The organism is Nonomuraea sp. NPDC049269 (assembly GCF_043197155.1).
In the GTDB taxonomy this organism is placed as follows: domain Bacteria; phylum Actinomycetota; class Actinomycetes; order Streptosporangiales; family Streptosporangiaceae; genus Nonomuraea.
Map to the genome: position 1 here is coordinate 1 of NZ_JBICSO010000019.1, position 94,120 is coordinate 94,120.

Below are 94,120 nucleotides of genomic sequence, written 5' to 3' on the forward strand. Positions count from 1 at the left end.
GGCGCCCCCCCCACCCGTGCCCCCCCCGCCCCCGCGCGCGCCCCCCCCGGCCCCGGTGCCCCGGGCGCCGGGGGGGGGGGGGGGGGGCCCCCCCCCCCCCCCCCCGGCCCCCGCCCCGCCCCCCCCCCCCCCCCCCCCCCCCCCCCCCCCCCCCTCGCCCGCGCGAACTCGATGGATTTACCGTCGCTCGTCGTACACGTCACCTTGGTGCCCGGGGCCGTCGACGGGGCCTCGTCGGCCATCGCGGATCCGCCCAGGGCCGTGAGCACGAGCACGCCCACCGCGCCGAGTACCGCGAGACGTCGCTTGAACATGGAATCTCCTTGCTGGAAACGATCGGACGCCCCGAGCCTGGCCCGCCGTACCTGAAGTGATCCTGAAGACAGCCGAAACGATCTTCAGGTTGGCTTTAGGTGATGTGCGGCACTCTGACCGGTGTGCGAGTGCTACTGGTGGAGGACGAACATCGGCTGGCCGATCTGGTCAAGGGCGGCCTGGCCGGCGAGGGGTTCGCCGTCGACGTGGCCTACGACGGGCGCGACGGGCTCTGGATGGCCTCGGAGAACGCGTACGACGTGATCGTGCTCGACGTGATGCTGCCCAGGCTGAACGGCTACACGGTGTGCTCCCGATTACGCGAGGCCGGCAACTGGACACCGATCATGATGCTCACCGCCAAGGACGGCATCTACGACGAGGCCGAGGCGCTCGACACGGGCGCGGACGACTACCTGGCCAAGCCGTTCTCGTACGTGGTGCTGCTGGCCAGGCTGCGCGCGCTGGTACGGAGGGGCGGGCACGAGCGGCCGGTGACGATCACGGTCGGCGACCTGGTCGTCGATCCGGCCGGGTTGCGCTGCCGCCGGGGGGAGGTGCAGATCGCGCTGACCCCGAAGGAGTTCGCGGTGCTCCATGGGCTGGCGCGGCGGGCCGGGGAGGTGGTGTCCAAGAGTGAGCTGCTGGCGCAGGCGTGGGACTTCGCTTATGACGGCGATCCGAACATCGTTGAGGTGTATATCAGCGCGCTGCGCCGGAAGATCGACCAACCGTTCGGCAGGACGACCTTGGTGACGGTGCGTGGCGCCGGGTACCGGTTGGAGGCGACATGACCTCGCGGCGCGCTCATCTGGCCTCAGCGCGGGCCCGGCTTCTAGGGCGGGCTCGGCGAACCTCGGGGCGGGATCGCGTGGCTTCGCGGTGGAAGCGTCTGACGGGATCGGTCGCTGAGCGGCTCGCGGGGCGGCTGCCGATGGGGCTGGCGTCCGTGCGGCTGCGCGCGACCGCGGCGGCGACGCTGGTGGTGGCCGTGGCGCTGGGACTGGCGGCCCTCGTGCTGGTGATGGCGTTGCGGGGCAGTCTGCTGAGCAGCGCGGACGAGGAGGCGGCCAGGAAGGCCGTGGCCGCGGCGCCGTACGCGGAGACCATCGCGCTGAGCGTCGAACCCGGCCAGACCACGACCGGCCTGGTGCGCACATTCAGTGAACCTGCCACGACCAGCCCAGCCCACACCTGCGGCGGACCCACCACCAGCAAGGTCCGTACGTCCGGCGAACCCACCGCGACCGGCTCAGCCCGCACCTGCGGCGAACCCGCCACGGCCGGCAAGGTCCGTACCTACGGCGACATGTTGACCGGGCGGACGGCCGACTCGGATGGTGTGGTGCGGATGGCCGATATGGATGTCGTGGTCACGGCCGCGCGGGCGATGCCGGTGGGGAGCTGGGCGGAGGATGACGCGTTCGCCGTCGCGGGCATGCCCGTGTCGACGTCCAGCGGATCGGGGATGCTCTGGGCCAGGGCCTCGCTCGCCGGTGCCGACCAGGCGCTGGCGACGCTCAACGGCGCCCTCCTGCCCGGCGTGCCCGCGCTGCTGCTCGTGGTGGCGGGCATGACCTGGTTCTCGGTCGGCCGCACGCTCGCCCCGGTCGCGGCCATCAGGGCCAAGGTGGCCGACATCACGGCCCGCGACCTGCACCAGCGGGTGCCCGTACCCCGGTCGGGCGACGAGATCGCCGCCCTGGCGACCACCGTGAACGGCACGCTCGACCGGCTGGAGACGGCCGTCGAGACGCACAAGCGGTTCGTCGCCGACGCGGCGCACGAGCTGCGCAGCCCGATCGCCACGCTGCGGGCCCGGCTGGAGCTGGCCGAACCGAGCGATCTGACTGCCGAGGCGCTCGCCGACGTGGACCGTCTCCAGTCGCTGGCGGCCGACCTGCTCCTGCTGGCCAAGCTCGACGCGGGTGAGCCGCTGCGTACGGGCGACCTCGATCTCGGCCAGGTCGCGGCGGAGGAGTCGGTGCGCATCAAGCGGCGACCGGAGCTGCGGATGGAGCTGGACGTCGAGCCCGACGTGGTCTTCCAGGGGTCGCGCGCGCACCTGGCCCGCCTGGTGACCAACTTGGTCGACAACGCGGTACGGCACGCCGCGACGGTCGTACAGGTGCGGGTGCACGGGGAGGACGGCCAGGCCGTGCTCCGCGTGCTCGACGACGGGCCAGGGATCCCGGAGGGGCAGCGGGAGGCGGTGTTCGACCGTTTCACCAGGCTGGACGAGGCGCGGGCCAGGGATGTCGGCGGCGCCGGGCTCGGGTTGCCGATCGCGCGGGACATCGCATCGCTGCATGGCGGCACGCTCATCGCCGAAGAGGGCGGATTTATCGCAAGATTTCCCCTGAACCACTAGCCACTTCTCAGCGTGTGGATAGTTGAAGGAGGCAATCATGCTCACACGTCGTGCACTGATCACCCGAGGTGGCGCCGCAGGCGCAGCAGGAGTCGTTTTCCTGTGGGCACAACCCGCCGAGGCGGAAGAGGAGGCCGCCGGTCCGGTTCTGGCCAGCGCCAAGAGCATCCCGGTCGGCAAGGGAAAGATCGTTAAGGGCAAGTACGTGATCACCCAACCGAAGAAGGGCGTCTTCAAGTGCTTCAGCGCCGTATGCACCCACCAGGGCTGCACGGTGGCCAGCGTCAGCGGCGGCAAGATCCATTGCCCGTGTCACGGCAGCCAGTTCAGCGCCACCACGGGCAAGGTGGTCCGCGGCCCGGCCAAGCGTGCGCTCGCCTCTAAGAAGATCAAGCTGGTGAAGGGCAAGATCACGCTGGCATGATCGTCAGTGAGTACGCCGTAGCGCGCTGGTAGACCTCGAACCCGGCGCGGGTGTAGACGCCGACAGCTCCCGTGGGGTTGTCGGCGTCTACGCTCAGGCCCGCCCGGTCGTACCCCTGCTCCTTGAACGTGGCGAGCGCGTGCGCGATCAGGCCGGCCGCCACTCCCTTGCCGCGCCACTCCCGCAGCGTGCCGATGATGTCGATCCAGGCCGTACGCACACCGGTCGCGGCCGTGGCCGCCTCGTGGTGACGGGTCATCACGATGGCGACCGCCTCGTCCCCCGCGCGGGCCACGAAGGACGATTCGGGCTGGAAGCCGTGGCTGCCGGTGATGTTGTGCCGCCAGCTCTCCGCGGTGTGCAACCCGCTGCCCCAGTGGTCGCGGAACGACTCGTTGCGCACCCGCCGGGCGGCCTCCTCGAATTCCGGCGTGTACGTGACGAAGTCGATCCCATCGGGCACCCGCACCTGGGGCGGCTCCCCCGACAGGTCGCGGTGCCTCTGGGAGAACCAGCGCGTGGCGGCGAAGCCCTTGCGTTCGAGCAGCTCCGCCGCCGCGGTGTTCTCCTGGAGGACTCCGGTCTGCAGTTCCAGCCCTTTGCCGGGGTAGGCCCGCTCATGCAGCTTCGGCGCCACCTCGATCGCCCAGTCGAGAACTCGCCCGCCATGTCCCCGCCCACGGAAGGCGGGGTGGACTCCGGCGCGGAGGAACATCGCGTGCACGCCGTCACGCACCTGCTTGACCGGCAGGTAGCCGTACGCGATCAGCCGCTGCCCGTCCCTGGCCGCGAGCGTGCCCTCGGCCAGGTCGAGCATCGGGTTCGCCAGGTGTCCTATGACGTCTTCGAGGCTGAAGTGCTCGCCGGTCCGGTCCTCGGCCTCGATCGCGGCGGCCAGCTCGGCGAGTCGGCCGGCGTCGTCCTCGTCCAGGGGTGCCCATTCCAGACTCATGGCCTGGAGCCTAGGCGAGGTGCACGGAGCACCCCAAGTCCTCTCCTATCTGGGCAAGCCCCTTGGCGAACCCCTCGCGGGTGGCGTCGTCGAAGCCGATGAAGAGCCGGTTCGCCAGCGGTACGGCCCAGCGCAGCCGCTCGGCGACGTTGTAGACCTGGTGGACGACGAGGGTGCCCTGCGGGTGCCTGGAATACGACCATTCGCCCCGATACCACCAGCCGCCCTGGTAGGCGATCGAGCGGTCGGTGACCTCGACGGTCAAGGTGTGGCCCGGCAGGTCCTCGACGGTGAACCGGCCCTCGCCCGGCACGCCGTCGGGCAGCAGGGTCTTGACCAGTGCCTCGCGCACCCGCTCGGGCGGCGCCTCGACCACCCCGGACGCCTCGGCCAGCAGTGTTCGCTTCATGGCCGGCTCACCCGGGTGTTCTGGAACGAGGCGAAGCGCCAGCCGCCGGGCGTGCTGACGGCGGTGAAGGTGACGATCGAATCGCGGCTCGGGTCGGGCCGCCCTTCGACGGTGGAGCCGCCACCGGAGATCACCAGTGCGACGCCGTCTCCCAGCGGCTTGATGAACGGCTCGCCGCCGCCTCCGGTCAGCTTGATGGGACTCTGGAAGAGCTGCCGATGGGTGACCTCGATGGCCTCCCGGCCCTGGAGGTGCAGGCCGAAGAAGGTGATGTAGTCGGCGTCCTCGGTGAACAGCTCGGCGTAGGCCGTGGCGTCGCCGGCGTTCCAGGTTTCGGCGAGCCTGGTGAGAAGGTTCTTGATCTCAGTGGACATGGCACAGCTCCTGTCGTCGCGGCGCCTATCCTGAGACTGCGAGTCCTGGACAGGGCAGGCGCCTTGTTCGGATTTCCGGCCGCTGGGGTGTTGGCGCACCCCGGCGGCCACTCAACTTTCCAGCGCTTGCTCCATCAGCGACTGCCTGACCGTGCCCGTCCAGTCGAGCTCGCCCTTGTCCAGCCGGTCGAGCACGTCGCGCAACCAGGCCAGCTCGGCCGTGTAGAGAGCCTGCTCGCATTCGAGTTCGAGCATGAGGATCTCCGGCAGGCCGCTGTCGGCCATCGCCCGCCGGTGCGCGTCGATCCCGCTGATCGTCCCCTCGACGGAGGCCGTACGCGTGCGTAGTGCCCGCTTGGCGTCGGGCACCTCCAGCGCGCCGAGCAGGGATACGGCGGCCACCAGCGTGCGCCGGTCGGGGTCCGGCTGCTCCACCAGCCTGCGCAGCCTTGTCGCCAGCTCCTGGCGGCCGTCGTCGGTGATCTCGTAGACCGTCCGCTCGGGTCGGCGGCCTTCGCGGTCGGTCTTCGCGGGCACGATCAGCTCGTCCTTGGCCAGCCGTTCGACCGCGTGGTAGAGGCTGCGCGGCAGCCCGGTCACGTAGTCCTTGTGCGTGTCGATGATGAAGCGGTGCAGCTCGTAGGGATGGCTGGCACGTACCGAGAGCATGGCGAGCACTGTCAGCCCCACCAGGTCATGGCGTCGTGCCATGATGCCTCCTTCTATAGTGCAATATGCAATATAGAAGAAGGCAACGCGGCTGTCCAGGCCTCGTCTACGCCAGCCGGCTGTCCCGGCTTTGGCTACGCCAGTTGGCTGTCGAGCTGCAGGAAGGCCCGCTCGATGGCCTGCCTGGCGACGTCCTCCGGGTACGGGAAGCGGGTGATGAGGTCGCGCAGGCCCTCCACGTGCGCCCGCGTGGCGAGCTCGGCCACGGCGACCAGCTCGGCCTGCTGGGCGAGGGCGAACGCACGATCGACCACCGCGCCGTGCCCCGGCACGATCACCTGCTCGGGCAGCTCGGCCAGCATCGCGGCGACCGTGACGGGCCAGTCGAGCGGGTAGGAGTCGCCGAAGGCCGGTGGCGCGCCCTCTTCGATCAGGTCACCGGCGAACACCACCCCGGCGTCGGGTACGTGCGCGACGATGTCGTTGCTGCTGTGGCCGAGCCCGAAGTGGCGCAGATGCACGGCCCGGCCGCCGATGTCGAGCGTGGCCGTGGAGGTGAACGTGTGGTCAGGTGGGACGATCTCCACCTCTTCCAGCTCCGCCCGCCGGTCTCCGGGCAGGAGCTCGATCCAGGTCGCCCGCTGCTGCTCGCCGTGCAGCTCGATCTCCTCGGCGCACCTGGAGTGACCCCAGATCTCGCCCGGCAGGAACATCGCGTTGCCGAAGTAGTGGTCGAAGTGGGAGTGGGTGTTGACGACCGTCCATGGGCTGGCGGTGATCCGCCTGATCGCCTCGATCAGGTCGGTGGCCTCGCGGTGGGAGACGCGCGTGTCGAGCACTAAGCAGTGGCCGTCTCCGACGATCAGGCCGACGTTCATGTCGAATGACTTGTGACGCCGGACGTAGACCCGGTCGCCGATTTCCCGCCACTGCTCGTTCATCGCTCGATCCTGAATCTCATGTCGGGACGCTGCTAGAACTCTACTTAGGAACGCGACCTGGCATAGGACTTTCCGGCCATGATCGACACCGAAGTCCAGCACGCGCTCGCGGCGGATCGGTGGGCCAGTGGGCTGGCGCGCTCGGTCGGGAGGTGGAGGGTCGCGGCCCGATCAGCCCCGCAGATATGCCAGTACGGCCAGTACCCGGCGGTGGTTGTCGGGGGCTGGTGGCAGGTCCAGCTTGGTGAAGATGCCTGCGATGTGTTTGGCCACGGCGGCCTCGGTGACGAACAGTTCCCGCGCGACCGAGGCGTTCGAGCGGCCCTCGGCGATCAGCGCTAGCACCTCCTGTTCCCTTGGGGTTAGCCGCTGGAGGGGATCGCGGCGGCGTCTCAGCAGTTGGCGCACCACCTCGGGATCGACGACCGTGCCACCCGCCGCCACCCGATCCAGCGCGTCGACGAACTCGCGCACGTCACCGATGCGATCCTTGAGCAGGTAGCCGATGCCGGCCCCGCCTTCCGAGTCGAGCAACTCGGCCGCGTACGTCTGCTCGACGTACTGGCTGAGCACCAGCACGGCCAGCCCCGGGTCCTTCCCGCGCAGCTCCAGCGCGGCCCGCAGGCCCTCGTCCGCGAACCCGGGCGGCATCCGCACATCGGTCACCACCGCGTCGGGCCGGTGCTCCGTCACGGCCTCGACCAGCGCGGACGCGTCGCCTACCGCGGCGGCGACGGTGTGGCCGAAGCGTTCGAGCAGCCCGGCCAGGCCCTCGCGCAGGAGGACGGCGTCCTCGGCGATCACTACGCGCACGGGATCTCCACTCGCATCAAGGTCGGGCCGCCCACCGGGCTGGACAGAGACAGTCTCCCGCCGACCACGGCGAGCCTGTCGGCCAGGCCGGTGAGCCCGGTCCCCCCGGCCGGGTCGGCGCCGCCACATCCGTCGTCGTGGATCTCGACGACCAGCCTGTCTTTCTCCAGGTGACCGTTGATCGTGACCTTCGTGGCCCGGGCGTGCTTGGCGACGTTCGCGAGGGCCTCGGCGACCACGTAGTAGGCGGTGGCCTCGACGGCCACAGGCAGCCTGACCGGTTTCTCAAGTGACGGCTCCCCGAACGCCGATCCGTCGGACGCCGACTCCCCAGACGTCGGTCCCCCAGACGGCCGTCCCTCAGACCTCGGTCCCCCGGACGCTGATCTCCCAGGTGCCGGTCTCTCACGTTCACGTGCGTAGGGGGTCAGGTCGATGTGCACGTTGACGGGGAGGGGTGAGCGGCCGGCCAGGTCGCGTACGGCCGCGGGCAGGCCGCGGTCCGTCAGCACCTGCGGGTGTACGCCCCTGATCAGCTCGCGCAGCTCGGCCAGCGCCTGCTTGGCCTGGTCGTGCGCACGTTCGACCAGTTTGGCGGCCGGGTCGTCGTCGGCGAGGTCCAGCCGGGCCAGGCCGAGGGTCATCGACAGGGCGACGAGCCGCTGCTGGGCGCCGTCGTGCAGGTCGCGCTCGATCCTGCGGCGCTCGGCCTCGAACGCGTCGACCAGCCGGGCGCGCGACCTGACCACCTCGTTCAGCTCGGGCGGGGCCAGCATCGCCCGGACCATGGCACCTCGGGCGCCGGCCCAGGCGGTGATCGTGTACGCGGCCACCGGCAGCAGCAGCACCCCCGCCAGCGCGGCCACCCCGGCGACGAGCCCGGTCGGGTCGGGCTGGACGACAGGAGACAGGATCAGGACGACCGGCCCGCCGGTGGTGAACCCGACCACCACCAGGTCGATCCACCACAGCCCGAACACCGTGACGAGGGTCAGCACCATCTCCCGCCTAACCCGGTCAGTCGTCTCCGGAAGCGGGGCACTGTCCACCAGTCTCAGCCGCAGCCGCTCGAAGCGGGCCACCAGGGGCCTGCCCAGCACCACCACGGCCAGCACGACAGCGATCACCACCAGAGGCAGACGGAAGAGCAGCCCGTTCGCCACGACGGCGAAGACCACGAGACCCGGCACCGCACCGGCGAGCAGGTACGCCAATGAGCGCCACGGCCAGGCGGACCGCAGGAAGGCCGGCGGCCGCTGAGTCAGCGCTTCCAGCGCGGTCCTCGTCAACACGCGATCGACGGTATCCGCTGGTGGGCGGGCAGGCAGTAGTGCTGGGTCTACCTCGCATCACCACCTCCAGCGCGGGCGGGACGACGCCGACCAGCCCGCACACAGGGGATCGCCAAAGTGGGGCGGCAGGCGTGGCGGACCGCCGAGCCGGGAAGGCTTCCGTTACGACAGGTACTTGTCCGCTCACGGAGGGCAACCATGGTCGAGATCCAGTACAGGCCCGAGAGGCGCCGGATGCTGGAGGCCACATACCCATCGATCGCGGTCCTGCCGGGATCGGGACTCCATGTGGCCATCGACGAGACGTCGCCCTCCCCGATCTCATCCACGTGTGGCGGTCGGCGCGCAGCATCCCGTACAGGCCGCGTCGTCGACCCGGCCGATGCCGCTCCGGAACGGCTGCCCGAAGCCGTGCTGGAGCCTCAGGAGCACGTCGTGGGCGGGGGACGCCTGACGAGATAGCCCGGTGTCCCAATGCTCATCCTCCCGGCATCAGCGAGTTGCCCTTCCCTCAACTTCGCGTCACACGTGGTTGTCAAGTTTGGATTGCCGGCTGCTTCCCCAAGCCCGAGGAGCCCCATGTTCCGCCCACTCGGAGCAATCGTCGTCATCTCCTTCGCCGCCCTCGCCGCCGTAACCCCGACAGCCTCCGCCGTATCGCCGTCGACGACCACTCCCCATCGCGAAGCCTCCGACATCACCGCCGTCGCGCATCGCGGAGCCTCCGCGTACGCGCCCGAGAACACCATCGCCGCCTTCCAACTGGCCGGAAAGCTGGGAGCCGACTCGTTCGAACTCGACGTGCAGGAGACCAAGGACCACGAGCTGGTCCTGATGCACGACACGACGCTGTCCCGCACCACGGACGCCGAGCGGATCTTCCCCGACCGGGCGCCCTGGCGGGTCGGGGACTTCACGCTCGCGGAGATCCGCAGGCTGGACGCGGGGTCGTGGTTCGCCGACAAGTACGACGGCGAGCCCGTTCCGACGCTCGAAGAGACGCTGCACGAGATGAACGGCAGCGGACTCAGCCTGCTCCTGGAGATCAAGGAACCCGCGCTCTACCCGGGCATCGAAGGCCGCATCGCCGACGAGCTGCGGCGCAACACCTCGTGGCTGAGCCCCGGCCGGCTGGTCGTGCAGTCGTTCAGCTGGGCATCGATGCGGACATTCCACCGCGACCTGCCCGAGGTGCCCATCGGCCTGCTCGGCACACCATCCGTCGCGGACCTACCGAAGCTGGCGGCCTATGCCAGCCATATCAACACACCGTATGGCAACCTCTCGGCGCAGTACGTCCAGCGCGTCCACAGCCTGGGGATGGCGGTCTTCGCCTGGACGGTGGACGATCCCGACATCATGCGCCGCCTCATCGCCTATGGGGTGGACGGCATCATCACCAACAAGCCCGACGCTCTTACGTCCTTGGCTCGATAGAGCGGCCCCGGGTTGCCCGTGGTCTGCTGACGACGGGCAACCAGGGGGTGGCCGGGGTCAAGGATGCGCACGTCACGGCGCCCAGCCCCGTGAACCGGAGGAGCGTTTCCCTGGAGGGGGCCGGGCCAGGTGCGGCGGGTGGGGCCGGCCCATGCTGGCCGTACGATATGTGGCGTTTTATTGGGCTGGAACGCGTCGGTGAACTGCAGGCGGGCGGCGCGGAGAGGCCTCGACGGCACCGCTACGTACGTGCGCCTCGGCGATTCTGGCCAGCGTGGCGCGGGCCTCATGTCGCCTTCCGGTGGGCGTGAGTCGTACGGGAGCGAACAGGGTCACCTCGACGACCAGGCCCCGGGTCGCGGTCACCCGCAGGAGGGAGGCGAGCAGCGAGTCGTCTCCGACATAACAGCCGCGGGTCGACGTCGACTCTCCCTCGCGGTAGCGCAGCGCCGCCGGGCGCACCTCGGCGCCCGCGTCGATCGCCGCCTGGAAGACGGCCGGGCGGAACTCCCCCATCCCACGCCCGCACCACGTCGTGCCCTCGGGGAACGCGACCACCGTGTCGCCCGCTCTGAGGGCGTTCGCGACCGTCGCGACGGCCGACGGGAGGGCGGAGAGTCGTTCCCTGTCGATGAACAGCGCGCCGGAGCCCGCCGCCAGCGTACGGATGAGCGGCCATTCACCGATCTCCCGCTTGGCCAGCGGGCGCGACGGCACCGTGGCCGCCATGACCAGCGGGTCGAGCCAGGAGACGTGGTTGGCCACGAGCAGCGCTCCCGGGGCGGCCGGGGACACCTGCGATTGCGCGAAGTACGCGTCGCCGGCCGTGGTCTTGACCCTGATGCCGAGCGCGCGCAGCAGCAATCTCGCCCACGTCTTCGTGATCTCCGCCCGCCACGCCGTACGGGCTCGGCAGGCCGCGAGGGAGATCGAGAGGCCCGCGAGCAGGACGAGGACCGTCGCGAGGAGCCGCGCCACCCGGTGAACGGGGCCGACGGCGACGGCCGGGGCGTCCACGCAGGCAGCGGGGGAGCACGGGCCCATCCGGAGCCATGGGTTGATCTCCAAAGGGGTGCCGCTCACAACGGCTCTCCGAGGAAGTACCGCAGGTAGCGGGCGTTCACGTTGTCCATCGAGAGCAGGACGAAGAAGTCGGCGGTGCCGAAGTCACGGTCATGCGCGGGCGCCCCGCACACCCAGGAGCCCAGCCGCAGGTAGCCGCGGAGCAGAGCAGGCGGGACGAACCTGTCCGAACTAACCACGCCCCGGCCCCGTCGCCACGGGTCGCGCGGCGTTACGCGGTACTCCACCGGACCCAGCGGTACCCGTTCGACGACCCCGGCCGCGAGCACGCCCCGGTCATCGAGGGGGACCGAGCAGCAACCGGCCAGCCACTTGTGACCGCCGTTCACCATGTAGCGGGCGATGCCCGCCCACATCAGGCCGACCACCGCGCCACCTCGGTGATCGGGATGCACGCAGGTGCGACCCGCCTCGACCAGGTTCTTCCTGATGGGCGCGAGGTTGGCCAGGTCGAACTCGGCGTCGGCGTACAGCCGGTCCATCCGCCCTGGGGGGAGCAGCCGGTACGTACCGACCACTTCGTCGTCGTAGCGGACCAGGAGGTGGTCGCAGTACGCGTCGAATCTGTCCACGTCGAGGCCGGAGACCGGGCTGTCGAGCCGCGCCCCCATCTCCTCGCCGAAGACCTGGTGCCGGAGCCGTTGCGCGGCCTGTACGTCGGCAGCGCTCGTGGCCATGCCAACGGTGTAGCGGCCGGTGTCAAGAGCGATCGTCATGGGCGCGGGTCCTTCCCTGAAAGCGTCTCGCGACCATGTCGACATGCCGAAATGACGGTGGAGTCTCCCATCGGGGGCAGCCAGGCGTCCGCACGGTGAACCTCGGGCGGTCACCCCGGACCCCATCAAAAGCAAAGCTTCGGTGTGAGCTGGGCGAATGCCCGCGCCGAAACTCCTGGGAGCCGACGGCCCATCTTATGATCACACCGTGCTGGATACGGCGATCCATCTCATCTTCGGCGGACTCTTTATCGGCTTCATCATTGTTTGGGTGGTGCAGCTGGTCAGGGTCCTGCGGCAACGACGCATACACAAGTACACGGATCCGATGCGTGCCATGGACATCACCGGTCGCGTTCGCCAGCTCAAGGTGCGCGGCGACGAAGACGAAGCCGTACGCCTGGTGCAGGACGAGCTCGCCATGCCCATCAACAAGGCTCGTTCGTGGGTGAAATCCATATAGCGCAGGGGAAAGCGGCGTTACCGCAGGGGGTTGACTAGTCGCAGAGCGCGATTATTGACGGCTCTTGTGAAGATTGATAACGTCCCGGTCACGCGTGGCCACTCCTGAGCCGCACGAGAGTCTTGACCACATCGGAGCACGACATCAAGACATCATCTCGCGGAGCCTTATCCAAACTCCGCCGTTCTCCTCTCATCCGCGCGACCGTCGCCGTCGCGGCCGCTTTCGCGCTGATGGCATCCGCCTCCACCGCCGGCGCCGAATCTCGCGTATCCGTACCGGCCAAGAGCGTCGCGGCCGTCGACGCACGGCCCAACGACGGTTCCGGGTATTGGCCGGACTTCTCGAACACCGGCTATGCCAACACTCCGGCCAACGCCGGTGGACTGGGCCTGGGCGCGTACCCGGGCAAGCTCACCGACTATGCCGCGAACATGAGTGCCAGCAAGCCATTGACGCTGCGCTATCCCGACAACAGCGTCATCTCCTTCACGCGTTTCCTGGCGCTGAAGGTGATTATCTACGGCGATAATCTTACGTTCGTCGGCTGCTTGTTCGAGGGCACCGATCCGAATGACAATCTCATTCAGATCTACTCGGACACCAACGTCAAGTTCCTGTATTCGACGCTCAAGCCCAGCTCCTATTCGATGCCTCCTGGCAACGACGGCACCGTCTCGTCATCCCATACCACGCCGGGCACGCCTTTCGACAAATCGTGGCAGTTGGCCACGACGATGAAGGAAGCCGTCGCGGTCATGGACCACAACGACATCTGGGGAAATGCGGGCCTGGAGATGGTGACGGGTTTCCCGGGACGCCCGTCGACCTGGACGAACAATTACATTCATGACATGGCTGATACGTCACATGACGTCTATCACCATGACGGCATCGGCCCGCAGAGTGAAGGCAATGGCGGTCCCATGATCGTCGACCACAACACCCTGGCCTCCTTGGGCAATACCAATGCTCTGGCCATGCAGGGCAGCGGCGTCTACGACAACATCTCGGTCACGAACAACTATGTGTCCGGCTGGGGTTATGCCCTGCACATCGGCGACGTGAACAACGCGACCAACATCACCGTCACCGGCAACGTCTTCTCGGCCGAACTCGATCAGTTGTACGGCTTTCTGTACGGCAACATCTGGGGCGGATCGGCTCGCGGCTCCACCTGGCGCAACAATCTCATCCAGGCACGTACAGGCGACGGCAACACCGCCTTTTCGACCGCCGACAACGGCAAGTACTTGTGGCCGACCGGCGACACCCATACCACCGACTACACAGGCTGAGCCATATCGCCGCGGTCCGCTTGCCGGACCGCGGCGATGCCCGCCCGCTCAACTCAGAGCTTGGATACGTAGTACATGTTGCCGCCCGGCTGGATAACCTTGGCCAGGGCCGAGGCGCTGAGGGTGTGGGAGCCGCCCGTCGGCTTCCACGGGTCGTACACGGTGATCGTGCCCTTGGTCCTGTCGTAGCCGTAGGCGATGATCGCATGGCCGATCTTGGCGCCCTTGACCTTGCCCTTGTTCCAGGGCAGTTGCTCCATCCACACGGCGATCACCGGCGCTCGGTGCAGGTCGCCGATGTTCCCCGACACCCGGCTCATGAGCACTCCGGGGTTCCCGTCCGCGTCGGTGGGGATCGTGTACTTGTAGCCGCGCGACTTGACGTAGGCATTGATGACCGGCACGGCGTTCGCACCCTTGGTACCCGACGTCGTGGTCTTCATCTTCTTGGCCAGGGTCGCCTGGCTGACGCTGACGCCGAAGCTCGACAGGCTCATCGACGACGAGGCGGGCACGCAGTAATAGTTCGTCTGCTGCCGCTGCCCCTTGAGCGAGAGCTGGTAGCGCGGGGGCGTGAAGAGCCCCTTGGCAGTCGGGGACGGTGTGGGGGACGCGGTGGCGCTCGGGGAGGGGGTGGGGGACGCGTAGGCCGGTGTCAGAGCGGTGAACTGCAGGGCGCCCACGGTCGCTGCCATGGTGAGGGCGATGCTGGTTCCCGTCTTACACTTCTTCACTTGATCACTCCGCACATGAATGCTGACAGTGGTCAAGGACCGTAGTTGATCTGGACAAAGATCCGCAAATAGCCCGTCAGAAGAGGGTCAGCGGCTCGTTCGGCAGGGGCTCAGGCAGCGGCTCGATCTCGGGCAGCCGGCTCCGCACCTCATCGTGGAACCGCCGGGCGAGCATGAGGGCGTCGGCGTTGTCCGGGGTATGCACGAACACGGTCGGCGAGCGCCCTTCGCGCAGCCATTCGACAACCGTACCGACCCATTGCCGCCAGCCCTCGACCGTACGCTCCGTGGCGTCCCTGCCGAGGTAGCGAACGATCGGACGGTCTGTGAGTGCGGACGACCGGCGGGGCACGCGCGGTTTCTTCGTCCACGCATCTCGTTCGGCGTCGCTGGTCGGGGGGCTCTGGAAGAGGGTGGTGGTGTCGAACGGCACCCATTCGGCCTCAGCGCGGGCGAGAACGCTTTCGAGCAGCCGTACGGATCGCGCGTCATCGAAGAACGCACGGTGCCGAACTTCGACGGCGTACCTGTAGGAGCGGGGAAGCTGCCGAAGAAAGGCCGCCAGGGTGCCGAGCTCGGTCGGACCGAACGACCCCGGCAATTGGACCCAGAGCGCGTGAGCTCGCGATTCGAGCGGCTCAACCGCCTCCAGGAACGACCGGAGTTCCTCATCAATACCGGTAAGGCGGCGCTCATGCGTGATCGACTTGGGCAACTTGACCACGAACCGGAAATCGGGCGCGGTCTGCCGGGCCCACGACTCCACCGTGCTCCTCGCCGGTGTCGCGTAGAACGTCGTATTGCCCTCAACCGCGTTACACCAGCTCGCATAGGCGCGCAGGCGTTCCCCGGGCGGAAGCGGATGAGGCAGAAAGCGCCCCTGCCATGGCACGTGCGTCCACATCGCGCATCCCACATGAAGCCGCATGACCCCGACGCTACCTTGCACAGCGTCTGAGCCTCACTCGATCCACCACCAGCCGTTACCGAGATCCCGAGTCGGGGCACCGAGATCGCCGGCCGCCGTTTGGAGCAGCCTTCGCGAATCTGCCGTACCCGGAATGTATGCGAACCCGACACCACTTTCAGCCCGCCACGGATCCACGAACACCGGGAAGTAGAGCCCGTTCTCTTGGGCTTGCACCTCTCCGTCCACGGCCAGAGAGCTCATCCACGCGGGCACCGCGACAGGCTGATCCCTCTCATAGGCGGCGGCGACTTCGGCGAAGGCCCCTCGACGAAGCCAGATCATGCTCTTCACGCTGGCGATGGGCCAGTCGGTGTTCCACAGAAAGGTGCCGATGACAACCGCGAGAACCAACCCGGCGAAGGCTCGGACGTACGACGCGATGGAGATGTACGCGATCACGGCGGTGAAGGTCCACAGAGCCGCCCACACCCACCCGAAACCGATCACCAGCCAGATGAACCGCCCAATCGCGTGAAAGGCCGGGATGAACAGGTAGTAGGTGGCAGCCAGGAACAGCCAGCCGGTAAATGTCATGAGGGCCGGCACCCTCCACCAACGAGGAGCCTTCCTCGCGGAGAACACCATGACGTGCAGTGTGATGCCCCAGCGAGCGGCCACACCACACCTTGATCGATAGCTTCACGCTATTTGCACAACATCCACAAACCTGACACAGACGCCGGCATTGCTGCACGATATGTGCCACTCAGTAGCACCAAATAGCACGCCATTGTAAGCTCGATGGGTGAGCACTCCTGAACCCGACCACTCTCACGAGATCTCCCAGCGAGACCTGCGTAACCGGTCAGCGGAGATCATGGATGGCCTGGAACGTGGCGAGCGATACGCCGTTACGCGTAACGGCCATCACATCGGCGACCTGATCCCTCTCCGCCGTCGGCGCCGAGCCGTCTCGCGGGCCGAGTTCGCCGCCGTATCCCGCGGCATGCCGCGGCTGGACGACCGGAAATATCGCGAGGACATGGATCGCCACGTGAACGACGATCTCTACGACCCCTACGACCGCGCCTTCGGCAGAGGCGAGTCCGCAGAGGACGAGGGATGACCCACGCTCAAGGCCTGCTCGACACCAACATCCTCATCTTGCGCGCCGGAATCGACCCCGACGAACTACCCGAGGAGATGATGATCAGCGCCATCACCACGGCGGAGCTGTCGGTCGGCGTGCTGGTAGCGACGGAACCACAAGAACTCGCCCAGCGCATGAAGATCCTGCAGACGGCCGAGGCCGAATTCGACCCCCTGCCCTTCGACGACACAGCCGCCCGTGAGTACGGCCAGTTGTGGACCGCCGTCATCGCCTCAGGCCGCAAACCCCGCCCCCGAACAGCGGACCTGATGATCGCCTGTGTGGCCATCGCGAACCGGCTGCCCCTCTACACCTGCAACCCCAAGGACTTCAAAGGCCTGGACCACCTGCTCACCGTGGCTCCAGTCACCCACCCGCGGTGAGACGTGCTGTACGGCCGCTACTGGGGCGCGCGAAGGGCCGGGCCGAGGGTTGACTGGACGTAGGTCATGGCCTCGGTGTACTTCGGGTCGCCGGCCCGTTCGCCGATCTGTTCCGGGGTCAGGTCGGCGACGCGTTCCTGGAGCCACCAGATGTTGCCCAGCGGGTCGCGTACGCGGCCGACCTTGTCGCCCCAGAACAGCTCAGTTGGCTGGGTGATGACGCTGGCCCCGGCTTGCACCGCGCGTTCGACAACCGCGTCCGCGTCGGCCACGTAGAGTCGCAGCAGTCCCGGGGTCTCGATCGGGAACGGCGAGTCGAACATCATCACGATGGAGTCGCCGATCCGCGCCTCGGCGTGGCCGATCGCGCCGCCGTCCACCTCGACACGGCTGAGCTCTTCGGCGTCGAACGCGTCCTTGATGAAGTCGAGGAGGCCGGCGGTGTCCTTGGTGACGATCCAGGGGGTAACGGTGTGGTATCCCTCGGGGACGGCGGGCAGGTTGGTTGCCATGAGGTTCGTCCTTTGCGTTAAGGGCCGTTGACCTCTGCCAGTCTAGCAGAACGGAATGATTTGTTCCACTAAGTGAGGCGCTGCTGGGCTCGCCGCAGGTGGGTGAGCATCGCCGCCCGGGCGAGCTCGGCGTCGCCGGCCGCGATGGCGGCGGCGATGTCCTGGTGCTCGGCGATGGTGGCGGACCCGAGTCGCGTGCTGTAGCGCTGGCGGAACAGGTGCAGGTGGCAGTTTGTCCGGACGAACGCCTGCAGGAGTTGGTCGTTGCCGGACAGTTCGGCGATCTGCCGGTGGAAGCGCTCGTCGTGGCCGGCCAGTTCGCGGTATGCCTGGTAGGTGTCGCCGGTCGGAAGCGTGTCGACGGAGTCCACCTCGGCCTGGAGGCGGGCGAGACTGGCGGCGTCGCGTCGCTGCGCGGCTCGTGCCGCGGCCCAGGGCTCGATGACCGTACGGAACTCGAACAGCTCCTTGACCTCGTCGGGCGTCAGGACCGGCGTGGTGGAGTAGCCGCGCAGCGCCTCCTTCCGGGCCAGGCCCTCCGACTCCAGCCGGATCAGTGCCTCGCGGATCGGAGTCGACGAAACGCGCAGGTCGCGGGCCAGCTGGTCGATGCTCAGCCGGGCTTGCGGGGCGATGACATGATCCATGATCAGGGTCTTGATCGCCTCGTAGACGTCGTCGGTCAGGGACTGGCGGCTGGGCAGCGGGGCGATCATCGACTCCGCCGAGCTGCCGGCCGCGCCGCCGACTCGATCTCTGGCCATCACTGCTCCCCACACCGCTGGACGTCATCCACTCCGCTGCAGCGTATCACGCACGATGCACGATTTCCGGCCCCTGAATACCCCCAAAGTGCCCCTTGACGGGGTCAATCACCAGTCGCTATACATCCATGAAATATCCTATAGGATCGATGATGTCGCGAGAGGCGCGGTCATGAAGCAAAGACCATTGACCAGGATCGGCGGAGTGGCTGCCCTCCTGGCGCTCGCCGTCGGCACCATGGCCGGTTGCACGAGGAAGAGCGACGACGCGGCAACCGGCGCGACCACCCGGAAGCCCGACCAGGTCAAAATCGCCCTGGTCCCGGGCGGTGCACACCCCTACTTCCAGCCATGGAAGGCGACCGGCGCCGAGGTGAAGACCGACCTGGGCCTGGGCGACGTCACCTTCAACGAGACCTCCGACTGGGATCAGACCAAGCAGAACGACGTCCTCAAGTCGCTCGCCGCCCAGGGCTACAACGCCTTCGGCGTCTTCGGGGTCTCCCCGGAGAACATCAACGCCACGTTCGAGGACCTCACGCGCCAGGGCTACCCGACCGCCTCCCTCGGCTCGTGCCCGGCCGGGGACGTCGACAAGGCCGCCTTCTGCCTGTCCACCGATGTCCAGCAGGCCGCGTACAAGGCCGCGCAGGCCGCGATCCAGGCCATGGACGGCAAGGGCAACCTGGTGCACCTGACCGGCAACAAGGTCGACTCCAACACCCAGCGCCGCATCGCCGGCGTGCAGAAGGCGGTCGATGAGACCGGTGGCAAGGTCAAGCTCCTGCAGACGGTGACCGACGTCGACAAGGACCTGCAGAGCGCGCAGAAGGCCGTCGCCGACCTGCTCGCCGCCAAGGGCACCGAGATGCAGGGCATCGTCAACACGGCCTACAACCCGGCGGTCGCCTCCGCCGACGGTGTCAAGCAGGCCAAGCTGCCGATCAAGGTGATCGCGATCGACGACGACGCGACCATCCTGGCCGGCATCCGGGATGGCTCCGTCGCCGGCACGGTGCTGCAGAACCCGGTCGGCCAGGCGTCCGTCGGCTCGTACGCGCTGATGAAGCTGGCCGGCGGCTGCACGATGAGCAAGCCGGGAGTGGCCGTCGACTCCGGCTCCTTCGTCGTCACCAAGGCCAATGTCGGCAGCTACGACGCCGAACGGCAGGCGAAGACCGAAGAGCTGCGCAAGGCCTTCGACAGCCAGTACCTCACCTGCAAGAGCTAGGAGCTTCGTTGCCCGCGATCAGTCACGTCGAGGCGTACCTTGTCGATCTGGAGGTCGAGACGGTACGCACCGACGCAGTCCAGTCGTTCCTCAAGCAGGAGACCGTCTTCGTCGAGATCGAGACCGATGACGGTGGCTCCGGGACCGGCTATTCGTACACGATCGGCACCGGCGGCACCGCCGTGCTCGCCCTGCTGCGCGACTACCTGTTGCCGCGGCTGGTCGGCGCGGACCCCAGCCGGGTGGAGGCGGTGTGGCGGGAGCTGTTCGCCGCGACGCGGGCCACCACGGTCGGCGCGATCACCTCGCTGGCCCTCGCCGCCGTGGACACGGCGCTGTGGGACTGGCGCTGCCGCGACGCCGGCCGGCCGCTGTGGATGCTCGCGGGGGGCGCGAAGGATCGCATCCCGCTGTACGACACCGAGGGCGGCTGGCTGCACCTGAGCACCGAAGAGCTGATCACCGGCGCGAAGGCGAGCCAGGCCGCGGGCTGGCGCGGGGCGAAGCTGAAGATCGGCCGTTCGCCCGTGCAGGACGCCGAGCGGCTGGCCGCCGTGCGCGCGGCCGTCGGTCCCCACTTCGACCTGATGCTCGACGCCAACCAGTCGCTCACGTCGGCCGAGGCCGTCCGGCGGGCCCGGCTCCTCGAACCGGCTGACCCGTACTGGTTCGAGGAGCCGCTGCCCGGCGACGACGTCGCGGGGCACGAGGCACTGGTCGCGGCGAGCTCGATCCCGGTCGCCGTCGGTGAGTCGCTGTATTCGGTGGCCCAGTTCCGCGAGTACCTGCACCGGCGGGCGGCCGGCATCGTCCAGGTCGACGTGGCCCGCATCGGCGGCATCACCCCTTGGCTGAAGGTCGCGCACCTGGCCGAGGCGTACAACGTCCCGGTCTGCCCGCACTTCCTCATGGAGCTGCACGTCAGCCTCTGCTGCGCGGTGCCCAACAGCGGTTACCTGGAGCACATCCCGCAACTGCGGGCGATCACCCGGCACGAGATCGAGATCGTGGACGGGCACGCGCTGGCTCCGTCCGCCCCCGGGCTCGGCATCGAGTGGGACCGCGACGCGATCGACGACCGGCGAGTCCGGTGAGCACGCGGACCGCGACGCCATCGGAGACCTCGCCGGCCGGACCGCGCAGGCCGCCGCGCATCCCGCTCTGGGCCAACCCCCGCCTCGGCCTGGTCGTACTGCTCGTCGGCCTGGTCGCGCTCTTCACCACGTTACGGCCGGCGTTCCTGGACACCGGGCTCACGCTGGTGCCGTTGCAGTCGGACATCAGCGTGTACGCGGTCGTCGGGCTCGCCCAGCTCGCGGTCCTCTCCCTCGGGCACATGAACGTGGCCGTCGGCCGCATGGCGGCGATGAGCGCCTTCGCCATGGGGCTCGCCTACGACCGGCTCGCCGTGCCGCTGCCGGTCGGCCTGGTGATCGGGCTCGCCGTCGGTACGCTGCTCGGCGCGCTGGCCGGTCTGATCATCTCGCGGACCGGCGTCAACTCGTTCGTGGTGACGCTCGCGATGGACTTCGCCCTGGTGGGGCTGATCACGATCCTCTACACGAGGTTCACCGACGGGGTCGCCTTCAGCGGTCAGCCGGCGGGCATGACGGTGCTGCGCAACGACACGTTCGCCGACTACTGCGTGGGCGAGGTGTGCGGCCCGCGCGTTCCGCTGATCGTGCCCCTGGCGCTGGCCGCGGCGCTCGCGGTCGGGTTGCTGTTCCGCTATACCCGGCTGGGCCGGGAGATCCTCATGACGGGCTCGAACGAGAAGGCCGCCGAGCTGTCCGGCATTCCCACCAAGAACCGCGTCGTGCAGGCGCACGCGCTCAGCGGGCTGCTCGCGGGGCTGGCCGGGTTCCTGCTCGCGGCGAACAACGGGGCGTTCTCGGCCGGTATCGGGGACCAGTTTCTCCTGCCGTCGTTCCTGGGGCCGGTGCTCGGTGGCACGCTGCTCGCCGGCGGCGCGGTCAGCATCCTCGGCACGGTTCTCGGGGCGACGCTCACCCAGGTCATCTACAAGGGACTGAACCTGCTGCAGTTCCAGCTCGACGAGCTCAAGCTCTACATCGGGCTGGTGCTGCTGGTCGCCCTCTCGCTGGACCGGGTGCGTCACGTGGTCGCCGAGCGAAGGGGGGCCCGGGCATGAGCACCAGCCGTGCCGGCGTGATCGCCGGCCGCCCGGAGTTCACCCTCGCCCTGCTGGCGGCGGCCGGTTTCGTCGCGCTGGCCGTCGCCACCGGGGGTGGCATGCTCTCCAGCGGCACGCTGGGCGCGTTCTTCCGGTTCCTGGCCGTCCCGATCATCATCGGGTTGTCCCAGATGGTGGTGCTCGCGATCGGCCAGATGAACCTGTCGGTCGGCGCGCTCACCGGGCTCTGCTCGATGGTCGCGGCCTGGCTGATGATCGACGCCGGGCTGCCGGCGCCGGTGGCCGTACTCGGAGCACTCGCCGTCGGCGGCGCCGCCGGCCTGGTCAACGGGCTGCTCGTCGTCTTCACCCGGATCAACGGCTTCATCGTCACGCTCGCCACCATGACCATCATCGAGGGACTCCGGTACGGGGTGAACGGCCCCGACACGTTCCAGGGCTATTCGTCTGGGTTGCGGGACTTCGGTCGCGCCTCCGTGCTCGGGCTGCCGGTGGTCTTCCTCGTCGCACTCGCCGTGGCCGCGCTCGTGGGGGTCTTCTTCGCGCGTACGGTCGCCGGCCGGCAACTGCTCGCCACCGGCGGGAGTCCCTTCGCCGCGCGGCTGTCCGGGGTCTCCAACGACCGGTCGATCATCGTGGCGCACGGGCTCAGCGGACTGCTGGCCGGAGTCGCCGCGATCATCACGGTGGCCGCCTCCGGCTCGGTCAACTCCAGCATCGGCGACGACCTGCTGCTACCGAGCTTCGCCGCGCCGATCATCGGCGGGGTCGCTCTCACCGGCGGCGTGGTCAGCGTCGTCGGTACCTGCCTCGCGGCGTTCCTGGTCCGGCTGGTGGACGTCATGCAGGCCCAGTTCGGCATCAACCCGCGCTGGATCGACCTGATCGTCGGCGCGGTCGTCCTCGGCGCGGTGCTGCTCGGCACTGTCCGGCAGAGACTGTTGCGGAGGTCGTCGTGATCCTCACCGCTGAGGGCCTGGTCAAGACATTCCCGGGGGTACGCGCGCTGGACGGCGCCACCCTGCGCCTCACCACGGGCAGCGTGCACGCGCTGCTCGGCGAGAACGGCGCGGGCAAGAGCACCCTGATCAAGATCTTGACCGGGGTGTACCAGCCGGACGGCGGTCAAGTGCTGCTCGGCGACACCGAATTGCACCTGACCGGTCCGCTGGACGCCCAGCGGGCCGGGATCGGCGTGGTGCACCAGGAACGCAACCTGATCCCCCAGTTCTCCATCGCCGAGAACATCGTGCTGCACCACCTGCCACGGCGCTTCGGACTGGTCGACCGCGCCCTGATGCGGGCCGAGGCCCGGCGCTGCCTGGACCTGCTCGACCTCGACCTCGATCCGGACACCCCGGTCTCCGGGCTCTCCGTCGCGCAGGCCCAACTCGTCGAGATCGCCAAGGCGCTCAGCATCGACAGCAAGGTGCTGCTGCTCGACGAGCCGACCGCGTCGCTCACCGGCGACGAGGCCGACCGGCTCTACGCGATCGTCCGCAAGCTGCGCGACAGCGGCCACGCCGTCGTGCTGGTCAGCCACAAGCTGGAGGAGGTCTTCGCCGTCGCCGACACGGTGACCGTGCTCCGCGACGGGCGTACCGTCGCCGAGGCCGAGCCGCTGGCGGACTACACGCAGGACCGGATCGTCGATCTGATGGTCGGGCGCGCGTACGCCTCGGTGCGCCTCCCCGAGCGACAGATCGACCCCGAGACGCCGGCGGCGCTGCGCCTGCGCGGGGTGAGCACCGCGCGGGGCCACCGCGACATCTCCCTGTCCGTACGCCCCGGCGAGATCCTCGGGCTGTACGGCCTGGTGGGTGCCGGCCGCAGCGAGCTGGCCAAGGCGCTGCTCGGGCTGGACCGGATCACGTCGGGCACGGTGGAGGTACAGGGCCGCCCGGTGCGCATTCGCGACGTCGGCGAGGCGCTGCGGCGCTACCGGATCGGTTACGTGACGGAGAACAGGAAGGAAGAAGGGCTCTTCCTCGACCAGCCGATCACCCGCAACATCGGCGTGACCGTGTGGCGGAGCATCGCCCGCGCCGGGCTGGTGACCGACCGGGCGGAGCGGCGGCTCTCCGAGGAGTATGCCGACCGGCTCGGCATCCGGGCCTCCTCGGTACGCCAGCTCGCCGGCCAGCTCTCCGGGGGCAACCAGCAGAAGGTGAGCCTCGCGAAGTGGCTGGCCGCGCGCTGCGAGATCCTGATCGTGGACGAGCCGACCGTCGGCATCGACGTACGTACCAAGGCGGCCTTCCACGAGCTGATCGCCGAACTGGCCGGCTCCGGGCTGGGCCTGCTGCTGATCTCGTCGGACCTGCCGGAGATCGTCACCCTCGCCGACCGGATCACGGTGATGAGCGACTTCAGCATCCGCGGCGAGCTGGTCAACGACCATGACTACGCCCGGATGAGCCAGGCGATCATCCGGTTGATCCACGCTGGGTCCGGATAGGTCAGTTCGGCGCCGTGTCGGTCCACTCCGCGACCTCGTACGTCTCGTACTCGGACACTTCGCCGGGCTTGTGGAACCGGTCAGGCTGGGTCCCGACCGTCAGGCGACGCGGCTTGCCGTCGTCCCCCGAAGGGAGTCTCCGGGAGCCATGCGGCGGCGTCGCCACGACGTCCCGCATGGCCAGCAGCGTTCCGTTGCCGGGGTTGATGATCCACTGGCGGCGGTACGTGCCGAGCTGCTTGGGCGCGGTGTAGAGGCCGAGGGGAACGGTCGTCTCCACCGGCAAGGAGATGACCACTCCGGGACGGCCCAGAGAGTCGGTCGTCTCACCCTCGACCTTGACGCCGGGCAGGGTGGCGAGCATCCGGAACGCGGCCGCCCGTACCTCCGGAGGTGCGGGTGCCCCGGCCAGCAGGGTGCCGGCCACGTCACTCAGCGCCCGGACGCGCTTGTCACCCCGCAGGGCCCGTATCGGCTGTTTCGTGGCCGTCGGAGCGTACGCCTCCCAGTTGCCGTCGAGGTTCAGCAGGGCGTTCTCCAGTTGCTCGGGCTGGGTCGGCAGCGCGGCAACCTGTTCGGGGGTCATGCCGAAGAACCGTTGATCACTGTTCTCGCGGCACGTTTGCTCCCTCTTCGTGGCTTCCAAGAACAGGGTGCCGGTCCCTACCTCGGTGGGGAACGACACCTTCATGGGCGCTCCCGCCCGCTGCCATTTCCGCTTGTCGTCGGCGGTCCATGGGCGGGCGGGCAGGTCCTGGTGGGTGAAGCACGACTTGCCGCCGCGATCGGTCCAAAGGTCGTACCGCATCCTCGCCTCGACCTTGTAGTGGTCCGCCGCGCTCTCGCCGACCGCGTAGATCTTCCCGGCGAGGCGGGTGGTGTGCCAGTATGTGCCGATCTTCCCCTTCCGCACGTTGGTGGCGGCAACCAGCAGTGCGTTGCCCGGCTCGTGCAGAACCTCATGGGCAGGCTGGTCCCTGTCCGAGGTCAGAGAGATGATGGCCACGGTCCCCGCGACCAGAGCGGCCGTCGCCACCATGCTCAGCATCGGAACCCTGAAGCCGCGGCGGGTGCGCGGCGGAGGGCCGGAGCGCCAGTTGGTTCGCAGGGCGAGCCGGTCCGGGTTCTCCTGACGGGCCAGTGTCGTGCGTACCTGCCGTAGGGCGTCGATCTCATCCATCGTTCTTCTCCCCGGGGAGGGCATTACGGAGCTTTATCCGGGCCCGGTGAATCTTGGCTTTGACGGTGCCGAGGGGCAGATCCAAAGTCGCGGCGATCTCGGCGTACGACAGCTCGCCCCAGGCGAGCAGCAGAACGGCGCTGCGGTCCTGGGCGCTCAGCGAGGCGAGTGCCTTCGCCAGACGAGGGCCGTGCGCCGCGGCGGCCACCCGATCGCTGACCAGCTCGGCGAGGCCGTCCTCCGCGGGGTCCACGCCCGTTCGGGCGAACGCCTTGTACATGCGGGTTTCCTGCCGATGGTGCTTGGCGATCACATTGCTGGCGATGCCCCACAGCCACGCGCCGAACTCCGCTCGCCCGTCGAACCGCGCCCGCTGCCGGAACGCGGTGGCGAACGCCTCCGCCACGACGTCATCGGCGAGAGCGAGTCCGAGACGCCGCTTGATGTAGGCATGGAGTCGTGGGGCGTGGCGGCGGAACAATTCGCCGAAGGCCTCAGGGGCTTCCAGAGAGGCGGCAACCACTTCCAGGTCGCCGAGCTTCTCCGTAGGTTGACTCACCACTCTCGCCGTAACCATGGGGTGGTGTGTCCCTTCATGGGTGCTTCCTTCGTTTTCGAGGTGCTGACAATCTCCTCTATCCCGAAGGCGGCTCCCAGGTTGCGACTTACTCGTGGGCCGCGATGTGTTTGTCGAGGAAGGCGAAGGTGCGCTGCCATGCGTCGTCCGCTGCCGGCCGGACGAGGCCATGACGCAGCGGGAAAAGCGCGAGTTTCGCGACCGGGTGATGACCGTCGGTCATGAAGGAATGCCCGGCAGCCGGATAGATCTCCACATCGTGCTCGACGCCGAGCGTCCGCATGTGCTCCTGCAGCCGCGCACCGTGCGACCGGAAGCCCAGGTCGCGACCGCCATAGGAACCCACGACCGGGCACACCGACCGCAGCTCTTCCTGGTCGCGGGGGACCGCGCCGTAGTTCGCCGATACGGCTCGCACGCCGGGCGGCTCGCTCGCCGCGTACGCGAGGGCGAATCCACCGCCCATGCAGAATCCGATCACCCCGAGCCGGCCGCCGTCGACGTCCTCGCGGTCGGCCAGCCATCGCCGAGTCGCGTCGATGTCGGCGGCCGGGCGGCCCGGTTTTCCGGTCGCGAGTTGGTGCATGGCTCGGGTCAGGCACCCGATCCTGGTGCCGTGGCTGTACAAATCAGGCAAGACTGCCGCGTAGCCATGTGCGGCGAATAGGTCTACTACATCAAACATGTCCGGTTCGACGCCGTAAATTTCGTGCACGACCACCATCCCCGGCCATCCGGCCGCGGGCGCGGTCCCTTTCGGTAGTGCCATCGTCGCCGTTAGTGAACTGCCGTCCGGTAGCGGAATGCTTACTGGTTGTCTCATCCGCGCTCCTTAAGAGATGGCCAAATCTATGATTTTGGCCGCGCAAAAAGATATGCTCCTCCTGGCTTGGTCGAAGGCGCCACCGGCAAAGCGCTCCCCTCGATATGCGGGTGATATGCGGGTGCTATGCGGGGCCTCGATTACCGTCTGCTCCCTGAGTCATCTGAAGAAACTGAGCGCCTAACCGTATCCCCCCATACGCACCTGTTCAGAGAGGTGAGCATGCCCGCACCCAGCAGGCCGACCGTCCGATCCGCGATCACCGCGCTAGCGGTCACTTTCGCGGTGGCGCTGATCCCCCAGGCCGCCTCAGCGCAGGCCGCCGGCGCACTGGCCGTGTCACACAAGAGCCCGTTCAACTGCGGGAAGACGTTCTACGCCAACAACTGGACCCCCACCCACAACCCGTCGGGCTCCATCGACTGGCAGAACTACGGCAGCGACGCCATCAACGGCGAGACCGTGCGCGCCACCGCCGCGGGCACCGCGACCTTCTACAACGCGGGAAGCACCAGCTACGGCAGGTGGGTGGAGATCCGTCACAGTGACGGCACCAGAACCCGGTACGCCCACCTCGCGACCCAGGTGAAGTCGCCCGGCAGCTCCATGACCGTCAGCCAGGGCGCCGTGATCGGGACCGTCGGCTCGACGGGCGGGTCGAACGCTCCGCACCTGCACTACGAACAGCGCACCTCCAGCGGTGGGATGGACACCAGCCCGACCGTTGAGGGCACGACCGTGTCCTTGGGCACGAAGAAGGCCCTCAAGAGCACCAACGGGTGCGGCGGCGGTGGCAGCCCCACCAACCCCAACACCCCGGAGAGCGTCTGCGGCAGCGGCTTCACGGTCATCGACTCGGCCGCCCTCACCGGTGGCCGCACCTACCTGCTCTACAACTCGGGTAACAAGAACAACTGCGTCGTCACGCTGAAGACGACGAGCCTCGGCACGGCGACGTCGGTGTCGGCGTTCCTGCAGCCGAAGGGCGAGAGCAAGGCGACCGACTCGGGCAAGTTCGAGTACTACGCGGGGCCGGTCAAGCGCGACGCGGCCGGACAGTGCGTCGTGTGGGGCGGCTCGGTCGGCAGCAGCACCTACACCAGCCCTTCCGAGCACTGCGGATAGTTCTCTCAGCTCGGCAACACACGTCAAAGGCCACTACCCGATCGGGGAGTGGCCTTTCTCGCGGTTGGGCGCCCACAGCCGGTCGGCGTCGCCGGCGGCGAGCCGGCCTCGGTAGACGTCGATCTTGTGGTCGATGAGCTTGAGGTTCTCCTGTATCTCGGCGAGCTTGGCGCTCACGTCGGCGCGGTGGGCCTCCATGAGGGCGAGTCGTTCCTGCTCGTTGCCGTGCCCGGCGGCGACGAGCTGGGCGTAGCGCCGGATGGTCTTGATGGGCATGCCGGTGGCCCGCAGCTTGGTGCAGACCTTGATCCAGTCCAGGTCGAGCTGCTGGTAACGCCGCCGGCCGCCGGCGGTGCGGTCGACGGCGGTGACGACCAGGCCGGCGCGTTCGTAGTAGCGCAGGGTGTGCACGCTCACCCCGGTGCGGCGGGCGGCCTCGGCGATGCTCAGGCCCGCCTGGGGGACAGAGCGCTTGACTTCGAGCACGCTCTAAATTCTAGCGTCGTGGTCATGGCTACCTCAATGCTGCCGAAGACCACGGCCGACGAGCTCAGCCGCGGCCGCAGGCTCCTGGTTCTCGCGATCTGCTGCGCCAGCATCGTCGTCGTGGTGATGGACATCTCCATCGTCAACGTCGCGCTGCCTGCGATACGCCGCGACCTGCACGCCTCGGTGTCCGACCTGCAGTGGACGGTCGACGCGTACACCCTGGTGATGGCCGGTTTCCTGGTGCTGGGCGGGTCGACCGCCGACCGGGTCGGCCGCCGGCGCGTCTTCCAGATCGGTCTCGCCGCCTTCGGGCTCGGCTCGCTGCTGTGCAGCCTGGCGCCGACGATCGGCTGGCTGATCGCGGCGCGTGCGCTGCAGGCAGTCGGTGGCACGATGCTCAACCCGGTGGCGATGGCGATCACCGCCACCACGTTCCCCGACCCGGCCGAGCGGGCCAGGGCGATCGGGGTGTTCGGCTCGATGTCCGGCCTGTCGCTGGCGCTGGGGCCGATCCTCGGCGGCGCCCTGGTCGACGGCCTCGGCTGGCGCTCCATCTTCTGGATCAACGTGCCGATCGTGGCCGCCGCGATCGTGTGCACCGCGCTGTTCGTACCCGAGTCCCGCGCCCCCCGAGCGCGCCGGTTCGACCCGGTGGGCCAGGCGCTGGTGATCCTGATGCTGGCCGGCGTCGTCTACGCGATCATCGAGTCCCGCACGCTGGGCTGGACCTCGCCGGTCATCCTCGGCCTGCTCGCCGTCTCCGTGCTCGGCGCGCTGGGCATCCTCGGCTACGAAGCGCGCCGGGCGGACCCGCTGCTGGAGCTGCGCCTGTTTCGCAGCGTGCCGTTCAGCTCGGCGATCCTGATGGCGCTGTTCGCCTTGTGCGGGTTCGGCGCGTTCCTGTTCGTGACCACCCAGTACTTGCAGGACGTACGCGGCATGTCGGCGCTGACGGCCGGGCTGTGCCTGCTCCCGGTCGGGGTGCTGGTCGTGGTGCTGTCCCCGTTCACCGGCCGGCTGGTCGGCAGACGCGGTCCTCGGCTGCCGCTGGTGGTCGCCGGGGCCGCGCTGGCTCTGGGTGGCGGCGCGTCGCTCTGGCTCGGCCCGGCCACCCCGCTGCCGGTCGTACTCGCGATCTATCTGCTGTTCGGTGTCTTCCTGGGCACAGTGAACCCGCCGATCACCAACACGGCGGTCTCCGGAATGCCCCGTTCGATGGCCGGGGTGGCCGCCTCATTGGCCTCCGCCGGTCGGCAGACCGGCACCACCCTCGGCGTCGCGATCTCCGGGGCGATCGTGGGATCGGCCCTGGCCGGCGGCGCGACGGCGTACACGGACGCGGAGCACGGCGTGTGGTGGTTGGTGCTCGGGCTCGGGATCGGCATTCTGATCTTGGGGCTGCTCAGCACGGGGCGCTGGGCCTCGGACACCGCCGGGCGGGCGGCGGCGCTGTTCGAGGAGGTGGACCGGGGCGCGGATCTTGGGGAACACCCGGCCGGCACATAACTCCGCAACGAGACAAACGTTGCCAACACGGCGCTAGACTTGCATAACTCGTTATCTTGTATCTTTCGTGTTTATGTAGGTAGGTTTGGCGCTATGACCGCATCCAGGACTCCGACCACCGCCGAGGAGCTGCGCGGTGCGGGCCTCCGGGTGACGGCCGCCCGCGTCGCACTGATCGAGACCGTCCGTGACGGTGACCACCTCGACGTCGAGGCGATCGCCGCCGGGGTACGCGATCGCGTGGGTCACATCTCCCTGCAAGCCGTATATGAGGCCCTCAACGCGCTCACGGCGGTGGGCCTCGTACGCCGCATCGAACCGGCCGGCAGCCCGGCCCGGTTCGAGGGACGCGTCGGGGACAACCACCACCACGTCGTGTGCCGGTCGTGCGGTGTCGTCGCCGACGTCGACTGCGCGGTCGGCGAGGTGCCCTGCCTGACCGCGTCCGACGCCCACGGCTTCTTGATCGACGAGGCCGAGGTCATCTACTGGGGCCTATGTCCCGACTGTTCCAGCGCCAGCAGTTCCTGAGCACCGTGATGCCCAAAGTCCGGAAGGATTCCCATGTCCGAGAACCATGATGCAATCGTCACCGACGCGAAGGCGGAGGGCGGGGGTGGCTGCCCGGTCGCGCACGAGCGCGCCCCGCACCCGACGCAGGGCGGCGGAAACCGCCAGTGGTGGCCGGAGCGGCTCAACCTGAAGATCCTCGCCAAGAACCCCGCCGTGGCCAACCCCCTCGGCGAGGACTTCGACTACGCCGAGGCGTTCAAGAGCCTCGACCTCGCGGCCGTGAAGCGGGACATCGCGGAGGTGCTGACGACCTCGCAGGACTGGTGGCCGGCCGACTTCGGCAACTACGGCCCATTCATGATCCGGATGGCGTGGCACAGCGCGGGCACCTACCGGATCAGCGACGGCCGCGGCGGCGCCGGGGCCGGCCAGCAGCGCTTCGCCCCCCTCAACAGCTGGCCCGACAACGGGAACCTCGACAAGGCCCGCCGCCTGCTGTGGCCGGTCAAGAAGAAGTACGGCCAGAAGCTCTCCTGGGCCGACCTCATGATCCTCACCGGCAACGTCGCCCTGGAGTCGATGGGCTTCAAGACCTTCGGCTTCGGCGGCGGTCGTGCGGACGTATGGGAGCCCGACGAGGACGTCTACTGGGGTCCCGAGAGCACCTGGCTCGGCGACGAGCGCTACACCGGCGACCGGGAGCTCGAGAGCCCCCTCGGCGCGGTCCAGATGGGCCTCATCTACGTCAACCCGGAGGGCCCGAACGGCAACCCGGACCCGCTCGCCGCGGCCCGCGACATCCGTGAGACGTTCCGCCGGATGGCGATGAACGACGAGGAGACGGTCGCCCTGATCGCGGGCGGTCACACCTTCGGCAAGACGCACGGCGCCGGCCCGGCGGAGAACGTCGGCGCCGACCCCGAGGCGGCCTCGATCGAGGACCAGGGCTTCGGCTGGAAGAACAGCTTCGGCACCGGCAAGGGCGCCGACGCGATCACCAGCGGCCTTGAGGGCATCTGGACGAACACCCCGGTGACGTGGGACAACAGCTTCTTCGAGATCCTGTTCGGCTACGAGTGGGAGCTGTTCAAGAGCCCCGCCGGCGCCAACCAGTGGCGGCCGAAGGACGGCGCCGGGGCGGGCACCGTCCCCGACGCCCACGACCCGTCGAAGCGCGTCGCGCCGACGATGCTGACGACCGACCTCTCGCTCCGCGTCGACCCGATCTACGAGCAGATCTCGCGACGCTTCCTCGAGAACCCCGACGCGTTCGCGGACGCCTTCGCCCGGGCGTGGTTCAAGCTCACCCACCGCGACATGGGCCCGATCGTGCGCTACCTCGGCCCGGAGGTCCCGGCCGAGAGGCTGCTGTGGCAGGACCCCCTCCCCGCGGTCACCCACGAGCTCATCGACGCCGCGGACATCGCCGCCCTCAAGGGTCAGATCCTCGCCTCGGGCCTGTCGGTGTCCCAGCTCGTGTCCACCGCGTGGGCGTCGGCCTCGAGCTTCCGTGGCAGCGACAAGCGCGGCGGCGCCAACGGCGCGCGCATCCGCCTCGAGCCGCAGAGCGGATGGGAGGTCAACGACCCCGACCAGCTGGCGATCGTGCTGCGCACCCTGGAAGGGATCCAGCAGGCCTTCAACGCCGCCCAGACCGGCGGCAAGCAGGTCTCGATCGCCGACCTGATCGTGCTCGCCGGTGCCGCGGCCGTCGAGCAGGCGGCCAAGAACGCCGGCTTCGACGTCGAGGTCCCCTTCACGCCGGGCCGCGCGGACGCCTCGCTGGAGCAGACCGACGTGGAGTCGTTCGCCGCGCTCGAGCCGACCGCCGACGGGTTCCGCAACTACCTCGGGAAGGGCAACCGGCTGCCGGCCGAGTACCTGCTGCTCGACCGGGCGAACCTGCTCACCCTGAGCGCCCCCGAGCTGACGGTCCTCGTCGGTGGCCTTCGCGTCCTGGGCGCGAACTACCAGCAGTCGCAGCTCGGCGTCTTCACCACGACCCCCGGGTCGCTGACCAACGACTTCTTCGCCAACCTGCTCGAACTGGGCACGACGTGGCACGCGACGTCCGAGGACGCGAACACCTTCGAGGGGCGCGACGCCGCCACGGGCGCGGTCAAGTGGACCGGCAGCCGGGCCGACCTCGTCTTCGGGTCGAACTCCGAGCTGCGCGCGCTCGCGGAGGTCTACGCGAGCGATGACGCGAAGGAGAAGTTCGTGAAGGACTTCGTCGCGGCGTGGGACAAGGTGATGAACCTCGACCGGTTCGACCTCGTCTGACGCCGTCAGCGCGCTGACCTGCTCCGATAGTGGCCGTGTAGCGATCGTGTAGTCCCCGCTACGAGAGTCGTTCCTGTCCCTCACGGGGACAGGAACGAAAGGGGAAGATCATGATCAAGACGGCCCGTTTCTACGCGCGCTTCGTTGCCAGCGCCCTCTCCACCGCCGTGTTCGGCCTCAACGGCTGACGTTCGGTCCTACTTGACGGCCTCTGGGAACGGCCTCGTGCCGGCCCAGGGGCCGTCGTGTTCCAAGACCACGGCGCAAAGGATGGAACAGGATGTTCGGGACAGCCGCCCGGCAGTTGGGTTATGCCTGGTCGATGCTGGCAGGCCGGCGATTCCGGGTGAAGGACGTGGCCGCGCTGGCGGACGACCTGCGCACGACCCTGGAGGAGTTCGGATCCCCCGGTGAGGGCGCGGGCGAGATGCTGGCCGCGCCCGATCCTGAGATGCAGCGGGAACTCGCCGCGCGCCGGCTCCGGCGGACGGTGCGCTTGACGGCCCGCGACACCCCCTACTACCGGCGATGGTTCGAGCAGCACGGCATCGACCCGGGATCCATCACCCTGGACTCCCTGGCGTCGATCGAGCCGACGACGAAGGCCGCGCTGCGCGACCTGCCTTCCGCGTTCGTCGCCGACGGGGCCCGCCCGGCCGTGCTCGCCCAGACCACGGGCACGACGGGCGTGCCGACCATGGTCTGGTTCTCCCGGTACGAGATCGACCTGATGTCCGGCATGTCGGCCTTGGCGCTGATGCTCGCCGGTGGGCTCCGCCCCCAGCATGTCTGGGCCAACTGCATCACCTCTCGGTCCATCGCCCAGATCCTCGTCGAGAGGGCGGTGACCATGACCGGGGCGGCCTTCGCCCACGTCGGTCTCGTGGACCCCCGTGCGACGCTGGACCGGTTGGCGGTCCCGTTGCACGTCCCGGGCAAACACCCACAGGTGACCCACCTCAACACGACGGCCTCCTACCTCGCGGCACTGGTCCAGGAAGCCGAGCAGGGCGGATGGGACGCGAAGGACTTCGGTCTCGAAGAGATCCACTCCGGCGGCGAGGTCCTCACCGACGCGCTGAAGGAACGTGCGGAGGCCACGTTCGGGGCTCGCGTCCTGGACGGCTACTCGATGACGGAGATCTTCCCCGTGGCCGGCCAGGTCTGCGGGCAGGGACACCTGCATATCCCCACCGAACAGGGGCACGTTGAGGTGCTCGACCCCGAGACCTTCCGACCGGCGGCTCCGGGGGCCCACGGTGTGCTGGTGGTGACGCCCTACACCATGTACCGCGACACGACCCTGCTGCTCCGTTACGTCACCGGTGACATCGTCAAATTGCTGCCCGAGAGCGAGCAGCCGGCCTGCGAGTTCGCGGCCGTACCGGCGACCTCGCGGATCCTCGGCCGGCTGTCACCCTCGTCCCTGACCACGCGCGACGTGCTGGACCTTCTCCAGGCGGAGCATGAGATCCCGCTCCCGACGCGATACGCGCTGGAGGAGACAGGGTCGGGACCGGTGTTGCACGCCGTGACCGGCAGAGTGACCGGCAAGGTGAGCCGTGCGCTGCTGTCCCGGCTGGAGGAGCGCGCGGCCGACCTGAAGCTTCCCCTGCGGGGCATCGAGCTCGTCGACGATCCGGCCGACCTCCCCGGCCCCTGCCGCGTCCGCGCGGACCTGCGGGAGCACACCTTCGAGCAGGTCACGGCCACCGCGTCCGCCCGGGTGGCCAAGCCGGCCCTGCGGGCGGCCGCGGAGTCGGCCGCGGAGGCGGTCGCCGAGATGGGAGTCCGATGAGTGCCCAAATGAGCGAGGCGGTCCTGCGCGGACTGGTCCTCTACCTGCTCGTCCTGCTGACCGTGGGTGCCGCGGCGGGCTACTTCGCCAAGGTGACGATGCCGCGCCCGCCGGTCGGCAGGTTCGTCTGGGCCGACATCTGCGTCATGGTCGTGATGCTCGTGGCCATGCCGTTCGCCTACATGCACATGCCGATCGCGCTCGTCGTCACGATCTTCGGTGTGGTGCTCTTCACCGTGTCGCAACTCGCCCTGTCGCCGATGCTGGGCGGCCGGAACGCCGCCCTGGCGGCCGCCCTGCTCTGCGCGGCGGACGTGGCCGCGTACTTCGCGGGATGGCCGACGGCGGTGCTCGTCGTCAACGACCTCACGATGATCCTCCTCACGGTCGGGGTCGCCAACCTTTGGGCGCAGACGGGGATGAAGGCCGCCCACGTGGCGGGCCTGGCCGCCGCGCTGACCGTCTATGACGCCCTCGCCACGGGCATGAGCTCGCTGACGGCTGACTTCGTGTCCCGGGTCGAAGGGTTGCCGTTCGCCCCGATCCTCGCCACCGGCTACGGGCCTGTCTCGAGCCTGGCCGGTCTCGGCGACTGCCTGATGCTGGCCGTGTGGCCTCTGGTGGCGGCCAAGGCGTACGGCAAGGCGGCCGGCTGGTGGGCCGCCGTGACCGAGGCGGCGTTGCTCCTGGGCCTGACCCTCGCCGTCCTGTTCGCCGATCTGGAACTCTTCCCGCTGCTGCTGCCGCTGGGGCCGTTGATCGTGGGACAGCACCTGTTCTGGCGGCGCCGCGACCGGGCTCGCGCCCTGCGAAGTGAACCGGATCGCGTGGAGCTCACCGCGGCGCTGGCCGATCTTCCCGCTGCCGAACGCTCCTGGGCCGCGCTGCACGAAGGAGCCGTCGTCGCGACGGGGACATCACCGGGTACGGCCCGGCGGGCGGCACGGCAGGCAGGCGTCACAGCCGTACCGGTCGTACGGGGAACGGGTGGCTGAATCACCCTGTGGATATCTGGCGCAAGGTATCGAGAACGGCACTCACCTCCGCCGCTTCCGCGGAGTCGAAGCTGTGGAAGATGGCGAGCGCCTCGGTCCAGGCGGCCACGGCGGCGTCCGGGTCGCCGAGATCGGCATGGACGCGGCCGATCTCGCGCAGGACCCGGGCGCGCCAGTGCTGCATCTCCCGGACTCCCAGCACGTCGAGCGCGTGCGTCAGGTGCCGCAGTGCCTCGGGCGAACGTCGGCGGCGGAAGGCGACCTCGCCGAGGGCGTAGGCGGTGAGCGACTCACCGTGCGTGTCGCCGAAGCGCGCGAAGCTCCGCTGGCAGTGCGTGAGCGTCCGCACCGCCTCGTCGAACCGTCCCACCGCGCCCAGGGCTTCCCCCAGCCGGCGCTCCGTCAGGGTGGTGATGATCGGATAGCCGTGCCGGCGGCTGAGTTCGAGACTCTCCTCATAGCACCGGATCGCCTCCGTCACCTCGCCCTTGCTGTAGTGGGTGATCCCCAGGGCGCGGAGCAGGATCGCCCGGGAGTAGGCGGTGCGGCCCCCGCGTGCCAGCTCCAGCCCACGACGGCAGACCTCGGCGGCCTGGTCGTGGTGGCCGAGCTCAAGGTGGATCGACGTCAGGTGGATCAAGGTGCTCAGCAGTCCTCCGTGGTCGCCGAGCTCCTCGAACCGGTCGACGGCTTCCGCGGTGCGATCCAGTGCCTCCTCGAAGTCCGCGAACACGTGCCGGCAGATACCGAGGCCGCTGAGCGCGTACGCCGCGGAGTGCCGGTCTCCCATGCGCTCGAACAGCTCGAGCAGTGACTCGAACTCCCGCAGCGCGTCGCCGAATATCCCCCGCTCCACCATGAGATCCGCCCGCAGCAGCCGGGTGGTCAGTATCGAGGGAGTGTGCTCCAGCCGGGTCGCGGCGGCGATGACGGCATCGTGAATCCGCGTGGCCTGGTCGAAGAAGCCGTGGATCCGGAGGTAGGCCGTCAGATGGTAGGCCAGCTCGGCCGCGAGGGCGGGTCTGTCCAGCTCGGCCGCGAGCTCGACCACCGCCACCATGTTCCCGCGTTCCTCCATCAGCCACTCGGAGTCGCCCTGCCCTGCCGCCGGGCGGGACTCGCCGGCGCCCGGCCCTGTCGTCGTGCGGGACTTGTCGGCGCCTGGCGTAGGCGCGCAGGGCAGGGGGAGATCAGCGACGGCCGCCGCCACCCGGTCGAGACACTCCCTGACGAGCCCGAGCAGGGTCGCGCGCCGCCGCGCCTCGCTCTCCTCCGCCTCGGCCTGCTCCCGCCCGAACGCCCGAAGCAGATCGTGCAGCCGGTATCGCAGGCCTCCCGCGGCGCAGGCTTCCGGCCCGTTCACCAGACCGGCGACGACCAGGGCTTCCAGAGCGCGGTCCGTTACATCCCGGGACTCTCCCAGCAGCGCCGCCGCGGCCCACTCGGGCACGCTTTCCAGCCCGCACAGGCCGAGCAGCCGGAACGTCCGCCGCGCCACGTCGGTGAGGGCGTCGTAGCTCACGGCGAAGTTGGCGCGAACGGTCTGCTGGCCCAGAGCCAGCTCGTCGAGACGTCGGCGAGTGTCCTCCAGGCGGGCCGCGAGGTCGGACAACGGCCAAGCGGGCCGCGCTGACAGCCTCGCCCCCGCTATGCGGATCGCCAGCGGCAGGCGTCCGCAGGCACGCAGAATCGATGCCGCGGCCTCCGGCTCCGCGCGCACACGGGCCTGTCCGGCCGCACGTTCGAGCAGCTCCACCGCGTCGTTCTCGTCGGGTACGTCCAGCAAGATCGCCTGAGCGCCGGGTAAGGAGAGCTGCGCACGGGAGGTCACCAGAACCGCTCCACGCGCCGTACCCGGTAACAGGGGCGACACCTGCGCCTCCTCCGCCGCGTCGTCGAGGATGACGAGGATCTCGCGATCCGCCAGGCGCGACCGGTACAGCGTGGCGCGCTCTTCGAGCGTGTCGGGGATCGCGTTCCCGTCCACGCCGAGTGCTCTCAGCAACTCCCCGAGAATGCGCCGGGGATCGCGCGGCGCGGGCGAGGCCGCGCCGAGCCGTACGTAGAGCTGGCCGTCGGGGAAGGCGGGCCGGAGCAGATGCGCCAGGTGGATCGCGAGGGTGCTCTTGCCGAGTCCGGGGGCGCCCGACAGGGCCACGATCACGGGTGCGGAGGCCGCGGGGTCCCTGCCGCGCAGGACCGTGGTAATCGATTTCAGTTCTGCGCTTCTGCCCACGAAGCCGGCGAGGTCCGCGGGTAGCTGGCAGATGTGGTGCCAGATCGTGGTGTCTGACACAGCGGGCCCGTGCTGGGTGTCTGGCGCGGCGGGTCCGTGCTGCGTGTCTGGCGCGGCGGGTCCGTGCTGCGCGGTAGCCGGTGCTGGAGCGCTGTGGGCTGACGGGTGGTCCGCCACGAGGCTCGCGTGGAGCCGGCGTAGATCGGCGCCCGGCTCGACGCCCAGCTCCTCCACCAGGACCGTCCGCACCCGACGGTAGGCGTCCAGCGCCTCACCCCGCCGCCCGGCCCGGTGAAGGGCGAGCATGAGCTGACCCCAGAGACGCTCGCGCAGTGGATGCGCGTCCGCGATCTTCCGCAGCTCACCGATCAGCTGGTCATGCTGCCCCAGAGCCAGACGGACGTCGATCCAGTCGGAACGCGCCTGGTACAGCTCCTCCTCCAGTTCGGCGATCCGGGGCGTCAACACCTCGCCGAGCACGAGGTCCTCGGCGGGCCGGCCCCGCCAGAGCGCCACCGCCCGCCCGAACGCCCTCTCGGCGACCGTCAGCTCGCCCCGCTGGACGGCCAGCCGCCCCTCGCGCGCCACGTCACTGAAGATCAGCGCGTCCAGCTGATCGGGCTCGGCGCGCAGCAGGTAGCCGGATCCTTCGGTCCGCACGATCTGGTCCCCACCGGGAATCGCCCGCCGTAACTGCCATACATGGGTCTGGATGTTGGCCACCGCCGTGGTCGGAGGTTCGTCCCACAGCGCGGCCACCAGCCCGTCCCGGGAGATCACGGTGTTGGCGTTGAGCAACAGAGTGGCCAGGACGGCCCGAGGTTTGCCCCGAAGATGGATCGGGGTTCTCGGGATGCCCTCCAGGAAGACCTGAACGGATCCCAGGACGGCGAAACTCACCCGCTGGTACGCCATGCGCACCATGGTCGCGGACGCGCTCGCCCCCGCGCCACTTCGGCTGGTCCCGCTCCGTACGAGCCTCATGAGGCCGTCCGTTAACCTGATCTTCGCCTGCTCGTCAACCGAGGCTCCTAGCGTGGCGTTCCTTGATCATGAACAAGGAGTGTGCCATGCGCGAACCGCAGCCGACCGCCGAGGACGAATGGAGCGCATGGGAGAACCTGCCCATACGCGAGTACTACTGGCCGGGGCTCGAACTCGAGCACAGCAGCGGGTACGAGGTCGGCCACGGGCGGCTGCAGACGATCGGCAAACAGCTCATGACCCAGTTCGACGAGGTCTACCGGCTGCTGCACAGGCGGTTCGAGTCCGCCAAGATGACCGGCGGCATCTTGGGCTGGAAGGCCGCGATCACGGTGTCGGACTGCATCACCGGGTTCGAGGAGGCACTCTCCTGCCTGACCGGCGACGCGATGATGGAGTGCGCGATGGCCGCGGGCCTGGTCTCCACCAGTGGCCGTAGTTACCAGCTCGCCGAGGTGGACAGCTGGCGCGCGAAGCCGGACGCGTGGGCCACGATACCGGAGGAGAGCTGGAGCCCGAAGGGCCACTACTGGGTCAGCAACGCCTACCCGAACGGCTCCATCAGCCCGCGCATCCTCAAGGCGAACGTCGGTGATCCGGTGACGGAGCTCATCACCGACGACACCTCACACCACGGCCTCAACAGAGCCCAGATCAGGGAAATGCTGATGTCGTGGAAGCCGAACCTGCTGACCGACTACGCCTCCGCCACGACCGCCATCGCCAACGGTCTCGTCGAGGTCGCGCACGGGATCGTGTTCCGCGCCCAGGAGATCCGGGACGCGCCCTGGCACGGCCCCGCGGCCGACAAGGCGCAGGAGGCGCTGAAGTCGATCTACGAGACCGTCCGCGGGCTGGCGTCCGTCCACGGCGACATGGGGCTGCGCACCACCGAATGCGCCGAGATATTGATCAGCGCCCAGCATCGTTTCGACGCGGTGGTCAACAAGGGCGGCTGGGAGTTGTCCGACCTCTGGAGCGGCGATGACAAGGACGCCGCCGAGTTCATGACCGGCGTCAACAGGCAACTGGGCGACGTGATGCGGCAACTGCCGGGCGCTGCCCAGCTCGGCCTGCCCGGCCTCATCCCGGAGTCGGAGCGGGCCATCTACAGCCTGGCCTGGTACTAGCGGACCTTGTCGAGCGCGTCGGCCGTCTTCTTGCAGAAGGTCGTCTCGAAGAGCTGGGTGAAGGTCTTCAGGAAGTCGTTCCAGTCGCCGTTGATGTTGCTGACCAGCGTGTGGGTGCCCTGGCGGTCGCCCATCGCGTACGACGTCGAGCCCTGGATGAAGCCGCCGCCGCCCCAGAGCGTGACCCCGCACGGAAGCGTCTGGGAGTAGACGCCGAGGCCGTACCTGGTGTTCGGCACCCAGTCCGCGCCCTCCGTCGAGACGGTGGTGAACATCTCCCTCTGCTGAGCGGGCGGAAGGAGACGCCCGCCGAGCAGGGCGCCCAGGAACCGGTGCAGATCCGCGGTCGTCGAGACCATGCCGCCGGCGGCTCCGGCCCAGCTCACGTCGATCTCGGTCACATCGTGGACCTGCGTCTCCTGGCCGGTCTCGGTGAACTTCGAGTAGTGGCGGGCGTGCGGGTCGGGGAGCGTCTTGTCGCTGCCGGACAGGTACGTCCCCGCCAGGTGCAGCGGGCGGGCGATGCGGCGCTCTATCTCCTTGGCGAGCGTCGAGCCCGTCGCCTTCTCGACGATCAGGCCCGCGAGGTTGTAGTTGACCTTGGAGTAGATGAAGCGCTTCCCGGGCTCTTCGGGGCGCGGGGTCTCCTGGCCGGGGATGGCGTCGGGGAGTCCGCTGGTGTGGTTGAGCAGCTGCCTGATGGTGATCTTCGTACCGTCGGCGCCGAGGTACTCCTCCACCACCCCCGGCAGCCACTTGGCCACGGTGTCGGCCAGGGTCAGTTTGCCCTCGGCCGCCAGTTGCAGCACCACCGTGCCGGTAAAGGCCTTGGTGAAGCTGCCGATCCGGAAGTGCTCACCCGGCCGCCGCTTGCGACCGGTCTCCAGGTCGGCCACCCCGGCCGTGCCGAACCACGGCGGCCGACGATCTTCTCTGAGATCGGCGACGATGCCGGGCCCGCCACCGTTGGCCACGGCCTGGTCGAGTACGCGCTGGATCTTGACATGATCGCGGTCTCGGCCGGCTGCGGCGGCGCTGGGGATCGTCATGGTGGTTGCCGCAACGGTCAAGGCGATGGCGAGCAGGCTTGTACGGGCACGCGGAATGGACATGTCTGCCTCCCTGGGCATGGTGGCCGCTGATTTAGCAACCGTAGTTGACTATAGTCGAACTAGTCAACCGAAGTTGCTAAGGCGATGCCCCCAACCCCAGCGGCCCCCATCGCGACCCGCGGCGTGGGCCTATGGCGGGGCGTAATTCGGAGGGCCTACGACGATCGCGACAATGAGCCGAATTCCCGTGACGAACGTGGTTGGGAGCACAGAGAGGAGCCAGAATCCCCAATCGTCCGGCCACACCATCCAGGCGATCACGAGTACCACGATGGAGGCGACGAAAGCAGCGGACAAGTAGCAGATATTGCGTCGCGCGCTACGAGACGTCACGAAAAGCGACGCCAGGACAACAGCCACGGGTATGGCATACAGAATGATCATGCCGCCCAGGTACACGCCGCATCCACACCCTCTCCCGAGCCCTCGCGAAGATCAGCGAATGAGGCTGAAGTGCTGGATGATCGTCCCGTGCTCAGTTTTCGACGATGATCGTCCCGTCGGTCGCCGAGGCGGGTGACGCGAAAGATGCGCACAGGGAGAAGAGGGTGGCAGCGGTGATCGCCAATGCGACAATGGCTTTCCTCATGGTTTATCAGGCTATCAGGCGAAGCCCGGCTCGTCTGTACTGAACATTGTGCTGCTCCTTTTGCAGACCCCCACCTGCCGTTCCTTCAGATATGCCATAGCGCTGCTCGGCGAGTGGAATGGTCTGCCGATACCAGTCGTTCCACCGCGCCGCTTTATCACCCGCGACAATTCGGCGAGGTCATTCGGCGTGCTGTGGTGTGCCGAGCAGATGAACGCCGTCGTGGTGACGGATGGCTGGTGCGTGGTTGTGCCGCATGGCGTCGAGGACGCGGATGGCGAAGGCTTCGGATGCAAGTGATCTGACTTCATCGGCGGTGACCCAGCGGAAGGCGCGGGCTTCGTCGGTCTCGGCGAGTTGGCCACCAATGACCTTGCAGCGGAAGACCAGGGCGACAATGCCGCGCGTCATGTTCTTGTAGACGCCGGTGAGGGTGACAGGCTCGACGTCCAGACCGGTCTCTTCGTGGATCTCGCGGAGGAGACCTGCAGTGATGTCCTCGTCGCGTTCCAGGATGCCGCCAGGGGCTTCCCAGTGGCCGTTGTCTCGGCGCTGGATCAAGAGCGCGCGCCCCTGATCATCGATGAGCACACCTGCCACGCTGACCGAGTGCGTGCTGTGGTGTTCCATCGATTCCCTCCGGTGTTCCTGATGGCTGTCCTCAGCCTCGTCTACCCTGCCGAAGCACCTGGTCGTTCTGGGAGTTTCGTGCCCGATGGCTTGTCGAGTGCGCCGCGTGCCAAGCTACTGAGCTCCGGGGCCATGTCTCGCTGACCTTCATCAGTGAAGCGGCGTCTCATACCTCACAGTTCTCTCGTGTGGGGATGACCTCGGCGTGGGTATCCAGCGCCGCCCAAACGATCTTTCCCCCGCTCGGCGGCCTTGCATGTGGCCGCGCATCGTGAGTACAGTGTTCGCATCAAGCGCACAACGTACGCAAAGCAGGAAGAGAGAGCGCTATGTCGACCACCGCCAGCTGGGATATGCAGGGCAACTGGAGCATGCAGGAGAAGCGGGGCCTGTCGGAGGCGGGGTTGCGCCGGATGCGTGACGTGCTGGCCGGGTATGTGGAATCTGGTGCGATTCCTGGGCTGGTCGCCCTGCTCGGTCGCGGAGATGACACGCACGTGGAGGCGATGGGGACACTGCACGCCGATGGCGGCGCGCCGATGCGCAGGGACACGATCTTCCGGCTGGCATCGCTGAGCAAGCCGATCACCGCCACCGCGGTGATGATCCTCGTCGAGGAGTGCCAGCTGCGGCTGGACGACCCGATCGACGAGTGGCTGCCCGAGCTCGCCAACCGCCAGGTGCTGACGCGGATCGACGCCCCGCTGGAGGACACTGTGCCGGCGCTGCGGCCGATCACCGTACGCGATCTGCTGACGTTCACCTTCGGGTTCGGGGCGGTGCTGGCGCCGCCGGACACGTACCCCATCCAGGTCGCGATGCGCGAGCTGGGTCTCGACGGCTCGTCACCGGCGGCGGGACCAGATGAATGGCTTGGCCGGCTGGGCAAGCTGCCGCTGATGTACCAGCCGGGACACCTGTGGCAGTACCACACCGGCTCCGACGTGCTCGGTGTGCTCGTCGGCAGGGTCGCGGGGCAGTCGTTCGAGGCGTTCCTGCGCGAGCGGCTCTTCGGTCTGCTCGGGATGAGGGACTCCGGCTTCTCCGTACCCGCGGACAAGATCGACCGGCTGCCGACCAGCTACGCCCACGATCCGCAGACCGGTGGACTGGTCGTGTGGGACGAGGCTGCCGGTGGGAAGTACAGCTCGCCGCCGGCGTTCGAAGCGGGCGGCGACGGACTGGTCTCGACGGTGGACGACTACCACGCCTTCTACCGGATGCTGTTGAACCAGGGGACTCACGGCAGCGAGCGCATCCTGTCCCGGGCGTCGGTCGAGCTGATGACCATGGACCATCTGACGCCGGAGCAGAAGGTCGAGAAGGACGCGTTCGGCGACCACTTCGGCAGGCACGGCGGTTACGGCTTCGGGATGGCCGTCCGTACTCACCGCCGCGACCTGGCGTCCGTGGGCCAGTTCGGGTGGGACGGCGGCCTGGGCACGACCGCGTACGCCGATCCGGCCACGGGGCTCACCGGGATCCTGTTCACCCAGACGGCGATGGACTCCCTGGACACTCCTCGTTTGCACCGAGACTTCTGGACCACGGCCTACCAGACGATCGCGGCTGGATAGATACAGTGGGGTATGGAAGACGGCGCCGAAACGCTCGGGTTCGTCCCAGGACCGCTCGATCACCACGGCGTCGTCCTGCGACGGTGGGGCGTCGCCCGGGGGGGACGGCGAGGTGTGGCTCATTCATTAAAGGCCTTTCGGCGGGACATCGGTCATCTGTTGTTGTCCGCAGGCCGCCCTTGCCTTCCCCTGAATTCCGGCGGCTCCCGGCGGGGGAGCAGTCACAGTGAGGCTGAAAGAGCACGTCCCCGGGCATGACGCAAAGCGGCGTGGGACCGGTTTCGGTCCCACGCCCGCTTCTGTGGCGCGGTCGATCGTTCAGTTCTGATGGGCGACCTCCGGTGCGGATTCCTCGCCGGGTCGGTAGCCGAGGCGGCCGCGGGTCGCGACGAGCACCACGATCGCTGCCGTGGTACCCGCGAGCAGGATGACGTGGGACGCCTGCTCGGCGGTGGCGATCGACGGGAACATGTCCGCGTAGGCGATCGACAGGAAGTTGTTGATGCTGACGTGCAGCAGCATGACCAGCGGCAGGCTCTGGCCGGTCCGGTTGAACACCCACGTGATGACCACGTTCAGGACGCAGCAGGAGACGACGAACTCGCCGACCCTCATCGGGGTGACGTCCGGCCACCCGCCCCACTCGCTCAGGAACAGCGGCAGGTGCCAGAGGCCCCACAGCGGGCCGAGGACGAGGGTGGTGACCAGCGGGCCGAACTTGCGCTGCAGGCGGGGCAGGGCGAAGTCACGCCAGCCAGGCTCTTCCGCCAGACCAGTGGTGACCATCTGGAGCAGCAGGCCCGGCAGGTAAGCCACCAGCACGGCGACGGGCGGCATGTGGATGTCTCCGTCGGACACCGCGAGACCGGTAATGATGATGGTGGCGGGAACACCGACGGCGGTCGCGACGTACCAGACCCAGCTGACCCGCCACTTCGTCATCCGCCCGACCCACCGGCGGACGCCTTCCCTGCCGTCCGCCACCGCGGTCACGATGAACGCGGCGAGGATGGGGCCGAGATAGGCGCCGGGCAGAACGCCGGCGAACTGCGTGCTACCGAGCAGCGAGGGGAACGTGAAATCCAGGACCCCCAGTCCGGTCGCCGAGAGAATGTAGGGCAGCCAGGCGGCCCAGCTCAGCAGGTTGGCCAGTACGAAGAAACTGATCAGCGGACGGCGACGGATGAAACCCCGCAGCCCGGTCTGACTCGGATGCTGCTCGATATCCGGCCGGCTGTTGACTGCCATTTCATTTGCTCCTGGGAGGGGGTGCTTGACTGACAGTGATCAGCACACCAGCGGCGGGCCTTCCCAGTCGTTCCCGCGTACGCCCCAATGGAGGTACAGCTAGGGGTACCGCGGAGAGAATGCCCAGCTCAGAGCATTGGCCGGAGCGGGTAGGCGGTGATCGCGCCCACGTATTCGCCGTCGTCGGCAACAAGCTCGCGGGATCCGGCGACGTGAGGCGACGCGTCGATCGTCATGCCGAGACGGCCAGGTGAGTGCGCCTGCCTCCACGGATCACGACCAGTAGTAGAGCAGGTTCACGGCAAGTGCGGCCACCGCGGTGGCGAAGAATCCGCCCCAATTCACGAGCTTGCGGGAGCCCACTCGCAGGTGCGCAAGGAGTGCGCCGATGAAGTACAGCACGAGGCCGGCGGCAGCGAGTGTCCCCAGCATTGGCACGGCGAACCCGCCCAACAGCCCCAAAGAGCCCGCCGCCAGCATCATGCCCAACACCGGTACCCACGACCGTGGCAAGCGCTTCATGTCGGCCTGAGCCTTGGGAAACTCGTGGCCGATCAGGTAGACGACGGCGGCGCTGCCGTACAGCACCGAGGCGAAGATGGTGATCGTGGCATAAGTGGCGAACATGAGCCCTCCTTTGTGGTGGTCTGCTGCAAGAGCTTCCGTCTCAGCGGTGTTTGAGCCTTGCGATCCGGCAGTAGTCCGACGAAACAACCGCTGGAAATGTCAGGTGAACCTCTCCAGGTTCGATGCGAGGCTGGGGACAAAACGAATCGTTGACGTTCTTCCGGCCTAGGTGCGACGCTCGACTTGGCTCGGTCGTCAGGTCGGCGATCTGGGCGCCTACCCGTCGTTCGATCGGTGGGACGAGGCCAGCCGTCGCTTCGCCCGGGATCATCCCGCTCAGGGGGACTTCTTTCGCCTGCTCGATCCGTCGCCGGCATTCGCCGAGGGGGTGCGCTCGGCTCTCGGGCGGGTTCCCTGTGTGCTGTTCGTCAGCGGCAACCATGAGGATCACGACTGGCTGGCCTCCTTGCACGACGCGTCGGCCGCCGAGGTCGTGCCGGTGGACCCGCTCGGCGCTTACCGCCATGTCGCCTGCGGGAACGTGGTCGAGGTCGCCGGACAGCGCATGGCGTTCCTCGGGCTGATCGAGGTTCCGGGGAAGATGGACCTGGACGAGAGCGCGTACGCGCGGTTGATGGCGGTCGGACCGGGTGACGTGGACGTCCTGGTCACTCATGACGGCCCGTACGGGTTGTCACGCGACCGGCGCGGGAACGTGCAGGGCTCGGCGAAGCTGACCGCGCTTATCGAGCACCTGCAACCGCGCCTGCACGTCAGCGGCCACTACCACCACCTCAACGGCCCACGCCGCTATGGCCGCACGACCTCCTACTCGCTCGCCCAGTTGGTGCAGCCCAAGTTCACCCGGTGGGAGCCGGCGCCGATCAACCTCGAACAGCAGGTGACGGCCGGGAGCATCGGCCTGTTCGACACCGGAACCGGTAACTTCGAGTACGTACAAGACGATTGGCTGGCCGGCATCAGAGGGGACGCGCTGGACCTCGCCGCACTCGTCGCGGCCCACTGCTGAAGCACAGCGCGATCAGGACCACGTGCGCAGGGAGCTTCCGCACCCGCCGCTCACGCCACCCGTACTTCTCGAGTCGCTAATGCGACTTCTTGTTCGCATGCCCGTCAGCCCCCGCAGCCGGCATCACATTACGACACGCGACAGACTTGCACACAGAGTAATTGATCAATAACTGTCGGCCATGACATGGTGCTTGAGTCTTGATCAACTCTCCTGGGGGCCAATCATGCTTGCTCGCCGTCTGCTAGCCATCGCTGCCATCTCCACCGCGGTGGGTGCGGCAACCACCATGCCCGCCGCCGCCTCTACTCACCAGCCCGCCAGTCGCACCGCCCTTGGCTGGCCCGCAATGTGCGTCGACGTCAGCAACTACCGTGGCAACGGCACCCTGATGTACCAATGGCAGTGCGAGAGCAACAACACCAACCAGAAGTTCGTCATCGACAGCGGCCTCATCAAGGTGGAAGACACCGTCGGCGGGAATCCGGTGATGTGTCTGGACTCCTCCAACGGCCGCACCAACGGCACCCGGGTCTACCAGTGGCAGTGCCTGAGTAACGGCAACCAACTCTGGGTCATCCAGAGAGACATGATCATCCTCAAATCCACCCTCAACTCAGGCAACCCCCTGTGCCTGGACGCCACCAACGGCCGCGGCAACGGCATCCAGATTTACCTGTGGCAGTGCGACAGCAACAACACCAACCAGAAGTTCGTCATCAACAATGGCCAGATCGCGATCAAGGACACCTTGTTCTGATCTCTGGTCAAGCCCGGCACCGTCCCGATGTACCGCAGGGCATCCGCGGCAGGCAGGACAGCAACCCGGGTCCCCGGTGGGCCGGGGCCGAGGAACCCAGGCCCGGACCATCGATCGCCCCGACACCAGCCGCCATCAGCGGGAACGGAGATCAGCGACCTTGTCATGATCGCTTGCCCATGCTTAAGTGTTTCCGATGAGTCGCGAATCGGAAATGGGCGGGCTTCTTCAACAGGCCCCGGCGAAGATGAACCCGGCAGGCTTGGCGACTTACATCACGCTGATCTTTGTCGTGTGCGCGGTGCCCCTTCTGCTCGCGAACTGGTTCATCGTTGCCGCGATCCTAGGACGCGACTGCGTCGTGTCATATGCGGCAGGCAACATAACAGAATGTGGTGGCGGGCTTTCGGAGGAAGAGATGTCCGCCGCATCGGGGCTGATCGCACTGGTGATATTCGCCATCCAAACAGGGCTGATCGCTCTGGTGCGCCGGCGCATCCGATCTCGGGCGAAGTGAGATCGCGTGGCCGGCGACGGCGCGTCTTGGACAGCGGGCGTGAGCGCGGCGAATGCTTTGTACGGCGGGCGATGGCGCGCATGAACGGTCACGTGGAACGCGCAGGCGGAGCCTGCGCGTTCACAGATAGACGTCTGGAGGACCGCTCGGGGCGGGCTGCCACGGTTAACCACCCAGACGGGCAAGGGATGGGTGGCACACGGCCCACCCACACATCCACGGGCTGAAGCGAACGCCGCCCCCGGCAACCGGTGAAACCGGCCGAGGGTGCCGTGAAACCGGCGCCGCCGAGAGTGAAGCCATGAGCATCACAAAACTCGGACGTACCGGGGGCGTCCCGGCCTCCGTCGGAGGAACCGATCTGGCCGTACGTGCGGAAGGGCTTGCCAAGACGTTCGGCCGGCACCGTGCCGTCGACGGGATCGACCTGGACGTACGCCCCGGTGAGATCTTCGGCGTCCTCGGCCCGAACGGCGCCGGCAAGACCACCATGCTGAAGATGCTGGCCACCCTGTTGAAGATCGACGCGGGCCGTGCCGAGATCTTCGGAGTCGACGTGGCCGGCAACCCGCACGTGATCCGCCAGCTGGTCGGCGTCACCGGACAGTACGCGTCAGTCGACGAGAACCTGACCGCCCGCGAGAACCTCTGGCTCTTCAGCCGCCTGCAGGGCATCCCCGCGCCGCGCGCCCGGCGGATCGCCGTCGAATTGCTGGGCCAGTTCGGCCTGGAGGAGGCCGCCGACAGACCGATCGCGCAGTTCTCCGGTGGCATGCGCCGGCGCCTCGATCTGGCGGCCAGCCTGATCACCAGGCCACCGCTGATCTTCCTCGACGAGCCGACCACCGGCCTCGATCCGCGTACGCGCGGCCAGATGTGGGACACCATCCGCGGTCTGGTCGCCGATGGCTGCACCGTACTGCTGACCACGCAATATCTGGACGAGGCCGATCAGCTCGCCGATCGCGTCGCCGTCATCGACCACGGCCGCAAAGTCGCTGAGGGCACCCCTGACGAGTTGAAGACAGCGGTCGGCAACTCCGCCCTCCAGTTGCTGCTCGCCGAACCGGACGAGGTGCCCGCCGCCGTGGAGGTCGTGCGGCGCGTCCTCGGCTCCGACCCGGTACTCAGCCCGGAGCAGGGCCGCCTCAACGTCGCACTCGACCAGGCCGACCTGGCCGCGGACGTACTGATCGCACTGCGCGCCGCCGGGGTGTCGATCTCCTCGGTGAGCGTGGCCAAGCCCAGCCTGGACGAGGTGTTCCTCGCCCTCACCGGCCATGGGACGGACGGGGACGAGACCCGCACGGAGGAGAACCGATGAGCACCATGACCGCACCCGCCCGCGAGACGGTCCGGGCCGCCGACCGCGTGGCGGCCGCCCGGCGGCGCGTCTCCACAGGGGAGACGATCGTCCAGACCCTGACGATGGCGTGGCGGGCGCTCAAGAAGATGCGCCGCAACCCGGAGCAGTTCTTCGACGTGGCGCTGCAGCCCATCCTGTTCACCGCGATGTTCGCCTTCATCTTCGGCGGCGCCATCGCCGGTGACGTGGAGAGCTACCTCCCCCTGATGGTTCCCGGCATCCTCGCCCAGACCGTGCTGACGACGTGCATGGCCACGGGCACCCAACTCCGCGAGGACATGGAGAAGGGTGTTTTCGATAGATTCAAGTCGTTGCCGATCGCCCGGATCGCGCCGCTCGCCGGCCCGATGGTGGCCGACCTGCTGCGCTACACGATCGCGGCCGCTCTGACCTTCGCCATGGGCCTGGTGATGGGCTACCGCCCGGGCGGCGGAGCGGGCGGGGTGCTCGCCGCGATCCTGCTGGCGATCATCACGGGCTGGTCGCTGGCATGGGTCTTCACGTGGGTCGGCACGATCGCCCGGAGCGCCCAGGCCGTCCAGAGCATCTCCATGATGATCTTGTTCCCGCTGACGTTCCTGTCGAACGCGTTCGTCCCCGTCGAGACCCTTCCTGGCTGGCTGGCCGCGTTCGTACGGATCAACCCGGTCTCACACCTGGTCACGGCCACCCGCGACCTCGCCAACAGCGCCATCGTCAGCGGAGAGGTGGCCTGGACGCTCCTGGCGTGCCTGATCGTCATCGCGATCTTCGCGCCGCTGTCGGTACGCAGTTACAAGCGGCACATGTGACCCGTGCCCGTCACGGCCGGAGACCTGCTCAATGAGACCGCGCGCCTCGTCGAGCAGGTCGGGGCCGCGTCGATCGCCGTACTCGGCCCGCAGGGCGGCGAGCAGTCCGGGCTCGGCCCGCTCCGCGTACGGTTCGATCCGCTCGAAGGCCATGCAGGGCATGCTGCCGTTGTACGCGAACCGCTCGGCCAGCACCAGCAACCTGATCGCGTCGCGGGGGGCCATGGCTCCCCGCAGCAGCCCCCAGGCGCCGAGCCCGAAGAGCATCGAGCCGCACACCGGGTAGTCGAGGATGGGGTTTTCCGCGGTCAGCAGGTCGTAGCCTCGCGCGGTGGAGAACAGGTCCTCGCCGTAGCGGACGTCTTCCGGAGGAGCGTGGTACGCGTACGCCGTCAGGGTGGCCGACACCGCGATGATCGTCCACGGCGCGAGCTCCGTGCGCGGCACCCCGGGCAGGCGCAGGTCGTGCGCCCGCTGGACGGCCAGGCGGTATTCCGCCAGCGCGGCGGCCGTCTCGCCGCGGGCGAGTGCGAGCTCGGCCGCGCACAACGAGGCGATCGCCACCCCGCCGAGCACTGCCTCGGTGTCGTTGATCCGGGTGATCTCGGCGAGCTCGGCCGCCGCGGTGTCAAGGTCGCCGTCGGCGAGCGCGGAGACCAGCAGCAGCGCGCGGAGCTGGGTCTCATCGTCTGTGGCACCGAGCCGGCTCAGCACCGGGATGGCGATCCGCGCGTGTCCGACCGCCCGCCGGCGATCACCGAGCCGCATGACCAGGTGGGCGAGAACGGCGTGCATGATCGCGGCGGACCACGGCCCCTCGTCCTCCCGGAGCATCGTCAGAGTTCGCTCGGCGGCCTCGACCGCCTCGGCCATCTCTCCCGCGTTCTCCCGGACCTGGACGTTCGTCTGCATCGCCGCCAAGGCCACGTCACGGTCGGCGCTCCGGCACAACTCCGCTATACGGCGCCGCACGTCGGCGCCATCGGCCACGTCGCACGCGATCAGCACGGTGGCCACCGCCGCCAATCGGGGATTCGTCGTGTCGCTGATGGGCAGCGTACGGAGGAGATCGCGCAGCGGATCGTCGCGGCGGTCGGTGACGACCATGATGTTCATGAGCGCGATCAGCATGGCGGCCCTGGTCGCCTCGACGAGGTACGGCGGCGGCACCCAGTCGGTGATCACCTCGGCGATCGCGCCCCGGTGAACGAACACCCGGGAGTGATCGCCACGGATCGACCACAACGCGCCGATGCCGGCCAGCAACTGGACCATCGTGACGGGATCGGACTCACCGAGAGCCTGCCGGAGCAGTTCGGCGAGGTTGCTCTCCTCGGCGTGCAACGCGTCGGCCGCCGCGAACTGCGCCGGACTGAACAGCGCGAAGGCGTGTTCGAGGGCGTACGCCGTCGCCCAGGCCCGCTGCGCCGCCCGGGCGGGCGCCTCCTCACCGGCATCCTTCAGCCGCATCCGCCCGAACTCCCTGACGGTCTCCAGCATCCGGTAGCGGAGACCGTACGTCGTCTCGCGGACGCTCAGCATCGACTGCTCGGTCAGCGCGTCCACCGTGCGCAGGGCGTCCGGGCCGAGTACGTGCTCGGCCGTGGGCAGCGTGAACCCGTCGCCGAACAGCGACAACCACCGCAACGCCCGCCGTTCTGGCTCCTCCAGCAGATTCCACGACCAGTCGATGACCGCGAGCAGCGTCTTGTGCCGGTCGGGGGCCGTACGGTTCCCTCCGCGCAGCAAGGCGAACCGGTCCGCCAGGCGCCGCGCGATCTCCTCCACCGACATCACCCGCACCTTGGCCGCGGCCAGCTCGATCGCGAGCGGCAGCCCGTCCAGGCGGGCGACGACCTCCTCGACCACTCCCTCGTCGATCCGCACACCCGGGCGGCCGGCCGTGGCGCGCTGACGGAACAACTCCACCGCGTCGCCCGTGGGCAGCTCGCCGAGCAGGTAGACGCGTTCGGCGGGGATCGACAAGGGAGCGCGCGAGGTGATGAGCACCCGCAGGTCGCGGGTCGTCACGGTCAGGAAGGCCACCAGGTCGGCGGCGGCCTCGATCACGTGCTCGCAGTTGTCCAGGATCAGCAGCGCCGGAGCCTGGTCAAGATGCTGGGCGATCCGGGTGCGTACGTCGGAGCGCTGCTCGGCGGTCAGGACACGACGCCCGCTGACCGAGTCCCGAACCCCGAGCGCCGAGCCCACCTCACCCACCACCCCCTCCGGCGAGGAGACGCCGACGAGCTCGACGAAGTGGGCGATGGGCTGCGTGGCGTTCCTGCCGACGACATGTGCCAGCCGGGTCTTGCCCAGTCCGCCAGGACCGATGATGGAGACCACCCGGTTGGTCTGCAACAGGGCGTGCACCGCACGGATGTCGCCCTCGCGGCCGAGCAGCGAAGAACCGTCGAACAGGATGCCCTCACGTACCGGCCGATCGGCGACGAGAAGCTCGGCGTACACGCGAGCGAGCTCAGGCCCTGGTCCAGTGCCGAGCCGCGCGACCAGGCCCGCGCGATAACGCTCATAACGCTCCAGAGCGGCGGCGGCGCCTCGTACGGCGGCCTCGCTGCGCAGCAGGCAGGCGAGCAGCTCTTCGTCGTGTGGCCGATCGGCCGCGGCCTCCTCCAGCAGCGGCAGCGCGCCCTCATGAGCGCCACTCCGGCCCCGCGCGATCGCCGCCACCCGCCGCGCCTCAGCCATCCACCCCGCCGCGACGCCTCTCAGCTCAGCGAGTGGGCCCGCGGCACCGTCCACGCCGCCGGCCACGATACCCATGGCCTCTTCGGCGCGGCGACGCGCGAGCACCATGTCGTCCTCGCCCAGTGCGGCCCGTGCCTGCTCCACCAGCGCGCTGAGCAGCAGCGCGTCCACCTGACCGGCGGGCAGCCCGAGCCGGTAACCACGCGGAATCCGCACCACGACGTCGGCGCAGGTCACCGCCCTGGTCCGCGAGACGACCACCTGCAGCGCCTTCGTCGGATTGGCCGGCTCCTCGTCGGGCCACAACTCCTCGACCAGGCGCTCGACACTGACCCCTGCGTGGCCATGCATGGCGAGTACGGCCAGCAGGGTCTGCGCGCGATCACCGATCACGCGCACACCTCGCCAGCGGACGTCGTCGAGCAGGACAAGTGCGGGGGACACACCCTCAGGCTAGTTGCTCAGCGAGTAACGATCACGCCGGTCTAGCCGTCTTCGGTGCAGGAGTCGACCGCGTCCCGGTGGAATGAAAATTTCACCCGTCATGCCGGTATTACGGCTCCGCAGGTCTCATCCCCGACCTGATGGCACGCCTCGCCTACCCTCGCGCGAGCTGCCATGGCACAAGTTAATGCCGGGCCGAATCAGTGGCTCTCCATCGTCTCTCTGGACGCCTGGAGGCCCCGACAATATTCTCCGTGCGCGCTCCGCCGACATCATGAAAGAGATGAGGCTGGAAATTGACACATTCCAAAGCACGTCGTGCGGCCAGCTCCGTCGCCATCGCCATCGCAACACTCGCGGCAATCCTGGTGCCCGTCACTCCCGCGCACGCCGCCTACGGTCCAGACCAGACCGTGTCCATCACGGTGACCTCGAACGCCGGCCCGTCGATCATGCTCGCGCAGCTGACCGGCACGCTGGCGTTCGACGACGGAAACACGAAGTTCAGGTACGCGCTCCGGCTGTGCTGGGGGAGCGGGTCCTACCCCATGCCGAACTTCTACGTCTCTGTCAACGGCAGCACCGTCTTCTATCCGGCCCAGACGGGCACGGCAACCGCTCCCCCCGGGTGCCAGTTGTCCCTGTTCCTCTACGACGGTGAATACACCCACTCCACCACCCTCACGAACGTCACCTTGTACGTGACGGGCGGCTGGTTCTATCCCGGTAACACTTACAACAGTCGCACCAAATCCGTGACCTACGACAACCCCTACAACTGAGCCGTCCGAAAGCTGCGAGCACACCGCCACCCGGCGTACGCAATTGGGACTCGACCCTCGCCGACGACCTTCGGTGAGAGTGCGTTCGGGCTGGTAATGGCGCGGCGATCACCCCGCGTCGTGGTCTACTGACTGATCATCGCCCTGTTCGGCTTGTCTCCGGTCGGGTCGTTCGAGGGTCGGAGAAGCGAGCGCTTCAGATGGCGATGATCTCCAAGGTTGGGCCGACGGCAGCGATACGGAGCGCAGGAGACGTGCGAGGCGCGCCGGCTTGGGGCCACCGCGCCAGACCTGACCCACCACGGCGATGGGCACCCGCACCTCCAATCCATCGTCGAGGGCTCGCATGCCTGAAGATCCGCTCGTCGCCACGTTCGACAGCGATCAACGCTCCGGCGTCGCCACCCGGAAAGATGACCGCCCCGAGCTTCTTCGAGACGCGTCCCGGTGCCGGCAACTACTATGCGCGGCATGTCGCCACTGTCCCGCCATGAGGTCCCGGTTGTTCGTCCTGCTGCCTGGCATGTGCAGCAGACTTGGACCAGTCTGCTGCCGAAGGGCGTGATGTCATGCCCGCCGTTAGGCACCACCGACGGTCGCACCAATTGGGTGGCGGCGGTGACGACCGCGGTATTCGACGGCCGTGCCGTAGCGGTCACCGGAGGCGGCGACAGCACCGTACGGGTCTGGGATCTGTCGACCGGCGAGCGGGTCGGCGCCCCATGGGCTGGTCACACGAACGCGGTGCGGGCGCTGGCGATGTCAGTTCTGGACGGTCGCCCTGTGGTGGTCAGCGGTGGTGACGACGACACCGTACGGGTGTGGGAACTCGCGACCGGTAGGCCGGTGGGTGAACCGTTCCATCTTAAGGCTGACAATGTGGAGGCCCTCGCGATCGCGGAACGCCATGGCCGCCGGGTGGTGGTCACCGGTTGCTACGACACGACGGTACGGGTATGGGATCTGGAAACGCGGCAGGAAGTGATGGCACCGATCCGCGGCCACACCGGCCCGGTGTTCGCGGTGGCGACCGCGGTGCTGGACGGCCGCTGGGTGGCTGTCACAGGCGGCGACCGAACGGTCCGGGTATGGGACCTGGATACCGGTGATCCGGTGGGTAGCCCGTTCACCGGCCACAGTGGACACGTGAGCGCGGTTGCGGTTGCGGAGCCGACTCCCGGCCATCTGGTGGTCGTCTCTGGTGGCTACCAGACGACCACCCGCGTGTCGGACCTAGCCACCGGACTGCCGGTCGGTGACCTCCCCCGATCCACGGACCTGGAGGCCGTGACGACCACGATTGTGGACGGCCGACTGGTGGCGATCACCTGCGACTCCAACGAGCCGACCATCCAGGTGTGGGACCTGAAAACGGCCGAGCTGGCCGGTGAGCTGTTCCCTCAGCATCCCCGCACGGTGCATGCGGTGGCGACGGCAGTAGTGAATGGCCGGCAGGTGGTGGTGTCGAGTTGCGACGGCGGGTCGATCCGGGTGTCCGATCTGATCGTCGGCGAACCAGCCGTCAAACCAGTCCGCCACGACGCCGCGATCACGGCGGTGGCCACCACTTCAGTGGCCGGCCGACCGGTGGCGGTCACCGGCAGCGATGACGAAACCGTACGAGTATGGGATCTGGACACCGGCGATCAGGTGTGCCAGCCACTCACGGACCACACCGGCACCGTCACTGCTGTGGCCGCGACCCAAGTGGACGGTCGCGCGGTGGCGATCACCGGAGGCAAGGACGGCAAGGTCCGACTCTGGGACCTCACACTGGGGAAAGCGGCCGGAGCACCGTTGACCACCCACCGCCGCCCGATAACCGCCGTCGCGGCCGACAACACGGGCGACCCACCCCGGGCCATCACCGCCGGCGACGACAAGACCATCCGGGTATGGGATCTCCGCACCGGCGAAGAGACCGGCAACCCCCGCAAGAGCGACCATCGATGGGTACACGACCTCGCCACCACCACGCTCGACGACCAGCCCGTCGCCCTACTCGGACGGTGGGGCGGCGGCTTCCGGGTCCGTGACCTCACCACCAACCGCGACACCGGACTCCAGACCACCGGAAGCAACGGCAAACCGGTACGCCTCGTGGCCGCCACCATCGTGGACGGACGACCCATCGCCATCACCACGAACGATGACTGGCGCGACCCACCGATGAAGGTATGGGACGTCACCACCGCTCAGCAGATCGGCCAGCTTTCCATGGGAACCGTGGGCGCACTCGCCGCCACCACGATCGACGGCCACCCCATCGCAGTTGCCGCCAGCCACACAACGGTGGCGGTATGGAGCCTCACCACCTTCGACAAGATCAGCCCTGACATCGAATTCCCCGACTCGGTCAATGCCGTCGCTGCTACCCCACAAGGCCACATCATCGTCTGCTTCGACCGTGACATCGCCGTACTCAGCGCAACCCGATCGAGCTGACCATGGCATGGTTCGGCAGGACTGTAGAGAGTCGGCAGCCACCGCCCTGAGAAGGCACCGGACCATGTCTGCCACACGGGGAACCGCGACCGGTGAAGCCGTGCGCGACGTTCTCCCGCCGTCCCCGTCGTAGCCTTCGCGGTTGGGTCAGGCCAGGCGGTCCGGGAGGGGGGCCAGGGTGTAGTTGTTCCAGATGAAGGCGTCCATCTGGTGCTGGTCGGCGGAGAGCCGCGGTGGATGTCGACGACGTACTCACGTCGTACAGCTCTCGCGGCTCGCCCTTGATCCGCACGGTGTGCTTGACCACCGGGTAGACGTCTACCTAGGAGCCACAGAGCCAGCAGACACTTTCCAGCTAACCCGATAAACGGTCATGTGGAACGCGTAGGCGAAGCCTGCGCCTGCGCAGATAAACGTCTGAGCGAAACGAAGTCCTCCAGGGGTCGGGGCTGCGGCCCGACTGGAAGAAGCGCCTGAGTCCCCTAGCGCGAAGCGCCCCATTGCGAAACCCCTTGTGACAGCTCACCCGCCAGCCGTTGGTGCGCCGCTCACCCATTCTGCCCGCCGCCGTCGAGCGTGCCGTCTCCGGGATGCGCGTTTCCGCAGCCGCTGGCAAGGGTCACGATCGTCATCTGACAAGACCCGCCTGATTCCTCCGGCTTGACGCATGCCGATATAGGAATATGATGACTGTCATGGCACGAGCAGCGACGACGTCGGACGTCTTCAACGCGATCGCCGAGCCGCAGCGCCGGGAGATCCTGGTGTTGCTGCGGGCGGGTGAGCGGCCGGTGACCGAGTTGGCCCAGGAGCTGGGGATGACCCAGCCGGGGGCGTCCAAACACCTGCGGGTGCTCCGGGAGGTCGGGCTGGTGCGGGACCGCAAGGCAGGCAAGCAGCGTCTGTACGGCCTAGACGCCCGCGGGCTGCGACCGATCCACGAGTGGACCGGCGGGTTCGAGCGGTTCTGGAACGAGAGCTTCGACCGGCTGGACGCGTACGTGCAGGACCTCAAGCAGGCAAGACAGGAGGAGTGACCCGATGGCAGCAACAGGACGGGACGCGCCGGCGCAGTCAGCGACGGCCGACCGCGAGATCGTCATCTCCCGGATCATCAGCGCCCCACGGGAGCTGGTGTTCGAGGCGTTCACCGAAGTCCGGCACCTGTCGCGATGGTGGGGACCGGAGGGGTTCACCACCACCACGCGGGCGTTCGAGTTCCGCGTCGGCGGGGTGTGGGACTTCGTGATGCATGGACCGGACGAGACGGACTACCAGGAGTGGATCTCCTGGACCGAGATCGCCCCGCCGGAGCGGATCGCGCTGCTGCACGGTGAGTCCCGCGACGATCCGAACGCCTTCGAGTCGGTCCTCACGTTCGCGCCCGACGGCGCGGCGACCCGGATCGAGATGCGCACGGTGTTCCCCACCAAGGAGCTGCGCGACGAGGCGGTCGAGAAGTACCACGCGATCGAGGGTGGCCAGCAGACCCTGAGCAACCTGGCTGCCTACGTCACCGAGATCCTTCGGAAGGGAGTTGAGGGCTGATGGCCGGGAAAGTGTTCTTCAGCGTGTCGATGTCGCTGGACGGTTTCATCGCACCCGAGTCCCTCGGGGATTTGATGGGGCAGCAGTGGATGGAACTGCAGCGGTGGATATTCCCGCAGCGATTCTTCCGGGAGAACCTCAAGCTCGGCAAGGGCGGCGAGGAAGGGCGCGACAACGACATCGTGCGGGAGACGTTCGAGCGCACCGGCGCGAGCGTGATGGGCAAGCGCATGTTCGACGCCGGCGAGCAGATGTGGCCGGAGGAGGCGCCGTTCCACACGCCGGTCTTCGTCGTGACGCACGAGAAGCGTGACCCCTGGGAGCGGCCGGGTGGGACCACCTTCCACTTCGTCAACGACGGCATCGAGACCGCGCTCGACCAGGCCCGCGAGGCCGCCGGCGACCGAGACGTCCGCATCGCGGGCGGCGGCGCGACGATCCTGGAGTACGTGAACGCCGGCCTGATCGACGAGTTCTCGATCGCGCTCTCACCCGTGCTGTTCGGCTCCGGAATCCGCCTGTTCGAGGGCGTGGACGCGGGCCGCGTGGCCCTGGAGCCGGTCCGCGCGGAGCCGACGCAGCGGGTGACCCACCTGACCTACGCAGTCCGGCAGCGGTAACCGTCTCGACCTCAGCGCTCCCCCGCCGAGCGGCGTCGGCGATGGCGGGCGGCCGAGCCGGCCTGATCAGGACGCGCGTATCCCGTCGATCGCCGCCGCCAGGATCGGACGGACGTAGCCGGGGTCGCCGTGAATCGCGGAGATGGCGATGATCATGTCGAGGACCTGCTCAAGGGTGAGGTCCGCGCGTACGTCGCGGGCTTCCTGCGCGGCGGCGAGGAGCGGCCGGCCGGCGGCGAGCACGCGGGAGCGGCTCTCGTTGAAGACGGGGTTGTCGCCGTCGGACTGCGCCAGCAACTCGGAGGCGATGTCGTGCTTGCTGGTGAAGAAGGCGAAGGCCCGGTGCAGCCAGGCCGCGAGCACCGCTCCCGGCGTCTCGCCCTCGACGTGTACGGCGGCCGCGCAGATGGCGTCGACCTCGTTGACGTAGAGGGCCTCCAGAAGCTCCCGGCGGCCGGGGAAATTGCGGTAGAGGGTCGCCATGCCTACCCCGGCGCGCCGGGAGACCTCGGCCATCGACACCTGCGCGCCGGGCTCGGCGAAGGCGGCGCGGGCGGCAGCGAGGATCTTGTCGCGGTTGCGCTCGGCGTCGGCCCGTCTCGACGGCGCGGGTGGCCGGGGCGGCTGGTCCGGGGTCATCGTTTCCTAAGTGGATAGGCTATCCGTTACGCTTACCGGACAGGCTCTCCGGTTCTGCGTGGAGCCTGAGTATATCCACCTGCCGCGGCCCGTCCGCGGCGACTTGAGGAGCCCTCATGGACTACCGTCCTCTCGGACGAACCGGCGTCTCCGTCAGCGAGTTGTGCCTCGGCGCGATGATGTTCGGCGCCTTCGGCAACACCGATCACGATGACTCGATCAAGATTGTTCATCGCGCGCTCGACGCCGGGATCAACTTCATCGACACCGCCGACGTCTACTCCGGCGGGGAGTCGGAGGAGATCGTGGGAAAGGCGCTCGCCGGCCGGCGCGAGAACGTCGTCCTCGCCACGAAGGTCAGCCTGCCGTTCGGTGAAGATCCCAACCAGCGGGGGACGTCGCGGCGGTGGATCACCCAGGCGGTCGAGGGCTCGCTGCGCCGGCTGGGGACCGACTGGATCGACCTCTACCAGGTTCACCGCCTCGATGCGGCCATCGACGTCGACGAGACCCTGGGCGTCCTGTCCGACCTGGTCCGCGCCGGGAAGATCCGGCTGATCGGCGCCTCGACGGTCGCCGCCTCCGAGATCGTCGAGGCCCAGTGGACCGCCGAGCGCCGGGGCCGCGAACGCTTCCGCACCGAGCAGCCCCCGTACTCGATCCTCACCCGCGCCGTCGAGTACGACGTGCTGCCGACCTGCCGGCGCTACGGGATGGGCGTGCTGGCCTACAGCCCGGTGGCCGGCGGCTGGCTGACCGGCCGCTACCGCAAGGGCATGGAGATCGCCGGGCCGGGCTCGCCGGCCCGCCTGAGCCGCTTCCCCGCCGCCTACGACGCCACGTCCCCGGCGAACGCGGCCAAGCTCGACGCCGCCGACGCCCTCGGGGCACTCGCCGACGAGGCCGGGATGACGCTCGTCCAGCTGGCGATCGCGTTCGTCACCCGCCACCCGGCGGTCACCTCCGCGATCGTCGGCCCGCGCACCATGGAGCATCTGGAGGCCTACCTGGAGGCGGACGGCGTCGTCCTGTCCGACGACCTGCTCGACCGGATCGACGAGATCGTGCCTCCCGGCCACACGGTCAACACCGCCGACAACATGTGGCAGACCAGCACGACCGCGCTCGCCGCCGCCTCCCGCCGCCGCTGACTCACTCCGGCCGCGCTGCCTGCTCACCCTCGTAGAGCAGGCCAGGCACAGAATGCCGGCGAAAGTCCGTACAACGGCCGGTCACGTTCTCCCGAAGCGTGACGCGAGCGGATAGGGCACCTATCAGGTACGGCCTGTCCAAGCGTCGATCGACGGGCCCTCGGAGAAGTCGGATGACCCGTTGCCGTCGATCGGCCAGGCCGGGAACGATTGTGACAGGAGCCGCTTGGTGGGCACCCGGTCGAGGATGGCACGCTGGAGTTCCTGCAGCTCAGACCCCGGCTCGATGCCTAACTCAGCACTTAACCGCTTACGAATGTGCGTGTAGTGCTGCAGCGCTTCTGCCTGCCGGCCGGAACAATAGAGAGCGGCCATGAGCTGAGATCGCAAAGCTTCGTGGAACGGATATGCCGCCACCCGCTTCTGCAACTCCGGAATGATCTGCCGATAGTTTCCCAAAGCGATCTCGGAGCCGTACAACTCTTCGTAGACAGCTATTCTCTCACTCTCCAGGAAACGCGCCTCCTGTCGAATCAACTCACCCTGGACCCCGGCGAGCGCATTTCCCCGCCAGATATTCAACGCATCCCGGAAAATCTGCACCGAACACCTGAGATGCCCCCGTTGCGCCTCCGCGTGCGCGTTTTTGACCTGCTGCTTGAAGTAGCCCAGGTCCGTGTCGTCCGAGCCGGCCTGCAGCATATAGCTGGCCGAGCCGGTGCATATTTCCACGCCCGCCAGTGGGCGCAGGGCCTGACGGAGTCGATAGACATACGATTGTAAGGTGGTTTGCGCGCCTACCGGAGGTTGACCATCCCATACGTACTTGATGAACCGGTCTACCGGCACCTCGTTGTTCGTGTTGAGGATGAGGGTCGCGAGCACGGCCCGCTGTTTCGGTGCGGTGATGGGAATGCGCCGACCAGAGAACCTCACTTCGATGCTGCCCAGAATGTAGAAATACATGATGCTCCCCGTAGTTCTAGGTTTTTCGACGAGTGCAAGATGCGGGGGCCGGGTATTCAGCAAAGGCGGGATCTCGAATATCCTCGATCTACACACCCGGCCGGATCGAGATTCCGAATAGAGTGGCAATCTGGGATCGACGGCGAACGGGGACGAAGCAGATAAGGCCATGCTTCAAGCGGGCCCGTGGCCCGGTGCGGTGGCGACCAGCTCTTCTAAGTGGCGATTTTCCAGATCGTGGTTCGCCATTTAGGGCTGCCGGACGTGTTAGCGGACGACGTCGTCTAACCCGATGGTCGGACGTTCGCCAATGGCCATGGTGCACCCCAGCAATCAATCATGTCAAACCCGGTCGGATTCTTCGTTCACATCCGACATGGTGTGCGGCGAGGAGCTCAACTATTAAACGATCATGCACTGGCAGAAAACCGGACACAGGGTGCGCTGCGCCAATGATCGGACCACTCTCCGGATTAAGTGCGTTACCGCATGAATATTACCGGCGAGTACGCCCACGGGATACACAACAGGCCTGCTGAGCGCCGCGCGCCGTCGGCCCGGGTGGCGCCGCCGAGCCGCCCCCGAGCCGTTGCCCAGCTACAGAGCCTGTGCGCGGCCGGGCCTCGCCCAGCGCGTCCGGGGCGCCGGGGCCGCCGCGACGGCCCCGGCAGGCCATCCGGTGAGCGCGTTCGCCCGGCAGCCGCCGGCGGGCACAGCTGTGTCACTTTAAACCAATGGAGCCGTACTGGCAGATCGATAGCGGCGGAATGTCCGCTGCTTGTGACCCGTCTGCGGATGTGCGATCGTGAAACTGCGCATCGGGGTGACACGCGCATTTACGAATTCCATTCCCTCGCCCAGAACGGAATCTCCGTGAAGTCGATAATAGGCCTTTCGCTGTGCGCCGCCGCCATTATCTCCACCGGCATATCGGCCACACCCGCCATCGCGAATTCCTCCGTGACGTTCCCGGCCGGGCCGCGTTGTCCCGGCCAGGCGCCGCCCGGCTGGGAATTCGTCCGCACCGTACAGCCGCCGTTTGGACTTCCCTATGACCTGTATCGCCGGTTGCAGAATGACAACACGTACGAGTACCGGCAGGTCTACTGCTGAGACTTGACGGCCACGAAAGTGACCGAGGCCGAGATTGCCGAATTCCGGCCGGCGCGGTTACTCCACCCGGGGCTCGACCCGCTGGATCACCCCGGGCGACGACAGCGGCTTGCGGCCCGCCACCGGTCAGGTGGCGGGCCTCTCCATGTCAACATCCTGCGCCCAGGCGACCTCCCGCGGTGACGGCGGCCGGACGACACCATCGATGAGACGGAGCGTTGCCCCATGACCGAGATCGCCGGCGGGGACCTCGACCTGGCGGAGGTCGAGGGCATCAACCCGCACGAGACGCAGTATCTGTACACGGACATCTTCGCGCACCGCTCCTACCTGCCGCCCGGAACGACGCTGCCGCCGGACGCGGTGGTCCTCGACGCTGGTGCGAACATCGGGATGTTCGCGCTCTTCGTCAAGACGATGTGCCCCTCCGCGCAGGTGTACGCCTTCGAGCCGCTGCCTCCCGTGTTCGAGGCGCTCACCAGGAATCTGCGGCGGCACGGCGTGGCCGGCCGGGCCTACCCGTACGGGCTGTCCGACCACGACGGGGACACCGAGTTCGTCTACTACCCCGGCTATTCGATCATGTCGGCCCAGCACTCCCACGCCGCCACGGACCTGGACCGGGCCTTCGTCCGGGAGCTGGTGCTGCGGGAGCACGCTGCGGAGCTGGGGGACGATCTCGGCCTGCTGGACGAGATGCTGGCGCATCACTTCCGGGAAGTGCTCTACCCCTGCCCGCTCCGCAGGCTGTCCACCGTCATCGCCGAGCTGGCGCTCTCCCGCGTCGACCTGCTCAAGATCGACGTGCAGCGGGCGGAGATCGAGGTGCTGGACGGCATCGACGACCGGCACTGGCCGCTGATCCGCCGCGTCGCGGTGGAGGTCCACGACGAGCCCGGCACGGCCACCGAGGGCCGGCTGGAGCTCGTCCTCCGGGCGCTCGGCGGGCGGGGTTACCGCGCTCACGTGCTCCCCGCCACCGACGAGGGTTCCCTGGGCCGCCGCATCGTCTTCGCCGAGGCCTGACCGGTGCGGGGCGGCGTACCCCCCAAAGTGTGGGGGCGGGTTGGCAACCTTTGGCGGAGGCCGGGAGGGGTGGCCCGGGAGGAAGGTAAAGGCATGATCCCTTCCAAGAACGTCATCAGAAGAATGGTCGTGCTGGCAGCGACGGGCGCGCTGGCGTTCGGGCTCACCGCGTGCAGCAAGGAGGCGCCGAAGGCGACCGGCGGCTCCGACGACGTCGCGGCGCAGTACCGCGAGCTGGCGCAGTGCATCCGTAAGAACGGCGAGCCGAACTTCCCCGACCCTGTGCAAGACAGCAACGGGCAGTGGCGGCTCGCGCCCGGCACGACCGCCCCGCCGGCCGCGGCCCAGTCCGCGTGCAAGACGATCCTCGACAAGATCCCGGCCTACCAGGGACCGGAGGGCAAGCCGGTGACGGCGGCCGACATGGCGAAGTGGCGGACCTGGGCGCAGTGCATGCGTCAGAAGGGCATCTCCGACTGGCCCGACCCGAACGCCGACGGCAGCTTCACCCTGCCGTCCCGGCTGGGCGGCCCCTCTGGCAAGGACCTGTACCAGACCCAGTTCGACGCCTGCCAGCCGCAGCTGCCCCCGGGCGGCCTGACGGTCACCAGCAAGGGATGAGGATCGCGTGCACGGGCGCATCGAGCAGGAGCGGCAGGACGCCGGGAACCATCCGGAAGAGCTACGGCAGGAGCGGCAGGTGGACGAGGTGCCCACGTCGGTGAGCTCGACGACACCCCCGGCGGCGCCCCCGACGACGGAGCGGCGGAGGTCAGGCGGCAGGCGCGGCCGTACCGTGCTGGTGACAGTGCTGGCCCTGGCCGTGACGGGCGCCGTCGGATGGGGCGTCATGCGGGTGACCACGAACAGCACCGCCCGGCCGGCGCCCACGGCGACACCCGGGCTGGCGCTGGCCACGGCGAAGGTCGAGCAGGCCGACGTGGCCGAGCGGCGGCTGGTGAACGGCACGCTCGGGTACGCCGGTGCGTACAACGTCATCGTCAGCCGCTCGGGGGTGGTCACCCGGCTGCCGGCCGTCGGCAGCACCATCACGCGCGGCAAGGCCGCCTACGAGATCGACGGCGCTCGCGTCCCGCTCCTGTACGGTGACCGCCCCTCCTGGCGTGACCTGCGCCTGGGCGTCTCGAACGGGCTCGACGTCCTCCAACTGGAGCGCAATCTCAAGGCACTCGGCTACGGCAAGAACGTGACGGTCGACCGGCACTTCTCCTACGCGACCTACTACGCGCTCCGCCGCTGGCAGAAGGCCGCCAAGCTCAAGGTCACCGGTCAGGTGCCGCTGGGCCATGTCGTCTTCGTCCCGGCCGCGATCAGGGTCGGCGGCTGGGACACCAAGGTCGGCAGCGTCGTGGCGCCCGGCCAGCTCATCGTCCACGGCACCAGCCGGGCTCCCGCGGTGCTGGTCCAGCTCGCCCCGGCCGAGCTGCCGCAGATCCGCGTCGGCGACCAGGTCGTGGTCACGCTGCCGGACGGCAAGACCCGCAAGGGCCGCATCAGGGTCATCGGCGCGGTGGCCGTCGACGCCGACACCGACACCGACGCGGCGACCGACAGCGGCGCGGCGGCGAAATCGGTGGCTCCGGTGACGATCTCGCTGACCGGCAAGGTACGCGGGTTCCTGGACCAGGCACAGGTCCAGGTCTCGATCGTCACCCAGCAGCACAAGAAGGTGATCGCGGTGCCGATGACGGCGCTGCTCGCCCGGCCGCTCGGCACGTACGAGGTGGTCGTGGTGGAGGGTGGCAGCCGGCGACGGGTGCCGGTGGAGACCGGGCTGTTCGACGAGAGCACGGGCATGGCTGAAGTGACCGGGGACCTCAAGCCCGGCATGCTGGTGGAGGTGCCCGGTGACGGTTCTTGAGCTGCGGGACGTCCGCAAGACCTACCCGGGCGAGCCGCCCGTGGAGTCGGTGCGCGGGGTGAGCCTCTCCGTCGAGGCGGGCGAGATGATCGCGGTCCGCGGCGCCTCGGGATCCGGCAAGTCGACGCTGCTGCACCTGATGGCCGGGCTGGACCGGCCCACCAGCGGGTCCGTACGCCTCGACGGCCAGCACGTCGAGCTGCTGACCGACCTGCAGCTCGCCGGGCTGCGCGCCTGGCGGGTCGGCGTGGTGTTCCAGCAGTTCTTCCTGCTCGAAGCGCTGACGGCGATCGAGAACGTGGCCTCCGGCCTGCTGTATCGGGGTATCCCGGCCAAGCAGCGCCGCGCGGCGGCCGTCGAGGCGCTGGAAAGGGTCGGCCTGGCCCACCGGATGCACCACAGGGCCACCAAGCTGTCGGGCGGCGAACGGCAGCGGGTCGCGATCGCGCGGGCCGTGGTGGGCCGGCCCGCCATCGTGTTCGCCGACGAGCCGACCGGCAACCTCGACTCGGCCAAGGGCGGCGAGATCCTCGCCATCATGCGCGAGCTGAACGAGGAGGGCACGACCCTGGTCGTGGTCACCCACGAGGAACGCGTCGCCGCCGCCTGCGAACGCTGCATCGAACTACGTGACGGGGTGGTGGTGTCATGAGCGGCTCTGTGTCCGGCCTCGTGCGGGACGAGAAGGACGCCGTCGCAACACGGTCGCCGGTCAAGCGCAGCAAGCTGCGGCTGTACGACCTGATTCCCACCGGCACGCTGGGCCTGCGCACCCGCAGAACGCGGGCGGTGCTGTCGGCGCTGGGCATCGCGATCGGCATCGCCTCGATGGTCGCGGTGCTCGGCGTCACCCGCTCCAGCGAGTCCCACCTGCTGGCGCAGCTCGACCGGCTCGGCACCAACCTCCTGACCGTGGTGAACGGCGACGACCTGGGCGGCACCGAGGTCGCGCTGCCCACCACGGCCGCGCCGATGCTCCGCCGGATCTCCGGCGTGCTCGGGGTCGCCCCCACCGCGCAGATCAGCACCGCTCGCGTCTACCGCAACGACCAGATCCCCACCGGGCAGACCGGCGGCCTGGCCGTACGCGCCACGGACGCCTCACTCCTCGACACCCTGCAAGGGTCGCTGAAATCCGGGCGATTCCTCACCTCGGCCGACGCGCCGGTGGCCGTGCTCGGCAGCGACGTGGCCAAGCAACTCGGCATCGTACGGCTGGACCTGGGCACCCGGGTGTGGCTGGGCGGACACTGGTTCACGGTCGCGGGCGTCCTCAACTCCTTCACCCTGGCGCCCGAGATCGACCGGTCCGCACTCGTCTCCTTCGCCGCGGCCAAGGAACTGCTCGACTACGACGGCGCGCCCAGCCGCATCTACGTACGGACCGACCCGGACCAGGTGCCGCAGGTCGCCGGCCTGCTGGCGAAGACGGCCAACCCGGCCAACCCCTTCCAGGTCAAGGCGAGCCGGCCCTCCGACGCGCTCACCGCGCAGGTCGCCGTCAAGCAGTCGGCCGGCGCGCTGTTCCTCGGGCTGGGCGCGATCGCCCTGCTGGTCGGCGCCATCGGCATCGCGAACGTCATGGTCATCTCGGTGCTCGAACGCCGGGCGGAGATCGGGCTGCGCCGCACCCTGGGCGCCACCCGCATGCACATCGCCGCGCAGTTCCTCACCGAGTCGCTGGTGCTGTCCGCGCTGGGCGGGCTCGGCGGGGTGCTGATCGGTTCCGGTGTGACCGTGGCCCTGGCCATGGCGCAGGACTGGGGCATCGCGATCCCGCCCAGCGCGATAGGCGGCGGGTTCGGGGTGGCGATCGTGTCCGGCGTGCTCGCCGGGCTCTACCCCGCGCTGCGCGCCGCGGCGCTGTCGCCGACCGACGCGCTGCGTACGACCGGCTGAGCTTGACACTAGTCCTCGACGGAGAGCTGGTCGGCGGAGAGCGCCTCACCCAGCGGGACCAGACCGCACTGCAAGCCGAAGATGGCCGCTTGCGTGCGGTCTTGGAGTCTCAGCTTGGTGAGGATGCTGGAGACATAGGACTTGACCGTGGTCTCGCTCAGCGACAGCGTCTTGGCGATCTCCCTGTTCGACTGGCCACGCGCCAGCGCCGCCAGCACGTCGCGCTCCCGCGGCGCCAGCATCCGCAACGGATCCTCCTTCGCGGGGCCGTCGTCATCGCGGACCCGCTGGACCAGCATCGCCGCGACCGGCGGATCCAGCACGCTCCCTCCCGTCACGGCCATGCGCACCGCCTCCACCACCCGGTCCACCGCACTGGTCTTCGACAGGTACGACAGCGCGCCTCCGCGCATGGCCTGCAACGCCACCTCGTTCTCCACGAAAGAGGTCAGCACGATCACGGCGGGCGGCGCCGGCCGCTCCCTGAGTCGCTCCAGCACCTCCAGCCCGCCCATACCAGGCATCACCATGTCGAGCAGGACGACGTCGGGCCGCAGGCTCTCGATCGCCGCCAAGGCGGCGGGCCCGTCAGCGCACTCCCCGGCCACCTCGATGTCCACCTCGTCCTCCAGGACGTACCGCAGTCCCTGGCGGACCACCTGGTGATCGTCCACGATCAGCACCCGGATCATGCTTCCTCCGCCGGAATCCGCACCCGCACCGTCGTACCGCTGTCGGGCGCACTCACCACCTCGATCACGCCGCCAACCTCGATGACCCGCTCACGCATCATCTCCAGGCCCATCCCGTGACTGTCGTGCTTCTGCGCCATGTCGAAGCCACGGCCGTGGTCGCGGACCACGATCTCGATCTCCTCGCCCTTCTGCCTCAGGCGCAGCTCGATCCGCTGGGCGCCACCGTGCCGCGTCGCGTTGCTGAGCGCCTCCTGCACGATCCTGAGCACAGCATGCTCCGCGCCGGGTCCCAGCCGCACCTCGTGCAGGTCGGTCTCGACCGTGACGCCGAGCCGTACCTGGAAGGCCTCGCACAGATCGCGCAACGTCGCCACCAGGCCGGCCTCCTCCAGCGCGATCGGACGCAACTGCAGGAGCATCGCCCGCATCTCGCGCATCGTGTGCTCCACGGTCTTCTCCATGGACTCGGCCTGCTCCTGGAAACGCGAGCTCTCCGGCAGCGTACGCCGCAGGCTGCGGGCCACCAGGCTCAGCGAGAACAGATCCTGCGAGACCGAATCGTGCAGTTCCCTGGCGATCCGGGTCCGCTCAAGCCGCCGCGCCTGCGCCCCGGCGAGCTCCCGCTCCACCCGGCCGGCCGCGACCACCCGCTCGGCCATCACGTTGAAGCCCTCTTCCAGGCGGCCGATCTCGTCACCGGCGGAAACCGGCACCCGAGTGGTCAGGTCGCCGGCGGCCATGGTGGCCGCACCGGCCGCCAGCCGCTGGATCCTTTTGATCAACTTGCGGGTGCTGAGCAGGCCGAACACCAAGCACACCGGGACGAGCACCACCAGTGCGAGCCCAGCCGACAACGGCCCCGCCCGGTCGTCGCCGTCGGAGGCGACGTCGACGACCGGCGAGCCATCGGTGACGCTGCGGTCCTGTACGTAGACGACCCCGATCACCTGCCCGGCGGCCTCCACCGGGTTGATCGCCCAGCCGACCTCATTCCCCGACAGCGTGATCGCGCCGGTGCGTGCCTGCGTGCTGGACGACAACCCGGGGGGCGTCGACCCCGCGCCGTAGGCCGCCGGCTCCGACGGCTGCACCAGCCGGCCGTCCAGCCCGGCCACCGCGCGCACCATCTTGCTGTCGGCCGACGCCGTCGCGGCCAGCCAGCGCCGGGCCACCGCCGCCAGGATCTCCGGGCGGGACCGGCCGTCCTGCTGCCGGGTCAGGTCGTCCGCGAGCAGGCTGAGGCCCGCGGCCTGGCCCGCCCCGAGGAGTCCGGCGCGGTCCTGCCGGGTGCAGCCGTTGCTGGTGTGCACCGTGACTTGCGTTTTCATCACGCTGGGGACGACGAAACCGGCGATTCCTCCCGCTACCAGCGCCGACATGGCAGAAATGAGCACATATGACATGGCTATCCGGGGCCGGAGCCCGTAGCGGGAGGACATTCACCATCTCCAACAGAGACATGTTTTCAGCAGATACAGGATCTTTCATTGCCGCTACGCCCACAACTCAGATCCTGTGCCGGCTATCAGTGGATGGACCGCTCCGTCCGGGACCGCCGACGCGCGCGGGACTTCCGCAGGTCACGGGTGACGTTGATGCGCTTGAGCCACCGGTCCGTCCCATCATGCCGGGCGCTGAACGGTTTGCGACCGTGAACCACCCGATAATTGTCGATAAAGCAGAACTCACCGCTTTCTAATGCCATGTCGACCATGTTGTCGTCCATCTGCTTCACCAGCAGCGCGAGCGCGTCCGCCGCCTCATGGTCGGACGGATCCACCCGCATGAAGTACGGATCCGCCCGGATGTACGGCTCGTCCGATTCGCCGAAAAGCACGGGCACCTTGTCCGGGTCGTCCTGCATCTTGTCCACGTCGGCGAACGTGCTCTCGTCCGGTCGCGAATTGTTCTTCGGCAGGTGCGACTCGTCAGGGAGAATGCTGAACCGCTCCTCGAACAGCACCGACCGCACGCTCTCCGGCAGGTCGAGAGAGTCGACGTAGCCCACGGTGGTCACCGCGGCGTACGGGTTCCTGATGCACGCGAAAGACAGGAAGTCGCCGCGCAGCGGGTGGAACGCGTCTTCTGTGTGCCACGTGAGCAACGATTCGCTGCTCGACCCGAGCTGCTCGTTCTCGTGCCCCTGAATGGGGATGATGTCGTGAATGAGCCGTCCGTCCTGCTGGGTCGCCCACGCGAACGGGTCGCCCAGCAGCGAGCTCAGCATGACGAGCATCAGGTCCTCACGGCGCGTCGGCGACGGCTCCGGCCGCTCCCGCCAGTGAGCGGGCGTACGCCCGACGCGATCCTGATCGATCTCGTAGCCGCCGATGCGCAGGACGCCGGAGCCACGCTCAAGCCGGAACTCGTTCATCGCGAGCCGGATCCTCGACGGGAGCGCGTGCGCCAGGACTCCCGCCCGATGCAGCGCCTCGTCGGATTCGACTTGGTCGAGCGATTCCTCCAGTTCATCCAGCAGCGCGTTGACGACCTGCTTCTCGGTGTTATTGATCACCAGCTTGTCCATGTGCTGGTCTGCCTTTCTCTGTGTGGTTCCTGGCTGAGGGGGACTGGTCAGATCTCGAATTCCTCGTACTCATCGATGTCCTGACCGGGATCGAGGAGGGACTTGGTGATGGCGGCGGCCAGGCTGTGGATGGTGGGGTGGTCGAACAGGGCGGTGAGTGCAAGCTCGGTGCCGAAGGTGGTGCGGATGCGGGTGATGGCCTGGGTGGCGAGTAGGGAGTGGCCGCCGAGGTCGAAGAAGTTGTCGTGGACGCCGACCTGGTCCAGGTCGAGCAGGTCGGTCCAGATGCCGGCCAGCAACTGCTCCGTGGGAGTGGTCGGCGGCTGGTAGCCGCCGGCAAGGTCGGGTCTGCTGCCGTCCGGTGCTGGTAGGGCGGTGCGGTCGATCTTGCCGTTGGGTGACAGTGGGAAGGTGGCCAGTTCGATGAACACTGACGGGATCATGTAGTCGGGTAGGTGGGTGGCGAGGTGGGTGCGCAGGTCGTCGGTGGCGGGGGTGCCGTCGGCGGGGTCTGCTGGGACCACGTAGGCGACCAGCAGTTGGCCGTTGGTGGTGTGGTGGGTGGTGACCAGTGCGGCGCTGATGTGCGGGTGGCTGGTCAGGGCGTGCTGGATCTCGGCGGGTTCGATGCGGAAGCCGCGGATCTTGACCTGGTGGTCGGTGCGGCCCAGGAAGTCGAGCTGGCCGTCCGGCCGCCAGGCGGCCAGGTCACCGGTCCGGTAGAGACGTGAGCCGTCGTCGGCGTAGGGGTGGGCGATGAAACGTCCCGCTGTCAGAGCCGGGCGGTGGTGGTAGCCGCGGGTCAAGCCGGCGCCCGCGATGAACAGCTCACCCGGCACGCCGACCGGGACCGGGTTGAGGTGGGAGTCCAGCACGTAGGTGTGGGTGCCGGGGAGTGGGATGCCGATCGGGGTAGGCCCGGCAGGCTGCTCCGGTTGGTCGAGAAGGTGAGGAGTCAGGATGCTGTAGGTGGAGTCGATGGTGGTCTCGGTGATGCCGTAGGCGGTCAGCAGCCGGGTGTGCGGCAGCTGACGCTGGGCGCGCTGGGCGTGGCTGGTGTGCCAGGTGTCGGTGGTGGCGATCAGGAGCTGCAGATCGGGCAGGGTGGTGGCGCTCTGTTCCAGGTGAGTGATCAGGTTGTCGATGTGATGCGGGGCGGCTTCCAGGGCGGTGGTGCGGGTGGCCCGCAACGTGGCGGCCCAGGCGGCCGGATCCAACCGCAACCGAGCCGGCGCCAGCACCAGCGTGCCGCCACTGGCCAACGCCCGGACCACATCAGCGGTGAAGACATCGAAACTGATACTGGCCAGACTCAGCCACCGATGCTCATGACCCGGCTGAAAGTGAGTGCGCGACCAGGCGGCATGCAACGCGGTGAGATTGGCGTGAGCCAGCGGGCTGGCTTTGGGCCGCCCGGTCGAACCGGAAGTGTAGATGACAGCCGCACTCTGCCCACCCCGCACCATCACCGCCGGCGCAACAGCCGGGTAGTCCCCCAGGACTGTCGCGTCCAGCGCGACCACCCGCACCCCCGCCGGGACCTGCGGGCTTTCAGCGGGGTTGTCGGTGAGCAGGAGACCGGCCCGGCTGTCGGACAACATGTGCGCCAACCGGGCCGCGGGATAGGCGCCATCCAGCGGAAGATAAGCCGCACCCGCCTTCCACACCGCCAAGATCGCCACGACCAGCTCAGCGCTGCGCCCCAGATGCAGCCCCACCACACTCTCCGCACCAACACCCAGCTCGAGAAGATGATGAGCCAGCCGATTGGCGCGCTCCTCCAACTCCCGATAGCTGAGCCCAGCCCCCTCACACCACACCGCGACCCGAGCCGGATACGCGCCAGCCTGACCAGCGATCAACTCATGAACACCAACACCCCAGACCCTCCCGGCATCGCTGTCGGGAAGACCGGTTTCGGTCTTCCCTGCGTCGCTGTCGGGAAGGCCGGTTTCGGCGAGGGCGGGATGGCTGGTCCAGATGGTCGTGAGCTGCCGCTGCTCGGTGGGGGTGAGGATGGGCAGCGCCGACAGCGGCCGATCCGGATCGGCCGCCACCGCGGCCAGCAACGTCTGCAGGTGAGCGACCAGCCGCTCGATCGTGACCCGCTCGAACAACGCGGTGCTGTACTCCACCGCACCACCCAGACCAGCGCGACCACGCGAAGCCAAACTCACCGTCAGGTCATACAGAGCATGACGAGCCAACCCGCCAAACCCAACCCCCGACCCCGACCCCGCCTGATCCTGACCAGCCGAATCGTGGTCGGCCTGATCGTGGTCCGGCGTGATGTAGTTGAACAGCGTCTGAAACAGCGGCGTGCGGGAGCGGTCACGCTCGATACCCAGCTCGTCCACGAGCTGCTCGAACGGCAGATCCTGATGACCGTAGGCCTCCAGCGCCGTGGCGCGCACCTGGTGCAGCAGATCGGTGAAGGTCGGATCGCCCGACAGATCGGCCCGCAGCGCCAGAGTGTTGACGAAGAACCCGATCAGATCCTCGGTCTCGCCCTGGTTGCGGTTGGCCACCGGCGTACCGACCAGCACATCATCCTGACGCGTGTACTTGCCGAGCAGCACGGTGTAAGCCGCCAGCAACGTCATGAACATCGTCGCGCCGGCACGCCGGGACAACGCCCGCAGCCCGTCGGCCACCTCAGAACTGATGTCGAAATCGAGAGCCGCTCCAGCGCTGTCACGCACCGCCGCACGAGGCCGATCGGTGCGCAGATCCAGCACCGGCGGCCGAGCCAGCCGCCGCCGCCAGTAACCGAGCTGCCCCTCCAACGTCTCGCCGGTCAGCCAGGAACGCTGCCACACAGCGAAATCCGCGTACTGCACCGCCAACGCCACCAGCGGAGAAGGCCGACCAGCACGGAACGCCTCGTAAAGAGCATTCAACTCCCGGTGGAAAATCTTGGCCGACCACTCATCGGAAATGACGTGATGCATGCACAAGGCCAGGATGTGCTCCTGGTCGTTCAGCCGGATCAGGCTGCCACGCAACAGCGGACCGGCCGCCAGATCGAACGGCATCGCGGCATCGGCAGCGATCAGCGCCTGAGCTTCCTGCTCGCTCGCCACCTCGATGACCGAAAGGTCGAAGCTGGTCGGCGGGTCGATGATCTGGTGCGGGATGCCGTCGGCATCGGCCACCAGTCGGGTGCGCAACACCTCATGCCGCTCCACCAGCGCGGTAAGCGCGGCACGCAGAGCAGGGATGTCGAGGTCGCCAGGCAGCGGAATGAGAGTCGGCGTGTTGTACTCGACCGAGCCAGGGTCGAGCTGAGCCAGGAACCACAACCGCTGCTGCGCAAAAGACAGAGGCAACAGCTGCTCACGGCCGACCGGCAAGATCGGAGGCCGGTCGCTACCGCTCGCCCCATCCACAAGCGGCGCCAAACCAGCCACGGTCGGCTGATCGAACAACACCGCCAAAGGAAGATCCACCCCTAGAACCGCACGAACACGAGTAATGACCTGCGTGGCCAGCAAAGAGTGCCCGCCAAGATCGAAGAAGTTGTCCCGAACCCCGACCTGATTCACACCGAGCAGGTCAGCCCAGATCCCCGCCAACAACTGCTCCGTGGGCGTGACCGGCGCCTGATAGCCGCCGGCAAGCTCAGGCCTGCTGCCGTCCGGTGCCGGCAGTGCGGCGCGGTCGATCTTCCCGTTGGGTGACAGGGGGAAGGCGGCCAGCTCGATGAACACCGACGGGATCATGTAGTCCGGCAGGCCGGCCGCCAGATAAGCCCGCAGCTCATCAGTGGCGGGGATGCCCAGCGCTGGGTCGGTAGGGACCAGGTAAGCGACCAGGCGACGGTCGTCGCCGGCATGGCCGCCTCGCGCGATATTGCCGTTACCGGTGTCGACTCCGTCGCCGATGGCGGTGTGGTGGGTGGTGACCAGGGCTGCGCCGATGTGCGGGTGGCCGGTCAGAGCATGCTCGATTTCGGCGGGTTCGATGCGATGCCCGCGGATCTTGACCTGGTGGTCGGTCCGCCCCAGGAAGTCGAGCTGACCGTCCGGCCGCCACGCGACCAGATCACCGGTCCGGTAGAGGCGCGAACCATCACCGGCGTGCGGGTCGGCGACAAATCGCTCCGCGGTCAGCGCAGGCCGGCCGTGGTAGCCGCGAGCCACGCCGAGGCCCCCGACGAACAACTCCCCGGGCACGCCGGTGGGGACCGGGTTGAGGTGGGAGTCCAGGACATGAGCCGTGGTGTTGGCGATCGGAGCCCCGATGGTCGCCGGGGTGCGGCTGATGGTGGCACACACCGTGCTCTCCGTCGGACCATAAGCATTCAACAACCGATGCCGGCCACCCCACGCCTCGGCCAGCCCCGCATCCAGATGCTCACCCGCACTGACCACCGTCAACGACGGCAACTCCGCCGGATCCAAGGTGGCCAGCAGCGACGGCGGCAACGTCGCCGTATCCACCCCCCACTCCCGAATAAACCCCACCAGATCATCCGCCCGCCGCTCAGCGCCGGGAATCACCAACGTCGCACCAGCAGCCAACGTGACCGCGATCTCCGACACCGCCGCATCAAAGCCCGGCGAAGCGAACTGCAACACCCGCGACAACCCCGACACACCGAACGCCTCACCCTGCGCCACCACCAGATTGACCAACCCCCGATGCGCCACCCGCACCCCCTTAGGACGACCAGTCGAACCAGAGGTATAAATCAGATACGCAGCCTGATCCGGAGCAACCACCACCGCAGGAGCCGTCACCGGCAGAGCCTGCACACCCGGCTCATCCACCAGCAGCGTGCGCAGCCGACCAGCGGGCAGGTCCTCCAGCAGCGGACCGGTGGTCAGCAGGAGATCCGCCCCGCTGTCGGACAGCAGATAAGCGATCCGGTCGGTCGGATAGCGGGGATCCAGCGGCAGATACGCCGCACCCGCCTTCCACACCGCCAGCACGGCCACCACAAGATCGAGGCCACGCTCCAGACACAACGCCACCGTCGTCTCCGGACCCGCCCCCAACCCGATCAGCCGGTGAGCCAGCTGATTGGCCCGGGCATCCAGCTCCCCATAACTGAGCTGCCCCTCCAGGCCAGCCACCGCGACGGCCTCAGGACCGGCAACCGCCCGAGCCGCGATCAACTCATGCACACCCCCCACCTCAGGCAGCACCACCCCGGTGGCATTCACCTCCCGCAGCGCCTGCAACTCAGCCGGGGTGAGGATAGGCAGTGCCGACAACGGCCGGTCGGGGTCTGCGGTGACGGCGGCCAGCAGCATGTTCAGATGACCGACCAGCCGCTCGATCGTCGCCTGATCGAACAAGGCCGTGCTGTATTCCATGGCCCCGGAAAGCTCACCCTTGTCGTCCTCGACCAGGATCATCCGCAGATCGAACTGAGCGATGATCCGGTTCTCCCGCTCAGCGCTGTCGACCGTATTGGCGTCGTTGACTGCGAAGTAGTTGAACAGGGTCTGAAACAGCGGCGTGCGGGAGCGGTCACGCTCGATACCCAGCTCGTCGACGAGCTGCTCGAACGGCAGATCCTGATGACCGTAGGCCTCCAGCGCGGTGGCCCGCACCTGTTGCAGCAGATCAGTGAAGGTCGGATCGCCCGACAGATCGGTCCGCAGGACCAGGGTGTTGACGAAGAACCCGATCAGATCCTCGGTCTCCGCCTGGTTGCGGTTGGCGACCGGCGTACCGACCAGCACATCGTCCTGGCGGGTGTACTTGCCGAGCAGCACGGTATAGGCCGCCAGCAACGTCATGAACATCGTCGCACCGGTACGACGCGACAACGCTCGCAGCCCGTCGGCCACCTCAGAGCTGATGTGGAAATCGAGAGCCGCTCCAGCGGTGTCCCGCACCGCCGCACGAGGCCGATCGGTGGGCAGCTCCAGCACCGGCGGCCGAGCCAGCTGCCGCCGCCAGTAACCGAGCTGCCCCTCCAACGTCTCGCCGGTCAGCCAGGAACGCTGCCACACAGCGAAATCGGCGTACTGCACCGCCAACGCCGCCAGCGGAGAAGGCCGACCAGCACGGAAAGCGTCGTACAACGCCAGAAGCTCGCGATGAAAGATCTTCGCCGACCACTCGTCGGAGATGACGTGATGCATGCACAAGGCCAGGATGTGCTCCTGGTCGTTCAGCCGGATCAGGCTGCCACGCAACAGCGGACCGGCCGCCAGATCGAACGGCGTCGCCGCATCCGTGGCGATCAGCGCCCGAGCTTCCTGCTCACTCGCCACCTCGATGACCGGCAGGTCGAAGTCAGTCGGCGGGTCGATGACCTGGTGCGGGATACCGTCGGCATCGGCGACCAGCCGGGTCCGCAACACCTCATGCCGCTCCACCAGCGCGATAAGCGCGGCACGCAAGGCCGCGACGTCGAGGTCACCATCGAGGAGGATGGCCGTCGGGGTGTTGTACTCGGTCGAGCCGGGGTCGAGCTGAGCCAGGAACCACAACCGCTGCTGGGCGAAGGACAAGGGAAGCGGCTGGTCACGATCGACCGGGAGGATCCGCGGCCTGCTGATGCCGTTGGCCTCGTCGATGAGCGGCGCCAAGCCACCGACGGTCGGCTGGTCGAACAGCACGGCAAGCGACAGGTCGATGCCGAACACCGAACGAATCCGCGAGGTGACCTGAGTAGCCAGCAGCGAATGGCCGCCGAGGTCGAAGAAGTTGTCCCGAACGCCGACCTGATCCACACCGAGCAGGTCGGCCCAGATCCCCGCCAGCAAATGCTCCGTCGGAGTGGCCGCAGCCAGATAGCCACCGGCGAGATCGGGGCGACTGCCGTCCGGCGCGGGCAGCGCGGCACGATCGATCTTCCCGTTAGGAGTCAAGGGGAAGGCGGCCAGCTCGATGAACACCGACGGGATCATGTAATCCGGCAGGCCGGCCGCCAGATAAGACCGCAGATCATCAGTGGCGGGGGTGCCCAGCGCTGGGTCGGCCGGGATCAGGTAGGCGACCAGCCGACGATCGGCGTCCTCACCGAAAGTGGTCACCAGGACTGAGCCCACCCCGGCAACACCGGACAGGGCGCGCTCGATCTCCCCCGGCTCGATGCGATGCCCGCGCACCTTCACCTGGTGATCAGTCCGCCCCAGGAAGTCCAGCTGACCGTCCGGCCGCCACGCGACCAGATCACCGGTCCGATAAAGACGCGAACCATCCCCGGCGAAAGGATCGGCCACGAACCGCTCAGCGGTCAACGCGGGCTGCCCGCGATACCCACGAGCCACACCCGCACCGCCGACGAACAGCTCCCCCGGCACCCCGACGGGAAGATCCCGCAGCTGCCGATCCAGCACGTGGACCTGAGCGTTGGCGATGGGCCCGCCGATCGGCAGGGCGGTGCTCGTGTCGGGATCGTGGGCGGTGGTGGCGATGACCGTGGCCTCGGTCGGCCCGTACGCGTTGACGAGCTGCCGCCCGGCGGCCCAGGTGTGGGCCAGGTCCGGGGGGCACGCCTCTCCGCCGACGAGCATGACGCGCAAGTCCGGCAGCGTGCCGGGGTCCAGGTTCGGCAGGGCTGGGGGCGGGAACAGCGCCACGGTGACGGCCCGTTCCCGCAGCAGTCTCTGCAGGTCGGGTGCCGAGCGGCGGGTGAGCGCGTCGGTCATGACCAGGTGCGCACCGGCTGCCACCGCGAGGCCGATCTCCCACACGGCCGCGTCGAAGCTGAAGGACGCCAGCTGGAGCACCGTGTCGAAGCGAGTGACGCCGAGCTCCGCGAGCTGCCCGTTGATCAGGTTCGACCAGCTCCGGTGGCTGACCGTGACGGCCTTGGGCCGGCCGGTGGAGCCGGAGGTGTAGATCAGGTACGCGGCCTGGTCGGGGTGGATCGTGATGGCGGGTGGCGTGCCTGGCAGGTGGTCCGGCGTGGCGATGCTGTCGAGCACCAGGGCGGCCCGGCTGTCGCTGATCATGTGCGTGATGCGGTCGTCCGGATAGTCCGGGTCGATCGGCAGGTAGGTCCCGCCCGCCTTGAGTACGGCCAGGATGGCGACGATCATGTCGGGGTCGCGGGGCAGCCGCAGCCCGACGACCGTCTCCGCCCGGACGCCGAGATCGTGCAGGTGGTGGGCGAGCCGGTTCGAGCGGGTTTCGAGCTCGGCGTAGTCGAGGGTCCTGCCGCCCATGGTCAGGGCGGGCGCGCCGGGCCGTGCCACGGCGTGGGCGGTGATCGCCTCGGGGATGAGGCGGCCGGGCAGCGGGGTCGCGGTGCCGTTCCAGCCGGCGAGCCGGTGCCGCTCGCCCGGCGTCATGACGGGCAGCTCACCGATCAGCCGGCCCGGGTCGTCGGCGACGGCCTCCAGGATGGCCAGCAGGTGGCCGGCCATCCGGGCGATGGTGTCCTGGTCGTAGTGGGCGCGGTCGAACAGCATCCGGATGCCCAGCTCGGCCTGCGGCACGGCCACGACCATGAGAGGGTGGCTCGCCTGCTCGCGCGAGAAGCTCTGCTCTATCCGCAACCCGGTGGCGGCCGAGCCCGCGTCGCGCTCCGCCAGCCGCGCGGTCGGGTAGTTCTCAAACACGAACAGCGCGTCGAACAGCGCCTGCCCGCCGGTGAAGCCGCTCCACGCCTTGATCTGGACGAGCGGCGTGTGCTCGAAGTCGCGCGCCGCGGACTGCTCCTTCTGCAACCGCCGCAGCCAGGTCGCGACGGGCTCGCCGTGGTCCACCTGGACGCGGGCCGGAATGGTGTTGATCAGCAGGCCGACCATCGACTCGATGCCGTCGACCTGGTCGCCGCGGCCGGAGGTGATGACGCCGAAGAGCACGTCGTCCTCACCGCTGTACGCGGCCATCAGCAGCGCCCATGCCCCCTGGACCACGGTGTTCAGGGTGAGCCGGTGGCGGCGGGCCAGTTCGCCGAGCGCGACGGTGGCACGCGCGGACAGGCGTACGCGATGGTCCTGCCAGCCCTCGTCCCCGGTGTCGCGCTCGACGCGGAGCGAGGTGGGGACGGTGCGGCCGTGCAGCCTGGTCCGCCAGTACGACTCGGCGGCGCCGAGATCCTGCGCGCCGGCCCAGGCCACGTGCTCGCGGAACGGGCGGTGGACGGCCGGCCGCAGGCGCTCGCCCTCGACGCAGGCGTGGTAGGCCTCGATCAGGTCGCCGAAGACGATGGGCACACTCCACCCGTCGAGCAGCAGGTGGTGGTACTGCCACACCAGATGATGGCGCCGCTCGTCCAGGCGGATCAGCGCGATCCGTACCAGAGTGGGTGCGTCGAAGTCCGCGCCGGCGGCGCGCTCGGCGGCCAGGAAGGCGTCCAGGGCCGCGGCCTGCGCCGGGGCGTCCAGGTGCGACCAGTCCAGCACCTCCATCGGGACCGGCACCGCACGTGACACGACCGAGAGCGGCGTCGGCAGGTCTTCCCACACCACGGTGGTGCGCAGCGCCGGATGCCGTTCGAAGGCCTGCTCCCAGGCGCTTTCGAGCGCGGGCAGGTCCAGCTCGCCCTCCAGCCGCAGCCCGTTCTGCACCCAGTACGCGCCCGAGGAGGGGGCCAGCCGGGTGTGGAAGAGCATGCCCTGCTGCAGCGCCGTCAACGGATAGATGTCCTCCAGGACGGTCGTGCCCCGCCCTTGGATGCGATCGAGTCCCGCCTGGTCGAGCCCGGCCAGCGGGAAGTCGGACGGGGTGTGCCCGCCGACGCCGGGAGTCGCGCAGTGCTCGATCAGCTCGTCGAGCGCTTCGACGTAGCGGCGGGTCAGCCGGGTCACCGAGGCCTCGTCGTGGACCTCTCCCGAGTACGTCCACAGCAGCGTGAGCCGCCCCTCGGTGACCTGGGCGTTGATCTCGATGAGATGGGTCCGGCCGCCGTCGCCGGATCGGGGCCGGCCCAGCGACCCGACGAACCGCAGCCGCGGCTCGCGCCCGCCGGAGGCCGGGGACAGGGCCGCGTCGGTCTGACCGGCGTAGTTGAAGCTGACCTCGGCCGCCTGTCCGGCGGCCGCATCGGGGCCGAGGTAGCGCAGGAGACCGTACCCGAGGCCGTGGCGCGGGATCGCCCGCAGGTGCTCCTTGGTGCGGCGCAGCGCCGCCCCCGGGTCGCCGCCCGCGCTCGCCAGCGCGACCGGGTAGAACGAGGTGAACCAGCCGACCGTCCGGGAGACGTCCACGTCGGACCCGACGTCCTCCCTGCCGTGGGCCTCCAGGTCCACCAGCACGCTCGGCACGCCCGCCCACTCGGTCAGCGCGCTGCCGAGCGCGGTCAGCAGCACGTCGTTGATCTGGGTGCGGTAGGCGGCGGGCACCTCGTGCAGCAGCCGCGCGGTCTGCTCCGAACTCAGGCTGACGCTGACGTTCCTGGCGGAGGCGACCGTGTTCGCGCCGTCGCGGTCGCGGGGGACGGGCCGGTGGCCGGAGGTCTGCTCGTGCCAGTACGCGAGCTCCGCCGCCACCTCGGGCGAGCCCGCCAGCTCGGTCAGCCGCTGCGCCCACTGCTTGAACGACGTGGTCTTGGCGGTCAGCTGGACCGGCAGGTCCCGGATGGCCTGGTCGTAGGCGAGGGAGAGGTCCTCCAGCAGGATCTGCCAGGACACGCTGTCCACCGCGAGGTGGTGCGCGATCACCAGCAGCAGCCGGCCGCGCTCCCCTCGGTCGAACAGCACGAACCTGACCAGCGGCCCGTTCTCCAGGTCCAGGCTCGCCTGGGCCTCGTCGGCCCGCGCCTCCAGGTCGTGCTCGTCGAACGCGGCGGCGTCCACCACCCACAGCGGCGGCTCGGCCTCGGCGGCCACGTTGCGGGCGGTCCACTCGCTGCCGTAGCGGGTGTATCGGGCGCGGAGCGCGTCGTGCTGCCGCAGCAGCGCCGCCACGGCCTTGCGCAGCGCGGCGACGTCGGCCTCGCCGTCCATCTCCAGCAGCACGGACTGGTTGAAGTGCGCGGGCTCGGGCAGGTCGCGCTCGAAGAACCAGTGCTGGATCGGCGTCAGCGCGAACTCTCCGGTCACCGGGCCCTGCTCGGCGTCGGCGAAGGAGTCCAGCGCCACGAGCGGGGCGAGCGCGGCGACGGTCTGGTGCTCGAAGAGCTGGGCCGGGGTGAAGTACAGCCCGGCGGTGCGGGCCCGCGCCACCGTCTGGATGCTGATGATCGAGTCGCCGCCCAGCTCGAAGAAGTTGTCCTCGACGCCCACCCGGTCCAGGCCGAGCACGTCGGCCCAGATCCCGGCCAGGGCCTCCTCCATGGAGGTGCGCGGGGCGACGAACCGGCTGACCAGCTCGGGCCGGGAGGCGTCCGGCGCGGGTAGCGCGGCGCGGTCGACCTTGCCGTTCGGGGTGAGCGGGAGGGCCGCCAGCTCGACGAACGCCGACGGGATCATGTAGTCGGGGTGGCTCGCACCCAAATGAACGCGCAGCTCGCTGGTGGAGGGCGCGCCGGCGGACTGGTCCGCGGGCACCAGGTAGGCGACCAGCCGGGCCTGACCGCTGTCATGCAGGGCGATCACGGTCGCGGCCTCGACCGCCGGGTGCCGGGTCAGCGTGTGCTCGATCTCGGCCGGTTCGATCCGGTGGCCGCGTACCTTGACCTGCTGGTCGGTGCGGCCGAGGAAGTCGAGCTGCCCGTCGGGGCGCCGGCGGACGCGGTCGCCGGTGCGGTACAGGCGGCTGCCGTCGGCGGCGAACGGGTCGGCGACGAAGCGCTCCGCGGTCAGGGCGCCCCTGCCGTGGTAGCCGCGCGCCACGCCGAGGCCGCCGATGTACAGCTCGCCGGGCATCCCGACGGGGACCGGGCGCAGCTTCCTGTCCAGGACCTGCAGCCGGGTGTTGGCGACGGCGGCGCCGATCGGTAGTGCGGTGTCGGTGCCGGGGTCGCCGGCCTGGGTCGCGCTGATGGTCGTCTCGGTCGGCCCGTACGCGTTGATGAACCGGCGGCCGGCGGCCCAGGCACGGGCCAGGTCCGGCGGGCACGCCTCCCCGCCGGTGAGCAGGACACGCAGGGACGGCAGGGCGGGATCCAGGTGGTGCAGCACCGTGGGCGGGATGTGGGCGATCGTGATGGACCGGTCGAGCAGCAGCCGCCGCAGGTCGGCCGGGGACTGCCGGGTCGAGGCGTCGGCGATGACGATGTGGGCGCCGCCGACCAGGGGTGCGAGGATCTCGCTCATCGCGACGTCGAAGCTGAAGGACACGAGTTGCAGGGTGACGTCGGCGGGCGTGATGCCCAGACCGTCCCGTTCGAAATGGATGGAGTTGGCCAGGTTGCGGTGGCTGACCACGACGCCCTTGGGCAGGCCGGTGGAGCCGGAGGTGTAGATCAGGTACGCGGCCTGGTCGGGGTGGATCGTGATGGCGGGTGGCGTGCCTGGCAGGTGGTCCGGCGTGGCGACGGTGTCGAGCACCAGGGCGGCCCGGCTGTCGCTGATCATGTGCGTGATGCGGTCGTCCGGATAGTCCGGGTCGATCGGCAGATAGGTCCCGCCCGCCTTGAGCACGGCCAGGATCGCGACGATCATGTCGGGATCGCGGGGCAGCCGCAGGCCGACGACCGTCTCCGCCTGGACGCCGAGATCGTGCAGGTGGTGGGCGAGCCGATTCGAGCCGATCTCAAGCTCGGCGTACGTGAGCGTGCGCGCGCCCATGCTGACCGCCGGGGCGTCCGGTTGGGCGATGGCGACGGCGGTCAGCAGCTCGGTGAGGGTTTCGCCGGGCAGCGGCGTGGGCTCGTCCCAGCCGGTGAGGCGCTCGCGCTCCGCCTCGGTGGTGAGGGACAGCTCGCTGACCAGCCGGGCCGGGTCGCCGGCGACGGTCTCCAGGAGCACGAGGAGGTGCCCGGCCATGCGTTCGATCGTCGCGTGGTCGAACAGGTCCGTGCTGTAGCTGAGGATGCAGGACAGGTCGGCGTCGCCCTCGGTGAACGCCACCGTGAGGTCGAACTTGGCCGACATCGTCGGCAGCTCCAGCCCTTCGGTGACCACCCCCGCCATGTCCGGGTCAGCGCCGGCGCCGACCCTGCCGTGCGTGATGAGCACCTGGAACAGCGGGTGCTTGCTGCGGTCGCGCTCCGGCTGCAGCTCGTCCACCAGCTGCTCGAACGGCAGGTCCTGATGGGTGTAGGCGGCCAGTGCGGTGGCCCGTACGCGGTCGAGCAGCCCGGTGAACGTGGGGTCGCCGGACAGGTCCAGGCGCAGGGCCAGGGTGTTGATGAAGCAGCCGATCAGGCTCTCGGTCTCGGAACGGCCCCGGTTGGCGATGGGCGTGCCGATGACGACGTCCTCCTCTTCGGCGTACCGGCCGAGCAGCACCGTCAGGGCGCCGAGCAGCGTCATGAACATCGTCGCGCCCGACGTCTGGGCGGCCCCGCGCAGGCCCGCGGTGACCTGCTCGGGCACCCGGAAGGACAGGAACCCGCCCGCGGAGGAGCGGACCGTGGGGCGCGGCCGGTCGGTGGGCAGCTCCAGCGTGGGCGCGCCCGCCAGCCGCTCGCGCCAGTAGTCGAGCTGGCCGCCCAGCACGTCGCTGGTCAGCCAGGCCCGCTGCCAGTGCGCGAAGTCGGCGTACTGCACGCCCAGCGGGGTCAGCGGGGAGGGCAGGCCGTCACGGTAGGCGACGTACAGGGTGGTGAGCTCGCGGCGGAAGAGGGTCACGGACCAGTCGTCGAACACCACGTGGTGGGTCACCAGGCTGAGCACGTGATCGTCGTCGGCGAGCCGGAACAGGCGCGCCCGCAGCAGCGGATCGCCCGCCAGGTCGAAGGAGGTGGCGGCGTCGACGGCCACCAGCTCCGTGGCCCGTCCGAGCGGGTCGGCCTCGCTTGACAGGTCCGTGACGGGCAGCGCGAGCGGCCCGGGCGGGTCGACGATCTGCCGGGCCAGGCCGTCCTTGGCCACCAGCCGGGTGCGGAACACCTCGTGCCGGGCCACGATCGACTCCAGGGCGCGGCTCAGCGCGCCGACGTCGAGCGGGCCGCGCAGGCGGGAGCTGATCGGCACGTTGTACTCGGGCGAGCCCGGGTCGAGCTGATCGAGGAACCACAACCGCTGCTGCGCGAACGAGAGCGGAAGCACCTCCTCGCGGTCCACCGGCACGATCGGCGGCACCACCGTCCCGGACGTGGCCGCCTCCACGGCCACCGCCAGCTCACGCACCGTGGGATGGTCGAACAGCAGCGCCAGCGACAGTTCGCAGTCGAACGCGGCACGTAGCCGCGAGATCACCTGGACGGCCGCCAGCGAATGGCCGCCCAGCTCGAAGAAGTTGCTCGTCACCCCGACCGGTCCCAGGTCCAGCACCTGGGCCCACACCCCGGCCACGACCTCCTCGGCGGTGGTCCTGGGCGCGGTGTAGCCGGCCGCCGGATCCAGGTGGCGCGGGTTCGGCTCGGGCAGCGCGGCCCGGTCCAGCTTCCCGTTGGGCGTCCGCGGCAGGGCCGCGAGCTCGACGTAGACGGCCGGCACCATGTAGTCGGGCAGTGTCGTGCGCAGGTGCTCGCGCAGCTCGGCGGGCGCGGGGATGCCACGGCCTCCCTCAGCGGGGACCAGGTAGCCGACCAGCCGCTCGTCGCCGCCGGTGCCGCGGACGACGACGACCGCCGCGGCCAGCGCCGGGTGCGCCGCCAGCGCGGACTCGATCTCGCCCGGCTCGATGCGGAAACCGCGCAGCTTGACCTGGTGGTCGGTGCGGCCCAGGAAGTCCAGCCGGCCGTCCGCCCGCCGCCGTACGAGGTCACCCGTCCGGTAGAGGCGGGAGCCGTCGCGGGAGACCGGGTCGGCGACGAACCGCTCGGCGGTCAGCGCGGCGCGGGCGTGGTAGCCGCGCGCCACGCCGTCACCGCCGATGTACAGCTCGCCGGGCACCCCGGCGGGCACCGGGTCCAGCCGCGCGTCCAGCACGTGCAGGGTGGTGTTGGCGATCGGGTGGCCGAGCGTGACGTCGTCGCCCGCCACGATCTCCTGGCGGGCGGACCAGACGGTGGTCTCCGTCGGGCCGTACAGGTTCCACAGCTCGGCCGTGCGCTCCAGCACGGCTCCGGCCAGCTCGGCCGGCAGCGCCTCGCCGCCGCACAGCGCGCGCAGGCCCGCCGCTCCGCGCCAGCCGTCGTCCACCAGCATCCGCCAGGTCGCCGGCGTGGCCTGCATGACCGTGGCCCCCGACCGCTCGACCAGCTCCGCCAGCGCCTCCGGCGAACGCGCCACCTCGGCGTTGGCGATCACCAGCCGCGCACCCGTGACCAACGGCAGGAACAACTCCAGCGCGGCGATGTCGAACCCGAACGTGGTGACGGCGAGCAGCACGTCCGTCTCGGCCAGGCCCGGCCGGTCGGCCATCGTGACCAGGAAATTGGCCAGGTTCTCGTGCGAGACGACCACGCCCTTGGGGCGCCCCGTCGAGCCGGACGTGTAGATCACGTAGGCCGCCTGGGCCGGCTCGGCGGAGCAGGAGAAGGCGGCCGCCCGGGCCTGCCCGGCGGGGCCGGTCGGGACGTCGTCATCGAGCCAGATCGTCGCGGGAACCGGCCCGGCCAGCTCCTCGGCGGCCGCCCGCTCCCCGACCAGGACGGCAGCGCCACTGTCGGCCAGCATGTAGCGCAGGCGGTCGGCCGGGAAGTCGGGGTCCAGCGGCAGGTACGCGCCACCCGCCCGCCACACGGCCAGCATCGCCACCACCATCTTCAGCCCGCGGCGCAGGCACAACCCGACCGTCGTCTCCCGGCCCACGCCCAGCTCGCGCAGGCGCGCGGCCAGCCGCCCGGCCTGCTCGTCCAGCTCCGCGTACGTCAGCGACGCGTCGCCGCAGGTGACCGCGACCGCGTCGGGACGGCCGGCGGCGACCAGCTCGTGCACCCCGCCGAAGGAGGCGGGCAGCGCGGCCACCGGTCCGCCGGTGGCGCGCAGCAGCTCGTCCCGCTCCACCGCGGAGATCATCGGCACCTCGGACAGCGGCCGATCCGGCGCCTGCGCGAGCGCGTTCAGCAGTGTCAGCAGATGACCGGCCATCCGCTCGGCCGTGGCGTGGTCGAACAGGTCGGTGCTGTACTCCAGCCCGCCGACCAACTCCTGCTCGCCGATCTCGACGAAGGTCAGGGTCAGGTCGAACTTGGCGGCCGTACCCTCCAGGTCGAACCGCTCGCCGTCCAGCTCGCCCAGCTCCAGCTCCTCGCCGCCGCTCCTGCTGTAGCTGAACAGCACCTGGAACAGCGGCGTGCGCGAGCGGTCCCGCTCGGGGACGAGCGCGTCCACCAGGCGCTCGAACGGCATGGTCTGGTGGTCGTAGGCGGCCAGCGCGAGCGCCCGCACCCGCCCCACCAGCTCGGTGAAGCTCGGATCGCCCGACAGCCGCGTGCGCAGCACCAGCATGTTGAGGAACAGCCCGATCAGGTCCTGCGTCTCCGGGCGCCCCCGGTTGGCGATCGGCGTGCCGACCACCACGTCCTCCTGCCGCGAGTAACGCGACAACAGCACCGTGAACGCCGCCAGCAGCGTCATGAACAGTGTCGCGTCGCAGTCCCTGGAGATCACCCTGAGCCGCTCGGCGGTGGCGACGGGAACCGCGAAATCCACCTTGCCGCCGGCTGTCGTACGCACCGGCGGACGCGGCCGGTCGGTCGGCAGATCAAGCAGCGGAGCCCCGGTCAGCTGGTCACGCCAGTACGCCAGCTCGCCCGCCGCCCGATCGCCGGCCATCCACGCCTGCTGCCAGAACGCGTAGTCGGCGTACTGCGCGGGCAGCGGCGGCAGCGGCGAGGGCAGCGCGAGCCGGAACGCGTCGTACAGGGTGGCCAGCTCGTGGTTGAGGATGCCGATCGACCACTCGTCGCACACGATGTGGTGCAGGCACAGGGCGAACACGTGGTCGTCGGCGGCCAGCCGGATCAGCGTTCCGCGAACCAGCCGGTCGGCGGCCAGGTCGAACCGCAGCGCCGCGTCGGCCGCGATGAGCTCCCGTGCCGCCTCGTACGGCTCCGCCTCGCCCGACAGGTCCGCCATGGCCAGCGGGAAACCAGCCGGCGGATCGATCACCTGGTGCGCCACCCCGTCGGTCACCACCAACCGGGTACGCAGCACCTCGTGCCTGGCCACCACCATGTCCAGCGCCGCGCGCAGAGCCGACTCGTCCAGCGCGCCCGCCAGCCGCAGCGGCATCGTCACGTTGTAGTCAAGGGAATCCGGCTCCAGCTGATCCAGGAACCACAGCCGCTGCTGGGCGGACGACAACGGGACAGGTCCGTCCGGACGCGGCGCACGCTCCCGCACCGGCACGCTCTCGCCGCGCAGGCGTCGCTTCAGTAGCTCCTGTTTCGACTCGGAAAGCATGGCAATTCCCTCCGTCTTGGATATGGGTCGCGCTCAGGCCAGCGTGGTCAGCAGGTCGTCCAGGCTCCGCAGGATCGACTCGTGGTCGAAGCCGAAGTCGATGAGGCAGGCGACCTCGTCGACGTCCCACGACGCCACGGTCGCGAGCCGCTCGGGCAGCTCGGCGGGGGTGCAGATCAGCCCCAGGCCGGCGAACCTGGCGGCGCTCTGCCGGGCGAGCGTGGACCGGTCGTCCCCGCTCATCGATCCGAACGCCGCCGCCCCCTGCGCGTTCGCCACGTCGGTGGCCACCAGCGACATCGACGCGCCCAGATACCGGGCCAGCTCCGCGTGCGCCCGCTCCTCCGACGCCCGGGAGCCGTCCAGGACGTGGGTGTGCACCATCAGCGTGATGTGGCCGCGCCCCGGGCCCTGCCAGGTCTTGCGGTACGCCTCGATGTTGCGGGCCAGCTCCTCTGGCGGCTGGCCGAGCAGATGGGTCAGCACGCCCGCGCCCATTGAGCCGGCCAGCTCGAACGTCGGTGTCGACCCGCCCGAGGTGAGCCAGATCGGCAGCTCGGGCTGAACCGGCTGCGGCATCGTCCGCACCTCGATCTCCGCGCCCAGCGCGTCGGGGAAGACCCGCGTCTCCCCCCGCCAGAGCGCCCGGACCTGGTCGATGCCCTCCCGCATCACCCGCTTGCGCTCCGCGACGGGGAAGCGGGAGAGCACGAAGTCGGCGCCGTGCCAGCCGGAGGCGAACGACACGCCCACCCGCCCCCGCGACAGCTGGTCCACGACCGCCCACTCCTCGGCCACCCGGGCCGGATGGTGCAGCGGCATGACGACGCTGCCCGCCCGGATCCCGATCCGCCGGGTGGCCGTCGCCAGCGCCGCCCCCACCACCGAAGGGTTCGGATAGGGGGCGCCGAAGTCCGCGAAGTGGCGCTCGGGCAGCCACAGCGCCTCAAGCCCCGCCTCGTCGGCCAGGCGGGCGGTGTCCAGCAGCACCGCGTACGCCGAGGCGGCCTCTGCTCTGGTGGTGGCCGCGAAATAGGACAGGCTGATCTTCACTGTGCACGCGCCTCTCGGGTGGAAGGGTTGGACCGGCGGACGATCTCGCTGCGGAGCCAGATGGCGAGCATCTCGGCCCCGCGCCCGCGGACGACCGTGCCGTGCTCGCCCGGCACGTACTCGATCTCCGGCTCCGCGGCCAGCTCGTCGCGCCACTGCACGACGACCTTGCGCCGCACGTCGGCCGGGTCGTCCTGCGGGATGAACAGCACCACCCGGCCCTCGTACGGCGTCAGCGGCGGATCGGCGCGATGCCGCAGCACCGCCCCCAGGTGGGTGATCACCATCCGGCCCACCCGGAGCGCCTCCGTGTCGCCCGCCTTGACCGCCTCCAGCAGCGGGCCCTCGACCTGCCAGCGCTCCAGCAGCCGCTTCTGCGGCCCGGCGGCGAGCCGGGTCCCCGGCCCTCCGGCGATCACCTGGTCGAGCTGTGTGAGCAGGTCCCGTACCAGGTCACGCTCCTTGCCCTCCTTGCGCGCGGCGACGCGGCCCGCGGCCACCCGGTGCAGCGGCGGGCCGACCAGGTACACGCCGCCCACCTCCAGCCCCCGGGCGGCGGCCTGCCTGGCCATCTCCACCGCGATGTAGCCGCCCACCGACCAGCCCGCGAACAGGTACGACCCGCTCGGTTGCACGGTCGTCACCTCGTCCAGGTAGGCGGCGGCCATCTCGGCCACGGTCTCCAGCGGCGGCTCCGAGCCATCTAGCCCGCGTGCCTGCAGCCCGTAGAACTGCTGGTCGGGTCCGAGCCGGCCGGCCAGCTCGGCCAGCTCGGCGACGCCCCCGGTGGCGGCGTGCACGAAGAACAGCGCGGGCTCCGCCGTCCCGGGCTTGAGCCTGACCGCCGACCGCAGGCGCGGCCGGGCCGTGTCCGCCGGCTCGGCGACCAGCTCGGCCAGACCCGCGACGGTCGGCTGGGTGAAGAAGTCGGCGACGCCGAGGGCGTACCCGGCCTTCCTGATCTGCGACACCACCTGGATGACCTGCAAGGAGTGGCCGCCGAGCTCGAAGAAGTCGTCGGTCACGCCGACCTGGGGCAGGCCGAGCGACCGCGCCCAGATCCCGGCGATGGCGACCTCGGCCGGCGTGGCCGGCTCGCGGTGCGTGTCCCGCTGTTCTGGCCGGGCCGCCTCGGGTGACGGGAGCGCGGCGCGGTCGAGCTTGCCGTTCGAGGTGAGCGGGAAAGCGGTCATCGGGATGAACACCGACGGGATCATGTGGTCGGGCAGGTCCACGCTCAGATGAGCGCGCAGGACGGCGACGGGCGGCACGCCCCTGGCCGCGTCGGCGGGGATCAGGTACGCGGCCAGCCGCCGGTCGTGCGCCTCCCCGTACGCGGTCACCAGTGCCGCCGCCACCGCGGGATGCCCGCCGAGGACGTGCTGCACCTCGGCGGGCTCGACGCGGAACCCGCGGATCTTGACCTGGTGGTCGGTCCTGCCCAGGAAGTCCACGACCCCGTCCGGCCGGCGACGCGCCTGGTCACCCGTCCGGTAGAGCCGCGAGCCGTCACCGGCGAACGGGTCGGCGACGAAGCGCTCGGCGGTGAGCGCCGGCCGGCCGAGATAGCCGCGGGCCACGCCGGCTCCGCCGACGGACAACTCGCCCGGCACGCCCGCCGGAACCGGGTTGAGCGCGTCGTCCAGCACGTACAGGCGAGTGTTGGGCAGCGCCGTGCCGATCGGGACCGTCCCGCCCGCGATGTGCCCGGCGTCCAGCCGGATCGTGGCCGTGCCGATCGTGGTCTCGGTAGGCCCGTAGTGGTTGACCACCGACCGGCCGTCCGCCTCCGCCAGCAGCTCCGTGATCTGTTCCGGCGTCGCTGCCTCGCCGCCCAGCACCAGCGTCCGCGCCGGCAGCAGCCGGCCGGCCGGGACGACCTGCGTGAGCGCCGCCAGATGCGACGGAACGATCTTGAGGTGGTCGATCCGGTGCGAGGCCAGGTACGCGGCCACCCGCTCCGGCTCGTCGACCACCTCCGGCAGCGGCAGGTGCAGGGTCCCGCCCGTGGTCAGGCTCACGAAGACGGTCGTGTTACCGAAGTCGGTGACCACCGACTGGAGCAGCGCGTACGACTCCCCGCGCCCGCCCAGCCCCGTCCGCTCCTTCACGACGGTCAGGTAGTTGACCAGGTTGCCGTGCGTCACCACGACCCCCTTGGGCTTCCCGGTGGAGCCGGAGGTGTAGATCAGGTACGCGGCCTGACCCGGCACCGTGGCCACCTCCGGCGCCGACTCGGGCCGTGCCTCGATCTGGGACCGCGTGACCGGGTCGTCCAGAGCGACGACGATCGTGCTCGTCAGCGGCATCGGCCCCGTGCCCACCGGGGACATCGCCCCTGTACCCACTGGCGGCATCGCCCCGGTGGCGACGATCACGGTGGCGCCGCTGTCGCCGAGCAGGTACGCCAGCCTTTCGGCGGGATGCGCGGGATCGAGCGGGAGGTAGGCCGCCCCCGCCTTCCACACCGCGAGGATAGCGACGATCATCTCCGCCCCGCGGTCGAGGCACAGCCCGACGACCTTCTCGGGCCCGGCGCCCAGGTCGATCAGATGGTGGGCGAGCCGGTTGGCCTGCCGCTCCAGCTCGGCGTACGTCATCGACGCCGTGCCGGACACCAGCGCCACGTCTCCCGCCGCGGCCGCGCCGCTGATCAGCTCGTGCACCCCGCCCGCCGCGCGGACCTCGGCGGTCTCGGCACCCCATCCCGTCTCCGCCAGCCGTCGTTCCTCCGGGGTGAGAATGGGCAGCCCCGACACCGGCCGATCCGGATCCGTGGCGATGGCGGCCAGCAGGGTGTGCAGGTGGCCGATCAGGCGTTCGATGGTGGACCGGTCGAACAGGGCCGTACTGAACTGGGCGGACACCGTCACGCCGCCCGCGTTGTCCTCGGTGAAGAACAGCTGCAGGTCGTACTTGGCGACGATCGCGTCCTGCGACCTGACCTCGGCCGTACCCGCCTGGTCGAGCGGCACCGGGTCGTCGGCGGTGAAGTAGTTGAGCAGGGTCTGGAACAGCAGGGGCCGGGAGCGGTCACGCTCGATGCCCAGCTCGTCGACGACCTGCTCGAACGGCAGGTCCTGGTGGCCGTACGCGTCCAGGGCCGTGGTGCGCACCTGGTGCAGCAGGTCGGTGAAGGTCGGGTCGCCGGACAGGTCGGTCCGCAGGACCAGGGTGTTGATGAAGAACCCGATCAGGTCCTCGGTCTCGGCCTGGTTGCGGTTGGCGATCCGGGTGCCGACCAGGACATCGTCCTGGCGGGTATATCTGCCGAGGAGGACGGTGTAGGCGGCCAGGACGGTCATGAACATGGTGGCGCCGGAGCGACGGGACAGCTCCTTCAGGGCCGCCGTCGTCTCGGGCTCGATGTGGAAGGTGATGGCGGCGCCCGCGGCGTCGCGGACGGCTGCGCGGGGGCGGTCGGTGGGCAGGTCGAGCACCGGGGGGCCGGCGAGCCGGCGCCGCCAGTAGCCGAGCTGGTTCTCCAGAGTTTCGCCGGTGAGCCAGTCGCGCTGCCACAGGGCGAAGTCGGCGTACTGGACCCTGAGCGGCGCCAGCGGGGACGGCCTGCCTGTGCGGAAGGCTTCGTAGAGGGCGGTGAGTTCGCGGTGGAAGATCTTGGCGGACCATTCGTCGGAGATGACGTGGTGCATGCACAGGGCGAGGATGTGCAGGTCGTCGGCGAGGCGGATCAGCGTGCCGCGCAGCAGTGGACCGGCCGCGAGGTCGAAGGGGGTGGCTGCGTCGGCGGCGATCAGGGTCTGTGCTTGTTGCTCGCTCGCCGCCTCGACGACGGGCAGGTCGAAGGCGGTGGGTGGGTCGATGATCTGGTGCGGGATGCCGTGGGGGTCGGCGACCAGCCGGGTGCGCAGGACTTCGTGTCTCTCCGTGAGCGCGGTGAGGGCGGCGCGCAGGGCGGGGATGTCGAGGTCGCCGGGCAGCGGGATGGGCGTCGGGGTGTTGTACTCGGCCGAGTCCGGGTCGAGCTGGGCCAGGAACCACAACCGCTGCTGGGCGAAGGACAACGGGAGCGGCTGGTCACGGTCGGCCGGGAGGATCGGGGGCCTGCTGCTGCCGTTCGCCCCGTCAACGAGCGGTGCCAGACCGGCAACGGACGGCTGATCGAACAGTGCCGCCAAGGGAAGATCCACTCCCAGAACCGCTCGGATGCGGGTGATGACCTGCGTCGCGAGCAGGGAGTGTCCGCCGAGGTCGAAGAAGTTGTCGCGGACGCCGATCCGGTCCAGGCCGAGGAGGTCGGTCCAGATGTCGGCCAGGAGTTGTTCGGTGGGGGTGGTCGGCGGCTGGTAGCTGTCGGTGAGGTCGGGGCGGCTGCCGTCCGGTGCGGGGAGGGCGGCTCGGTCGATCTTGCCGTTGGGGGACAGTGGGAAGGCGGCCAGTTCGATGAACACCGACGGGATCATGTAGTCGGGCAGGCGGGTGGCGAGGTGGGTGCGTAGGTCGTCGGTGGTGGGGGTGCCGTGGGCGGGGTCTGCTGGGACCAGGTAGGCGATCAGGCGGCGGTCGGTGTCTTGGCCGGTGGGGGTGACCAGGGCGGCGGCGATGTGCGGGTGGCTGGTGAGGGCGTGCTGGATCTCGCCGGGTTCGATGCGGTGGCCGCGGATTTTGATCTGGTGGTCGGTGCGGCCGAGGAAGTCGAGTTGGCCGTCCGGTCGCCAGGTGGCGAGGTCGCCGGTGCGGTAGAGGCGGGAGCCGTCGCCGGCGTGCGGGTCGGCGATGAAGCGTTCGGCGGTGAGGGCTGGGCGGTGGTGGTAGCCGCGGGCTAGTGCTTGTCCGCCGATGAACAGTTCGCCGGGTACGCCGATCGGGGTGGGGTGGAGGTGGGGGTTCAGGACGTGGGTGGTGGTGTTGGGCAGGGGTGTGCCGATGGCGGGGTCGGCGTTGATGGCTGCGGTGGTGAGGGGGGGTGTTGTGGTGGTGATGACGGTGGTTTCGGTGGGGCCGTAGGTGTTGATGAGGCGCTGGTGGGGGGTCCAGGCGTTGGTGAGGGGGGCGGTGAGGCGTTCGGCGCCGAGGATGAGGGTGTGCAGGGTGGGCAGGGTGGCGGGGGTGAGGGTGGCCAGCAGGGAGGGCACGATGCTGGCGGCGGTGATGTGCTGCTGGTTGATCAGGTGGGTGAGGTGTTGGGGGTTGGCGCGTTCGTGGGTGGTGGCCAGGGCGAGGGTGGCGCCGGTGGTGAGGGTGACGGCGAGGTCGAGGACGGCGGCGTCGAAGCTGTGGGAGGCGAATTGCAGCACGGTGTCGTCGGGGCCGATGGCGAAGACCGGCCGCATTACGGTGGCGAGGTTGATGGCGCCGCAGTGGGTGGCGAGCACGCCTTTGGGGCGGCCGGTCGAGCCTGAGGTGTAGATGAGATACGCGCCCTGGTCAGGCTCCACCACGACCTGCGGGGCATGGCCGGGATAGCTGTCCAAAGTGGAGGCAAGCTCGCTCAACACCACCACCCGCACCCGGCTGTCTGGGTCGAGTTCAGCGGTTGGAGTGGTTGCCGGGTTGTCGGTGAGCAGGAGGGTGGCCCGGCTGTCGGCCAGCATGTGCGCCAACCGGCCCGCGGGATAAGCGGCATCCAAGGGCAGGTAGGCGGCGCCGGCTTTCCATACCGCGAGGATCGCGATGATCAACTGCGGGGTGCGCCCCACATGCAAGCCGACGATGCTGTCCGGGC

General features: G+C 69.0%; 69 protein-coding genes and 1 pseudogene. 38 read left to right on the top strand and 32 right to left on the bottom strand.

All coding sequences use genetic code 11. The features are described 5' to 3' along the window. Window positions 1–437 precede the first annotated feature (437 nt). The 3 genes from ACGFNP_RS60060 to ACGFNP_RS60070 all read left to right on the top strand — a co-directional run bounded on the left by ACGFNP_RS60060 (window position 438) and on the right by ACGFNP_RS60070 (window position 3,110). Window positions 438–1,109 (top strand): response regulator transcription factor, encoded by a 672-nt coding sequence (locus ACGFNP_RS60060; RefSeq protein ID WP_358335250.1) that lies wholly within the window; start codon window positions 438–440, stop codon window positions 1,107–1,109. Window positions 1,110–1,186: 77 nt separating this feature from the next. Next, complete coding sequence (locus ACGFNP_RS60065; RefSeq protein WP_393334044.1) at window positions 1,187–2,686, top strand: sensor histidine kinase; 1,500 nt, start codon at window positions 1,187–1,189, stop codon at window positions 2,684–2,686. A 37-nt stretch (window positions 2,687–2,723) separates the two neighbouring features. Beyond that, a complete protein-coding gene (locus ACGFNP_RS60070) occupies window positions 2,724–3,110 on the top strand; it encodes a Rieske (2Fe-2S) protein (protein ID WP_358335244.1) in 387 nt (128 codons plus the stop codon). Here ACGFNP_RS60070 and ACGFNP_RS60075 read toward each other — a convergent pair. From ACGFNP_RS60075 to ACGFNP_RS60105, 7 genes are all read right to left on the bottom strand, one after another. Further along, entirely contained in the window at window positions 3,097–4,062 is a 966-nt protein-coding gene (locus ACGFNP_RS60075) for a GNAT family N-acetyltransferase (RefSeq protein ID WP_393334048.1), read from the bottom strand. The genes ACGFNP_RS60070 and ACGFNP_RS60075 overlap by 14 nt on opposite strands. Window positions 4,063–4,072: 10 nt before the next feature. Next, complete coding sequence (locus ACGFNP_RS60080; protein ID WP_393334051.1) at window positions 4,073–4,471, bottom strand: hypothetical protein; 399 nt, start codon at window positions 4,469–4,471, stop codon at window positions 4,073–4,075. Beyond that, the gene (locus tag ACGFNP_RS60085) at window positions 4,468–4,845 is read right to left on the bottom strand and encodes an SgcJ/EcaC family oxidoreductase (RefSeq protein WP_393334054.1); all 378 of its coding nucleotides are present in this window, start codon (window positions 4,843–4,845) and stop codon (window positions 4,468–4,470) included. The genes ACGFNP_RS60080 and ACGFNP_RS60085 overlap by 4 nt, the downstream gene beginning before the upstream one ends. A 111-nt stretch (window positions 4,846–4,956) precedes the next feature. Next, the gene (locus ACGFNP_RS60090; RefSeq protein WP_358335232.1) at window positions 4,957–5,556 is read right to left on the bottom strand and encodes a PadR family transcriptional regulator; all 600 of its coding nucleotides are present in this window, start codon (window positions 5,554–5,556) and stop codon (window positions 4,957–4,959) included. 92 nt (window positions 5,557–5,648) lie between these two features. Further along, on the bottom strand, window positions 5,649–6,455 hold the full coding sequence (locus tag ACGFNP_RS60095) for an MBL fold metallo-hydrolase (RefSeq protein WP_358335229.1): 807 nt from the start codon (window positions 6,453–6,455) through the stop codon (window positions 5,649–5,651). A gap of 171 nt (window positions 6,456–6,626) precedes the next feature. Next, window positions 6,627–7,268: a response regulator transcription factor gene (locus tag ACGFNP_RS60100; RefSeq protein ID WP_358335226.1), complete on the bottom strand. Its 642-nt coding sequence runs from the start codon at window positions 7,266–7,268 to the stop codon at window positions 6,627–6,629. Next, window positions 7,259–8,560 (bottom strand): histidine kinase, encoded by a 1,302-nt coding sequence (locus ACGFNP_RS60105; RefSeq protein WP_393334060.1) that lies wholly within the window; start codon window positions 8,558–8,560, stop codon window positions 7,259–7,261. The genes ACGFNP_RS60100 and ACGFNP_RS60105 overlap by 10 nt, the downstream gene beginning before the upstream one ends. Before the next feature lie 579 nt (window positions 8,561–9,139). On the opposite strand from ACGFNP_RS60105, the gene ACGFNP_RS60110 reads away from it, so the two are divergent. Continuing rightward, entirely contained in the window at window positions 9,140–9,997 is an 858-nt protein-coding gene (locus tag ACGFNP_RS60110) for a glycerophosphodiester phosphodiesterase (RefSeq protein ID WP_393334063.1), read from the top strand. A gap of 177 nt (window positions 9,998–10,174) precedes the next feature. Here the strand turns inward: ACGFNP_RS60110 and ACGFNP_RS60115 are convergent, their stop codons facing one another. Further along, window positions 10,175–11,080 carry a lysophospholipid acyltransferase family protein gene (locus ACGFNP_RS60115; protein ID WP_393334066.1) on the bottom strand — a complete coding sequence of 302 codons (906 nt, stop codon included), beginning with the start codon at window positions 11,078–11,080 and terminating at the stop codon, window positions 10,175–10,177. Further along, window positions 11,077–11,796: a GNAT family N-acyltransferase gene (locus ACGFNP_RS60120; RefSeq protein ID WP_358335214.1), complete on the bottom strand. Its 720-nt coding sequence runs from the start codon at window positions 11,794–11,796 to the stop codon at window positions 11,077–11,079. The genes ACGFNP_RS60115 and ACGFNP_RS60120 overlap by 4 nt, the downstream gene beginning before the upstream one ends. A gap of 208 nt (window positions 11,797–12,004) precedes the next feature. Between ACGFNP_RS60120 and ACGFNP_RS60125 the strand changes: the two genes are divergently transcribed. Together ACGFNP_RS60125 and ACGFNP_RS60130 are read left to right on the top strand one after the other, a co-directional pair. Further along, on the top strand, window positions 12,005–12,259 hold the full coding sequence (locus ACGFNP_RS60125) for a hypothetical protein (RefSeq protein ID WP_219536981.1): 255 nt from the start codon (window positions 12,005–12,007) through the stop codon (window positions 12,257–12,259). 122 nt (window positions 12,260–12,381) lie between these two features. After that, window positions 12,382–13,557: a hypothetical protein gene (locus tag ACGFNP_RS60130; protein ID WP_393334071.1), complete on the top strand. Its 1,176-nt coding sequence runs from the start codon at window positions 12,382–12,384 to the stop codon at window positions 13,555–13,557. 53 nt (window positions 13,558–13,610) lie between these two features. On the opposite strand, the gene ACGFNP_RS60135 is transcribed toward ACGFNP_RS60130, so the two are convergent. The 3 genes from ACGFNP_RS60135 to ACGFNP_RS60145 all read right to left on the bottom strand — a co-directional run bounded on the left by ACGFNP_RS60135 (window position 13,611) and on the right by ACGFNP_RS60145 (window position 15,795). Further along, a complete protein-coding gene (locus ACGFNP_RS60135) occupies window positions 13,611–14,252 on the bottom strand; it encodes a C39 family peptidase (protein WP_393334074.1) in 642 nt (213 codons plus the stop codon). A gap of 115 nt (window positions 14,253–14,367) precedes the next feature. Next, the gene (locus tag ACGFNP_RS60140; RefSeq protein WP_393334077.1) at window positions 14,368–15,219 is read right to left on the bottom strand and encodes a DUF72 domain-containing protein; all 852 of its coding nucleotides are present in this window, start codon (window positions 15,217–15,219) and stop codon (window positions 14,368–14,370) included. Window positions 15,220–15,252: 33 nt separating this feature from the next. Then, a complete protein-coding gene (locus ACGFNP_RS60145; protein WP_393334080.1) occupies window positions 15,253–15,795 on the bottom strand; it encodes a hypothetical protein in 543 nt (180 codons plus the stop codon). A 211-nt stretch (window positions 15,796–16,006) separates the two neighbouring features. On the opposite strand from ACGFNP_RS60145, the gene ACGFNP_RS60150 reads away from it, so the two are divergent. Beyond that, complete coding sequence (locus ACGFNP_RS60150) at window positions 16,007–16,327, top strand: prevent-host-death protein (RefSeq protein WP_358335202.1); 321 nt, start codon at window positions 16,007–16,009, stop codon at window positions 16,325–16,327. Continuing rightward, a complete protein-coding gene (locus ACGFNP_RS60155) occupies window positions 16,324–16,734 on the top strand; it encodes a type II toxin-antitoxin system VapC family toxin (RefSeq protein WP_358335199.1) in 411 nt (136 codons plus the stop codon). The genes ACGFNP_RS60150 and ACGFNP_RS60155 overlap by 4 nt, the downstream gene beginning before the upstream one ends. Window positions 16,735–16,751: 17 nt before the next feature. Here ACGFNP_RS60155 and ACGFNP_RS60160 read toward each other — a convergent pair whose 3' ends face one another. Further along, on the bottom strand, window positions 16,752–17,246 hold the full coding sequence (locus tag ACGFNP_RS60160; RefSeq protein WP_393334085.1) for a VOC family protein: 495 nt from the start codon (window positions 17,244–17,246) through the stop codon (window positions 16,752–16,754). A 68-nt stretch (window positions 17,247–17,314) separates the two neighbouring features. Further along, entirely contained in the window at window positions 17,315–18,010 is a 696-nt protein-coding gene (locus ACGFNP_RS60165; RefSeq protein WP_393334087.1) for a GntR family transcriptional regulator, read from the bottom strand. A 205-nt stretch (window positions 18,011–18,215) separates the two neighbouring features. On the opposite strand from ACGFNP_RS60165, the gene ACGFNP_RS60170 reads away from it, so the two are divergent. The 5 genes from ACGFNP_RS60170 to ACGFNP_RS60190 are packed head-to-tail and all read left to right on the top strand — an operon-like array spanning window position 18,216 to window position 23,854. Further along, entirely contained in the window at window positions 18,216–19,241 is a 1,026-nt protein-coding gene (locus tag ACGFNP_RS60170) for a sugar ABC transporter substrate-binding protein (RefSeq protein WP_393334090.1), read from the top strand. Between the two features lie 8 nt (window positions 19,242–19,249). Next, entirely contained in the window at window positions 19,250–20,335 is a 1,086-nt protein-coding gene (locus ACGFNP_RS60175) for a mandelate racemase/muconate lactonizing enzyme family protein (protein WP_393334093.1), read from the top strand. Continuing rightward, a complete protein-coding gene (locus ACGFNP_RS60180; RefSeq protein WP_393334096.1) occupies window positions 20,332–21,393 on the top strand; it encodes an ABC transporter permease in 1,062 nt (353 codons plus the stop codon). The genes ACGFNP_RS60175 and ACGFNP_RS60180 overlap by 4 nt, the downstream gene beginning before the upstream one ends. Continuing rightward, window positions 21,390–22,355, top strand: a complete 966-nt coding sequence (locus ACGFNP_RS60185) for an ABC transporter permease (RefSeq protein ID WP_393334099.1) — start codon at window positions 21,390–21,392, stop codon at window positions 22,353–22,355. Before ACGFNP_RS60180 ends, ACGFNP_RS60185 begins: the two co-directional genes overlap by 4 nt. Further along, window positions 22,352–23,854: a sugar ABC transporter ATP-binding protein gene (locus tag ACGFNP_RS60190; protein ID WP_393334102.1), complete on the top strand. Its 1,503-nt coding sequence runs from the start codon at window positions 22,352–22,354 to the stop codon at window positions 23,852–23,854. Before ACGFNP_RS60185 ends, ACGFNP_RS60190 begins: the two co-directional genes overlap by 4 nt. Before the next feature lies 1 nt (window position 23,855). Here the strand turns inward: ACGFNP_RS60190 and ACGFNP_RS60195 are convergent, their stop codons facing one another. From ACGFNP_RS60195 to ACGFNP_RS60205, 3 genes are all read right to left on the bottom strand, one after another. Beyond that, window positions 23,856–25,034, bottom strand: a complete 1,179-nt coding sequence (locus ACGFNP_RS60195; protein ID WP_393334105.1) for a CU044_5270 family protein — start codon at window positions 25,032–25,034, stop codon at window positions 23,856–23,858. Beyond that, window positions 25,027–25,593 carry an RNA polymerase sigma factor gene (locus ACGFNP_RS60200; protein ID WP_393334108.1) on the bottom strand — a complete coding sequence of 189 codons (567 nt, stop codon included), beginning with the start codon at window positions 25,591–25,593 and terminating at the stop codon, window positions 25,027–25,029. The genes ACGFNP_RS60195 and ACGFNP_RS60200 overlap by 8 nt, the downstream gene beginning before the upstream one ends. A 106-nt stretch (window positions 25,594–25,699) precedes the next feature. Then, window positions 25,700–26,434, bottom strand: coding sequence for a dienelactone hydrolase family protein (locus tag ACGFNP_RS60205; RefSeq protein ID WP_358335170.1), 735 nt, complete (start codon window positions 26,432–26,434; stop codon window positions 25,700–25,702). 222 nt (window positions 26,435–26,656) lie between these two features. Between ACGFNP_RS60205 and ACGFNP_RS60210 the strand changes: the two genes are divergently transcribed. After that, window positions 26,657–27,559: a M23 family metallopeptidase gene (locus ACGFNP_RS60210; RefSeq protein WP_393334112.1), complete on the top strand. Its 903-nt coding sequence runs from the start codon at window positions 26,657–26,659 to the stop codon at window positions 27,557–27,559. A gap of 33 nt (window positions 27,560–27,592) precedes the next feature. On the opposite strand, the gene ACGFNP_RS60215 is transcribed toward ACGFNP_RS60210, so the two are convergent. Further along, window positions 27,593–28,045, bottom strand: coding sequence for a MerR family transcriptional regulator (locus ACGFNP_RS60215; RefSeq protein ID WP_358335164.1), 453 nt, complete (start codon window positions 28,043–28,045; stop codon window positions 27,593–27,595). Between the two features lie 24 nt (window positions 28,046–28,069). Here ACGFNP_RS60215 and ACGFNP_RS60220 point away from each other — a divergent pair, with 24 nt between their 5' ends. From ACGFNP_RS60220 to ACGFNP_RS60240, 5 genes are all read left to right on the top strand, one after another. Beyond that, entirely contained in the window at window positions 28,070–29,554 is a 1,485-nt protein-coding gene (locus ACGFNP_RS60220; protein WP_393334117.1) for an MFS transporter, read from the top strand. Between the two features lie 93 nt (window positions 29,555–29,647). Beyond that, window positions 29,648–30,085, top strand: a complete 438-nt coding sequence (locus tag ACGFNP_RS60225; protein WP_358335158.1) for a Fur family transcriptional regulator — start codon at window positions 29,648–29,650, stop codon at window positions 30,083–30,085. Window positions 30,086–30,118: 33 nt separating this feature from the next. Beyond that, the gene (katG, locus tag ACGFNP_RS60230; RefSeq protein ID WP_358335155.1) at window positions 30,119–32,350 is read left to right on the top strand and encodes a catalase/peroxidase HPI; all 2,232 of its coding nucleotides are present in this window, start codon (window positions 30,119–30,121) and stop codon (window positions 32,348–32,350) included. Between the two features lie 280 nt (window positions 32,351–32,630). After that, window positions 32,631–34,148: a phenylacetate--CoA ligase family protein gene (locus ACGFNP_RS60235; RefSeq protein WP_393334122.1), complete on the top strand. Its 1,518-nt coding sequence runs from the start codon at window positions 32,631–32,633 to the stop codon at window positions 34,146–34,148. A gap of 8 nt (window positions 34,149–34,156) precedes the next feature. Continuing rightward, on the top strand, window positions 34,157–35,143 hold the full coding sequence (locus tag ACGFNP_RS60240; RefSeq protein ID WP_393334125.1) for a hypothetical protein: 987 nt from the start codon (window positions 34,157–34,159) through the stop codon (window positions 35,141–35,143). A 1-nt stretch (window position 35,144) separates the two neighbouring features. Here ACGFNP_RS60240 and ACGFNP_RS60245 read toward each other — a convergent pair whose 3' ends face one another. Further along, window positions 35,145–38,363 (bottom strand): BTAD domain-containing putative transcriptional regulator, encoded by a 3,219-nt coding sequence (locus ACGFNP_RS60245; RefSeq protein WP_393334126.1) that lies wholly within the window; start codon window positions 38,361–38,363, stop codon window positions 35,145–35,147. Window positions 38,364–38,449: 86 nt separating this feature from the next. On the opposite strand from ACGFNP_RS60245, the gene ACGFNP_RS60250 reads away from it, so the two are divergent. Beyond that, window positions 38,450–39,493, top strand: a complete 1,044-nt coding sequence (locus tag ACGFNP_RS60250; RefSeq protein ID WP_358335143.1) for a hypothetical protein — start codon at window positions 38,450–38,452, stop codon at window positions 39,491–39,493. Here the strand turns inward: ACGFNP_RS60250 and ACGFNP_RS60255 are convergent. Continuing rightward, window positions 39,490–40,605 carry a serine hydrolase domain-containing protein gene (locus ACGFNP_RS60255; RefSeq protein WP_393334129.1) on the bottom strand — a complete coding sequence of 372 codons (1,116 nt, stop codon included), beginning with the start codon at window positions 40,603–40,605 and terminating at the stop codon, window positions 39,490–39,492. The two genes, ACGFNP_RS60250 and ACGFNP_RS60255, sit on opposite strands and share 4 nt — an antisense overlap. 769 nt (window positions 40,606–41,374) lie before the next feature. Then, window positions 41,375–41,824 (bottom strand): NUDIX hydrolase, encoded by a 450-nt coding sequence (locus ACGFNP_RS60260; RefSeq protein ID WP_393334132.1) that lies wholly within the window; start codon window positions 41,822–41,824, stop codon window positions 41,375–41,377. 329 nt (window positions 41,825–42,153) lie between these two features. On the opposite strand from ACGFNP_RS60260, the gene ACGFNP_RS60265 reads away from it, so the two are divergent. Next, window positions 42,154–43,401: a serine hydrolase domain-containing protein gene (locus ACGFNP_RS60265; protein WP_393334135.1), complete on the top strand. Its 1,248-nt coding sequence runs from the start codon at window positions 42,154–42,156 to the stop codon at window positions 43,399–43,401. 318 nt (window positions 43,402–43,719) lie between these two features. Here the strand turns inward: ACGFNP_RS60265 and ACGFNP_RS60270 are convergent, their stop codons facing one another. Further along, window positions 43,720–44,649 (bottom strand): type II CAAX prenyl endopeptidase Rce1 family protein, encoded by a 930-nt coding sequence (locus tag ACGFNP_RS60270; protein ID WP_393334137.1) that lies wholly within the window; start codon window positions 44,647–44,649, stop codon window positions 43,720–43,722. A 273-nt stretch (window positions 44,650–44,922) separates the two neighbouring features. Continuing rightward, window positions 44,923–45,276 carry a DoxX family protein gene (locus ACGFNP_RS60275; RefSeq protein ID WP_393334140.1) on the bottom strand — a complete coding sequence of 118 codons (354 nt, stop codon included), beginning with the start codon at window positions 45,274–45,276 and terminating at the stop codon, window positions 44,923–44,925. A gap of 169 nt (window positions 45,277–45,445) precedes the next feature. Here ACGFNP_RS60275 and ACGFNP_RS60280 point away from each other — a divergent pair, with 169 nt between their 5' ends. The 5 genes from ACGFNP_RS60280 to ACGFNP_RS60300 all read left to right on the top strand — a co-directional run bounded on the left by ACGFNP_RS60280 (window position 45,446) and on the right by ACGFNP_RS60300 (window position 49,680). After that, window positions 45,446–46,246, top strand: a complete 801-nt coding sequence (locus tag ACGFNP_RS60280; RefSeq protein ID WP_393334142.1) for a metallophosphoesterase — start codon at window positions 45,446–45,448, stop codon at window positions 46,244–46,246. A 226-nt stretch (window positions 46,247–46,472) separates the two neighbouring features. Then, complete coding sequence (locus ACGFNP_RS60285) at window positions 46,473–47,006, top strand: RICIN domain-containing protein (protein ID WP_358335120.1); 534 nt, start codon at window positions 46,473–46,475, stop codon at window positions 47,004–47,006. Between the two features lie 196 nt (window positions 47,007–47,202). Next, window positions 47,203–47,523, top strand: a complete 321-nt coding sequence (locus ACGFNP_RS60290; RefSeq protein ID WP_393334146.1) for a hypothetical protein — start codon at window positions 47,203–47,205, stop codon at window positions 47,521–47,523. Window positions 47,524–47,824: 301 nt separating this feature from the next. Continuing rightward, window positions 47,825–48,847 carry an ATP-binding cassette domain-containing protein gene (locus ACGFNP_RS60295; protein WP_393334149.1) on the top strand — a complete coding sequence of 341 codons (1,023 nt, stop codon included), beginning with the start codon at window positions 47,825–47,827 and terminating at the stop codon, window positions 48,845–48,847. Next, window positions 48,844–49,680: an ABC transporter permease gene (locus tag ACGFNP_RS60300; RefSeq protein WP_358335112.1), complete on the top strand. Its 837-nt coding sequence runs from the start codon at window positions 48,844–48,846 to the stop codon at window positions 49,678–49,680. The genes ACGFNP_RS60295 and ACGFNP_RS60300 overlap by 4 nt, the downstream gene beginning before the upstream one ends. Window positions 49,681–51,366: 1,686 nt before the next feature. Here the strand turns inward: ACGFNP_RS60300 and ACGFNP_RS60305 are convergent. Then, window positions 51,367–52,740, bottom strand: a pseudogene (locus ACGFNP_RS60305) (ATP-binding protein); the annotation flags it as partial. Between the two features lie 389 nt (window positions 52,741–53,129). Between ACGFNP_RS60305 and ACGFNP_RS60310 the strand changes: the two are divergent. The 5 genes from ACGFNP_RS60310 (at window position 53,130) to ACGFNP_RS60330 (ending at window position 58,228) form a co-directional block, all read left to right on the top strand. Beyond that, window positions 53,130–53,615, top strand: coding sequence for a hypothetical protein (locus tag ACGFNP_RS60310; protein WP_358335109.1), 486 nt, complete (start codon window positions 53,130–53,132; stop codon window positions 53,613–53,615). A 618-nt stretch (window positions 53,616–54,233) separates the two neighbouring features. Then, window positions 54,234–56,060, top strand: coding sequence for a WD40 repeat domain-containing protein (locus ACGFNP_RS60315; RefSeq protein WP_393334154.1), 1,827 nt, complete (start codon window positions 54,234–54,236; stop codon window positions 56,058–56,060). 695 nt (window positions 56,061–56,755) lie between these two features. Continuing rightward, a complete protein-coding gene (locus ACGFNP_RS60320; RefSeq protein ID WP_143604777.1) occupies window positions 56,756–57,097 on the top strand; it encodes a metalloregulator ArsR/SmtB family transcription factor in 342 nt (113 codons plus the stop codon). A 4-nt stretch (window positions 57,098–57,101) separates the two neighbouring features. Beyond that, a complete protein-coding gene (locus tag ACGFNP_RS60325; protein ID WP_393334158.1) occupies window positions 57,102–57,608 on the top strand; it encodes an SRPBCC family protein in 507 nt (168 codons plus the stop codon). Then, entirely contained in the window at window positions 57,608–58,228 is a 621-nt protein-coding gene (locus tag ACGFNP_RS60330) for a dihydrofolate reductase family protein (RefSeq protein WP_393334160.1), read from the top strand. The genes ACGFNP_RS60325 and ACGFNP_RS60330 overlap by 1 nt, the downstream gene beginning before the upstream one ends. Before the next feature lie 66 nt (window positions 58,229–58,294). Here ACGFNP_RS60330 and ACGFNP_RS60335 read toward each other — a convergent pair whose 3' ends face one another. Continuing rightward, entirely contained in the window at window positions 58,295–58,867 is a 573-nt protein-coding gene (locus ACGFNP_RS60335) for a helix-turn-helix domain-containing protein (RefSeq protein ID WP_358335062.1), read from the bottom strand. A 116-nt stretch (window positions 58,868–58,983) separates the two neighbouring features. Between ACGFNP_RS60335 and ACGFNP_RS60340 the strand changes: the two genes are divergently transcribed. Next, window positions 58,984–60,018: an aldo/keto reductase gene (locus ACGFNP_RS60340; protein WP_358335060.1), complete on the top strand. Its 1,035-nt coding sequence runs from the start codon at window positions 58,984–58,986 to the stop codon at window positions 60,016–60,018. A 123-nt stretch (window positions 60,019–60,141) separates the two neighbouring features. On the opposite strand, the gene ACGFNP_RS60345 is transcribed toward ACGFNP_RS60340, so the two are convergent. After that, window positions 60,142–60,984 (bottom strand): AfsR/SARP family transcriptional regulator, encoded by an 843-nt coding sequence (locus ACGFNP_RS60345; RefSeq protein WP_358335058.1) that lies wholly within the window; start codon window positions 60,982–60,984, stop codon window positions 60,142–60,144. Window positions 60,985–61,764: 780 nt separating this feature from the next. Here ACGFNP_RS60345 and ACGFNP_RS60350 point away from each other — a divergent pair. The 6 genes from ACGFNP_RS60350 to ACGFNP_RS60375 all read left to right on the top strand — a co-directional run bounded on the left by ACGFNP_RS60350 (window position 61,765) and on the right by ACGFNP_RS60375 (window position 66,904). Beyond that, a complete protein-coding gene (locus tag ACGFNP_RS60350) occupies window positions 61,765–62,097 on the top strand; it encodes a hypothetical protein (RefSeq protein ID WP_358335055.1) in 333 nt (110 codons plus the stop codon). A gap of 225 nt (window positions 62,098–62,322) precedes the next feature. Further along, window positions 62,323–63,123, top strand: coding sequence for an FkbM family methyltransferase (locus tag ACGFNP_RS60355; protein ID WP_393334165.1), 801 nt, complete (start codon window positions 62,323–62,325; stop codon window positions 63,121–63,123). Between the two features lie 93 nt (window positions 63,124–63,216). After that, entirely contained in the window at window positions 63,217–63,744 is a 528-nt protein-coding gene (locus tag ACGFNP_RS60360; protein ID WP_358335045.1) for a hypothetical protein, read from the top strand. Window positions 63,745–63,751: 7 nt separating this feature from the next. Then, window positions 63,752–65,005, top strand: a complete 1,254-nt coding sequence (locus tag ACGFNP_RS60365) for a peptidoglycan-binding protein (RefSeq protein ID WP_393334168.1) — start codon at window positions 63,752–63,754, stop codon at window positions 65,003–65,005. Next, window positions 64,992–65,657 carry an ABC transporter ATP-binding protein gene (locus ACGFNP_RS60370; RefSeq protein ID WP_358335039.1) on the top strand — a complete coding sequence of 222 codons (666 nt, stop codon included), beginning with the start codon at window positions 64,992–64,994 and terminating at the stop codon, window positions 65,655–65,657. The genes ACGFNP_RS60365 and ACGFNP_RS60370 overlap by 14 nt, the downstream gene beginning before the upstream one ends. Then, window positions 65,654–66,904, top strand: coding sequence for an ABC transporter permease (locus ACGFNP_RS60375; RefSeq protein ID WP_393334172.1), 1,251 nt, complete (start codon window positions 65,654–65,656; stop codon window positions 66,902–66,904). Before ACGFNP_RS60370 ends, ACGFNP_RS60375 begins: the two co-directional genes overlap by 4 nt. Window positions 66,905–66,912: 8 nt before the next feature. Here the strand turns inward: ACGFNP_RS60375 and ACGFNP_RS60380 are convergent, their stop codons facing one another. The 6 genes from ACGFNP_RS60380 to ACGFNP_RS60405 form a co-directional block, all read right to left on the bottom strand. Further along, a complete protein-coding gene (locus ACGFNP_RS60380; protein WP_358335033.1) occupies window positions 66,913–67,596 on the bottom strand; it encodes a response regulator transcription factor in 684 nt (227 codons plus the stop codon). Then, window positions 67,593–68,927, bottom strand: coding sequence for an ATP-binding protein (locus ACGFNP_RS60385; RefSeq protein ID WP_393334181.1), 1,335 nt, complete (start codon window positions 68,925–68,927; stop codon window positions 67,593–67,595). The genes ACGFNP_RS60380 and ACGFNP_RS60385 overlap by 4 nt, the downstream gene beginning before the upstream one ends. A 197-nt stretch (window positions 68,928–69,124) precedes the next feature. Continuing rightward, the gene (gntD, locus tag ACGFNP_RS60390) at window positions 69,125–70,126 is read right to left on the bottom strand and encodes a guanitoxin biosynthesis L-enduracididine beta-hydroxylase GntD (protein WP_358335027.1); all 1,002 of its coding nucleotides are present in this window, start codon (window positions 70,124–70,126) and stop codon (window positions 69,125–69,127) included. A gap of 47 nt (window positions 70,127–70,173) precedes the next feature. Beyond that, entirely contained in the window at window positions 70,174–87,381 is a 17,208-nt protein-coding gene (locus ACGFNP_RS60395; protein WP_393334177.1) for a non-ribosomal peptide synthase/polyketide synthase, read from the bottom strand. A gap of 33 nt (window positions 87,382–87,414) precedes the next feature. Beyond that, window positions 87,415–88,434, bottom strand: coding sequence for a MupA/Atu3671 family FMN-dependent luciferase-like monooxygenase (locus ACGFNP_RS60400; protein WP_358335021.1), 1,020 nt, complete (start codon window positions 88,432–88,434; stop codon window positions 87,415–87,417). After that, window positions 88,431–94,109, bottom strand: coding sequence for an amino acid adenylation domain-containing protein (locus ACGFNP_RS60405; RefSeq protein ID WP_393334184.1), 5,679 nt, complete (start codon window positions 94,107–94,109; stop codon window positions 88,431–88,433). The genes ACGFNP_RS60400 and ACGFNP_RS60405 overlap by 4 nt, the downstream gene beginning before the upstream one ends. Between the last annotated feature and the right edge of the window lie 11 nt (window positions 94,110–94,120).

Coding starts and splice junctions, on each gene's coding strand:
- ACGFNP_RS60070 (WP_358335244.1), top strand. CDS start 2,724: ATGCTCACACGTCGTGCACTGATCACCCGAGGTGGCGCCGCAGGCGCA.
- ACGFNP_RS60075 (WP_393334048.1), bottom strand. CDS start 4,062: ATGAGTCTGGAATGGGCACCCCTGGACGAGGACGACGCCGGCCGACTC.
- ACGFNP_RS60080 (WP_393334051.1), bottom strand. CDS start 4,471: ATGAAGCGAACACTGCTGGCCGAGGCGTCCGGGGTGGTCGAGGCGCCG.
- ACGFNP_RS60085 (WP_393334054.1), bottom strand. CDS start 4,845: ATGTCCACTGAGATCAAGAACCTTCTCACCAGGCTCGCCGAAACCTGG.
- ACGFNP_RS60090 (WP_358335232.1), bottom strand. CDS start 5,556: ATGGCACGACGCCATGACCTGGTGGGGCTGACAGTGCTCGCCATGCTC.
- ACGFNP_RS60095 (WP_358335229.1), bottom strand. CDS start 6,455: ATGAACGAGCAGTGGCGGGAAATCGGCGACCGGGTCTACGTCCGGCGT.
- ACGFNP_RS60110 (WP_393334063.1), top strand. CDS start 9,140: ATGTTCCGCCCACTCGGAGCAATCGTCGTCATCTCCTTCGCCGCCCTC.
- ACGFNP_RS60120 (WP_358335214.1), bottom strand. CDS start 11,796: ATGACGATCGCTCTTGACACCGGCCGCTACACCGTTGGCATGGCCACG.
- ACGFNP_RS60135 (WP_393334074.1), bottom strand. CDS start 14,252: ATGGCAGCGACCGTGGGCGCCCTGCAGTTCACCGCTCTGACACCGGCC.
- ACGFNP_RS60140 (WP_393334077.1), bottom strand. CDS start 15,219: ATGCGGCTTCATGTGGGATGCGCGATGTGGACGCACGTGCCATGGCAG.
- ACGFNP_RS60145 (WP_393334080.1), bottom strand. CDS start 15,795: ATGACATTTACCGGCTGGCTGTTCCTGGCTGCCACCTACTACCTGTTC.
- ACGFNP_RS60155 (WP_358335199.1), top strand. CDS start 16,324: ATGACCCACGCTCAAGGCCTGCTCGACACCAACATCCTCATCTTGCGC.
- ACGFNP_RS60160 (WP_393334085.1), bottom strand. CDS start 17,246: ATGGCAACCAACCTGCCCGCCGTCCCCGAGGGATACCACACCGTTACC.
- ACGFNP_RS60165 (WP_393334087.1), bottom strand. CDS start 18,010: ATGGCCAGAGATCGAGTCGGCGGCGCGGCCGGCAGCTCGGCGGAGTCG.
- ACGFNP_RS60185 (WP_393334099.1), top strand. CDS start 21,390: ATGAGCACCAGCCGTGCCGGCGTGATCGCCGGCCGCCCGGAGTTCACC.
- ACGFNP_RS60195 (WP_393334105.1), bottom strand. CDS start 25,034: ATGGATGAGATCGACGCCCTACGGCAGGTACGCACGACACTGGCCCGT.
- ACGFNP_RS60205 (WP_358335170.1), bottom strand. CDS start 26,434: ATGAGACAACCAGTAAGCATTCCGCTACCGGACGGCAGTTCACTAACG.
- ACGFNP_RS60210 (WP_393334112.1), top strand. CDS start 26,657: ATGCCCGCACCCAGCAGGCCGACCGTCCGATCCGCGATCACCGCGCTA.
- ACGFNP_RS60220 (WP_393334117.1), top strand. CDS start 28,070: ATGGCTACCTCAATGCTGCCGAAGACCACGGCCGACGAGCTCAGCCGC.
- ACGFNP_RS60225 (WP_358335158.1), top strand. CDS start 29,648: ATGACCGCATCCAGGACTCCGACCACCGCCGAGGAGCTGCGCGGTGCG.
- katG (WP_358335155.1), top strand. CDS start 30,119: ATGTCCGAGAACCATGATGCAATCGTCACCGACGCGAAGGCGGAGGGC.
- ACGFNP_RS60235 (WP_393334122.1), top strand. CDS start 32,631: ATGTTCGGGACAGCCGCCCGGCAGTTGGGTTATGCCTGGTCGATGCTG.
- ACGFNP_RS60240 (WP_393334125.1), top strand. CDS start 34,157: ATGAGCGAGGCGGTCCTGCGCGGACTGGTCCTCTACCTGCTCGTCCTG.
- ACGFNP_RS60245 (WP_393334126.1), bottom strand. CDS start 38,363: ATGAGGCTCGTACGGAGCGGGACCAGCCGAAGTGGCGCGGGGGCGAGC.
- ACGFNP_RS60250 (WP_358335143.1), top strand. CDS start 38,450: ATGCGCGAACCGCAGCCGACCGCCGAGGACGAATGGAGCGCATGGGAG.
- ACGFNP_RS60255 (WP_393334129.1), bottom strand. CDS start 40,605: ATGTCCATTCCGCGTGCCCGTACAAGCCTGCTCGCCATCGCCTTGACC.
- ACGFNP_RS60260 (WP_393334132.1), bottom strand. CDS start 41,824: ATGGAACACCACAGCACGCACTCGGTCAGCGTGGCAGGTGTGCTCATC.
- ACGFNP_RS60265 (WP_393334135.1), top strand. CDS start 42,154: ATGTCGACCACCGCCAGCTGGGATATGCAGGGCAACTGGAGCATGCAG.
- ACGFNP_RS60270 (WP_393334137.1), bottom strand. CDS start 44,649: ATGGCAGTCAACAGCCGGCCGGATATCGAGCAGCATCCGAGTCAGACC.
- ACGFNP_RS60275 (WP_393334140.1), bottom strand. CDS start 45,276: ATGTTCGCCACTTATGCCACGATCACCATCTTCGCCTCGGTGCTGTAC.
- ACGFNP_RS60285 (WP_358335120.1), top strand. CDS start 46,473: ATGCTTGCTCGCCGTCTGCTAGCCATCGCTGCCATCTCCACCGCGGTG.
- ACGFNP_RS60290 (WP_393334146.1), top strand. CDS start 47,203: ATGAGTCGCGAATCGGAAATGGGCGGGCTTCTTCAACAGGCCCCGGCG.
- ACGFNP_RS60295 (WP_393334149.1), top strand. CDS start 47,825: ATGAGCATCACAAAACTCGGACGTACCGGGGGCGTCCCGGCCTCCGTC.
- ACGFNP_RS60300 (WP_358335112.1), top strand. CDS start 48,844: ATGAGCACCATGACCGCACCCGCCCGCGAGACGGTCCGGGCCGCCGAC.
- ACGFNP_RS60320 (WP_143604777.1), top strand. CDS start 56,756: ATGGCACGAGCAGCGACGACGTCGGACGTCTTCAACGCGATCGCCGAG.
- ACGFNP_RS60325 (WP_393334158.1), top strand. CDS start 57,102: ATGGCAGCAACAGGACGGGACGCGCCGGCGCAGTCAGCGACGGCCGAC.
- ACGFNP_RS60330 (WP_393334160.1), top strand. CDS start 57,608: ATGGCCGGGAAAGTGTTCTTCAGCGTGTCGATGTCGCTGGACGGTTTC.
- ACGFNP_RS60335 (WP_358335062.1), bottom strand. CDS start 58,867: ATGACCCCGGACCAGCCGCCCCGGCCACCCGCGCCGTCGAGACGGGCC.
- ACGFNP_RS60340 (WP_358335060.1), top strand. CDS start 58,984: ATGGACTACCGTCCTCTCGGACGAACCGGCGTCTCCGTCAGCGAGTTG.
- ACGFNP_RS60345 (WP_358335058.1), bottom strand. CDS start 60,984: ATGTATTTCTACATTCTGGGCAGCATCGAAGTGAGGTTCTCTGGTCGG.
- ACGFNP_RS60355 (WP_393334165.1), top strand. CDS start 62,323: ATGACCGAGATCGCCGGCGGGGACCTCGACCTGGCGGAGGTCGAGGGC.
- ACGFNP_RS60360 (WP_358335045.1), top strand. CDS start 63,217: ATGATCCCTTCCAAGAACGTCATCAGAAGAATGGTCGTGCTGGCAGCG.
- ACGFNP_RS60375 (WP_393334172.1), top strand. CDS start 65,654: ATGAGCGGCTCTGTGTCCGGCCTCGTGCGGGACGAGAAGGACGCCGTC.
- ACGFNP_RS60380 (WP_358335033.1), bottom strand. CDS start 67,596: ATGATCCGGGTGCTGATCGTGGACGATCACCAGGTGGTCCGCCAGGGA.
- ACGFNP_RS60385 (WP_393334181.1), bottom strand. CDS start 68,927: ATGAAAACGCAAGTCACGGTGCACACCAGCAACGGCTGCACCCGGCAG.
- gntD (WP_358335027.1), bottom strand. CDS start 70,126: ATGGACAAGCTGGTGATCAATAACACCGAGAAGCAGGTCGTCAACGCG.
- ACGFNP_RS60395 (WP_393334177.1), bottom strand. CDS start 87,381: ATGCTTTCCGAGTCGAAACAGGAGCTACTGAAGCGACGCCTGCGCGGC.